Annotated in this window: 82 protein-coding genes (1 of these 82 cut by a window edge); 30 read left to right on the top strand and 52 right to left on the bottom strand. The window is 72.0% G+C overall.

Features of this window, described 5'->3' with window-relative positions; genetic code table 11:
- Positions 1 to 148 precede the first annotated feature (148 nt).
- Genes V6R91_RS29925 through V6R91_RS29915 form a run of 3 tightly spaced genes read left to right on the top strand, consistent with a single transcriptional unit; the run spans position 149 to position 2,351 of the window.
- Positions 149 to 562 (top strand): YrdB family protein, encoded by a 414-nt coding sequence (locus tag V6R91_RS29925; RefSeq protein ID WP_336398330.1) that lies wholly within the window; start codon positions 149 to 151, stop codon positions 560 to 562.
- Complete coding sequence (locus V6R91_RS29920; protein WP_336398329.1) at positions 559 to 1,950, top strand: FAD-binding oxidoreductase; 1,392 nt, start codon at positions 559 to 561, stop codon at positions 1,948 to 1,950. The genes V6R91_RS29925 and V6R91_RS29920 overlap by 4 nt, the downstream gene beginning before the upstream one ends.
- Positions 1,947 to 2,351 (top strand): NUDIX hydrolase, encoded by a 405-nt coding sequence (locus V6R91_RS29915; RefSeq protein ID WP_336398328.1) that lies wholly within the window; start codon positions 1,947 to 1,949, stop codon positions 2,349 to 2,351. Before V6R91_RS29920 ends, V6R91_RS29915 begins: the two co-directional genes overlap by 4 nt.
- Positions 2,352 to 2,384: 33 nt before the next feature.
- Here V6R91_RS29915 and V6R91_RS29910 read toward each other — a convergent pair whose 3' ends face one another.
- The 6 genes from V6R91_RS29910 to V6R91_RS29885 all read right to left on the bottom strand — a co-directional run bounded on the left by V6R91_RS29910 (position 2,385) and on the right by V6R91_RS29885 (position 8,615).
- Entirely contained in the window at positions 2,385 to 3,164 is a 780-nt protein-coding gene (locus tag V6R91_RS29910; protein ID WP_336398327.1) for a glucosamine-6-phosphate deaminase, read from the bottom strand.
- Positions 3,157 to 4,107: an ROK family protein gene (locus V6R91_RS29905; protein WP_336398326.1), complete on the bottom strand. Its 951-nt coding sequence runs from the start codon at positions 4,105 to 4,107 to the stop codon at positions 3,157 to 3,159. The genes V6R91_RS29910 and V6R91_RS29905 overlap by 8 nt, the downstream gene beginning before the upstream one ends.
- Before the next feature lie 43 nt (positions 4,108 to 4,150).
- Entirely contained in the window at positions 4,151 to 4,993 is an 843-nt protein-coding gene (locus V6R91_RS29900; protein WP_336398325.1) for a carbohydrate ABC transporter permease, read from the bottom strand.
- Entirely contained in the window at positions 4,990 to 5,955 is a 966-nt protein-coding gene (locus V6R91_RS29895) for a carbohydrate ABC transporter permease (RefSeq protein WP_336398324.1), read from the bottom strand. Before V6R91_RS29895 ends, V6R91_RS29900 begins: the two co-directional genes overlap by 4 nt.
- Before the next feature lie 87 nt (positions 5,956 to 6,042).
- The gene (locus V6R91_RS29890; protein ID WP_336398323.1) at positions 6,043 to 7,314 is read right to left on the bottom strand and encodes an extracellular solute-binding protein; all 1,272 of its coding nucleotides are present in this window, start codon (positions 7,312 to 7,314) and stop codon (positions 6,043 to 6,045) included.
- 107 nt (positions 7,315 to 7,421) lie between these two features.
- Positions 7,422 to 8,615 carry an ROK family transcriptional regulator gene (locus V6R91_RS29885; RefSeq protein ID WP_336398322.1) on the bottom strand — a complete coding sequence of 398 codons (1,194 nt, stop codon included), beginning with the start codon at positions 8,613 to 8,615 and terminating at the stop codon, positions 7,422 to 7,424.
- A gap of 219 nt (positions 8,616 to 8,834) precedes the next feature.
- Here V6R91_RS29885 and V6R91_RS29880 point away from each other — a divergent pair, with 219 nt between their 5' ends.
- The gene (locus tag V6R91_RS29880) at positions 8,835 to 10,553 is read left to right on the top strand and encodes a L,D-transpeptidase (protein WP_336398321.1); all 1,719 of its coding nucleotides are present in this window, start codon (positions 8,835 to 8,837) and stop codon (positions 10,551 to 10,553) included.
- 71 nt (positions 10,554 to 10,624) lie between these two features.
- On the opposite strand, the gene V6R91_RS29875 is transcribed toward V6R91_RS29880, so the two are convergent.
- Positions 10,625 to 12,841, bottom strand: a complete 2,217-nt coding sequence (locus V6R91_RS29875) for an NADP-dependent isocitrate dehydrogenase (RefSeq protein ID WP_336398320.1) — start codon at positions 12,839 to 12,841, stop codon at positions 10,625 to 10,627.
- A gap of 148 nt (positions 12,842 to 12,989) precedes the next feature.
- On the opposite strand from V6R91_RS29875, the gene V6R91_RS29870 reads away from it, so the two are divergent.
- Complete coding sequence (locus V6R91_RS29870; RefSeq protein ID WP_336398319.1) at positions 12,990 to 13,442, top strand: GNAT family N-acetyltransferase; 453 nt, start codon at positions 12,990 to 12,992, stop codon at positions 13,440 to 13,442.
- 154 nt (positions 13,443 to 13,596) lie between these two features.
- On the top strand, positions 13,597 to 14,565 hold the full coding sequence (locus V6R91_RS29865) for an acetylxylan esterase (protein ID WP_336398318.1): 969 nt from the start codon (positions 13,597 to 13,599) through the stop codon (positions 14,563 to 14,565).
- Positions 14,566 to 14,581: 16 nt separating this feature from the next.
- Here V6R91_RS29865 and V6R91_RS29860 read toward each other — a convergent pair whose 3' ends face one another.
- Positions 14,582 to 15,607, bottom strand: coding sequence for a LacI family DNA-binding transcriptional regulator (locus V6R91_RS29860; protein WP_336398317.1), 1,026 nt, complete (start codon positions 15,605 to 15,607; stop codon positions 14,582 to 14,584).
- Positions 15,608 to 15,898: 291 nt separating this feature from the next.
- Here V6R91_RS29860 and V6R91_RS29855 point away from each other — a divergent pair, with 291 nt between their 5' ends.
- From V6R91_RS29855 to V6R91_RS29825, 7 genes are all read left to right on the top strand, one after another.
- Positions 15,899 to 17,215, top strand: a complete 1,317-nt coding sequence (locus tag V6R91_RS29855; protein WP_336398316.1) for an ABC transporter substrate-binding protein — start codon at positions 15,899 to 15,901, stop codon at positions 17,213 to 17,215.
- Positions 17,216 to 17,234: 19 nt separating this feature from the next.
- Entirely contained in the window at positions 17,235 to 18,227 is a 993-nt protein-coding gene (locus tag V6R91_RS29850) for a carbohydrate ABC transporter permease (RefSeq protein WP_336398315.1), read from the top strand.
- Positions 18,224 to 19,126: a carbohydrate ABC transporter permease gene (locus V6R91_RS29845; protein WP_336398314.1), complete on the top strand. Its 903-nt coding sequence runs from the start codon at positions 18,224 to 18,226 to the stop codon at positions 19,124 to 19,126. Before V6R91_RS29850 ends, V6R91_RS29845 begins: the two co-directional genes overlap by 4 nt.
- Positions 19,123 to 21,624, top strand: a complete 2,502-nt coding sequence (locus tag V6R91_RS29840) for a glycoside hydrolase family 2 protein (protein WP_336398313.1) — start codon at positions 19,123 to 19,125, stop codon at positions 21,622 to 21,624. The genes V6R91_RS29845 and V6R91_RS29840 overlap by 4 nt, the downstream gene beginning before the upstream one ends.
- Positions 21,621 to 22,592, top strand: a complete 972-nt coding sequence (locus V6R91_RS29835) for a glycoside hydrolase family 113 (RefSeq protein WP_442928197.1) — start codon at positions 21,621 to 21,623, stop codon at positions 22,590 to 22,592. Before V6R91_RS29840 ends, V6R91_RS29835 begins: the two co-directional genes overlap by 4 nt.
- Positions 22,589 to 23,500: an N-acetylglucosamine kinase gene (locus V6R91_RS29830; RefSeq protein ID WP_336398312.1), complete on the top strand. Its 912-nt coding sequence runs from the start codon at positions 22,589 to 22,591 to the stop codon at positions 23,498 to 23,500. Before V6R91_RS29835 ends, V6R91_RS29830 begins: the two co-directional genes overlap by 4 nt.
- A 255-nt stretch (positions 23,501 to 23,755) precedes the next feature.
- On the top strand, positions 23,756 to 24,643 hold the full coding sequence (locus V6R91_RS29825) for an endonuclease domain-containing protein (RefSeq protein WP_336398311.1): 888 nt from the start codon (positions 23,756 to 23,758) through the stop codon (positions 24,641 to 24,643).
- Between the two features lie 201 nt (positions 24,644 to 24,844).
- Here V6R91_RS29825 and V6R91_RS29820 read toward each other — a convergent pair whose 3' ends face one another.
- From V6R91_RS29820 to V6R91_RS29745, 16 genes are all read right to left on the bottom strand, one after another.
- On the bottom strand, positions 24,845 to 26,659 hold the full coding sequence (locus V6R91_RS29820) for an ABC transporter ATP-binding protein (RefSeq protein WP_336398310.1): 1,815 nt from the start codon (positions 26,657 to 26,659) through the stop codon (positions 24,845 to 24,847).
- Positions 26,656 to 28,494 (bottom strand): ABC transporter ATP-binding protein, encoded by a 1,839-nt coding sequence (locus V6R91_RS29815; RefSeq protein ID WP_336398309.1) that lies wholly within the window; start codon positions 28,492 to 28,494, stop codon positions 26,656 to 26,658. The genes V6R91_RS29820 and V6R91_RS29815 overlap by 4 nt, the downstream gene beginning before the upstream one ends.
- Positions 28,495 to 28,898: 404 nt before the next feature.
- Complete coding sequence (locus V6R91_RS29810) at positions 28,899 to 29,408, bottom strand: methylated-DNA--[protein]-cysteine S-methyltransferase (RefSeq protein WP_336398308.1); 510 nt, start codon at positions 29,406 to 29,408, stop codon at positions 28,899 to 28,901.
- Positions 29,405 to 30,949, bottom strand: coding sequence for a DNA-3-methyladenine glycosylase 2 family protein (locus V6R91_RS29805; protein ID WP_336398307.1), 1,545 nt, complete (start codon positions 30,947 to 30,949; stop codon positions 29,405 to 29,407). Before V6R91_RS29805 ends, V6R91_RS29810 begins: the two co-directional genes overlap by 4 nt.
- A 159-nt stretch (positions 30,950 to 31,108) precedes the next feature.
- A complete protein-coding gene (locus V6R91_RS29800) occupies positions 31,109 to 31,396 on the bottom strand; it encodes a WXG100 family type VII secretion target (protein ID WP_194397663.1) in 288 nt (95 codons plus the stop codon).
- Positions 31,397 to 31,498: 102 nt separating this feature from the next.
- The gene (locus V6R91_RS29795; protein ID WP_336398306.1) at positions 31,499 to 32,284 is read right to left on the bottom strand and encodes a hypothetical protein; all 786 of its coding nucleotides are present in this window, start codon (positions 32,282 to 32,284) and stop codon (positions 31,499 to 31,501) included.
- Positions 32,281 to 32,895 (bottom strand): hypothetical protein, encoded by a 615-nt coding sequence (locus V6R91_RS29790; RefSeq protein ID WP_336398305.1) that lies wholly within the window; start codon positions 32,893 to 32,895, stop codon positions 32,281 to 32,283. Before V6R91_RS29790 ends, V6R91_RS29795 begins: the two co-directional genes overlap by 4 nt.
- Positions 32,892 to 33,509 (bottom strand): hypothetical protein, encoded by a 618-nt coding sequence (locus tag V6R91_RS29785; RefSeq protein WP_336398304.1) that lies wholly within the window; start codon positions 33,507 to 33,509, stop codon positions 32,892 to 32,894. Before V6R91_RS29785 ends, V6R91_RS29790 begins: the two co-directional genes overlap by 4 nt.
- A 28-nt stretch (positions 33,510 to 33,537) precedes the next feature.
- Entirely contained in the window at positions 33,538 to 34,770 is a 1,233-nt protein-coding gene (locus V6R91_RS29780; RefSeq protein ID WP_336398303.1) for a hypothetical protein, read from the bottom strand.
- Positions 34,771 to 35,076 carry a hypothetical protein gene (locus tag V6R91_RS29775; protein ID WP_336398302.1) on the bottom strand — a complete coding sequence of 102 codons (306 nt, stop codon included), beginning with the start codon at positions 35,074 to 35,076 and terminating at the stop codon, positions 34,771 to 34,773. It abuts the gene before it with no gap.
- Positions 35,077 to 35,161: 85 nt separating this feature from the next.
- Complete coding sequence (locus V6R91_RS29770) at positions 35,162 to 35,449, bottom strand: WXG100 family type VII secretion target (protein WP_194397663.1); 288 nt, start codon at positions 35,447 to 35,449, stop codon at positions 35,162 to 35,164.
- Between the two features lie 126 nt (positions 35,450 to 35,575).
- On the bottom strand, positions 35,576 to 40,105 hold the full coding sequence (locus tag V6R91_RS29765) for an FtsK/SpoIIIE domain-containing protein (RefSeq protein ID WP_336398301.1): 4,530 nt from the start codon (positions 40,103 to 40,105) through the stop codon (positions 35,576 to 35,578).
- A gap of 25 nt (positions 40,106 to 40,130) precedes the next feature.
- Positions 40,131 to 41,435, bottom strand: coding sequence for an RDD family protein (locus V6R91_RS29760; RefSeq protein WP_336398300.1), 1,305 nt, complete (start codon positions 41,433 to 41,435; stop codon positions 40,131 to 40,133).
- 74 nt (positions 41,436 to 41,509) lie between these two features.
- Complete coding sequence (purH, locus tag V6R91_RS29755) at positions 41,510 to 43,114, bottom strand: bifunctional phosphoribosylaminoimidazolecarboxamide formyltransferase/IMP cyclohydrolase (protein WP_336398299.1); 1,605 nt, start codon at positions 43,112 to 43,114, stop codon at positions 41,510 to 41,512.
- A 25-nt stretch (positions 43,115 to 43,139) separates the two neighbouring features.
- A complete protein-coding gene (purN, locus tag V6R91_RS29750; RefSeq protein ID WP_336398298.1) occupies positions 43,140 to 43,742 on the bottom strand; it encodes a phosphoribosylglycinamide formyltransferase in 603 nt (200 codons plus the stop codon).
- A gap of 9 nt (positions 43,743 to 43,751) precedes the next feature.
- A complete protein-coding gene (locus V6R91_RS29745) occupies positions 43,752 to 45,083 on the bottom strand; it encodes a cell division protein PerM (protein ID WP_336398297.1) in 1,332 nt (443 codons plus the stop codon).
- Between the two features lie 128 nt (positions 45,084 to 45,211).
- Here V6R91_RS29745 and V6R91_RS29740 point away from each other — a divergent pair, with 128 nt between their 5' ends.
- Positions 45,212 to 46,696 (top strand): NCS2 family permease, encoded by a 1,485-nt coding sequence (locus V6R91_RS29740; protein WP_336398296.1) that lies wholly within the window; start codon positions 45,212 to 45,214, stop codon positions 46,694 to 46,696.
- Between the two features lie 155 nt (positions 46,697 to 46,851).
- On the opposite strand, the gene V6R91_RS29735 is transcribed toward V6R91_RS29740, so the two are convergent.
- Together V6R91_RS29735 and V6R91_RS29730 are read right to left on the bottom strand one after the other, a co-directional pair.
- Positions 46,852 to 47,595, bottom strand: coding sequence for a formylglycine-generating enzyme family protein (locus V6R91_RS29735; RefSeq protein ID WP_336398295.1), 744 nt, complete (start codon positions 47,593 to 47,595; stop codon positions 46,852 to 46,854).
- Between the two features lie 10 nt (positions 47,596 to 47,605).
- Entirely contained in the window at positions 47,606 to 48,046 is a 441-nt protein-coding gene (locus V6R91_RS29730; protein ID WP_336398294.1) for a nitroreductase family deazaflavin-dependent oxidoreductase, read from the bottom strand.
- A gap of 57 nt (positions 48,047 to 48,103) precedes the next feature.
- Here V6R91_RS29730 and V6R91_RS29725 point away from each other — a divergent pair, with 57 nt between their 5' ends.
- The gene (locus V6R91_RS29725) at positions 48,104 to 48,340 is read left to right on the top strand and encodes a tautomerase family protein (RefSeq protein ID WP_336398293.1); all 237 of its coding nucleotides are present in this window, start codon (positions 48,104 to 48,106) and stop codon (positions 48,338 to 48,340) included.
- Positions 48,341 to 48,406: 66 nt separating this feature from the next.
- On the opposite strand, the gene sucD is transcribed toward V6R91_RS29725, so the two are convergent.
- The 3 genes from sucD to V6R91_RS29710 all read right to left on the bottom strand — a co-directional run bounded on the left by sucD (position 48,407) and on the right by V6R91_RS29710 (position 52,189).
- Positions 48,407 to 49,309: a succinate--CoA ligase subunit alpha gene (gene sucD, locus V6R91_RS29720; RefSeq protein ID WP_336398292.1), complete on the bottom strand. Its 903-nt coding sequence runs from the start codon at positions 49,307 to 49,309 to the stop codon at positions 48,407 to 48,409.
- 45 nt (positions 49,310 to 49,354) lie between these two features.
- Positions 49,355 to 50,521: an ADP-forming succinate--CoA ligase subunit beta gene (gene sucC, locus V6R91_RS29715; RefSeq protein WP_336398291.1), complete on the bottom strand. Its 1,167-nt coding sequence runs from the start codon at positions 50,519 to 50,521 to the stop codon at positions 49,355 to 49,357.
- An 84-nt stretch (positions 50,522 to 50,605) separates the two neighbouring features.
- A complete protein-coding gene (locus V6R91_RS29710; protein WP_336398290.1) occupies positions 50,606 to 52,189 on the bottom strand; it encodes an FAD-dependent oxidoreductase in 1,584 nt (527 codons plus the stop codon).
- A gap of 125 nt (positions 52,190 to 52,314) precedes the next feature.
- Here V6R91_RS29710 and V6R91_RS29705 point away from each other — a divergent pair, with 125 nt between their 5' ends.
- The 5 genes from V6R91_RS29705 to V6R91_RS29685 all read left to right on the top strand — a co-directional run bounded on the left by V6R91_RS29705 (position 52,315) and on the right by V6R91_RS29685 (position 59,132).
- Positions 52,315 to 53,001: a TetR family transcriptional regulator gene (locus V6R91_RS29705; protein ID WP_336398289.1), complete on the top strand. Its 687-nt coding sequence runs from the start codon at positions 52,315 to 52,317 to the stop codon at positions 52,999 to 53,001.
- A 61-nt stretch (positions 53,002 to 53,062) separates the two neighbouring features.
- The gene (locus tag V6R91_RS29700) at positions 53,063 to 55,783 is read left to right on the top strand and encodes a cation-translocating P-type ATPase (RefSeq protein ID WP_336398288.1); all 2,721 of its coding nucleotides are present in this window, start codon (positions 53,063 to 53,065) and stop codon (positions 55,781 to 55,783) included.
- Between the two features lie 95 nt (positions 55,784 to 55,878).
- The gene (locus V6R91_RS29695) at positions 55,879 to 56,676 is read left to right on the top strand and encodes an alpha/beta fold hydrolase (RefSeq protein ID WP_336398287.1); all 798 of its coding nucleotides are present in this window, start codon (positions 55,879 to 55,881) and stop codon (positions 56,674 to 56,676) included.
- The gene (locus V6R91_RS29690; RefSeq protein ID WP_336398286.1) at positions 56,673 to 58,046 is read left to right on the top strand and encodes a sensor domain-containing protein; all 1,374 of its coding nucleotides are present in this window, start codon (positions 56,673 to 56,675) and stop codon (positions 58,044 to 58,046) included. Before V6R91_RS29695 ends, V6R91_RS29690 begins: the two co-directional genes overlap by 4 nt.
- 219 nt (positions 58,047 to 58,265) lie before the next feature.
- The gene (locus V6R91_RS29685) at positions 58,266 to 59,132 is read left to right on the top strand and encodes an AraC family transcriptional regulator (RefSeq protein ID WP_336398285.1); all 867 of its coding nucleotides are present in this window, start codon (positions 58,266 to 58,268) and stop codon (positions 59,130 to 59,132) included.
- A 31-nt stretch (positions 59,133 to 59,163) separates the two neighbouring features.
- Here the strand turns inward: V6R91_RS29685 and V6R91_RS29680 are convergent, their stop codons facing one another.
- Positions 59,164 to 59,505, bottom strand: a complete 342-nt coding sequence (locus tag V6R91_RS29680) for a DUF2834 domain-containing protein (protein ID WP_336398284.1) — start codon at positions 59,503 to 59,505, stop codon at positions 59,164 to 59,166.
- Positions 59,506 to 59,609: 104 nt separating this feature from the next.
- Here V6R91_RS29680 and V6R91_RS29675 point away from each other — a divergent pair, with 104 nt between their 5' ends.
- The 7 genes from V6R91_RS29675 to V6R91_RS29645 all read left to right on the top strand — a co-directional run bounded on the left by V6R91_RS29675 (position 59,610) and on the right by V6R91_RS29645 (position 67,056).
- On the top strand, positions 59,610 to 59,840 hold the full coding sequence (locus V6R91_RS29675; protein WP_336398283.1) for a YkvA family protein: 231 nt from the start codon (positions 59,610 to 59,612) through the stop codon (positions 59,838 to 59,840).
- 49 nt (positions 59,841 to 59,889) lie between these two features.
- On the top strand, positions 59,890 to 60,516 hold the full coding sequence (locus V6R91_RS29670; RefSeq protein ID WP_336398282.1) for an SRPBCC family protein: 627 nt from the start codon (positions 59,890 to 59,892) through the stop codon (positions 60,514 to 60,516).
- A complete protein-coding gene (locus tag V6R91_RS29665) occupies positions 60,513 to 61,181 on the top strand; it encodes a DUF4166 domain-containing protein (protein ID WP_336398281.1) in 669 nt (222 codons plus the stop codon). The genes V6R91_RS29670 and V6R91_RS29665 overlap by 4 nt, the downstream gene beginning before the upstream one ends.
- 95 nt (positions 61,182 to 61,276) lie before the next feature.
- Positions 61,277 to 62,509, top strand: coding sequence for an acyl-CoA dehydrogenase family protein (locus V6R91_RS29660; RefSeq protein WP_336398280.1), 1,233 nt, complete (start codon positions 61,277 to 61,279; stop codon positions 62,507 to 62,509).
- Between the two features lie 63 nt (positions 62,510 to 62,572).
- On the top strand, positions 62,573 to 63,724 hold the full coding sequence (locus V6R91_RS29655) for an AI-2E family transporter (RefSeq protein WP_336398279.1): 1,152 nt from the start codon (positions 62,573 to 62,575) through the stop codon (positions 63,722 to 63,724).
- 181 nt (positions 63,725 to 63,905) lie between these two features.
- The gene (locus tag V6R91_RS29650; RefSeq protein WP_336398278.1) at positions 63,906 to 64,097 is read left to right on the top strand and encodes a hypothetical protein; all 192 of its coding nucleotides are present in this window, start codon (positions 63,906 to 63,908) and stop codon (positions 64,095 to 64,097) included.
- 37 nt (positions 64,098 to 64,134) lie between these two features.
- Positions 64,135 to 67,056, top strand: coding sequence for a helix-turn-helix transcriptional regulator (locus tag V6R91_RS29645; protein ID WP_336398277.1), 2,922 nt, complete (start codon positions 64,135 to 64,137; stop codon positions 67,054 to 67,056).
- Positions 67,057 to 67,090: 34 nt separating this feature from the next.
- Here the strand turns inward: V6R91_RS29645 and V6R91_RS29640 are convergent, their stop codons facing one another.
- The gene (locus V6R91_RS29640; protein WP_336398276.1) at positions 67,091 to 68,668 is read right to left on the bottom strand and encodes an aspartate:alanine exchanger family transporter; all 1,578 of its coding nucleotides are present in this window, start codon (positions 68,666 to 68,668) and stop codon (positions 67,091 to 67,093) included.
- 157 nt (positions 68,669 to 68,825) lie between these two features.
- Here V6R91_RS29640 and V6R91_RS29635 point away from each other — a divergent pair, with 157 nt between their 5' ends.
- The gene (locus V6R91_RS29635) at positions 68,826 to 69,872 is read left to right on the top strand and encodes an ATP-dependent DNA ligase (protein WP_194397641.1); all 1,047 of its coding nucleotides are present in this window, start codon (positions 68,826 to 68,828) and stop codon (positions 69,870 to 69,872) included.
- A gap of 15 nt (positions 69,873 to 69,887) precedes the next feature.
- Here V6R91_RS29635 and V6R91_RS29630 read toward each other — a convergent pair whose 3' ends face one another.
- The 6 genes from V6R91_RS29630 to V6R91_RS29605 all read right to left on the bottom strand — a co-directional run bounded on the left by V6R91_RS29630 (position 69,888) and on the right by V6R91_RS29605 (position 80,282).
- Entirely contained in the window at positions 69,888 to 72,620 is a 2,733-nt protein-coding gene (locus V6R91_RS29630; RefSeq protein ID WP_336398275.1) for a BTAD domain-containing putative transcriptional regulator, read from the bottom strand.
- Positions 72,617 to 75,388 (bottom strand): BTAD domain-containing putative transcriptional regulator, encoded by a 2,772-nt coding sequence (locus V6R91_RS29625; protein WP_336398274.1) that lies wholly within the window; start codon positions 75,386 to 75,388, stop codon positions 72,617 to 72,619. Before V6R91_RS29625 ends, V6R91_RS29630 begins: the two co-directional genes overlap by 4 nt.
- A gap of 204 nt (positions 75,389 to 75,592) precedes the next feature.
- On the bottom strand, positions 75,593 to 77,176 hold the full coding sequence (locus tag V6R91_RS29620) for a S1C family serine protease (protein WP_336398273.1): 1,584 nt from the start codon (positions 77,174 to 77,176) through the stop codon (positions 75,593 to 75,595).
- Positions 77,177 to 77,315: 139 nt separating this feature from the next.
- Positions 77,316 to 77,903, bottom strand: a complete 588-nt coding sequence (locus V6R91_RS29615) for a hypothetical protein (protein ID WP_194397637.1) — start codon at positions 77,901 to 77,903, stop codon at positions 77,316 to 77,318.
- 113 nt (positions 77,904 to 78,016) lie between these two features.
- Entirely contained in the window at positions 78,017 to 79,048 is a 1,032-nt protein-coding gene (gene ligD, locus V6R91_RS29610) for a non-homologous end-joining DNA ligase (RefSeq protein ID WP_336398272.1), read from the bottom strand.
- Positions 79,049 to 79,112: 64 nt separating this feature from the next.
- Complete coding sequence (locus tag V6R91_RS29605) at positions 79,113 to 80,282, bottom strand: SseB family protein (protein WP_336398271.1); 1,170 nt, start codon at positions 80,280 to 80,282, stop codon at positions 79,113 to 79,115.
- A gap of 169 nt (positions 80,283 to 80,451) precedes the next feature.
- Here V6R91_RS29605 and V6R91_RS29600 point away from each other — a divergent pair, with 169 nt between their 5' ends.
- Positions 80,452 to 80,991 carry a VanZ family protein gene (locus tag V6R91_RS29600; RefSeq protein ID WP_336398270.1) on the top strand — a complete coding sequence of 180 codons (540 nt, stop codon included), beginning with the start codon at positions 80,452 to 80,454 and terminating at the stop codon, positions 80,989 to 80,991.
- Between the two features lie 21 nt (positions 80,992 to 81,012).
- On the opposite strand, the gene V6R91_RS29595 is transcribed toward V6R91_RS29600, so the two are convergent.
- The 15 genes from V6R91_RS29595 to V6R91_RS29525 all read right to left on the bottom strand — a co-directional run bounded on the left by V6R91_RS29595 (position 81,013) and on the right by V6R91_RS29525 (position 99,301).
- Positions 81,013 to 83,463 carry an ATP-dependent helicase gene (locus V6R91_RS29595; RefSeq protein WP_336398269.1) on the bottom strand — a complete coding sequence of 817 codons (2,451 nt, stop codon included), beginning with the start codon at positions 83,461 to 83,463 and terminating at the stop codon, positions 81,013 to 81,015.
- A gap of 57 nt (positions 83,464 to 83,520) precedes the next feature.
- Positions 83,521 to 84,402 (bottom strand): CHAD domain-containing protein, encoded by an 882-nt coding sequence (locus tag V6R91_RS29590; protein ID WP_336398268.1) that lies wholly within the window; start codon positions 84,400 to 84,402, stop codon positions 83,521 to 83,523.
- A gap of 42 nt (positions 84,403 to 84,444) precedes the next feature.
- Complete coding sequence (locus tag V6R91_RS29585) at positions 84,445 to 84,933, bottom strand: glutathione peroxidase (RefSeq protein WP_336398267.1); 489 nt, start codon at positions 84,931 to 84,933, stop codon at positions 84,445 to 84,447.
- Positions 84,934 to 84,961: 28 nt separating this feature from the next.
- A complete protein-coding gene (locus tag V6R91_RS29580; protein ID WP_336398266.1) occupies positions 84,962 to 85,843 on the bottom strand; it encodes a MurR/RpiR family transcriptional regulator in 882 nt (293 codons plus the stop codon).
- A complete protein-coding gene (murQ, locus tag V6R91_RS29575) occupies positions 85,843 to 86,775 on the bottom strand; it encodes an N-acetylmuramic acid 6-phosphate etherase (protein WP_336398265.1) in 933 nt (310 codons plus the stop codon). The genes V6R91_RS29580 and murQ overlap by 1 nt, the downstream gene beginning before the upstream one ends.
- Positions 86,768 to 87,664, bottom strand: a complete 897-nt coding sequence (locus V6R91_RS29570; protein WP_336398264.1) for an N-acetylglucosamine kinase — start codon at positions 87,662 to 87,664, stop codon at positions 86,768 to 86,770. The genes murQ and V6R91_RS29570 overlap by 8 nt, the downstream gene beginning before the upstream one ends.
- Positions 87,661 to 88,872 carry an anhydro-N-acetylmuramic acid kinase gene (locus tag V6R91_RS29565; protein ID WP_336398263.1) on the bottom strand — a complete coding sequence of 404 codons (1,212 nt, stop codon included), beginning with the start codon at positions 88,870 to 88,872 and terminating at the stop codon, positions 87,661 to 87,663. Before V6R91_RS29565 ends, V6R91_RS29570 begins: the two co-directional genes overlap by 4 nt.
- Complete coding sequence (locus V6R91_RS29560; RefSeq protein ID WP_336398262.1) at positions 88,851 to 90,278, bottom strand: glycoside hydrolase family 3 N-terminal domain-containing protein; 1,428 nt, start codon at positions 90,276 to 90,278, stop codon at positions 88,851 to 88,853. Before V6R91_RS29560 ends, V6R91_RS29565 begins: the two co-directional genes overlap by 22 nt.
- A 1-nt stretch (position 90,279) precedes the next feature.
- Positions 90,280 to 91,107: a carbohydrate ABC transporter permease gene (locus tag V6R91_RS29555; protein ID WP_336398261.1), complete on the bottom strand. Its 828-nt coding sequence runs from the start codon at positions 91,105 to 91,107 to the stop codon at positions 90,280 to 90,282.
- Complete coding sequence (locus V6R91_RS29550; RefSeq protein ID WP_336398260.1) at positions 91,104 to 92,081, bottom strand: carbohydrate ABC transporter permease; 978 nt, start codon at positions 92,079 to 92,081, stop codon at positions 91,104 to 91,106. Before V6R91_RS29550 ends, V6R91_RS29555 begins: the two co-directional genes overlap by 4 nt.
- 11 nt (positions 92,082 to 92,092) lie before the next feature.
- Positions 92,093 to 93,385: a sugar ABC transporter substrate-binding protein gene (locus V6R91_RS29545; RefSeq protein WP_336398259.1), complete on the bottom strand. Its 1,293-nt coding sequence runs from the start codon at positions 93,383 to 93,385 to the stop codon at positions 92,093 to 92,095.
- A gap of 136 nt (positions 93,386 to 93,521) precedes the next feature.
- Complete coding sequence (locus V6R91_RS29540) at positions 93,522 to 96,557, bottom strand: hypothetical protein (RefSeq protein ID WP_336398258.1); 3,036 nt, start codon at positions 96,555 to 96,557, stop codon at positions 93,522 to 93,524.
- Between the two features lie 33 nt (positions 96,558 to 96,590).
- The gene (locus tag V6R91_RS29535) at positions 96,591 to 97,337 is read right to left on the bottom strand and encodes an EAL domain-containing protein (RefSeq protein WP_336398257.1); all 747 of its coding nucleotides are present in this window, start codon (positions 97,335 to 97,337) and stop codon (positions 96,591 to 96,593) included.
- Positions 97,338 to 97,442: 105 nt separating this feature from the next.
- Positions 97,443 to 98,237 (bottom strand): ABC transporter permease, encoded by a 795-nt coding sequence (locus tag V6R91_RS29530; RefSeq protein ID WP_336398256.1) that lies wholly within the window; start codon positions 98,235 to 98,237, stop codon positions 97,443 to 97,445.
- Entirely contained in the window at positions 98,234 to 99,301 is a 1,068-nt protein-coding gene (locus V6R91_RS29525) for an ATP-binding cassette domain-containing protein (protein ID WP_336398255.1), read from the bottom strand. The genes V6R91_RS29530 and V6R91_RS29525 overlap by 4 nt, the downstream gene beginning before the upstream one ends.
- A 62-nt stretch (positions 99,302 to 99,363) precedes the next feature.
- Here V6R91_RS29525 and V6R91_RS29520 point away from each other — a divergent pair, with 62 nt between their 5' ends.
- A protein-coding gene (locus tag V6R91_RS29520; RefSeq protein ID WP_336398254.1) for a helix-turn-helix transcriptional regulator crosses the window boundary here: on the top strand, positions 99,364 to 100,299 show its 5' portion. 84 nt of this gene lie beyond the right edge of the window; 936 of the gene's 1,020 nt are visible here — the first part of the coding sequence; it begins with the start codon at positions 99,364 to 99,366; its stop codon lies off the right edge, out of view.

Here is a 100,299-nt window from a genome sequence, read left to right as displayed (position 1 = left end):
CCGCCGAGGCAGCCCAGGCGGCTGCCGACGCCACGGACAGCCGGGGGCCTGCGGCACGCGCCGACGCCGCCGCGGGCGCGCGCGGGGCGGCGCCCGCCGGAGACTGACCCGGCCGGCGGGTGCGGCATCCCGCCGTAGACTGGAGGCCATGTCCGACACGACCGGCGCCACGCCTGCGCCCACGAGCAAGGCTGCGCCGCAGGCGTCCGAACCGGCACCGGGCACCCGCCCGCCGCTCTCGGCGATCGACATCGTGGCGTTCCTGTGCGAGCTCTTCGCCTTCGCCACCCTGGCGCTGTGGGGCTTCACGATGTGGCCGTTCCCGTGGAACATCGTGGCGGGCATCGCGGCTCCGGTCGTCGCCATCCTCGCCTGGGCGCTCTTCGTCTCACCGCGCGCCGTGCTCGCCGTGCATCCGTTCGTGCGCGCCGTCGTCGAGCTCCTGGTGTACGCGTCGGCGACGATCGCGTGGTGGAGCATGGGCAACGCCTGGATCGGCCTCGCCTACGGCGTCATCGCCGTCACCGCCGGCGTGATCGTCGGCCGCCGGCGCCTCTCGTGACCACGGGCGCGGACGCGCTCACCCTCCTGCGCGCCGAGCTCGGCGACCGGGTCGACACCTCACCCGCGTCGCTGGCCGCCGCGCGCGCCGACAAGTCGGGGCATGCGGCATCCGGGCACCCGGTCGCCGTCGTGCACGCCCGCAGCGTCGAGGACGTCCAGCGCACCCTCCGCATCGCGAGCGAGACAGGCACGCCGGTCGTCACCCGCGGCGCGGGCACCGGCCTCGCGGGCGGCGCCAACGCGGGCGCCGGCGAGATCGCCCTCTCGATGCGCGCCATGGACGGCATCCTCGAGGTGCGTCCGGACGACCTCCTCGCCGTCGTGGAGCCCGGCATCCTCAACGCCGACCTCAACGCCGCGCTCGCCCCGCACGGCCTCTGGTGGGCGCCCGACCCCGCGAGCCGGGCGATCTCGACCGTGGGCGGCAACATCGCGACCGGCGCCGGCGGACTGCTGTGCGCCAAGTACGGCGTGGTACGCGACGCGGTGCTGGGCGTCGACATCGTCCTGGCCGACGGACGGCTGCTCACGCTCGGCCACCGCACCGTCAAGGGGGTGACCGGCCTCGACCTCACGTCGCTGGTCATCGGGTCCGAGGGCACGCTCGGGGTGATCGTGGGCGCGACCCTGAAGCTGCGCCGGCTCATGCCCGGCGAGGTGTGCACGATCGCCGCGACCTTCCCCGACGTGCGGACGGCCGCCGAGGCATCCGCCGCCGTCACGGCGTCCGGGACGCAGCCGGCGATCATGGAGCTCATGGATGCCGCGTCCCTCGCCGCGGTGCACGCCCTGCTGTCGCTGGGCCCACCCACCCCGGGCGCCGCCCAGCTGACCATCCAGACCGACGGTCCCGCGGCCATCGCGGAGGCCGAGGCGATCGCCGCGGTGCTGCGCCGCGCCGGCGGCACGGTCGCGGTCTCGCACGATCGCGAGGAGGGCGAGCGGCTGCTGACGGTCCGCCGATCGATGCACCCCGCGATGGAGACGCTCGGCACCGCGCTCATCGAGGACGTCTCGGTGCCGCGCAGCGCGCTCCCGGCGATGTTCGACGAGATCGCCCGCGTCGAGCGCGAGCACGGCGTCGTCATCCCCACGGTCGCCCACGCCGGCGACGGCAATCTGCACCCCAACTTCATCTTCGAGGGCGTGCCCGACGAGTTCGGCGTCGTCGAGGCTCCCGAGTACATCTGGCGCGCGGCCGACGACCTGTTCCGCGCCGCGCTGCGGCTGGGCGGCACGCTCACCGGCGAGCACGGCGTCGGCGTGCTCAAGCGCCGGTGGCTCGCCGACGAGCTGGGCGAGGACCAGTGGGAGCTGCAGCGGCAGATCACCCGCCTGTTCGATCCGCAGGGCATCCTGAACCCGGGCAAGGTGTTCGCGCCGTGACCGCCACGGTGCACGTCAGCGCCGCCGTCCTGGTCGACGACGCCGGCCGGGCGCTCGTCGTCCGCAAGCACGGCGCGACGGTGTTCCAGCAGCCCGGCGGCAAGCCCGACCCCGGCGAGACCGCCCTCGACGCGGTCGTGCGCGAGGTGGCCGAGGAGACCGGCATCGTGGCCGACCGCGCCGCGTTCGAGCCGCTCGGACGGTTCACGGATGCCGCCGCCAACGAGCCGGGTCACCTCGTCGTGGCCGACGCCTACGTCCTCAGGGTTGCGGCGGGCTCGGGCACGGCGATCCCGGCGGCCGAGATCGCCGAGCTGCGGTGGATCGGCGAGCACGAGGTCGAGGCGACGCCCCTCGCACCGCTCTCAAGGAACCAGCTCATCCGCTACGCCTGGCGCTGAGCCGCGGCATCCGTCACGCGTCCGAAGCCGGGCTCAGATGCCCTGCCAGTCGGGCTTGTTGTCGAACGCGTAGCGGTAGTAGTCGGCGCGACGCAGCTGCGATGCGGCCGCCTCGTCGACGACCACCGTCGCGCGGGCGTGCAGCTGGATGGCCGACCCGGGCAGCGACGCGCTCAGCGGCCCCTCGACCGCGCCGGCGACAGCCGCCGCCTTCCCCTCGCCGAAGGCCAGGAGCACCAGGTGACGCGCCCGCAGGATCGTGCCCAGCCCCTGCGTGATGCAGTGCATCGGCACGTCGTCGATCGAGTCGAAGAACCGCGCGTTGTCGCGCCGGGTCTGCTCGGTGAGCGTCTTCACGCGCGTCTGGGAGGCGAAAGACGAGCCGGGCTCGTTGAAGCCGATGTGGCCGTCGGTGCCGATGCCGAGGATCTGCAGGTCGATGCCGCCGGCGTCCAGGATCGCCGCCTCGTACTCGTCGCCGTGGAACTCGATGCCCTCCGGCGTGCCGTCGGGCGTGCGGATCAGCTCGGGGTCGAGGCCCAGCGGCTCCACGACCTCCCGCGTGATGACCGAGCGGTAGCTCTCGGGGTGGGCCGGGTCGATCCCGACGTACTCGTCCAGCGCGAAGCCGCGCACGCGTGACACGTCCAGGCCCTCCAGCCGCGGCTTCAGGGCCTCGTACACCGGAAGCGGGGTCGACCCGGTCGCAAGACCCAGGACCGTCTCGGGATTCTCTCGCACGAGCGCCGCGATGTGATCGGCGACGAGCGCCCCCGCGGCCTCCTTGTCGCGGACGATGACGATCTCAGCCATGGACCAGAGCCTCCTCGGTGTCGTGTGTGGCATCGCCCTCCGCACCCACGAGCGCGGCGCCCAGCGCCGCCGCGGGCGAACCCGGCGGCAGCAGCTCGACGCGCTCGGCGAGGTGCAGGGAGCGCATGAACGGGGATGCCTCGGCGCTGGCCGACAGCTCGGCTGCGACATCCGTCATCAGCCGATCGCCCAGCGCTGTCACACCCCCTCCGAGGACCACGATATCGACGTCGGCGGTGAGCACCAGTACCCGCACGGCGGCCGCCACGCCGCGGGCGAGACCCGCGCGCAGCCGCTGCGCCGACGGATCGCCCGCGTCGGCGGCGTCGAACACGTCGCGCACGGGGAGGGCCGAGCGCCGCCCCCATCGCTCGGCGATGGCCCCGCCGCCCGCGAAGGCCTCGATGCACCCCCGCTGCCCGCAGCGGCAGACCGGCCCGTTCGGGTCGATGGAGATGTGACCCACCTCGCCGGCGGCACCGCGCGCCCCTCGCCACAGCGTTCCCTCCGACACGATGCCGGCCGCGACGCCGGTGCCGAGGTTCAGATACGCCATCGACCGCGGCGGCGGTCCCGAGACCGCATGCAGCGCGTGGGCGCCGAGAGCGGCCGCCTTGACGTCGTTCTCCACCCGCACGGGCACGCCGAGCCGGGGCGAGACCGCCGCGGCGAGGTCCAGCTCGTCGACGCCGAGGTTGACCGCATGCACGACGCGTCCGGTCCCCGGCTCGACCTGGCCGGGGATGCCGACCCCCACCGACCGCACCGCGCCGAGGTCGACACCGGTCTCGGCGCCGAGGGCCCGCACGGCGTCCACCACCGTGTCGACGACGGCATCCGGTCCCCATCCCGTGGCCACCCGCAGACGACCGATGACGGCACCGGCATCGTCCACCGCGACGACGTCGGTCTTGGTTCCGCCGACGTCCAGCCCGATCCTCATCCGCCGGCCTCCCCGCGGGACGCCGGCCCAGAACCCCCGCGCATCAGCCCTTGACCGCCCCGGAGACCAGACCGCTGGTCATGCGGTGCTGGACGATGAGGAAGAAGACGATGACAGGCACTGCCATGATCGTGGAGGCGGCCATGACGACCGCCCAGTCGGTCGCCTTCGTCGCCTGCACGAAGGCCCGCAGCCAGATGGGCAGCGTGAGCGACTCCGGGCGCGTCATGATGACGAGGGCGAAGACGAACTCGTTCCAGGCCTGGATGAAGGCGAACACCCCGGTCGCGATCAGTCCCGGCGCGAGCAGCGGGAACGTGATGCGCCAGAAGGCGCCCGAGCGACTGCATCCGTCGATCATCGCAGCCTCTTCGAGGTCGGCGGGCACGCCGTTGACGAAGCCGCGCAGCGTCCAGATCGTGAACGGCAGCACGAACGCGATGTAGACGAAGCTCAGGCCGATGATCGTGTTGAGCAGGTACCAGCCGTCCAGCACGCGGAACACCGAGACGATCATGGCCTCCGCGGGGATCATCTGGATCACGAGGATCGCGACGATGAAGGACGTCCGCGTGCGGAAACGGTAGCGCGACACCGCGACGGCCCCGAGGAAGGCGAAGGCGAGCGCCACCACGAGCGTGATGCCGGTCACCGCCATCGAGTTGAAGAGCGCGTTCACCAGGCTGTCGTCGCCGAGCGCCTCCTGATAGTTGCTCAGGGTGAACTCGTCGGGCCACCAGTGCGGCGTGGTCGAGCGCACCGCGGATGCCGGCAGCAGGGACGTGTTCACCATCCAGTAGACGGGGAAGAGCGAGGCGACGATGACGACGAGGGCGGCGGCGTTCAGCGACACCCGTGCCACGGCGCGGCGGGGGCGGCCTGTCATGACTCCTCCTTCAGCATGGTGCGGATCCAGTAGCCCGAGATGACCAGCAGGAGGATGACGAGGATCACCGAGATCGCTCCCCCCGCGCCGAGGTCGCCGGAGGCCATCGAGACGCTGTAGATGTAGACGCCGATGGTGTTGGTCTCGGCGCGGACGCCGCCGATCGACTGCAGCGCGTAGATCTGGGCGAACACGCGGAGGTCCCAGATGATCTGGAGGACCAGCAGCACCAGCAGCACGGACCGCAGGTAGGGCATGACGATGAGGCGGAACCGGGCGAAGCCGCCGGCGCCGTCGAGGGAGGCCGCCTCCAGCACCTCGTCCGGGACCTGCATGAGCGCGGCGTACGTGCTGAACGCGACGAACGGGATCGCTCCCCACGTGATGATGATCGCCGCGACGGCGTAGAAGCTCGTGGGGTCGATCAGCCAGCTGTGGCCGATCCAGTTCTCACCCGTGAGCTGGGTCAGCAGCCAGTTCACGAGTCCGTACTGGGTGTCGAAGATCCAGCCCCACACGATGGTGGCGGTCAGCGCCGGCATCGCCCAGGCCAGGAGCAGCGAGATCGACACCGCGGTGCGCATCACCGCGCCGAGCCTGGTCATCATCACCGCGATCGCGACGCCGAGGAGCATGGTGGCCACGACGCTCACGACGCAGAGGGCGACGCTGCGTCCGAGCACGGCCCAGAACTCGGGGTCGGTCAGCACGGAGACGTAGTTGTCGATGCCGATGAACTCCGGTGCGGCGCCGAAGATCTGCGCACGCCCGAACTCCTGGAACGACATGATCACGAGCTGCACCAGGGGCCAGCCGATGAAGACGACGAGCATGATGAGCGCGGGTGTGAGCAGCGCGAGCGGCGCCCACGGGAAGCCGCGCCGTCGCGGCTGTTCGGGTTCGGGCCGTGACGCCGACGGCGAGGCCGGCGGTGCGGATGCCTCCGCGGGAATGGTCGTCATGGCGAACCTCCTCTCAAGATCGTGCGAGCCCTGGGGGCGGGCATGGAACGGGGTGCCCCGCGGCACGAGGCACCCCGCTCCCGAAGATCAGCCGTTCAGGATCTCTTCGATCTGCTCATCGGCCGCGGTGGCGAGCTCTTCGATGTCGCCGCCGTTCGCGATGTTGACGAACAGGTCCTGCATGATGCCCTGCGCCTCGACGTCGGCCCAGTTGGGCGATGCCGGCGTGAGCTTCGCGTCGGCAGCCGCCTCGGCGATGACGGTCGCGAGCTCGGGGGTGGCCGCGGCCACCTTGTCGCCGAGCGAGACGAGGGCGGGGACCAGGCCGTTCTCGGCGAGGATCGTCTGGTACTCCTCGCTCAGCATGATCTGCAGCGCACTCTTGGCCAGGTCCGGGTTCTGCGACTTGGCCGCGATGCCGATGTTGGATCCGCCCGCGAAGACCTGCGCAGCGCCGCCGTCCATGCCAGGGAGGGCGAAGTAGCCCGTGAGGTCTGCGACCGGGGTGGGCTGCTTGTCCTCATCGGCGACGATCGACCAGTACGCCCAGCTCGGCGCGGAGTAGGTGGCCGACTGCTCGGTGCGGAAGGGGACCCAGCCCTCGGCCTCGTCGCCGTCCTTCGGCGCGAGGGAGGCCTCGGTCATCAGCTGCTGCACCTGCGCGAGACCGGCGAGGGACTCGTCGCTGGACAGCTGCGCATCCCACTCGTCGCCGTCCTGGACGGCGATCTCTCCGCCGTTCTCCCAGATGAAGGGCAGCGCGTTGTACCAGTCCTTGCCCGGGAAGTACACGCCCGACACCCCCGGCAGCGCCCCGGCCAGGGTCACGCCGTTCGACACGTACTCGTCGAGGGTCGTGGGTACCGCGACGCCCGCCTGCTCGTACATCGCCGTGTTGTAGAACACGACCCGGGCGCCGGAGTAGTACGGGGCCGCGAACAGCGTGTCGTCCCAGCTGCCCGCCTCGACGAAGCCGGGGAGCAGGTCGTCGCCGCCGAGGTCGCCCTCGATGTCGTCGAGGCTCAGCAGCGCGCCGCTGGAGGTGAAGGCCGGAGCCTGCGTGTTGCCCATCTCGACGATGTCCGGGCTGTCGTTGGACGACAGGCTGGTGGTCAGCTTGTCGACGAGGCCCGTCCACTGCTGCTCCTCGATGACCAGCGTCGACCCCGGGTTCTCCTCCTCGAAGGTCTCCTTCAGGTAGTCCCGCGCGTCCTGCGGCGTGTCGGTGCCGACGAGCCACACGCGGATCTCGGCGCCCTCCTCCGACGAGGAGCCGCCCTCGTCGCTGCTGCCGGCGCAGCCGGCGAGCACCAGTGCCGAGGCGCCGATGAGCGCCACAGCTCCGAGCGTCTTCTTCATGGTGTCTTCCTTCGTGTTCTGTTCGGTGTTCTCTTGGTTCGGGTGGGCCGGGTGGCCCATCCGGGGGGAATCGGGGTTTCCGGGACGAACCCGGACAGACAGCGCCGTCAGGACACCCCGAGTTGACCTGACAGGACCATGACGGCCGCGCCGCGCAGGACGATGTCCTGGCCTTGCTCCGTCATCCGCACCCGCACGCCCTCGTCGTCGGACGACGCGAGCGTGCGCGCACGGAGGGTCTCGACGGTCTGGTCCGCGAGGGACCCGCCGAGGAGTTCAGGGGGGCCGGAGAGGACGATCTCCGACACGTCGAGGGTGCCGACGACCGGTGCGAGCGCGATCCCGAGTCGCTCCCCCGCATCGCGGAGGACGCCCTCGCGGGCATCGGGATCGGATGCCGCGGCCAGCCGCGACGACAGCGAGGGCACCGACAGCCAGGCCTCGAGGCATCCGACCCGACCGCACGCGCAGCGGGGACCGCCGTCGGTCCCGACCGTCACATGGCCGATCTCGCCCGCAGCGAAGCGGCTGCCGCGCATGGGCTGACCTGCCAGCAGCAGCCCAGAGCCCACGCCTCGGCCGACCTTGACGAGCAGCACGTCGTCGGGTGCGCCGCCGAAGGTGTACTCGGCCAGCACCGCGGCGTTCGCGTCGTTGGCGACCAGCACGGGGAGCCCGAGCGCGCCGCGCAGCGCGCCCTCGAGGTCGAAGCCCGCCCAGCCGAAGTTCGGGGCCGTGAGGATCACGCCGCGGTCGTCCACGACGCCAGGCGTGCCGACGCCGATGCCGAGCACCGGGGCGTGCGAGTCGGCCACGAGCGCGCGGGCGAGGTCGACGACCGTCGTCACGACGTCCTCGTCGGCCGGCAGCGGGACCTCGCGCCGCGCGACGATGCTGCCGTCGAGGGTCAGCACCGCGCCGATGAAGGTGTCGCTGCCGGACAGATCCAGGCCGACGATGCGGTGGCCGTCGTGGTCGAGGTCGACGAGGATGGCGGGCTTGCCCGGGCCTGACGCCTCGCGCACGCCCCGCTCCGAGACGAAGCCGTCGGCGATGAGCTCGGCGACGAGGTCGGAGATCGTGACGCGCGTGAGCCCGGTCTCCCTTGACAGGTCGGCGCGGCTCATGGCGCCCTGGTGGAACAGGGTCTGCAGCACCAGCGACCGGTTGTGGCCGCGAGCGTGCTCCGGCAGCACCTTGCGCCCCTGGCGCAGCGTGCGTCCGGGGGTGAACGCGCCGGACCCGGACACCGGTGGGGCGTCCGCGACAGAGGCGCTGCGCTGCGTTTCCGTGTTCGGCATGTTTGTTAGTAGAGCTTACGAACTAACTTTCCGCAACCCTCAGAGCCTATTTGCGCGGAGGCTTTACAAAACCGTGACCTCCCGCGCAGGCGGTCCGAAACGCGTCCACGCACGTTTCGCAGCGTGACCGGCGATTCATGCGTGATCAGGCCGTAACCTCATGGGTGGCCTCCGTCACCTACCATGGGGGAAGCGTTTATCACAATCGGGGGTGTTGGCGTGACAGATCTGGCGACCCAGTCGCAGGCCGGTGAGGCGTCTTCAGAAGACGACGACCGGGCCCAGCAGGCCGTCGAAAGCGACGAGACCGCGGTCGAGACGGAGCCGGCCGACGAGCCGGAGGGGGCCGTCGACGCCGAGGAGACCGCGGTCGAGACGGAGCCGGCCGACGAGCCCGCCCAGGCCGAGCAGGCCGACGAGCCGGCGCAGGCCGACGAGCCGGCGCAGGCCGACGAAGCCGAGCCCGAGCCGGAGGCCGCCGCGACAGCCGCGCTCGCCACGCCGGCGGCCACGAGTCCGGTGCCGCCGCTCCCCTCGATCTCTGCCGACGCCGCCGTCTACGCGTGGGCGCCCGCCGAGCCCAAGGCCAAGAAGAGGCGCACCGGGCTCTGGATCACCGCGGCCGCCGGCGTCGCCGTCGTCGGACTGGTGGTGTCATCGCTCGTGCTGATCGCCCCCGGCACCACGGTCGCCGGGGTTCCGGTCGGGTGGCTGACGCCCGGCGCCGCCGCCGACACGATCGACAGCAGCCTCGCCGAGACCACGGTCGTCATCGCCGGCGAGGACGGTGACGTCGAACTGACGGGCGCCGAGCTCGGAGCGACCGTCGACGCGCAGGCTCTCGCCGACGCCGCGTTCGCGCAGCACCCGATGTGGAACGTGACGTCGTGGTTCCAGAGCACCGACGCAGAGGTCGCGCTCGACGCCGCCACCGCGACCGCAGCACTCAGCGAGGCGGTCCCCCAGCTGTACACCGATCCGGTCGACGCGACGCTGGCCTTCGATCCGGCGTCGGCCTCGTATGTGGTGACGCCGGCTGTCCCGGGCACCGGGATCGACCTCGCCACCGTGCAGGCCGCCCTGCAGGATGCCCTGATGACCGGCGCCCGGAGCGCCGACGTCGAGCCCGTGGCGGTCGAGATCCCGGCCGGCATCTCGACCGAGACGGCGGACGCCGCGGTGGCACAGCTGAACGGGATGCTCGACACGGCCGGCTTCTACGTCGGCGAGGAGCGCACGGTGCCGATCGATCGCGCCACCCTGGCGGGGTGGTTGAACGTGGCGCCCGACACCGAGAGCGGCGGCTTCGAGATCACCGCCGACAGCGCGGCGATCCAGACCACGGTGGACGGCCTTGCGGCGGCCATCAACCGGCCGGTCGAGAACGGCGCGGTCATCACCAACTCGGCGGGCACCGTGCTCCGCGAGGAGGCTGCGGGAGTGTCCGGGCGGGAGCTCGGCGACACCTCGAACGTGGCCTCCGACTTCGCCGAGCAGCTCGCCACCGGAAACGCGGTGTTCGCGGCGCCCGTGACCGAGACTGCACCTGAGATGAGGACTCTGGCTCGCACGGTCGAGGTGAACCTGTCCAGCCAGACGGCGTATCTCTTCGAGAACGGCAACGTCGTCGGCACGTACGCGATCTCGTCAGGGCGGGCCGCCACCCCGACCCCGACGGGGCACTTCACCGTGAACGCGTACACCCGCATCCAGGACCTGGGGGCGCTCTGCTACAACCCGGAGGCACAGAACAGCTACTGCACGGAGGACGTGCCCTGGATCACGTGGTTCGCGCCGGACATCGCCTTCCACGGCACGTATTGGCACAACAACTTCGGTACGCCGATGAGCCACGGCTGCGTGAACATGACCGAGTCGGCCGCCAAGTTCGTCTACGACTGGACCGCCCGAGGCACCGAGGTGTGGGTTCACCACTGATCTGCTCGGCGACGACCTGAGAACGAGGAAGGGCGGATGCCGCAGCATCCGCCCTTCCTGCTCTCGGGGTTTCAGAGCGCGTCGATCACGGCGTTGAAGGTCGCCGACGGACGCATGATTCCCGCCACGAGCTCGGCGTCGGGACGGTAGTAGCCGCCGATCTCGGCCGGCGAGCCCTGGACGGCGTTCAGCTCCTCGACGATCTTCTGCTCGTCGGCCGCGAGCGCCTCGGCCACCGGCGCGAAGACCGCAGCCAGCTCGGGATCCGCCTGCTGCGCGGCGAGCTCCTGCGCCCAGTACAGCGCGAGGTAGAAGTGGCTTCCGCGGTTGTCGATCGTCCCGAGCGCACGGCCGGGCGACTTGTCGTTCTCGAGGAACGTTCCGGTCGCGGCATCCAGCGTGTCGGCCAGGACCTGCGCCTTGACGTTGCCGGTGAAGTCCGCGAGGTGCTCCAGCGACGCGGCGAGCGCGAAGAATTCGCCGAGCGAATCCCAGCGCAGGTGGTTCTCCGAGACGAGCTGCTGCACGTGCTTCGGAGCCGAACCGCCGGCGCCGGTCTCGAAGAGCCCACCGCCCGAGAGCAGCGGCACGATCGAGAGCATCTTGGCGCTGGTGCCGACCTCGAGGATCGGGAACAGGTCGGTGTTGTAGTCGCGCAGCACGTTGCCGGTGACCGAGATGGTGTCCTCACCCTTGCGGAGCCGGTCGAGCGAGTACTGCGTCGCCGCCGCCGGAGCGAGGATCTCGATCGTGAGGCCCTCGGTGTCGTGGTCGGCCAGGTACGTCTTCACCTTGCCGATCAGTTCGGCGTCGTGGGCGCGGGTCTCATCGAGCCAGAACACCGCGGGAGTGGCGCTCGCGCGAGCTCGCGTGACGGCGAGCTTGACCCAGTCGCGGATCGCGACGTCCTTGGTCTGGGTCGCCCGCCAGATGTCGCCCCGCTGCACGGCGTGCTCGAGGAGCACGTCGCCGGAACCGCCGACGACCTGGACGACGCCGGGAGCCGCGATCTCGAAGGTCTTGTCGTGGCTGCCGTACTCCTCGGCCGCTTGCGCCATGAGACCGACGTTCGGCACCGAGCCGATCGTGGCGGGGTCGAGCGGGCCGCGGGCATTCACGTCGTCGATCACGGTCTGGAACACGCCGGCGTACGACGAGTCGGGGATCACGGCGAGCGTGTCGTCCTCGCCGCCGTCGACGCCCCAGAGCTTGCCGCCGTTGCGGATGAGCGCCGGCATCGAGGCGTCCACGATCACGTCGGAGGGAACGTGCAGGTTCGTCAGGCCCTTGTCCGAGTTGGTGTACGACAGGCGAGGACCGCGCTCGAGGTCGGCCGCGATGGCCGCCGCGATCTCGTCACCGCCCTCGACCGACGGAAGGCCGGCGAGGATCGCGCCGAGGCCGTCGTTCGGGGTCAGGCCCGCCTCGGCGATCTTGTCGCCGTAGGTGGCGAACACGTCGGCGAAGTAGGCCTTGACGACATGGCCGAAGATGATCGGGTCGCTGACCTTCATCATGGTCGCCTTGAGGTGCACCGAGTAGAGCACGTCGTCGGCTGCGGCATCCTTGAGCGTCTGCGCCAGGAAGGCGTCGAGCTCGGACGCCGAGAGGAAGGTCGCGTCGATGATCTCGCCCGGCAGCACCTTCAGGCCGGTCTTGAGCTCGGTGACCGTGCCGTCGGCGGCCACGTGCTGGATGGTCAGCACGTCGTCGGCGGGGGAGACGAAGGACTTCTCGTTCGAGCGGAAGTCGTCGTGGCCCATCGTGGCGACGCGGGTCTTCGAGCCCTCGGCGAACGCCTTGTTGCGGTGCGGGTGCTTGCGCGCGTAGCTCTTCACCGAGAGCGGTGCGCGCCGGTCGCTGTTGCCCTCGCGCAGCACCGGGTTGACCGCGGAGCCCTTGATGCGGTCGTAGCGGGCGCGGACGTCCTTCTGCTCGAGCGTCTCGGCCTCGTCCGGGTAGTCGGGGATGTCGTAGCCCTGCGACTGCAGCTCGGCGATGGCGGCCTTGAGCTGCGGGATCGACGCCGAGATGTTCGGCAGCTTGATGATGTTCGCCTCGGGGAGGGTGGCGAGGCCGCCGAGCTCGGCGAGCGCGTCGCCCACCTGCTGCTCGGGGGTGAGGTTCTGGGGGAACGCCGCGAGGATGCGGCCGGCCAGTGAGATGTCGCGCGTCTCGACGTCCACACCCGCCTGGCGGGTGACGGCCTGCACGATCGGCAGGAACGATGCGGTCGCGAGAGCCGGGGCCTCGTCGGTGTAGGTGTAGATGATGGTGGAGTCGGTCACCTGTCACGTCCTTCTTGCGGGTCGGCTGTCAGCCTATCGCAACAGGCCCGGAGATATCTCGACGTCAAGATATCTCCGCATATGAACACCGTGTTAATCCGACATCCCGGCGGTGCCGGATGCGTCCATCCCCGCTAGCCTGTGCGTTATGGGTGACCTGCGACTCGTCGAACTGTCCGCCGCCACCATCGTGGCGGTCAACAATATGTCGCTGAAGCCCGGGCAGGAGGAGTACCTGTCCCCCGTCAGCTACGGCATCGCCGCAACGGTGGTCAATCCGCAGACGACCTGGCAGCGCGTCGTGCTCGACGGCGAGGAGGTCGTCGCCTTCGTGAGCGGCAACTTCGACCCCGACGCCCCGCAGGAGCACTTCCGCTCGGTCCTGTGGCGCATCAACGTCGACGCCGACGACCAGGGCCGCGGCGTCGGCCGGTTCGCGGTCGCGGGACTCCTGGAGGAGGCCCGCAACCGGGGCATGGACCACGTCAACGTCATCTACGAGGCAGGCGAGGGCGGCCCGCAGGCATTCTTCGAGCGCGTGGGCTTCACACCGGTCGGGGAGACCGAGTACGGTGAAGTGATCGCGGAGATGCGCCTGTAAGACGCGGGCGCGACACTCGCTCTGCCACGACGCCGCCCGGACTGGGGCTTCCGAGACCGGCGGCGGGGCCTCGAATACCCCTCCCCCATCGAGGCCTCGTCGCCCTCTGCGGCACCGTCGAAACGCTTCGTCGCGAACGCGCTAGGGTATGCCCGTGCCGAGATTCGATCTGTCCCCCGCCGAGCTCGAGACCTTCGCCCCGGAGGTCCGCGAACCAGCCGACTTCGACGCCTTCTGGGCCGACACCCTCGCCGAGTCACGCCGAGCGGATGCCGCGCCCGTCCTCACCCGTGTCGACACGGCGCTCACCCTGGTCGACGTCTACGACGTCACCTTCCCGGGCTTCGCCGGTGACCCGGTGCGCGCCTGGCTCACCCTCCCGGCGGGTGCGGAGGGCCCGCTGCCGGCCGTCGTGGAGTTCCAGGGCTACGGCGGCGGCCGCGGGGTCGCGGGCGAGCGGGTCAACTGGGCGGTCGCGGGCTATGCCCACCTGTTCATGGACACGCGCGGCCAGGGGTCCATGTGGGGCTCCGGCGGCGACACGCTCGACCCCCACGGCACGGGTCCCTCCTCGTCCGGGTTCATGACCCGCGGCATCGAGGACCCCGCCGCGTACTACTACCGCCGCGTCTACACCGACGCGGTCCGCGCCGTCGACGCGGTGCGCTCGCTCCCGCAGGTCGACGCGGAGCGCGTCGCGGTCTGCGGCGCGAGCCAGGGAGGCGGCATCGCGATCGCCGCGGCCGGACTGTCGGAGGGCCTGGTCGCGGTCATGCCCGACGTGCCGTTCCTGTGCCACTTCGAGCGCGCGGTCGGGCTGACCGGCGACGACCCGTATCAGGAGGTGGTCCGGTATCTGGCCGTCCACCGCGGCGCCGACGACCGGGTGTTCGAGACGCTGTCCTACTTCGACGGGGTCAACATGGCGAAGCGGGCGGATGCCGCGGCCCTGTACTCCGTCGCGCTCATGGACACCATCTGCCCCCCGTCGACGGTGTACGCGGCGTTCAACCGCCACACCGCCGCCACGAAGCGGATCGAGGTCTACACGCACAACGGCCACGAAGGCGGCCAGGCGTTCCAGTTCCCGAAGCAGGCCCGCTTCCTCGCCGGACTCCTCTGACGCACCCCGGCCCTCGTCAGGCCGGAGCCCGGTCGGCGGGCGGGCGCTCGCCCGTGCCGCGCTCGACCACCCACGTCGGCAGCTCCAGTCGGCGCGTGAACCCGGCGGGGTCCTGCATCCGCTCGATCGCGAGCGTCGCCGCGGCGCGTCCGAGCGCCAGCGGGTCGTAGGTGACCACCGACACGCCGAGCACGTCGGCGGTGTCGAAGTCGTCGAAGCCGATGAGGGCGGTGCGGCCGTCGTCGTGGCGGTCGCGCAGCACGCGGAGCGCGCCGACCGTGACCCGGTTGTTGCCGGTGATGATCGCCGTCGGCGCGTCGGGCTGGTCGAGCAGGTCGGCGATGAAGCCGTCGGCCGGCACCGACAGGTCGTCGGCGAGCCGCTCCCATCGCGATGAGTCGTGGATGCCGTAGGCGGCCAGCGCGTCCCGGTAGCCGCGCAGCCGCTCGGCCTGGGTGTAGACGGATGCCGGATTGCAGATGTAGCCGATGCGCCGATGCCCGCGCTCCAGCAGACGCGTCGTGGCGTCGAAGACGCCGCGGTGGTTCTCCAGGACGAGGCAGTCGGCGACGAGGTTGCGTGCCGGTCGGTCGATCGCGATGACCGGGGTCCCGAGGTGGCGCTCCCCCTCGAGGTAGGACTGGTCCTCGGCGACGGGGATCAGCAGCAGCGCCCCCAGTCGCTGACCCAGCAGCGTCTCGGCGACCCGCTCCTCCCCTTCGGCGGTGTCGTCGGTGGTCGCCACCACGAGGGAGAACCCGTTCGCGGACAGCTCGCGCTCGATGCCCGCCGCGACCTTGTAGTAGAAGGGGTTGTTCAGCTCGCCCATGATGAACCCGATCGTGTTCGTCGGGCCGCCCCGCCGCAGATTGCGGGCGAGCGGGTTGGGACGGAAGCGCAGCCGTTTGGCGGCGACGAGCACGCGATCCACCGTGTCGGGGGCGACGAGGTCGCGATGCGTGAACACCCGCGACACCGTCTTGGAACTCACGCCCGCCAGACGGGCGACGTCTTCGAGCGTTGCGCGCTGCTGAACGGTCATCGGTGTGGCCTCCTCGCCGACGCCACCACGCTAGCACCGTCCTGCAGTCGATGTCCACGTGGGACATTTCACAGACATTCGGACGGCCTCCGCGCGACAGGTGGAGAAAATACACCCGGTCGTACTCGTTTATTTCTCACGCTTCACATCGCGGACAGGCTTAGACAGCGCTGACATCCGATGCTTGCGAAACCGCTTCGAATGCCTCTAGCCTGACGGCGCGACGAACCACGCAACGGTGCGAACAGCCGCACCGGAAAGTTCAAGGGCGAACCTGACAAGGAGCATCACATGGCCAAGAAGGCACTCGCGGGCATCGCGCTCGCGGCCACCGCCGCGGTCGCGCTGAGCGGCTGCGCCGGCGGCGGGGCGGGCGACGACGCCGACAACACGATCGACGGCGAGGTGAAGGGCGACATCAAGGTCGTCACCTGGCGCACCGACCTCGTCGAGGACGGCACGTTCGAGAAGTACGCGGAGGAGTTCAACAAGAAGTACCCGGACGTGAACGTGACGTTCGAGGGCATCACCGACTACGCCGGCGAGATGCTCACGCGCATGAGCACGACCAACTACGGGGACGTCATCGGGATCCCCGCGATCAAGCCGGAGCAGTACGAGCAGTTCCTCGAGCCTCTCGGCGAGACGTCGGACTTCGAGGACACGTACCGCTTCCTCCCCGCCGCGAGCTACGACGGCACCCAGTACGGCATCGCCTGGGGAGGCAACGCCAACGGCGTCGTCTACAACAAGCGCATCTTCGAAGAGGCCGGCGTCACCGAGCTGCCGACCTCCGAGGCGGAGTGGCTGGATGCCCTGCAGCAGGTGAAGGACGACACCGACGCGATCCCGCTGTACACGAACTACAAGGACGGCTGGCCGCTGACGCAGAGCTTCGGCAACCTCGGTGTCGTCACCGACGATGCCGACGCGCCGATCACCATGGCGGAGGATCCCGCGCCGTGGACCGAGGGCACCGACGTCTACGCGATCGACTCGCTGCTGTACGAATCGGTGGCGGCAGGCCTGACCGAGGACGACCCGCTCACCACCAACTGGGAGCAGTCCAAGGTCGACCTCGGCACCGGAAAGATCGCCGCGATGACGCTCGGATCGTGGGCGATCTCGCAGATGCAGGCGGCCGCCGAGGACAACGGCGCATCCGCCGACGACATCGGCTACATGGCGTTCCCGGCGAACGTCGACGGCCGGCAGCTCGCGGTGATCGGCGGGGACTACAACCTCGCGGTCAGCAAGCACTCCAAGGCCAAGGCGGCGGCGTGGGCCTGGATCCAGTGGGTGGTCGAGGACTCCGGCTACACCGAGGCGCAGGGCATGATCTCGCCGGTGCTCGACAAGCCGCTCCCCGAGAACCTGCAGGGCTTCGAGGAGGCGGGCGTCGAGCTGATGGAGATCAACCCCGCCCCGGCCGGCAAGGAGGGACTCATCAACAACATCGCCGATGACTCCCAGATCGACCTGTACGGCCCGATCTACCGGCAGAAGCTCGTCGACATCGCCCGCGGCGCGGCCGACGGCGACAAGGAGAGCTACTTCGCCGAGCTGAACGAGCGCTGGGGCGCGTCGGTCGAGAAGCTCGCGGGCTGAGCGGACGGGGACGGCACTCATGGCCATCGCGACACCTGGTGCGGCACCGGCGGATGCCCCTGCCGTCCTCTCCGCGCCCGCGCGGGCGCGGCGATTCGGCGGAGGCATCCGCCGGATCGGCCGCCCGCGCGGCGGCTCCGCCGGGCGGAGCATCCTGCAGCACCTCACCCCGTGGCTCTTCCTCGCCGCGGCGGTGGGCTTCCTGCTGCTGTTCACCTACTGGCCGGCGGTGAACCTCTTCTACTTCAGCGTCACCGACTGGGACGGCATCGACCTCGAGAAGGACTTCGTCGGGCTCGACAACTACGTGCAGGTGTTCACCGACCCGCGGATCTTCTCCGTCTTGGGCGTGAGCCTCTACTACTTCTTCGCGTCCTTCGCGCAGATGGCGATCGCGCTCTACTTCGCGACGATCCTCAGCTTCTCGACGCGCTTCTCCAACCTCTTCCGCGGCATCCTGTTCTTCCCCTACCTCATCAACGGCGTCGCGATCGGCTTCGTGTTCCTCTACCTCTTCCAGCCCGGCGGGACGCTCGACACCGTCCTCAGCTGGTTCGGCGTCAGCGACCCGCCGCAGTGGCTCGGCAACCCCGACGTCGTCAACTGGTCGCTGGCGGGCACGTCGGTGTGGCGCTACACGGGCATGAACTTCGTGCTGTTCCTGGGGGCCATCCAGTCCATCCCGCACGAGCTGTACGAGGCGGCCGAGCTCGATGGGGCGAGCCGCTGGCAGCAGTTCTGGGCGATCATCTTCCCCGGCATCCGGCGCGTGGTCGGTCTGTCGTTCATCCTCGCGATCGCCGGCAGCCTCAGCGTCTTCGAGATCCCTTTCATCATGACCGGCGGCGCCAACGGATCGGCGACCTTCGTGATCCAGACGCTCCAGACCGCGTTCACCTTCCGGCAGGTGGGCCTCGCCTCCGCCATGGCCGTCGTGCTCCTGGCGATCGTGCTGGTCGTCACCTGGATCCAGCGAAAGGTGTTCCCCGACGAGAAGGTCGACCTGACATGACCATCACCGAATCACCGCGCACCGCCACGACCCCGGCTGCGCCGGCACGCAGCATCCGGGGCCGTTCCCCTCTCGAGCGACTGCGCGGGATCAGCGCGACGACGGCCAAGTACCTGAGCCTCGTGATCGCGTCCGTCGTGACGCTGCTGCCGCTGTCGGTGCTGCTGTTCGCGAGCCTGAAGACGGCGCCCGAGTATGCGCAGACGGGTCCCTTCGACCCGCCGTCGAACTGGCTCAACTTCGACAACTTCGTCACGGCGTTCACCAGCGGCGAGATGCTGGAGGGCTTCGTCAACACGACGATCGTGCTCGTGGTGTCGCTGGCCGGCACGATCTTCATCGGCACCATGGCCGCATACGCGCTGGACCGCTTCGCCTTCCGCGGGAAGAAGCTCGTCTTCGGCCTGTTCCTGGTCGCCACGCTCATCCCCAGCGTGACGAGTCAGGTCGCGACCTTCCAGCTCATCAACGGCCTGGGCCTGTACGACACGAAGGCCGCCCTGATCCTGCTCTTCATGGGCACCGACATCATCGCCATCTACCTGTTCATCCAGTTCATGCAGTCGATCCCGGTGTCGCTCGACGAAGCGGCGATGATCGACGGTGCGAACCGCTGGACCATCTACTGGCGCATCGTGCTGCCGCTCCTCAAGCCCGCCATCGCGACCGTCGTGATCATCAAGGGCATCGCGGTGTACAACGAGTTCTACGCACCCTTCCTCTACCTGCCGTCGGAGGGCCTCATCTCGACGTCGCTGTTCCGGTTCAAGGGACCGTTCGGCGCGCAGTGGGAGGTCATCGCGGCCGGCACCGTGCTCGTCATCATCCCCACCCTCATCGCCTTCCTCCTGCTTCAGCGCTGGATCTACAAGGGCCTCACCTCAGGAGCCGTCAAGTGACCCTCTCCCGCACCTTCCGACAGCTCGACTCGGGCTGGACCCTCCGCGCCGAGTCGGGCCCCGCCCCGGCCGGCTTGGAGGGCCCCCTCCCGGCCGCGGTCCCGGGATGCGTGCACACCGACCTGCTCGCCGCCGACCTCATCCCGGATCCGTTCCTCGACGACAACGAGTCGGCGCTCGCGTGGATCGGCCTCGTGGACTGGACGTACGCGACGTCGTTCGCGTGGGAGCCCGACGGCTCGGACCGCACGGACCTCGTGTTCGAGGGGCTCGACACCGTCGCATCCGTCGCCCTCAACGGCCGGGTGCTCGGGTCCACCGCCAACCAGCACCGTTCCTACCGGTTCGCCGTACGCGACGCGCTCGTCGCCGGCGAGAACGAGCTCGTGGTGCGCTTCCGCTCCCCCGTGAAGCACGCGAACGAGCAGAGCGTGGCGCTCGGCGTGCGCCAGCGGCCCTACCCACTGCCGTACGACGCCATCCGCAAGTCCGCCTGCAGCTTCGGGTGGGACTGGGGCATCGCCACCTACACGAGCGGGATCGTGAAGCCCGTCGGCCTCGAGTCGTGGTCGGTCGCCCGCCTCGCGCAGACGAGGGTGGTCGCGACGCCCGCAGGCGACGGCGGGACGATCACGGTCGACGTGGAGCTCGAACGGGCGGCGGGTGCGGCATCCGTCCCCCTCTCGGTCAGCGTCATCGTGAACGGTCCGGGACTCGGCGACGACCTGCCGGGCACGGTCGTGGACGTGGTCGGCGACCGCGCGCAGGTGCGCGTCGACCTGCCCGCCGCCCGGCGCTGGTGGCCGGCGGGGTACGGCGACCAGCCGCTGTACGTGGTGGACGTCCGCCTGCACGGCGACGCCCCGCAGCCGCTGGACGCGACGCACCGGTCCGTGGGATTCCGCGACGTCCGGTGGGACACGACGCCCGACGCGGACGGCACGCCGTTCACCCTCGTCGTCAACGACCAGCCGGTCTTCGTCAAGGGCGTCAACTGGATCCCCGACGATGCCCTCACCGTCCGCGTCACGCGCGACCGGCTTCGGCGCCGGTTCGCGCAGGCCCTGGACGCCAACCTGAATCTGATCAGGGTGTGGGGCGGCGGGCTGTACGAGTCCGACGACTTCTACGGACTGGCCGACGAGCTCGGGCTGCTGGTGTGGCAGGACTTCCTGTTCGCGTGCGCCGCGTACGCCGAGGAGGAGCCGCTGCGGTCCGAGGTCGAGGCGGAGGCGCGCGAGAACATCGTGCGACTCGCCCACCACGCCTCGCTCGTGCTGCTCACCGGCAACAACGAGAACCTGTGGGGCTACGAGGACTGGGGCTGGAAGCTGCGCCTGGACGGCAAGAGCTGGGGCGCGCACTACTATTACGAGCTGTTCCCCGCGCTGGTCGCCGAGCTCGCCCCGCACGTCCCGTATGCGCCGGGCAGCCCGTTCAGCCCGGGGATGGGCTGGGACGGCGAGCGCCAGACCGGCCCCCACCCCAACGACGAGCAGCACGGGTCGATGCACCTGTGGGAGCAGTGGAACCGTCAGGACTGGGCGACCTACCGCGACCACCGGCCGCGGTTCGTCGCCGAGTTCGGCTGGCAGGGCCCGCCCACGTGGACGACGCTCACGCGATCGGTCTCGGACGACCCGCTCACACCGGAGTCGCCGGGGATGATCGTGCACCAGAAGGCGATGGAGGGGAACACCAAGCTCACGAACGGGCTGATCCCGCATTTCCGGATGCCGGAGGCCATGGAGGACTGGCACTGGGCGATGCAGCTCAACCAGGCCCTCGCGGTGCGCACCGCGCTCGAGCACTTCCGCTCGTGGGCGCCGCACACGCAGGGCGCCGTCGTCTGGCAGCTCAACGACTGCTGGCCGGTGACGTCGTGGGCCGCGATCGACGGCGACGAGCGGCCGAAGCCGCTGTACTACGGGCTGAAGCACGCCTTCGCGCCGCGTCTGGCGACGATCCAGCCGCGCGACGGCGGCCTGGCCGCGGTGCTGGTCAACGACACCGCCGAGCCGTGGACGGGAGAGCTCGTCGCCCGCCGGCTCGACGTCGCCGGGGGCGCGCTCGCCCGCTTCACGTCGCCGGTGTCGCTCGCGCCGCGCGAGACCGTGACCGTGGCCCTGCCGGCCGACGTGGCGACGCCGGCCGACGCGGCGCGCGAGCTCGTGGTCGCGGGAGTCGGCGAGACGCGCGGGTTCTGGTACTTCGCCGAACCGCGCGACTCGGCGCTCGAGGCGGCAGCGGTCGCGGTGAGCACCGAGCCCGCCGACGGCGGCACCCGCGTGACGCTCACGAGCGCCGGCCTCGTGCGCGACCTCACGCTGCTCGTCGACAAGGTCGACCCGGATGCCGTGGCCTCCGACGCCCTCCTGACGCTGCTGCCCGGCGAGAGCACGACGATCCTCGTGCGGCACGACGGCGCCGCGCTCGAGGCATCCGCTCTGTCCGATCCGCGCGTGCTCCGCACCGCGAACGAACTGGTCGCCTCGTGAGCGCCGAGACGGCCCGCGCGCTCGAGCCGTACGTGGCCGGGATGACGTGGGGGTGGACCGGCGTGCGCGGCACGTGGCGCACCGCAGAGGCATCCGCGTCCCTCCGGGCGATGGCCGACCACGGCGTGAACTGGACGGCGCTGGCGTACTCGGCCCTGCAGGACACCGCGCAGTCGACCGACGTCCGGTTCGGCGACGAGCCGACCGTCACGGACGACGAGATCGTGTGGGCGATCCGTGAGGCGAAGGCGCTCGGGCTCAAGGTGTGCCTCAAGCCCGTCGTCAACGTGGCCGACGGCACGTGGCGCGCGCACATCGGCTTCTTCGACCAGGACGTCCCCGGCGAGCCGACGTGGGCGCAGTGGTTCGCGTCGTACCGCTCGTTCGTCGTCCACGCCGCCCGCATCGCCGAGGCCGAGGGCTGCGAGATGCTCTGCGTCGGCTGCGAGATGGTGCGTGCCGACGCGCGCGAGGCCGAGTGGCGCGAGCTGATCGCGGCGGTCCGAGCCGAGTACTCCGGCATCGTCACGTACAACTGCGACAAGTACCAGGAGGACCGCCTGACCTGGTGGGACGCCGTGGACGTCGTCACCTCGAGCGGGTACTACCCCATCGACCGGTGGGACGCCGAGCTCGACCGCATCGAGCGCGCCGTCGCCGCGACGGGCAAGCCGTTCTTCTTCATGGAGGCCGGGTGCCCCTCGCGCGAGGGGTCGGCGGAGCGTCCGAACGACTGGTCGCTGCCCGGAGCCCCCTCGGCCGAGGAGCAGCTGCGGTATTACAGAGTCATGTTCGACGCGTGCGCGCAGCGCCCGTGGTTGGGGGGATTCATGATGTGGGATTGGCCCGCTCGGCTCTACGACGTGGCGGATGCCGCGCACAACGACGACTACTGCCCGTACGGCAAGCCCGCGGGCGACCTCCTGCGCGAGCGGTACACCGCGCTGACCGCGGCGGTGACGCGGTGACCGCCGGCGTCCTGGCGATCGACGCCGGGCAGACCGGGATCAAGGTGCGGGTGCGCGAGCAGGACCTGGTGTTCCCCGGCATCCGCACCGACGAGCCGCTGCTCCCCCAGCTGGCGGCCGTCGCCGACGCGACCATCGTGCGCATCGGCGCCGATGTCTCGGTCGTGACCGCCGGGGTCTCCGGGCTGACGACGCGGGAAGCGGACGCCGCGGCCCTCCTCGCCCGCATCGACGACCCCGCGGTGCATGAGGTGATCCTGGCCCACGACTCGACCACGTCGTTCCTCGGCGCGCTGGGCGACGAGCGGGGCGCGGTCGTCGCCGCCGGCACCGGGGTGGTCACCCTCGCCGTCGGAGCCGAGCGCGTGGCCCGCGTCGACGGGTGGGGCTACCTCGTCGGCGACGCCGGCAGCGGCTACTGGATCGGGCGCGAGGCGCTGGACGCGGTCATGCGCGAGTTCGACGGCCGCGGCCCCGCGACGTCGCTGCGCGCCGTGGCCGAGGAGCGCTGGCCCGACCTCAGCCAGGCGTACATCCACATCCAGTCCGACCCCGACCGCGTGCGCCTCGTCGCGTCGTTCGCCGAGCACGTCGCCCGGCTGGCCGCCGAGGGCGACGCGGTGTCGCAGAACATCACCGTCCGCGCCGGCGGCGAGCTCGCCCACAGCGTCGAGACGGCGCTGCGGCGGGTGCGCTCCGACGATCGCGAGCACTTCTCGGTGTGCGCGATCGGCGGCGTCTTCCGCTCGCCGCAGCTGCGCGAGGCCTTCGCCTCGCACATCGCCGCGAGCGAGCTCGACGTCGCCCTCGTGGAGCCCCGCGGCCACGGCATCGACGGCGCCGTCGCGCTCGCGGGCCTCGACGCGCGGCATCCGCTCGCCCACGCCGTGTCGTTCGCCCACGCCTGAGGGTCGTCGCGTTCCTTCGCTGTGCCCGCGGATCCGGAATTCGGACAATCGCACCGTTTCCGGATCCGCTCGCCTGGTGAAGTCCGGAAAACGGCGCGAAGTCCGGTTTCCGGATCCGCGAAAGTAGGGCTTGACGAGGCAATCTGCGGGGCGACGCGCAAAGCCCCCTCCTCCCCAGGGCAGGATTCGCGCGGCGTGGCGAGCGCGGGCTGTGGACGGCGCGGTGCGGAGCGTGCCGCACAGCAGGATGCTCGTGTGAGCGTCGTCCACCGAGTGAGTCCTGTCCAGCGGATGGCGCGCGAGGTCGGCCGATTGGCGGAGTGGGTGGACGCGGCGGGCGGGATCGCCCACCGGGATGCCGCCGCGAACGCGGGATTCGGTGTGGCCGTGCGTCGCGCGGCGGTGCGGTGCGGTGCCGTCCGTCGTGTCCGTCGGGACTGGCTGGCGACGGATGCCGCACCCGCCGATCTCCTCACTGCCGCCGAGAACGGCGGCAGCCTCACGTGCGTCTCGGCTGCGCGGCGCCGGGGATGGTGGATACCCGATGGGATGGACGACGCCGTGCATGTTCGCCTCGAGCCCCATGCGACGTCGCCGATATCCCCCGTCACCGCGCACTGGACGCAGCGGATCGCACCGGCCCCGGGCCACGGGCTGGTCGAGTCGATCGAAGACACTCTCGCCCACATCGCCGTCTGCCTGTCGCCCGAGAACGCGCAGATCCTCTGGAACTCCGCACTCCAGATCGAGCGGATCACCCCGATCGCGATCCGCCGCGTCCGCTGGCCCCACCGTCGGGCGCGAGACTGCGCCGACCGGGCGTCGGACCAGTCCGACTCCGGTCTCGAGACGATCATCGCCGTGCGGCTCGGTGCCTGGGGCATCCCGATGCGTCAGCAGGTCGTCCTGCTCGGACGACCTGTCGACCTCCTGATCGGTGAGCGCCTCGTGATCCAGGTCGACGGCTTCGCCCATCACTCGTCCTCCGCGCAGCGCTCGAAGGACGTCGCCTTCGACGCGGAACTCACGCTCCAGGGGTACACGGTGATCCGGTTCACCTACGCGCAGGTCATGCACGACTGGGACGCCGTCGAGCGGACGATCGCGCGCGCGATCGCCGCCGGCGCGCACCTCGCTCGCTGAACCGTCGCGGGCGCCGCGTCGGCGGATCCGGAATTCGGACAATCGCACAGTTTCCGGAGCGTTCCACGTTGGAGGATCCGGAAAGTGGCGTGAAGTCCGAATTCCGGATCCGATTGGGCGGGCGCGGACAGCGGGAGCCCGGAGACGGCGGATGCCCCGGCCCCGCGTGGACAGGCGGGCCGGGGCATCCGGGTTCGCGGGCTAGACGAGCGACTCGCGCCAGGCGGCGTGCAGCTGGGCGAACTTGCCCGTGCCGCCGATGAGCGTCTCGGGGGTGTCGTCCTCGATGATGCGGCCGTGCTCCATGACCAGCACGCGGTCGGCGATCGCGACCGTCGAGAGGCGGTGCGCGATGATGATCGCGGTGCGGTCGGCGAGCAGCGTCTGCAGCGCGTCCTGGATCTGCCGCTCCGACGGGATGTCGAGCGAGGCCGTGGCCTCGTCAAGAATGAGCACCGCCGGGTCGGCGAGGAACGCCCGCGCGAACGAGATCAGCTGCCGCTGCCCCGCCGACACGCGGCCGCCGCGCTTGTTGACGTCGGTGTCGTAGCCGTCGGGCAGGCGCTCGATGAAGGCATCCGCCCCCACCGCCCGCGCCGCCGCCTTGATCTCGTCGAGCGTCGCGTCGGGCTTGCCGAGCGCGATGTTGTCGGCGACCGTGCCGCTGAACAGGTACGCCTCCTGCGTGACCATGACGATCGCCCGCCGGAGGTCCTTCGGGTGCATGCGGCGCAGGTCCACGCCGTCGAGCGTCACGGCCCCCTCGGTCGGGTCGTAGAAGCGCGACACCAGCTTGGCGAGCGTGGACTTGCCGGCTCCGGTCGTGCCGACGAGCGCGATCGTCTGCCCCGCGGGGATGTCCAGCGAGAAGTCCGGCAGGATGACGCGGTCGCGGGAGTACCCGAACACCACGTCGTCGAACCGGATGTGGCCCTTCGCCTCCCACAGGTCGACCGGGTCGCGGGGGTCGGGGACGGTCGGCTGCTCCTCGAGCACGCCCGACACCTTCTCCAGCGCCGCCGTCGCGGATTGGTAGGAGTTCAGGAAGAACGCCACCTCCTGCAGCGGTGAGAAGAAGTTGCGCACGTACAGCACCGCCGACAGCAGGAAGCCGATCTCCATCACGCCGCCGGCGACGCGGATGCCGCCCCAGGCGATGACGACCGCGAGGGTGACGGATGCCACGGCCATGAGTCCCGGCTCGAACGTGCCGAAGAGGCGGATCGAGCGCATGTTGACGTCGCGGTAGTTCATCGCCTGCACGCCGAACTCCTCGTCGTTGCGGACCTCCTTGCGGAAGGCCTTCACGGCGCGGATGCCGGTCATGGTCTCGACGAACTTGACGATGACGCCGGCGCTGATGACGCGCGACTCGCGGTACACCCGCTGCGAGCGGGTGTAGAACCACCGCATCAGCAGGAACAGCGGGATGCCCATGACCGTCAGGATCAGCCCGGACTGCCAGTCCACGAGGAACAGCGCCACCAGCGTGAACGCGCCGTACAGGATGCCGGACACCAGCTCGTTCAGACCGCCGTCCAGGAGCTCCCGGATGGTGTCGAGGTCGCTCGTCTGGCGCGAGATGATGCGGCCGGACGTGTACGACTCGTGGAACTCCAGGCTCAGCCGCTGCGTGTGCAGGAAGATGCGCTTGCGCAGGTCCAGCATGATCGCCTGGGTGAGGCGCGCGGCGACGACGACGTACCACCCGATGAGGGCGGCGCCGCCGATCGCGGCGACGAGGTAGACGGCGACGACCACGATCGTCGGCATCCAGTCGTTCCGCTCGATGACCGCCGGCAGCGCGTTGTTGATCCCGATGCCGATGAGCCAGGGGCCGGCGACGCGCAGCGCCGTCGAGACCACGAGCACGACCGCAGCCAGGATCAGCTGACCGCGCACCGGGGTGATGAGCGACCCGAGCAGGCGCAGCGACCGCTTGCGGATCGCCCTGCTCTCGTCGCGCGTGTAGTCGGAGCGGTCCTCCCCGCTCGTTCCGACGACGGTGGTGCTCACAGGGTCACCTCCCTCTCCCGCATGCGGGCTTCTTCGATCTCGAGACTGGAGATCACGTGCCGGTAGTGCTCGCTGGTGCGCAGCAGCTCGGAGTGGCGGCCGACCGCCGTCACGCGGCCCGCCTCGAGCAGCGCGACCCGGTCGGCGAGCATGACTGTCGACGGACGGTGGGCGACGACGAGCGCCGTCGTCTCGTGGAGCACCTCGCGCAGGGCGTCCTCCACGAGCGCCTCGGTGTCGACGTCGAGCGCCGACAGCGGGTCGTCGAGCACGAGCACCGCGGGGCGCGCGGCGACCGCGCGGGCGAGCGCGAGGCGCTGCCGCTGCCCGCCCGAGAGCGAGAGTCCCTCTTCGCCGATGACCGTGTCGACGCCGTCGGGCAGGTCGTCGACGAACGACGCCTGCGCGACGCCGAGCGCCTCGCGCAGCACGCGCTCGGCCTCGGCGCTGCCGGGCTCGAGGTCCTCACGACCGAGCAGCACGTTGTCGCGCACCGACTGCGAGAAGAGCGTCGCGTCCTCGAACGCCATGCCGATGTGCCGGCGCAGCTCGGCGAGGGTGAGGTCGCGCACGTCGACGCCGTCCAGCGTCACGCGGCCGCCCGTCACGTCGTACAGGCGCGTCGGGAGCGTGGTGAGCGTCGTCTTGCCCGAGCCGGTGAGCCCGACCAGCGCCATGGTCTCGCCGGGGCGCAGCACGAGGTCGACGCCGTCCAGCAGATCGCGCTCGCGGGACGCGGCGTCCTGGTACCGGAAGTGGACGTCCTCGAACGCCAGCTCGCCGCGCGGCTTCGCAATTGACACGGGGTTCTCGGGGTCGACGATCGTGTTCTCCTCGTCGAAGACCTCGAAGATGCGGTCGGTCGCCGTGCGGGCGTCGAGCAGGAACGAGAACAGGAACCCGATGGACTCCATCGGCCAGCGCAGCACGGTCGCCATCGCGAAGAACGCGATCAGCTCGGCGCCCTGCAGCTGACCCATCGCGGTCAGGTAGATGCCGGCGCCGAGGCACAGCGCGAACGCGACGTCGGGCAGCAGCACCAGCCAGAACCAGATCCAGCCGATGGCGCGGGCCTTGCTGAGCTCGGTCTGGCGCAGCGTCTCGGCCTGCCGCGCGAACTTCTGCAGCGCGTGCTTGCCGCGACCGAACGCCTTGAGCACGCGGATGCCGTGCACGCTCTCCTCGACCGAGGTGGCGAGGTCGCCCGCCTGGTCCTGCGACTGCCGGGCGAGGGTGCCGTAGGTCTTCTCGAACCGGTAGCCGGCGTACCAGAGGGGCGCCGAGGTGATGAGGAAGATCGTGCCGAGGAGCCAGTGCCAGCGGAACAGCAGCGCGGTTCCGACGGCGATGGTGATCGCGTTCACGACGAGCAGCACCAGGCCGAAGGCGAGCCAGCGGCGGAGCATGCTCATGTCCTGCATCATGCGGCTGAGCAGCTGGCCGGACTGCCAGCGGTCGTGGAACGCGACCGGGAGCCGCTGCAGCCGCGAGTAGAACGTCTGGCGCAGGTCGTACTCGACGAGCGTGGCGGGCCCCAGCACGAACCAGCGGCGCAGCCACACCATGGCGGCCTCGGCGAGGCCCAGGGCGAGGATGGCGGCGGCGCCCCACCCGATGGCGGCGATGTCGCCCGACGAGATCGGGCCGCGGACGACCTGCTCGAGCACGAGCGGGATGCCGAGGGCGAGCAGGCTCGCGACGAGCGCGCTGGCGCCGCCGAGCGCGAGACGCGGAAGCACCGGCTTGACGAAGGGCGTCAGCCGGCCGAGGGCCTGGAAGGTGGACAGTTCGGACCGTTGCGGTTCTGATCGCTCAGGGGTGGCGGTGGAGGTCATGATCCTTGTGGGTGGCGGTGATGCGGTGACCCGTCGTCGGGTCGTGTCTGAACGGCGCCCATGGGCGGGCGTCGTCGTGCGAAGGCTCCGAGTGGGGAAACGCTTCGCCGGGCGGCGATATGCCGAAGCCGGCCGAGCCGGGGCGTGCGGAGGAGGCTGCTACCCCTGAATGCGGGGACGCGGCAGCCGGATGGCGGTGCGGGGTCCCGCGGAGCGGAGGACGAGAGCGGCGTTCGCAGCGACGGCGGCCTGAGACATTTCTTCCTCCTTGGGATGAGCGGAATGGGCATGTCGGCACCGCGGGTTTCCTCGCGGTGCGACAGCCGACCAGCCTATACCTGGGAGTTGACTGAACGCAACAACCGCTTTCCGGTCCCCCGGAAAGCGGTTGTCGGCGAGCGGTGTCAGACCACGAGGGCGGGCACACCGGCCTCGCGGTCGAGCAGCCGCTGCTTCACGTCGAGCCCCCACGCGAAGCCGCCGAGCGCGCCCCCGGTGCGCAGCACCCGGTGGCAGGGGACGAACAGCGCGGGCGCGTTGCGCGCGCAGATCGAGGCCGCGGCCCGCACCGCGCTCGGCGACCCGAGCTCCGCGGCGAACTCCGCGTACGTCAGCGGCCGGCCGGGGGCGATGCGCCGCAGAGCGCTCCACCCGGTCAGCTGCATGACCGTGCCGTGCTGCACGACGGGGATGCCGTCGATGGCGGCGAGGTCGCCGTCGTAGTAGGCCGAGACGGCGGCGGCGGCATCCGTTCGCCCTTCCGCCACGGAGGACGGGCGGTCCGATGCCCGCAGACGCTCGAGGATGCGGTCGGCCTCGGAGGTCCAGCCCGATGCGAGCACGCGCCCCTCGTCGGTGAGGATCGTGAACGCCCCGTCGGGGGTGTCGATGGTCTGGATGGTCGCGGTGGTCATGGCATGCCTCCGGTGGTCGGGACGGGCGGGACGGAGAGGACGGATGCGGCGCCCCTGCGCTGCGCGGGGCCCTTCGGCGGGACGGCGCGCCACAGGTGCGCGGTGAGGTAGCTGCGCCATGGCGCCGTGCGCGCCGCCCAGCCGGTGAGGGCGCGCGGCTCGGACGGGAGTCCCGCGGCGGCGGCGCCGGTGCGCACGGCGACGTCACCGGGGAGGAACACGTCGGGGTCGGCGAGGACGCGCATGCGCACGTAGTCGGCGGTCCACGGGCCGATGCCGGGCATGGCCAGGAGCGCGGCCCGCTGCTCGACGGCGTCGTCGCCGGTCGTCAGCGTGAGGGAGCCGTCGGCGAGGGCCGCCGCCGCCCCGGTGATCGCGCGGATGCGGGCGGCGGGCCCGCGCAGCACCTCGTGGCCGCGGTCGGCGATGGCCGCCATCGTCGGGAACAGCTTCACCGTGCCCTCGGCCCCGTCCACGTCGTCGCCGAGCGCCGTCGTGAGCTGCGTGAGCGCAGTGCGCGCCGCCGCCACCGTGATCTGCTGCCCGACCATCGCGCGGATGAGCATCTCGTGCGGATCGGCGGCCCCCGGCACCCGGATGCCGGGCAGGTCCGCCACCAGCGGCGCGAGCTCGGGATGCTCACCGAGCGCCTCGTCGACCGCGACGGGATCGGCGTCGAGGTCGAACAGCCGCCGGGCCCGCGTGACGAGGGTCGAGAGGTCGGCGAGGTTCGTCAGGCGGGCCCGAAGCCGCACGCGTCCGGCATCGTCGACACGCAGCTCGAACCACGCCGGCCCGTGCGGCAGCCGCAGCGTGCGGGCGAACGACCTCGCGGTCGCCACCTCGGCGCCCGGCACGGCGCGGGCCGCCATCCACGCGAAGAGCCCGTCGGCATCGAGCGGCCCGCGATGCGGCAGCACGAGGTCGATCGCGCCGAGCATCGCGTCCTCCGGCGCGCTGGAGGGGCGCGGCAGGCGGCGCCGGGCGCGCAGCTCGAGCGGCGACAGGCCGAACACCTCACGGACGGTGTCGTTGAACTGCCGCACGCTCGCGAACCCCGACGAGAACGCGACGTCCGCCGCGGGCAGGTCGGTGCCCACCAGGAGCATGCGGGCCGTCTGCGCCCGGTGCGCGCGGCTGAGCGCGAGCGGACCGGCGCCGAGCTCGGCGGTGAGCAGGCGCGTCAGGTGGCGCGGCGAGTAGCCCAGCCGCCGGGCGAGGCCCGGCACGCCCTCGCGCTCGACGACGCCGTCGGCGATGAGCCGCATCGCGCGGCCGGCGGTGTCGCCGCGGAGATTCCACTGCGGCGACCCCGGCGCGGCCTCGGGCAGGCACCGCTTGCACGCGCGGTAGCCGGCCTCGTGGGCTGCGGCGCTCGTGGGGTAGAACGTGACGTTCGACGCCTTCGGCGTGCGCGCGGGGCAGCTGGGACGGCAGTAGATGCCGGTCGACCGCACCGCCGTGACGAACTGGCCGTCGAAGCGCGCATCGCGCGAGTCGATCGCGCGGTACCTCTCGTCGAACGTCATCGCCAGGCTCATGTCCCTAGCCTGACACGCTCCCCCGACATCGGCTCGCGGAAATCGGACACGACGGTGACGCCCCGCGAGGCAGGCCGCGCGCCGCCCGCAGACGACGAAGCGGCCGGTCGCGGCCCCGCCGCGAAGCGGAGCGACGACCGGCCGCCGAAGTCCGTCGGTTCAGCCGCCGGCGAGCTGCTGGTCGAGGTCCTGGATGGCACGCATCATGCCCAGCAGAGCCTCCGACATGTCGTTGATGCCGTCCACCGCACCCTTCAGACCCGTCGTCAGCTCGGAATAGCCCTCACCGAACTTCCCCGACGCGTGCTGCGTCTTGAAGTCCTCACCCAGCAGCGTGTCCACCTGGCTCTTCAGCGCGTCCAGCTGACCCTGGATGTCATCACGAGCCTGCGACAGCGACGACGCCACCTGCTCCATCTCCGCATACGAGGCACCGAAATCCGCCATCGTCAACTCCCTCACTCAGATAACCCGACCCAGCCGGCCGATGCCCTCCACGCTAACCCGGGCCGGCGCCGGGGCCCATGGGGACCATTCCCCATCCGGCGCTCACGCCGTTCGTCCGCCTCGGGGCGTGAGGTCCTCGCGGGGCGCCATCGTGATGCCGAGCAGTCCGATGCGCACGTCCCGGGCGCGCACGAGCTCCGGCTCGGTGATGAGCCCCCGCTCCGCGAGGACGGCCAGCGCACCCTGGACGTCCGCGTAGATGCGGGCGCGCTCGTCGGGAGGCATCCCCTCGACGGCCTTCTCGAGGGCCGTGAGGCTCCGCCGCCATCGATCCGTGCCGGTGTGCGCGGGACCGCGGAACAGTACGAGATGCAGCACGCCCACGGCCACGTCTGCCGCGAGGCCCACGATGCCGATCGGGGCGTCGGCGGCGCCCTGTGCGATCGCCAGCGCGGCGACGGCGGTGGCGATCGCGGATGGGACGAGGTGGAGCGCCCCCAGCAGCCGGTGGATGCCGGGCTCGGTGCCGAGCGATTCGCGCATCTCGGTGAGGATGCCGTTCGCGCCGAGGAGGGCGGCGATCCCGGCGAGCATGCCGGCCCACCCGACCAGTGCGGTCTCTGTGCGGTCGAAGAGCCAGGGCAGCAGCATCAGCAGCGCCACCACGGGCAGCGTGAAACTCGCGATGTGCGACAGGGTGAGCAGGCACCCCCAGGCGGGCGCGACGTTCTTCGCGAGGTCCTTCCACGCCGCCGGCGGCGCGAAGAAGGCCAGCGCGCGGCGCGCGTCGGGCACGTGGTGCAGGGCGCGGGCCTCGAGCTTCCACCAGTCCAGCGGCGTCCACGCGCTCACCGTGCGCGCGTACGCCGTCGCGGGCGCGTCGGTCATACCCGCCACAGTCCTTCCGGGTCCTGCGCGGACTGAACGAGGGCGGGCACGTCGAGCAGGCCGGACGGCGTCCAGGGCGCGCCGTCGATGCGCACGGTGTCGAGCAGGTCCTCCACCCGCGCGGCGGACAGCGCGATCGCCGCCGGGTCGAGCGGTCCCAGGACGGCGAAGAACGACGCGCCGGTGGTCATGAAGAGCCAGCGGACCACGCCGCGGCCGTCCTCGTCCATGAGGGTGACCGAGCAGCCCTCGCCGAGACCGGCCGAGCGGGCAGGCCGGATCCGAGGAGCGAGGACCGACGGCGGCCAGAGGTACCGCCGCTGCTCGTCGGCATCCGGCTCCCAGTCGGCCAGGGTGAGGCGCAGCGGCGCCCACGACCACGTGGCCGGCTCGAAGGTGAGCAGGTTGGTGCCGGGATCGGATGCCGCCGACCGCTGCGCACGCGCGAGAGCCCGGGCCAGGACCTCCGTCTCCTGCGGGGGGAGGTCGTGGAGCCCGGCCATCCGCGCCGCCGCTTCGGCGGCCCAGGCCTCGACGTCACCGGAGCCGAGGTCGGCTCCGGGCAGCGGGACGACGGTCGCGGCGTCGAAGCCGAAGTCGACGCGCGTCATCGCCCGGTCCACGCGAACGTCAGCACGTGCGCGTCCATCAGGGACAGCCAGTTCTTCATGTACGGGTCCTCGTCGGGGTCGACGTCCGTCGGGTGGACCAGCGTCGCCGTGAGCTGGAGGGCCTTGGTGCGGCGGGATCCCGGCAGGGGCGTGAGGTACACGATCGTGTAGGCGCCGGCCGACTCCCCCGACAGCTCCACGGTGCGACGATCCGTCCAGCGGAGGAACTGCCGGCTGCCCTCGAGCGCGCGGGCGCCGCGCCGCTCGACGGCGTCGGCGACCATGGCGTCCAGGGACACGCCGGGCGCTCCCTCGGTGATCGTGCCGAGCACGCTGATGGGGACCGTCGACCACTGCGGGGCATCCTCACCCGCCATGATCATCACGAACGCCCCCTGACGCCGCGCCGCCCCGAGCGCGCCGGTGACGTGGGTCTCCAGCGCGGCGTACACGTCGGGCCGGTGCGCCTCGCGCAGCCGCGCCTTCGCCCGGTCCAGCAGCGCACGCTCGGTCGCGCCGGAGGTGTCGTACATGGTCCAGCCCTCGGGCAGCGTCATCCGGAACTCGGGGACTCCCGGACGCCCGCCGGCGAGCTGATCGCGCAGTGAACTCACCCGCTCCACCCTGCCACAGTCGACCCTGTCACCACGTCGGGTAGGCGATGCGGTCCATGCCCGTCGCCAGCTCCACGGTGCCCTGCAGGCCGCCGGCGAGCGTGGCGATGTTGTTGTAGTGGGCACCCAGGCCGCTGAAGGCGTAGGTGAGCTGCTCGCCCGTGGTGCCGAGGGCTCCGATGACCTCCCACATGAAGGGATCCTGTCCGGTCATCACCGTGCTCAGGATGTCGTCGAAGGAGTTCACCACGTACCCGGCCTCCGGGCCCAGCGAGCGCATGTTCGAGATCCACTGACCCGGGCTGCGCGATCCCATGCTCAGCGTCCACCGGGCGAAGTCGTCGCCGTACGACATGCCGCCCGTGGGAAGGCCCGCCCACGCCCGCATGCCGGCCCCGAAGCCGCCACTGGCGAACTCGCCGAACGCGCCGAACGGGAGCACGCCGAGCACCGCGAGGCCGACCTCCCAGAGCGCGGCATCGCCGCGCGAGTACTGCCAGAGCGTTCCCGCGAGCGTGAGCACGCCGACGGCGAGCGCCAGCAGGGCGACGATGGGTCCGCCGACCACCATCGCGAGCACGGCGAGCACGACACCCGCGACCGCGAGCACGTCCAGCGCGAAGTCGACGAAGCCGTCGAGGTTGTCGCGCCAGCCGTCCTTGATCGCGTTGGCGTTCGAGGACCGCACGCCTTCGACGGCCGCATCGAACGCGGTCTCCCACCGGTCGTACTGCTCGTCGAAGTCGTCGGCGGCGCCCTTCCACAGTGCGTAGGCGGCGTCCTTGTCGCCCTCGGCGGACTCCACGGCGTTGTCGTGGGTGCGCTGCGCCTCGGTGCGGGCGGAGTCGTCGTCGCCGGATCCCTCGGGGTAGGGCACCGGCGCCATCTGCGCGCTCTGCCACTCGCTGAGGGCCTGCTGGTAGTTCTGCCAGTACGTGTCGGCGTCGGGCACGGTCACCTTCATGAGCGCCTTGACCGCGGCCAGCTCCGAGCCGTAGTCCCGCACGAAGGGACCGACCGCCTGGTACAGCTCCGCCGCCCGGCCGAGCTCGACGTTGACCTCCCCGCTCAGCTCGCGGAGCTTGTCGACCGCCTTGCCCTCCATGTCGGCGCCGTCGTCGACGAGCCGCGTGAGCAGCGTCTCGGCCTCCGACATGGCCGCGCCGAGGTTGATGATCTGCTGGCCGCGTTCGCGGACGTCGTCGCCGTTGCCCGACACGACCTCGATCGGGCGTCCCTTCGGGGATTGGTGTATCGCCATCTACTCGCCCACTTCCTGCATCTGCGCCGCGAGCTCTGCGGCCACCTGGGTGTCGAAGTCGCCGAAGCCCTCGAGGACCGTCTTGGCCTGCTCGGTGACCGCCTTCAGGCCCTCGTTGAGCTTGTTGCGCCGGTCGTCCCAGCGCTCCTCGAAGTCGTCGGTCTTGTCGCGGAGGTCGCTGCGACCGTACGGCGACCCGATGTCATGGCTGAGGTCGCTCCGCCGCTTGGACGCCGACTCGAACTCCGTCTGCGTCGCGAGCAGGTTGGTGTACAGCGCACCGAGCTCGTCGTATGAGATCTTCACCGACACGTGTGTTCACTCCCAAGGCCGTGATCGAACGAGAGGACGCGTGGGGAACCGTGGTTCCCCACGCGTGAAGTCAGTCGGTTCAGCCGCCGGCGAGCTGCTGGTCGAGGTCCTGGATGGCACGCATCATGCCCAGCAGAGCCTCCGACATGTCGTTGATGCCGTCCACCGCACCCTTCAGACCCGTCGTCAGCTCGGAATAGCCCTCACCGAACTTCCCCGACGCGTGCTGCGTCTTGAAGTCCTCACCCAGCAGCGTGTCCACCTGGCTCTTCAGCGCGTCCAGCTGACCCTGGATGTCATCACGAGCCTGCGACAGCGACGACGCCACCTGCTCCATCTCCGCATACGAGGCACCGAAATCCGCCATCGTCAACTCCCTCACTCAGGTAACCCGACCCACCCCGGGCGGGACACTCAGAAACCTAACCGACGCCCACGACGCCACGCGATGGGGACCATTCCCCATGGCATGACCCATGGCCTCCCGCCGCGGTCAGTGCTGCGCGGCGGCCTGGGCGACGGGCAGGGCGGATGCCTCGACCAGCGGCAGCTGCACGGTGACCTGGCGGCCCGCCTGCACGAAGATGCCGCGTCCGTCGGGGAAGTCGGCGCGCTTGACCTTGGGGAACGGCACCTTGAACACCGCATCGCCGTCGAACGCGTCGGGCTTGAGGATGACGCCCTTGCGACCGCCCTTGAAGTCCCCGACGAGCCCGAAGCCGCTCGTGACCTGCGTCACGTCGGCGTCGCCGATGAGGAAGTGCTCACTGCGGTTGACCGCCTGGAACAGCGCCTTCAGCGGGCGCTCGGCGGGCGAATCGGCGAACTGCGGCACGTCCTCGATCACGATCATCAGACGGGTGTCGATGGACTCGTCGGCGACCAGCTCGGCGAGCTCGGTCGCGAGCTCCTTGGCCTCGTCGGGCGTCGTGGCGCTGCGCATCCAGGGCGCGAACTCCTTCAGCTGCGAGCGGCGGCCGCCGAAGTGGAACAGCCTCACGCCCGGGTCGAAGCGCACCATCGCCGTCACGAGCGCCTTCATCGCGTTGGTCTTGCCCGCCAGCGGCGGGCCCGCCAAGACGAACGTGCCGACCGGGTCGAAGTCGCGCGGCGCGAGCGTGTCCTCGGCGATGCCGAGCGCCGGGAACTCGCCGACGCGGTCGGGCAGCGCCGACCACGCCAGGCGGGTCGGCAGCGAGCCGATCTCGTCGACCTCACGGGCACCGAGCGCGCGCAGCTCCTGCGCCCACTGCACGAGCAGCTTGGTCTGCTCCGCCACGTTGGGCGTCCCGCCCAGCACCGCGATCTGCGTCTCGAACCCGTCGATGATCGCGCGGCCGGGCGCGGACCGCTCGTCCAGGACGTCCTTCGGTGCGTTCAGCAGCGAGTACGCGCTCTCGTCGGCCAGGCGCAGGACGACGCGGCGCGAGATGTTCGAGCTCACCGCGGTCGGAACGGACCCCGAGCGGTCCGCGGTGGCCACGACGTGCACGCCCAGCGGGCGCCCCTCGCCCAGGATCCGCATGAACGCCTGATAGAACGGCATCCGCGCCGTCGTCGTCTCCCACTCCGCCCGGAACTGCGGCAGGCCGTCCAGCAGCAGGATGATGCGGGCCTCGTCCCGGCCGGTGAGGTCACGGTACTCGGCGATGCTGGAGGCGTTGGCCGCGCTGAACCGCTTGCCGCGGTCGTCAAGCACCGCGCCCAGCGACCGGAGGATGCGCTGCACGCGCTCGGCGTCGTCGCCCGGGATGATCGAGCCGACGTGCGGCAGCACCTCGAGGCTCTTGAGCGCGCCCGCTCCGAAGTCGAGCCCGTAGACCGCGACGTTCTCGGGGCGACGCCCCATCGCGGCCGCGATGGCGGCGGTGCGCAGCACGGTGGATTTCCCCGAGCCGCTCGTGCCGTAGACGAGGAGCGACCCGTCGCGGTCCGGCTCGAAGTACACGGGCTCCTGCAGCTGTCGCTCGGGGACGTCGCGCTTGCCGAGCAGGATGCTGCCGGGGCGGCCGGCGCGGAGCGCCCGGATGTCGACCGTCGTCTCGAGGTCGTCGAGCCACGGGCGCCGGGGAGCCGGGATGCGAGCCTGCGCGGCCGCCGCCACCAGCGTCGCGACGATGCGCTTCTGGTCGTTGGGGCCGGGGTCGGCGGTGTCGTCTGCGGCGTCGCCCGGATCCTCGAGCTCCCACCTCTGCACCGACCCGAACCGCAGCTCCGCGACGCTCACGTCGGCCACCGGCACCTCGTCGGTGCTCCAGCCGCCCGCGTACGCGGACTGGAACGGGACCAGTCGCCCCGGCCCGGTCTTGGCGATGCCGCGCCCGGGGATGCCGGGGTCGAACCGCGCGGCGACCGGGTCGTCGACGACGTCCTTCGAGTCGGACTCGTCGGCCATGCGCAGCGCGACCCGCAGGTTGGTGTTGGCGCGCAGATTGTCCTTGATGACGCCCGCCGGACGCTGGGTCGCCATGATGAGGTGGATGCCGAGGGACCGGCCGCGCTGGGCGATGTCGACGACGCCGTCCACGAACTCGGGCACCTCGCCGGCGAGCGCGGCGAACTCGTCGATGACGATGACCAGCGCCGGGGGCACGTCGGGATCGCGGCGCTTCTCGAGCTCGAGCAGGTCCTTGGCCTTCTTGCGGTTGAAGAGGTGCTCGCGGTGGTGCAGCTCGGCGCGGAGGCTGGTGAGGGCGCGTCGCACGAGGTGGGGGCTGAGGTCGGTCACCAGGCCCACGCAGTGCGGCAGCTCGACGCAGTCGGCGAAGGCGGAACCGCCCTTGTAGTCGACGAAGAGGAACGTGACGCGGTCGGGGCTGTGGGCGGCGGCCATGCCGAGGACCCACGCCTGCAGGAACTCCGACTTGCCCGCGCCGGTGGTGCCGCCCACCAGGGCGTGGGGTCCCTGCGTGCGCAGGTCGAGCGTCATCGCGTCGGTCGCGCCCTGCCCGACGATGGCGCGCAGGTTGCCGGCCTTCTTCAGCCGCGGCAGCGCCGCCCCCGACCGGTCGACGATGGTGTTGTTCTCGCGCCAGCGCTCCACGGCGAACGACGGGTCGGTCGCGATCTCGGGTCCGACGACCGAGAGGAACATGACCGAGTTCGGGATGTCGGAGGAGTCCTCGATGACGGTGCTGGAGTCGGCGACGGGCGCGAGGCGCTTGGCGAGCACGGTCATGAGCTCGTTGGAGACGCCCTCCACGACGGTGGCCGGGTACTCGACGCCGCTGCGGACCGTCCCCGCCCGCGCCGCCTCGAGACCCCCCGCCACGTCGACGAAGCTGCGGCATACGGCCGGCAGCGCCTCGACGACCGGCGCGACGAACAGTCCGTACACGCCGACGTCGGCGCCGCGCTCGAGCACCTGGGTGAGCCGGGCACGGTCCACCGGGGCATCCGCCGTCACGATCACCACGACCGCCGTCTGCCCCGGGAAGGTCGCATCCTCGGCGGCGCGGCGCACGTCGGTGCCGTAGCGCATCGGGTCCCAGTCGTCGTCCAGCGGCAGACGCGGCGACGAGGCCGCCTTGGAGCGGCGCATCACGAGCTCCTCGAGCGCCGAGAGCAGCGCCGCGCCGGTCGACGCGGAGTCCGACAGGGGCATGTCGCGGAACGGGCTGCGCTCGCTCGTGGTGTGCGGAAGCCACTTGAGCCATTCCAGTTGCGTCGCCCACTGCGGCTCGGTCAGCGCGACGGCGACGAGCTCGTTGGGCGAGTGCAGGCCGAACAGCTGCACGCACAGGCCGCGCAGCGCGTCCGCCGCCTCGCGCGGGGGCCCCGCGACGCCGATGACGCCCACGCTCTGCAGCGACTCCAGCACCGGCACGCCGTCGATGATGCGGTAGCGCTCGCGCAGCCGATCGACGCGGTCGACGTACTCCTGGAGCGCGTCGGGGTTCTCGGCGCGCTTGATCGTCGTGCGCGAGGGCGCCTCGGACGTCCCCAGCCGCACCGAGAGGAAGTTCCAGTGCTCGGGGCGCCTGGTCCACAGCATGGGCCCCAGCCGCATCGCCTCGTCGAACACCACGGCCACCGGCGGCACCTCGGCGTTGCGCACCTCGCGTTCGCGCGGCCGTTCGCGGTACAGCGTCTCTTCGAGCTCCTCGAACGTGCGCTCGAAGATCTCGGCCTCCTTGCGCACCCGCTGACCCACCTGGGTGCGCTGCGAGATGAAGTTGCCGAGCAGCATGAGGGGCGACAGGAGCACCACCAGCAGCGAGCGCGGGTTGCCTGTCATCGCGAAGATCGAGGCGCCCAGGATGACCGGCGCCACCAGCATGGGCCACGGGAACAGGCGGCTGATCGGATCCTTGGGGAGACGGGGCTCCGGCAGCTCCTCCCCCACGTACCGCGGCTCGACCCGGGGGCTGCGGTTGAACAGCAGCGATCCGCCGCGCTCCAGCACCGGGTCCTGGTCCAGCGGTGCGAAGTCCTGCACCATGCGCACGACAAGCTCGGTGTCGCCCAGCGCGAACCGCTGCCCCGGGATGACCTTCAGGCGCTGCACCAGCCCGCCGTCCACGACGATGCCGTTCGCCGAGTTGAGGTCGACGAGCTCGACGGAGGATCCCACCTCGATGCGGGCATGCCGCTTGGACACCAGCGGATCGTCGAGGACGACGTCGGCGCCCGCCGCCCGGCCGATCGTGAAGTGGCCGCGCGGCAGCTGGAACTCCCGCCCCGCGAACGGGCCGGCCACGACCGACAGGATCGCCGCCGGCGGCGCGCCCGCGCGGCGGCCCGAGACGTAGTCGGCCCCGAGGTTCGCGATCGTCGCGACGAAGCCCGACCCCACCGGCGCGTCGCTGATCAGCATGTCGGGCTCGAGCAGCTGGAACGTCGACGAGGTCGGCGGCGCCACCTGGAGGGTGAGCACGTCGCGCGGCGACGAGACGAAGCTGCGGGCGGGATCGGCCTCGGCGATCCGGCGCGCCACGTCCTGCACGGTCGCGGTCGTGTCGGAGGTGACCACGATGTCGGTGTGATGGCCGTCGCGACGCTGGAGCGTCAGTTTGAGTCTCATTCGCTGTCCCGGTCGAGCATCGGCCTCAGCCGATGCGGATCATTGCGTGGCGGTCCCCGAACCGAATCGTATCGCCGGGCCGCAGCGCGACCGGGGCACCGGGGACGAGCGGATGCTCCGCCCCGCCGCGCACGACGGCGCTGCCGTTGGTCGACCCGCGATCGACCACGACGGTGTCGGTTCCGTGCGGCAGCACCGCGAGGTGCGTCTTGGAGACCGACATCGTCGGGTCGTCGATCGCGACCGGGGCGACGCCGTCGTCGCCGGTGACCGGGGCGGGATCGCGGCCGATCAGGATGCCGCTGCCGACGTCGACGACCCGGCCGGTATCCAGCACGAAGCGCGCGGCGGACGCACCCGGACGGGAGGGGCCTGCGGGGCCGCCCTGCGCGCCCGTAACGGCCGAGGCCTCGCGCACCGGGGACGCGGCGCTCCCGTCGGGCAGCAGCTGGGGCGGGACCCATCCCGAGGCCGTGGGACCGGCGGGCGCCGCGACAGGATCCGGCGCGTCGAACGGCGTCGTCGCGGGCGCGGGCGCCCCGTGCTCCGGAGCGGGAGCGGGTGTCGCGATGCCGGATGCCGCCTCGCCGCGTGCCGCCCCGAGGACGCCGCCGCTGCTGCGCGGGGCCGGGACGTAGGCGGCAGGCGGACGCGGGCCGGCGGCCGTCGCGAGCGAGGGCAGCTCGCTGCGGACATCCGCCAGATCCGTCGCGACCGTCTTGCGCGCGATGCGCATGCGCTTGTCGTCGTACGGGTTGAGGCCGTGCCGGGCGTCGACGAGCCAGGTGGCGCCCGCGAGGTCCGCCCAGCCCCGGCCCCGGCGCTCCGGGTCGAAGAACGGCGACAGCGCGATCACCAGCAGCGGCCCCAGGAGCGGCACCGCGAAGCTCGCCCACAGCACGAGCCCGCGCACGACCGCGCCGCGCCAGAAGCCGGGGCGCTCGAGCGTGCGGACGTTCACCGACCGCAGGCCGGTGAGCGCCTTGCCGAGCGTGATGCCGCGCCGGCCGTGCAGCACCAGCTGAACGATGAGGTAGACGGTGGTGAGCACGGTCGAGATCGCGGTGAGCACCACGACGAGCACGAGCCGCCCCTGCAGCGCCTCGGCGGGATCCGCCTCCGCCGACGCGGCGAGCAGCGCCGGCAGCGCGCCCAGCAGCAGCGGCAGCTGCACCAGGACGTAGACGGCCGCCTCGATGGTCGCCGACAGCGCGCGGCGACCGAAGGGCGCCCGCACGAGGCCGAGTGACGCGGCGTACTCCGGCCGCGGTCGCCCGTCGTCGTCGAGACCCTCGATACCACGGGTCGACTCGTCGATCTCCCAGATCACGCGGTCCTCCTGGCCAAAACTCCGCATCGACCCTAACCCGGGCGCCCGGCGGGCGCCGTCATCGGAACACGGCGTCAGTGGAAGAAGTGGCGCTCGCCCGTGAAGAACATCGTGACGTTCGCAGCCTGCGCGGCGGCGATCACCTCGTCGTCGCGCACGGAGCCGCCGGGCTGGATGATCGCCGAGATGCCGGCGTCGAGCAGCACCTGCGGGCCGTCGGCGAAGGGGAAGAACGCGTCGGATGCCGCCACCGACCCCGCCGCGCGGTCCCCGGCGCGCTCGACGGCGAGCCGGCACGAGTCGACGCGGTTGACCTGCCCCATGCCGATGCCGACCGTCGCCGAGTTCTTGGCCAGCACGATGGCGTTGGACTTCACGGCGCGGCACGACTTCCACGCGAAGATGAGGTTCGTCATCTCGTCGTCCGACGGACGCTCGCCCGAGACGAGCTGCCAGTCCTTGGCGACCGACTCGATGTCGTCGGGGAACCGGTCGGCGTCCTGCAGCAGCAGGCCGCCCGACACCAGGCGCACGTCCATCCGCTCCTGCTGCCAGTCGGCCGGCAGCTGGAGCACGCGCAGGTTCTTCTTGAGGCGGAACACCTCCAGCGCCTCGGGCTCGAAATCGGGCGCGACGATGACCTCGGTGAAGATGTCGCGGAGGTTCTCGGCCATCTTCAGCGTCACGGTGCGGTTGGCCGCGATGACGCCGCCGAAGGCCGACACCGGGTCGCACTCGTGCGCGCGCAGGTGGGCGCTGGCGATGGGGTCCGGCGACTTCGGAGCCGCCACGGCGATGCCGCACGGGTTGGCGTGCTTGATGATCGCGACGGCGGGCTTGACCATGTCGAACGCGGCGCGGAGGGCGGCGTCGGCGTCGACGTAGTTGTTGTACGACATCCCCTTGCCCTGCAGCTGCGTGGCCTGGGCGATGCCGTGGCCGCCGTTGCGGGTGTAGATCGCCGCACGCTGGTGCGAGTTCTCGCCGTAGCGCAGCGTGGCGAGGCGCTCGGCCTTGATCGTGAGGTGCGCGGGCAGGTCGTCCTCGAGGAGCGTGCCCTCCGAGAACCAGGTCGCCACGGCGCGGTCGTACTCCGCGGTGTGCGCGAACGCGCGCGCGGCGAGCTCGCGGCGCTGCACGAGCGAGGTGCCGCCGGACCGCACGGCCTCGATGACGGCCGGGTACGACGACGGCGAGACGACGATGGCGACGTTGGCGTAGTTCTTCGCCGACGCGCGCACCATGGCGGGCCCTCCGATGTCGATCTGCTCGACGACGTCGTCGCCCTGCGCGCCGGAGCGCACGGTCTCGACGAAGGGGTAGAGGTTCACCACGACGAGCTCGAACGGGGCGATGTCGAGATCGGCGAGCTGCCGCTCGTGGTCCTCGAGGCGGAGGTCGGCGAGCAGGCCCGCGTGCACGCTCGGGTGCAGCGTCTTGACGCGGCCGTCGAGGGATTCGGGGAACCCGGTGACGCGCGAGACGTCGGTCACCTCGTACCCCGCCTCGCGCAGCAGCGTCGCCGAGCCGCCGGTCGAGACGATCTCGACGCCCGCCTCCGCGAGGGCGGCGCCGAGCGTCAGGAGGTCGGTCTTGTCGCTCACCGACACCAGCGCCCGGCGCACCGGGACGACGTCGCGGGAGCGGTAGAGGGCGGGGTCGTGGCTCGGTCCGGCCATGGCGGGTTCTCCTCGGTGGGGTGGGTCAGAGCTGGGCGCGAGCGGAGGCCGCCGCGAGATCGAGGTCGCCGGTCGCGATGCGGCGCACGACGTCGATGAGCAGGCGGCGCTCGACGGGCTTGATGCGCTCGTGCAGGGCGTGCTCGTCGTCGCCGGGAAGCACGGGCACGCGCTCCTGGGCGAGGATCGGCCCCGAGTCGACGCCGCTGTCGACGATGATGACGCTGGCTCCGGTCTGCGCGACGCCGGCGGCCAGCGCGTCGCGCACGCCGTGCGCGCCGGGGAACTCCGGCAGATACGCCGGGTGCGTGTTGATGATGCGGGGCGACCACGCGTCGACGAGGTCGGCCGGCAGCAGGCGCATGAGGCCGCTGAGCACGACGAGATCGGGCTTCCACACGGCCAGCTGCGCACCCAGCTCGGCGCCCCATTCCTCACGGGTGCCGAATCGCGCGAACGGCACCATGAAGGTCGGGATGCCGTAGTCCTCCGCGTGCGCGAAGCCGTCGGCCTCGCGGTCGCCGCCGACGACGACGATGCGGGCGGGGAACTCGGGTTCGGCCGCCGCGTCGAGCAGAGCACGCAGATTCGACCCTGTGCCCGAGATGAGGACGGCGACCGTGAGCACCGACTCAGTTTAGTCCGGAACCCGGCTCGGACCGTGCGACGTGAGCCGCGGCAGCTCGATGGGCTCGGTCGTCGCCTCCGCGGCGGCGGCGGGCGCGGGAGGTTCGGGCGCGGCCGGATCGTGCGAGCCGCGGGGCGAAAGCAGCAGGATGGCCGCGCCGACGAGCACCTCGAGCCCCACCGCGAGGGCCACGGGCCCTGCGTCCGGGCCGAAGTGCGCCAGGCGCCCCGGTCCGACGGATCCGGACGCGGCCACGCACAGGAGCGCGGCGGCGGCGCCGGACACGAGCGCGATGCCCGCGGTGATCGTGAGCCGCGCCGCGACGGCGTCCTCCGCGCGCCCGGGCGTCGGCTCGCCGGCGTGCACCAGACGGGAGCGGGCGATCCACCCCGCGAGCGCGCCGAGCGCGACGGGGAGGAGCGCCAGCAGGAGCAGCCACGAGGTCGTCGACTCCGGCACGGCGCCCAGCGCGGGAAGACCCGGCACGATGCCCACCTGCGTGCCGGCCGGCGAGACGGAGGTGCCCTCGCCCACCGCGAAACCCGGTCCGGCGACGAAGCTGAGGCCCCACACGGCGAGGGTCGGGACGTACGCCAGCTGCGCGAGCGTGAGCAGGGTCGCGCCGAGCACGTCGGCGTCGCCCGCCTGGAAGAGGGCCACGATCCGACCCGCCCGCGCGAACACCGCGACGGCGGCGACGGCCGCGCCGAGGCCGACGAGCCCCACCACCACGACGGCGGATCCCCGCGCGATGAGCGCCGGGGTCTCGGCCCAGCCGTGGGACATCGACTCGACCCGGTCGCGGAGCCGCGCGATCGCACCCGATCCAGCCTCGATCCACTCCGTCACCACGGCGGCCGTGAGCGCGGGCAGCGCGAAGACCAGCGTGGGCACCAGGATCGCCTGCCAGGTCACCGCGACCGCGACGCCGTTCGCTCCCGTGAGCGCCGCGCCGGTCGCGAGCGCCGCGAAAACGACGATCGACGAGGCCACCCCGGTGATCCACGCGTCGGCGCGCGACGCGCGCACGCCCGACCGGGCGGCGAAGACGGCGGTGAAGACGGCGAACGCGAGCGGGGCGAGCGAGAGGGCGAAGGATGCCGCGTCGGCGGGGATGCCGGTCGCGGCGAGGTACTCGGGCGGGAGCGTGATGTGCAGCGGCACGAGGTTGCCCAGCTGCCACACCGCCACGGCCGCCGGCCACAGCACCCCCCAGTCGGCGCCACCGCCGAACCCGAAGACCCACAGCAGCGTCAGCGGCGCGAGGGTCGCCGCGATCCCGACGGCGACCGCGATGGCGGCGTCGACGGATGAGAGGAGGGCGACGATGAGGCGATGCATGCGCCATAGACCCTACTTCGCGCCGCGTCCGCCTCCCGGTCGCCCGCGCCGCGGAGGCGCGGCATCCGTTCTGCGGAATCTGCCGGCCGCCGGAGCGACTAACGTTCTCTGACGGAGGTCAACCACACATGAGCGCAGCCCCGTCCACGACGTCGAACGCACCCGAGGCACAAGACGGCAGCGAGACACCCCCGCCGAAGAACGGCTTGGACAGGTTCTTCGAGATCACCCGGCGAGGATCGACCATCGGCACCGAGGTGCGCGGCGGTGTGGTGACGTTCGTGACGATGGCCTACATCGTCATCCTCAACCCGATCATCCTCTCCGGCGGCGTCGACGTCGCCGGGGACTCCCTCGGCTTCACCCAGGTGGCGGCGACCACCGCGCTCACCGCCGGTGTCATGACCGTGCTGTTCGGCCTCGTGACCCGTCTGCCGTTCGCGTTCGCGGCCGGGCTCGGCATCAACTCGTTCCTCGCGGTCTCGGTCGTCGGCCAGGTGACGTGGGCCGAGGCGATGGGTCTCGTCGTCATCAACGGTCTGATCATCGTGCTGCTGGCGGCGACCGGGCTGCGGCGCATGATCTTCGACGCCGTGCCGATCCAGCTGAAGATCGCCATCACGGTCGGCATCGGCCTGTTCATCGCCTTCATCGGATTCGTCGACGCGGGCCTGGTCACCTCGACGGGAGCGTCCTCTCCCCCGGTCGGCCTGGGCGTCGACGGTTCTGTCGCGACGGTCCCCACCCTCATCTTCGTGTTCACGCTGCTGCTGACCGGCGTCCTGGTGGCGCGCAAGGTCAAGGGCGGCATCCTGATCGGCCTCGTCACCGGCACCGTCGTCGCGGTCGTCGTCGAGGCGATCTGGAACATCGGGCCGAAGTTCGCCGGCGACGAGGTCAACCCGGGCGGCTGGGGCCTGTCGGTGCCGGAGCTGCCGGCGTCGCTCGTGAGCGTCCCCGACCTCTCGCTCGTCGGTCAGATCTCGTTCGGCTCGTTCGAGCGGATCGGCGTGCTCGCGGCCCTCATGCTCGTCTTCACGCTCGTCTTCACGAACTTCTTCGACGCCATGGGCACCATGACGGGCCTGTCGAAGGAGGCGGGGCTCGCCGACGAGAAGGGCGACTTCCCCCGCATCAAGTCGGCGCTGATCGTCGAGGGCGTCGGCGCGGTCGCCGGTGGATTCACGTCGAGCTCGTCCAACACGGTGTTCATCGAGTCCGGCGCAGGCATCGGCGAGGGGGCGCGGACCGGCTTCGCGAACGTCGTCACCGGTGCGCTGTTCCTCATCGCGATGTTCTTCACGCCGCTGGTGTCGATCGTGCCCACCGAGGTCGCCGCCGCCGCGCTGGTGATCGTCGGCGCCCTGATGATGTCGCAGATCCGCTTCATCGACTTCACCGACTTCTCGATCCTGCTGCCGGTCTTCCTCGCCGTCACCGTCATGCCCCTCACCTACTCGATCGCCAACGGCATCGGGGCGGGCTTCATCGCGTGGGTCGTGGTGCGCTCGCTGTCGGGCAAGGCGCGCGAGATCAGCCCGCTGCTGTGGGTCGTCGCGGCCGGCTTCGTGCTCTACTTCGCCCGCGGGCCGCTGGAGGCCGTGCTCGGCTGAGTCTCACCGCGAAGGGGACGGGTGCTGCGGCATCCGTCCCCTTCGGCATCTCCCGGCCCGGCGCGCGTCGGGTTCGGGGCGCGCGACGTGCATCCGGGGCGCACGCGACGCGCCCCGGACGAGCGGGACGCGCCCCAAACCCGGGAACCAGGGGTTCAGCGCAACGGCGTCCAGCCGGGCGGGAGCGGACCGTCGAGGTCGGCGCGCTCGCGGTCGACCGCGGCCGACCAGCCCTGGGCGGCGTCGACGGCGTCGAAGCCGCCGCGCGCGACCCGGAAGCCGACATCGTCGTGGTGCATGCGCGGCGCGCCACCCCGGCGCGTCGACGCGCGCACGCTCCACGCGTCGTCGGCGAAGCCGCCGCCCCGGAACACCCGGTAGTCGGCGTAGCGCGCGGGGTCGAGCAGGTCCCAGCACCACTCCCACACGTTGCCGAGGGTGTCGAAGAGCCCGTTGAGATTCGGATGCTTCCCGCCGACGTCCTGCGGCGACGTGACGCCGTCCGCGCTCGTCCACGCGATGTCGGCGAGCGGTCCGTAGTGCGGGCCGGCCGACCCCGCGCGGCACGCGTGCTCCCACTCGGCCTCGGTCGGCAGGCGGAAGCCGTCGGCATCGACGTGCCACGTGACCACCTCGCCGTCGAACGTGTAGGCGGGGTCCAGTCCCTCCCACTCGGACGCGGCGTTGCAGAAGCGGATGGCCCGCAGCCAGCTCACGTCGGTCGCCGGCCGCCGAGGGTGGGTCGACGGCTCGCCGAGGAGCTCGGCGAGCTGCTCCTGGGTGACGGGGAACACGCCGATCTCGAACGGCTCGAGCTCGACGCTCCAGCGCGCCTTGCGGCGGGCGTCGTGGAGGGTGACCGTCCCGGCGCCGATCGACGCCAGCTCGATGTCGGTCATGCGGGCCGGCTCAGCCGTCCTGCGGCTCCAAGACGAACACGGCGATCTGCCGGTCGGTGCGGGTCTGGTACGCGTCGTAGTCGGGCCACACCGCGCACGCGCGCTCCCACCACTGCGCGCGCTCGTCGCCGTCCAGCTCCCGCGCGAGGTAGTCGCGCTTCACATCGGCGTCCTGCAGCTCCACGAGCGGGTGGCGACGCATGTTCTCGGCCCACTTCGGCTCGTCCGGCGCGCCGCCCTTCGACGCGACGACGGCGTAGCGGCCGTCGTGCTCGACGCGCATGAGCGCGGTCTTGCGCAGCGCTCCGGACTTCGCGCCGACGGTCGTCAGCACGATGATCGGCACGCCGCGCAGCGTGTTCGCCTTCTCTCCGTTGGAGGCCTCGAAGACCTCCGCCTGCTTGCGCGCCCAGTCGGACGTGGACGGCTTGTACTCTCCGGTCAACGGCATGCCACCAGCGTATTCGGCCTGCGCAGGGGCGGGCCGCGCGCCCTCTATGTTCGAGTCATGCCCAACATCAGAGTCGAACTCCTTCCCGGACGCACCGTGGACCAGCGCCGCCGCTTCGCCGAGGAGGTCACCCGCGCCGCCGTCGAGGCGCTCGGGGCGCGCAGGCAGGACGTCCGCATCATGTTCGAAGAGGTCGCCGCCGACTTCGTGGCCAACGGCGGTGTCCTCGCCAGCGAAGACGCCGACCGCGCGGGCCAGGTGTCGCGTTTCGGCGGCTCGCCGGTCGCCGGCTGAGACGACGATGGCGGATGCCGCGACCCGGGGTCGCGGCATCCGCCATCGCTTGTCGAGCTGTACCCCTTAGAGCGACTCGATGATCTCGCGCATCAGCGCGGCGGTCTCGGACGGCGTCTTGCCGACCTTGACGCCGGCGGCCTCGAGGGCCTCCTTCTTCGCCTGCGCGGTGCCGGCCGAACCCGACACGATGGCGCCGGCGTGGCCCATCGTCTTGCCCTCGGGGGCGGTGAAGCCGGCGACGTAGCCGACGACCGGCTTGGTGACGTTGGCCTTGATGAAGTCGGCCGCGCGCTCCTCGGCGTCGCCGCCGATCTCGCCGATCATGACGATCGCCTTGGTCTCGGGGTCGGCCTCGAACGCCTCGAGCGCGTCGATGTGGGTGGTGCCGATGATCGGGTCGCCGCCGATGCCGATGGCGGTGGAGAAGCCGATGTCGCGCAGCTCGAACATCATCTGGTACGTGAGCGTGCCCGACTTCGAGACCAGGCCGATCGGTCCCTTGCCGGTGATGTTGGCGGGCGTGATGCCCACGAGCGACTCGTCCGGCGTGATGATGCCCGGGCAGTTGGGGCCGATGATGCGGGTCTTGTTGCCCTTGGCCGACGCGTACGCCCACGCCTCGGCCGAGTCGCCGACGGGGACGCCCTCGGTGATGACGACCAGCAGCGGGATCTCGGCGTCGATCGCCTCGATCATCGCGGCCTTCGTGAACGCGGCGGGGACGAACGCGATCGAGACGTCCGCACCGGTCTTCTCGATGGCCTCGGCCACCGAGCCGAACACCGGCAGCTCGACGCTGCCGCCGTCCTTGTCCTTGTGCAGCACCGTGGTGCCGGCCTTGCGCGCGTTCACGCCGCCGACGACGTTGGTGCCGGCCTTGAGCATGAGCGCGGTGTGCTTGGTGCCCTCGCCGCCGGTGATGCCCTGGACGATGACCTTGGAGTCCTTGTCAAGAAAGATCGACATGTCTGTTGTTCCTTATGTGGGTCGCTGAGCTTGTCGAAGCGGCGGTCAGGCGTTGGCGAGCTCGGCGGCCTTGTCGGCGCCCTCGTCCATCGTGGCGGCCAGGGTCACCAGCGGGTGGTTGGCATCCTGGAGGATCTTGCGGCCCTCCTCGACACGGTTGCCGTCCAGGCGCACCACGAGGGGCTTCGACGCGGTGGCGCCGAGCTCCGCGAGCGCACCGACGATGCCCTTGGCGACGGCGTCGCACGCCGTGATGCCGCCGAAGACGTTCACGAACACCGACTTGACCTGCGGGTCGCCGAGGATGACGTCCAGGCCCGCGGCCATGACCTCGGCCGAGGCGCCGCCGCCGATGTCGAGGAAGTTGGCGGGCTTGACCCCGCCGTGGTTCTCACCGGCGTACGCGACCACGTCGAGGGTCGACATGACCAGGCCCGCGCCGTTGCCGATGATGCCGACCTCGCCGTCGAGCTTGACGTAGTTGAGGTCGTTCTCCTTGGCCTTGGCCTCCAGCGGGTCGGCGGCGGCCTTGTCCTCGAGGAGTGCGTGCGCGGCGTGACGGAACTCGGCGTTGTCGTCGAGCGTCACCTTGCCGTCGAGGGCGATGACCTCGCCGTCCTCCGACAGGATGAGCGGGTTGACCTCGACGAGGGTGGCGTCCTCGCCCTTGTAGACGTTGTAGAGCTTGACGAAGACGTCGCTCACCTTGTCGACGAGGCCCGCGTCGAAGCCGGCGGCCTCGGCGATCTCGACGGCCTTGGCCTTGTCGATGCCCGTGCCCGGGTTGACGTCGATCCGGGCGAGCGCCTCGGGCTTCTCGACCGCGAGCTGCTCGATCTCCATGCCGCCCTCGACGGAGGCGAGCGACAGGTAGGAGCGGTTGGCGCGGTCCAGCAGCACCGAGAAGTAGTACTCCTCGGCGATGCGGGCGCCCGCGGCGACCATGACCCGCTTGACGACGTGGCCCTTGATGTCGAGGCCGAGGATGGCCTTGGCCGCCTCGTAGGCCTCGTCGGGGCTCTTGGCGACCTTGACGCCGCCCGCCTTCCCGCGGCCGCCCGTCTTGACCTGGGCCTTCACGACGACGACGCCGCCGCCGAGCTTCTCGGCCGCTGCCTTCGCCTCCTCGGGGGTGTCGGCGACGATGCCCGGGAGCACCGGCACCTCGTACTTCTCGAAAAGGTCTCGTGCCTGGTACTCGTACAGATCCACAGTGATTCCTTCGCTGGGGCGAACGGGCGGGATGACGCGGGGAAAGCGTCTTGATGTCGAGATATCGACCAGTGCCCCAGCCTACTACCGGTCGTCGTCCGGTTCTGACCGCAGCGACGCGCCGGGCGGTTCCTCGACCTCCTCGCCCGGCACCCGCGGCAGTCCGGACAGGTCGTGCAGCGCAGGGCCCTCCAGGCGGCGCCCTTCCGCGGTGAACCGGGACGCGTGCAGCGGACAGTCCCACGTGTACTCTGCGTCGTTCCACCGCAGGACGCCGCCCATGTGGGTGCAGACGGCGCTCACCGCCCTGGTGCGCCCGTCGACCGTCGAGATGCCGACAGGCTGTCCTGCACGGCTCGCGACGACGCCGCACCCCTCGGCGGGGCGACGCACCGGCGTGGGAACGCTCTGGGCGCCGATCCAGCCGGATGTCGCCTCCCAGCCGACCCGCAGATTCTGCACGCCGCCGCGCGCGAGGTCGGCCGGGACGGTGAAGCGCGTCGAGAGGACGTTCATCCAGTCCGGACGATCTCGCCGGGGCACCCGGTCGATCTCGGCGGCCAGGCGCAGCGCGGCGGCGGGCGCGTTGGACAGGCCCCACTTCGCGTAGCCGGTGGCGAACCGGATGCGTCCGAGGGACCGGGGCATCGCCCCGACGAACGGCACGAGGTTGTGCGACTCGTAGTCCTGCGCGGACCACGCCGCGACCGGCTCCGCCCCGGGGAAGTGGCGCTGGGTCCACGTCACGAGCGCGTCGATCCGCGTGCGCGGCGAGGACGAGCGTCCGGTGGGGAACCCGTTGCCCCCGACGACGAGCTGCGCCTGGTCGACGGGCCCGTCCTCTGCCGTGATGGATCGGACCGACTTCGTCTCGCCGTCGACCGTGACGTACAGCCCCTCCGGAATCGGCCCGTCCGTCGCGAACGCGACGCACGAGGAGCGAAGCCCGCGCACCTTGGCGAAGTACAGTCCGCGATCGACGATGGGCGTGGCGGTCGCGAGCACGACGTGATCGGCCTCGGCGTAGCCGGCGGTCGTGTCGACGGCCGCGCGCGGGACGACGTGCGCGCACGTGACGCGCACGCCGGTGTGCAGCGTCCCGCCCTCGCGGACGAAGGCCTCGGCGAGCGCGACGAGGAGTCGGTACGGGTCGATCGCCACCTGGGAGTCCAGTCCCACCGCGCCGAGGATCGGGAAGGGCGACTGCGCGAGCTGGTCCGGCTCGACGCGTCGCGCCGGCAGTCCGGCGTCGAGTGCCGCCTCGAGCTCCGCGTCCACCCGGTGCACGCCCTCGGGCGTCTGGGCGTACGAGTAGGCGGCGCGGCGGGAGTACGGCACGCCGAGCTCGTCGGCGGTCGCGGTCAGCCATCGGGCGCCGTCGAGGTTGGCGTCGACGTAGGCGCGGGCCAGGCGCGCGGAATGGTGGCGGCGCAGCGCGGACAGCACCGACCCCTGCAGCACGGTGAGCTTGCCGGTGTTCGCACCGGACGCGAGCTCCCCGACCTCGCCCGCCTCGATCACGGCGACCTCGCGCCCCTGGCGCACCAGCATCAGGGCGGTCGCCAGGCCCGTCAGCCCCGCGCCGACGACCACCACGTCGCGGTGTCGTCCCGGTTCGAAGGGGGTTCCGGCGACCCGTGGCGCCCCCCGCTTCCAGATCGGCGTCATGGAGCAAGTGAAGTGCACGATCGACGTCGCGTCGAGCCCCGTTGACAGCGGCGGGTCCGTGCGTCCTCGGCGCGCGGCGGAGCGTCGCGGCGGGCGCGGAACGCACGGACTAGGCTCTCCCCGAGATGTCCGATACCGCCGCCTCCGCCGCTCAGGCCGCTTCGCGCGCGGCCGTGGTGGCCGCCGCGCTGGAGCTCTTCGACGAGCAGGGCTTCGACCAGACCTCCGTGGAGCAGATCGCCCTGGCGGCCGGGGTGTCGCGATCGACCTTCTTCCGGCAGTTCGGCGGCAAGGACGACGTGGTGTTCACCGACCACGAGGTGCTGCTCGACCGCCTGCGGGAATTCCTGGGGCAGACGCACCGCGACCCGTGGGCCGCGGTGTGCGAGGCATCCGTCCTCGTCTACTCCCACTTCGCCGCCGACCCCGAGCTCGCCCGCCGCCGCTACGCGGTGGTGCGCGGTGTGCCGGCGCTGCGGGACCGCGAGATCGTGACCGTCTTCCGCTACGAGCGGCTCTTCGACGAGTACCTGCGCGCGTCGCTGCCGGGGCTCGACCCCCTCGACGCCGTGGGATTCGCCGCACTCGTCACCGCGGTGCACAACCACGTGCTCCGGCGCCTGATCCGCGGGCCGAAGAAGGTTCCGGTCTCGGTGCTGCGCGGGGCGCTCGACGACGCGCGCCGCCGGTTCGGCGTCCTTCCGGAGGGCGAGTCGGACGCGGCCGCCGACGACGTGGTCGTCGCGGTGTTCCGCCGGGGCACGCCGACCGCGGAGCTCACCCGCAGACTCCGCGAGCAGCTCGACGCCTGACCCGCCCGGCGAAGAGGAATTTTCCTGTTCCGCGGGGGATCCCCCGCTGTATGTTCAAGCCATGAGCACGGTGGACACCTCGCAAGACACGGCAACGCCCGCCGCCTGGTACACCCAGGACCCCGACGCCGTCGTCGCCGCCCTGCGCAGCGACCGCGAGCGCGGATTGACCTCCGCCGACGCCGCGCAGCGGCTGGCGGAACACGGCCCCAACTCGATCGCCGCCGAGAAGCCCCCGTCGACATGGCAGGTGGCGCTGCAGCAGCTGGCCGACCCCATGAACATCATGCTGGTGGCCGTCGCGATCATCAGCCTCTTCATCAACCAGGTGAGCGTCGGAATCCTCGTCGGTGCCCTCGTCGTGCTCAACATCGTGCTCGGTACGCGGCAGGAGATGAAGGCGAAGGCATCCGTCGACGCGCTGTCGAAGATGCAGATCCCGCAGGCGAAGGTCGTCCGCGACGGCACGCTGGTCCAGCTGGACGCGACGACCCTCGTCCCCGGCGACATCGTGAACCTCGAGGCGGGCGACCTGGTCCCCGCCGACGGGCGGATCCTCCGGTCGGCGACGCTCGAGACGCAGGAGGCGGCGCTCACCGGCGAGAGCGCGCCGATCGCGAAGGATGCCTCGACCCTCGCCGATCCCGAGACCACACTGGGCGACCGCACCGACATGGTCTTCCAGAACACCCAGGTCACCCGCGGCACGGCGGCGATCGTCGTCACCGACACCGGCATGCAGACGCAGATGGGTCGCATCGCGTCGATGCTCTCGTCCGTCAAGCCCGCCAAGTCGCCCCTGCAGCGTGAGCTCGACTCGCTCACCGGCGTGCTCGGCTGGATCGCGTGGGGGGCCGTCGCCGTCATCATCGTGACGGGCCTGCTGCGCGGGCAGGAGATCGCCTCGGTGATCCTGCTCGGCATCTCGATGGCGATCTCGGCGATCCCGACGGGCATGCCGTCGTTCGTGCAGGCGATGCTCTCGTACGGGTCCCGCCAGCTCGCGGAGCACAAGGCGGTGGTCAAGAACCTCACCGACGTCGAGACGCTCGGCGCGACGAGCGCCATCAACTCCGACAAGACCGGCACGCTCACCATGAACGAGATGACGGTGGAGTCGCTGTACTACCGCGGCGAGTGGTTCACGGTGGCGGGCTCCGGCTACGAGAAGACCGGCGAGGTCCGCCACGCCGCCGGACTCCCCGTGCCGCAGTTCACCCAGCTCGCCCTCGGGCTCACGCTCTGCAGCGACGCCACCGTGTCGGACGACGGCGCGGTCATCGGCGACCCGACCGAGGCCGCCCTGGTGGTGCTGGCGGCGAAGCTGGGCGCCGAGGCGGAGCTCACGCGCGCGAAGTTCCCGCGGGTGGCCGAGGTGCCGTTCGACTCGGCGTACAAGTTCATGGCGACCTTCCACCGCATCCCGGTGGAGGGCACCGAGACGCTCGTCGGCTACGTCAAGGGCGGCCCCGACGTCGTGCTGGACCGCTGCAGCGCGGTGGCGACCATGGACGGCGTCGTGCCGATCGCCGACCGCCGCGAGCAGATCCTGGAAGCCAACCGCTCGCTCTCCGAGCAGGGGCTGCGCGTGCTGGCCTTCGCGTTCCGACGCTACGCGCCGGACGCGGCGGTGGCGGAGGATCCGATGGCGGCCGTGTCCGACCTCATCTTCGTCGGGCTGGTCGGGATCATCGACCCGCTGCGCCCGTCGTCGAAGGAGGCGGTGCGGATCGCCCGGGAGGCGGGCATCGAGGTGCGCATGATCACCGGCGACCACGCGATCACGGCCGCCGCGATCGGCTCCAAGCTCGGTCTCGGCGAGGGCGCCGCCAGCGGCGCCGAGATCCAGGCGATGAGCGACGACGAGCTCAAGGCCGCCCTCCCCCGACTCCACATGTTCGGCCGGGTCACGCCCGAGGACAAGCTGCGCCTGGCCCGCCTCATGCAGGAGCAGGGCGCCGTCGTCGCGATGACCGGCGACGCCGTGAACGACGCCGCCGCGCTCAAGCAGGCCGACATCGGCGTCGCCATGGGGTCGGGAAGCGACGTGACCAAGCAGGCGGGGAAGATGATCCTCGTCGACGACAACTTCGGGACCCTCGTCACGGCCGTCCGCCTCGGGCGCTCGATCTACGAGAAGATCGTCAGCTACGTCCGGTTCCAGATGTCGCAGCTGTTCTCGCTCGTGCTGCTGTTCCTCGTGGCGAGCATCTTCGGCATCAACGACGGCGTGCCGCTGACGCCCATCATGGTGCTGTTCCTGAACTTCTTCGTGGCGATCTTCCCCGTCATCGTGATCCTCCTCGACCCGGCTCCCGAGGGCATCATGCTCAAGCCGCCGCGCGACCCGAAGAAGACCATCGCCAATCCCGCGGCGGTGACGCTGTGGTTCATCTACGGCGGCCTCATCTTCCTCACGACGCTGATCCCGCTGCTGATCTACCCCGACCAGCTCAGCTCCACCCAGCCGAACGTGCCCGTGACCATGGCATTCGTCGTGTGCGCCCTCGGCTCGATCTTCGGCGGCCTGGTGATGCGCCGCGATCCCGAGTCCGGCCTCGCGCCGCCCATCCTCATCGCGGTGAAGTGGCTCTCCATCCCGCTCGTGCTCACGGTGGCGGCCGTCGAGGTCGGCTTCATGCAGCGGCTCATCGGAACGACGAGCCTGTCGGGCGACGAGTGGCTCACGGCGCTCGGGCTGGCGCTTCTGGTGCCCGTGCTGATCGAGCTGGAGAAGTGGATCCGGCGCAGCCGCCTCCGCCGCCGGGCGGCGGTCGCATGACGGGCGCGGGCGGCGGCGCGGCCCCGTGGGCGCCGGCGTCGGCGCCGTCGCATACGATCACTTGAGGCGTCCCCTGCGCCGAGGATAGGAACGCCATGACCGACGCGCTGCGCCGAAACAATGTGAGGGTCACGGGCGAACCCGGCCGCCCGATGGTGATGTTCGCCCACGGCTTCGGCTGCAGCCAGGAAGCGTGGAACCTGGTCGCACCCCGGTTCGAGGCCGGCCACCGCGTCGTCCTGTTCGACCACGTCGGCGCAGGCGGCTCGGACTCGTCCGCGTACGTCCCCAGCAAGTACGACTCGCTCGACGGGTACGCGACGGACGTGCTCGAGATCCTGGAGGCGCTCGACGCGACGGACGTCGTCTTCGTCGGCCACTCGGTGAGCGCGATGATCGGCGTGCTGGCCGCCAACCGCGATCCGTCCCGCTTCAAGGCGCTCGTGCTCGTCTCCCCCTCGCCGCGGTACACCGACGAGAACGGCTATCGAGGCGGCTTCCGGCGCAGCGACATCGACGCGATGATGGACGCCCTCGACGCGAACTACCTCGGGTGGTCGCGGGTCATCGCGCCGGCGATCGTGGCCAACCCCGATCGCCCCGCCCTCGGCGAGCGCCTCACCGACAGCTTCTGCAGCATCGACCCGACGATCGCCCGGCACTTCGCGCGCGTGACATTCCTCTCCGACAACCGGGCCGACCTTCCGCTCGTCTCCGTGCCGACCCTGGTGCTGCAATGTCGTGACGACGCCATCGCGCCCGAGGAGGTCGGCCGCTATGTGCACGCCGCCATCAAGGAGAGCCGCTTCACGCTGCTGAACGCGACCGGCCACGTGCCCAACCTCTCCGCGCCCGACGAGGTGGCAGACCAGATCCTCGCGTTCGTCGCATGAGCCTGCACGATCGAGGCTGGTTCCAGCTCGCGCCGTGCGGGCTGGTCGCGACCACGCCGGGCGGGGACGTCGTCGAGGCGAACGACACCTTCCTGGCGTGGACCGCCCGCGCGCGGGAGGACGTCGTGGGCCGGCCGTTCGCGTCGCTGCTCGACGGGGGGAGCCGCATCTTCTACGAGACCCGCCACACCCCGCTGATGCACCTCGTGGGCGCGGTGGAGGAGGTCGCCCTGACCCTCGTCGCGGCCGACGGGACGCCGCTGCCGACGCTGGTCAACGCGGTGCGCGACGACGAAACCGGCCTCGTCCGCATGGCGATCTTCAAGGCCACCGAACGCGCGCAGTACGAGCGGGAGCTCCTGGCCGCACGGCGGACCGCCGAGACCTCGGAGCAGCGGGTGCGCGTCCTGCAGGACGTCTCCAGCAGCTTCGACGTCAGCGCCACCGACGACGAGGTCGCCGAGTCGTTCGCCGCCGCCGCGCGCGATGCGTTCGCCGCGCGCGAGGCCGCCGTCTACCTCCGGGAGGACGACGGCGAACTCGTGCTCAGGGGCGGCACGAATCCGCTCGCGGGCAAGGTCGCCCCCATCCCGTCGCTGCGCAACACCCCCGAGGTGACCGTCGTCAACGCCGACGACATCGACGACGTGCACCCCGAGCTCGCCACGGCGATGCGCGCCGAGCGCCTGTCGTCGATCACCGTCACCCCGCTGCTCGCCGAGGGCCGGCGGCTCGGCAATCTCGCGTGCTTCTTCGCACGGCGCACCGACTTCGACGCGCAGTACTTCGAGCTGCAGCAGGCGCTCGGGCGGCAGGCATCCCAGACCCTCACGCGTGTGCGGCTGCAGCGCCGCCTGGCGTTCCTGGCCCTCCACGACCAGCTCACCGGCGTCGCCAACCGCCAGCTGCTGCAGCTGAGCCTGGATGACGAGATCGAGGCGTCCACCGCCTCGGGGGAGCCGCTCGCCGTCCTCTTCCTGGACGTCGACGACTTCAAGAGCATCAACGACGCCTTCGGCCACGCGTCCGGCGACATGGTGCTGCTCGAGATCGCCACCCGGCTGACGGCATCCGTGCGCACCGGTGACCTGGTCGGGCGCATCGGCGGCGACGAGTTCGTCGCGATCTGCCCGGGGGCCGACGCGCTGGCGGCCGAGGCGATCGCCGAGCGGATCCTCTCCGTCACCCGCGCGCCCATCACCGTCGCGGGCGGCGTGGTCTCGGCGTCCGTGAGCCTCGGCATCTCCCTGTACCTGCCCGGGATCGACGAGCGTCCCGACGCGCAGCAGCTGCTGGTGAGAGCGGATGCCGCGATGTACAGCGCCAAGCGCGCCGGCAAGAACCGTCTCACCCTCGCCGCCGTCGACTGACCCCCGCTCCGCCCGTGGTGTCTCGCGGGCAACGTGGTGCATGCCGACAGCCGGAGCGGGTGAACACCGTATCCGCGACGAGACGCCACGCCCCGCCGTGGTGTGTCGAACGAAACGTGGTGTTGCCGAACGAGACCAGGGGTGACCCGATCGGATCGGACCGGGATGATCGGGTGCGGGCGCGCGTCGACCGGAAGGCTGGATGTCGAAGGAGGAACCGTGATCGCGATCCTGAACCGCGTCGTGGAGTACGTCGACGACAACCTCGAGGGCGACATCGACCTCGGCACCCTGGCCGCGGGCCTGGGCACGACGGAGTACCACGTGCGGCGCATGTTCTCGTCGCTGGCGGGCATGCCGCTGTCGGAGTACATCCGGCGGCGGCGCATGACCGTCGCCGCGGCCGAGGTGCTCGGCGGCGGCGACCTGCTCGGCGTCGCGGTCCGCTACGGCTACGGGTCGACCGAGGCGTTCGGCCGGGCGTTCCGGGCGGTGCACGGCGCGAGCCCCGGCGACGTGCGTCGCGACGGCGGCCCCCTTCGCACACAACCGCAGCTCAGGTTCCGCCTGACCGTAGAAGGGAGCTCCCCCATGGACACCCGTATCGCCGACCGACCCGCCTTCCGCCTGATCGGGCACGCGACCCGCGTCCCCCTCATCCACGACGGCGTCAATCCGCACATCCAGGCTCACATCGCCGGGCTCCCGGCCGCCGAGCACGCCCGGCTGAAGGAGCTGAGCGACATCGAGCCGCACGGACTGCTCCAGGTGAGCGCCGACGTCGACCCCGACTACGCCGAGGGCAGCGAGCTGACCTACCTGCACGGCGTCGCGGTCGGCCACGACACCCCGGCTCCCGACGACCTCGACGCGATCGAGGTGCCGGCGGGCACCTGGGCGGTCTTCCGCAGCGAGGGCCCGTACCCGTCGGCGCTGCAGGCGGCGTGGGCCGCGACGGCGACCGACTGGTTCCCGTCGAACCCATGGCGACTGCGGCCCGGACCATCGATCGTCGCCGTGCTGGATCGCGCGGACGACTTCAGCACCGCGACCTGCGAGCTGTGGCTGCCCGTCGAGCGCGATTAGCCGCGCACGCCGCGGCGGACCGGAAGTGCGATCATGACCGGTCCGCCGCGGGCGACCGCAGCCTGCGCTCTCGCATCGCGAGGAACAGCGGGAAGGTGAACGCGAAGGCGGTGACCAGCGACAGGACGATGTAGAGCCACGCGCGCTTCATCCCCAGCCGCCTCGCTTCGACGACGATGAACACGGCGCCGGCGACGGCGACCACGAGCAGGTCGACGCCGATCGAGGAGACAGCCGGGCCCCCTCCGAACACGTCGCCGAGGAAGTCCCGACCGGCGACGACGGTCCACGCATTGAAGAAGAACGTCCCGACGAGGCCGATGATCGCCAGCACGAGGTAGACGATCGCGAGCGGGGTCCAGCTGGCCTTCATGACGCCTCCGGTCGTTTCCCCGGATGCTACCGCCCGCGCGGCCGTGACCAGTTCGTTGTGCGAACCGCGCCCTCCTCCCCCCGGCGTGGCGCACACTGGATGGCATGTGGTTCAGGTTCCTCAAGGCGATCACGCGCCGCGAGCACCGTGTCGCGCCGACGACATGGGTCGCGGCCGTCGCCGCCGTCGTCTACACGGTCGTCCCGATCGATCTCATCCCCGAGCTCGTGCTGGGCCCGCTGGGCTTCGCCGACGACGTCGGCGTGTGGGCGGTCTTCGCCGTGCTCTTCGCGCGCGAGCAGCGCCGCTGGCGGGCCGGTCTCACCACGCGGTAGCGCCGGTGCGCCGCGCCGTCCGCGCACGCGCGTGTCGTAACGTCGTGGTGTGAGGCGCAGCGGCATCTACGTGGAGACGTCGATCGCCGCCCCTCCCGACGCCGTCTGGAACGCGACGCAGGACCCCGCCGAACACGTGCGGTGGGACGTGCGCTTCACGCGCATCACGCCGACCGGCACGGCCGAGGGCGGCGCCACCGCGTTCACGTACGAGCGCCGCGTGCCCTTCCACACCGTGCACGGCACCGGCGTGAGCATCGGCGAGCGGCACGGCGCCGGCGGCGCCCGCACGTCTGCGCTGCGCTTCCACACGAGCGACCGGATGTCGCCCATCAGCGCCGGTCGCGGCTACTGGCGGTACGTGCCCGGCCCCGGCGGCACGGTGTTCATCACCGGCTACGACTACACGCCCGGATGGGGCGTGCTGGATGCCGTCGTCCGCCCGGTCCTGGGCTGGGCGACGGCATGGAGCTTCGACCGGCTGCGGATCTGGCTCGAGACCGGGACTCCGCCCGAGCGCTGGCCGCTGTGGAGCGTGCTGTGGTGGTGGCGCAGCGACCGGCCGCGCGCCGCCCGCTGCCGCCGGGCACCCGCGGGCGGTTCGCGCCGGGCGGACCACCTCGCCGCGGCTCCGGCATCCCTCGCGGCGCTTCCCGATCCGGAGCGCGTGCGATGACGTCGATCTTCCGCGAGGCGCTCGGCGCCGAGTTCGAGCGCCTGCACCCGATGATGCAGCGCCGGTTCGGCGTCGGCCTGCGGTCCGGTGAGGCCTGCGTCGGCCGCGGTGTCATGACCTCGGTCCGTCGCGGCCCGTGGTGGACGGTGCCGTTCCTGCAGATCGGGCGGCTTCGGAACATCCTCGTCCCCGACTCCGGCACCGACGTGCCGTTCACGATCGAGAACTTCCCGTACCGCGACCCGCTGGGGCGCGAGACGGTCACCTTCGTCCGCGAGTACACGATCGGGCGGCGTCATCGGCGATTCGACGCCACCATGATCCTCGACGGCCACAGGATCGTGGACTACCTGGGCACCCACCAGCACCTCGCGGTCGATCTCGATCTGCGCGTCGACGACCGCGGCGGGCTCGTGCTCACCTCCGACGCGCAGCGGTTCTACGAGGGACCTGTCGCCTTCCGCTTCCCGATGCTCTTCAGCGGCCGCGCGCGCCTGCACGAGTACTTCGACGACGCCGACGGGCTCTTCCACGTGGACCTGGAGGTGCACAACCGCCGTTTCGGCTTCCTCTTCGGGTACCGCGGCTCGTTCCGGTGCGAGTGGATGCCGGCGCACGACGCCCCCGCACGGCTCAAGCCCCGCCGCCACGAAGCGCGCACCTGACGCCGCCGACGACAGCCGGAGGTGACACTGAGTACTATTGATGCTGGCATTCAGTTCCACCCGCCGCATCGTCGCACCCGCGTCAGGAGTCCCCCGTGACCGATTTCCAGCCCCGCCCCGGTCAGAGCGTCGCCGGCTACGACGTGACCTCGCGCCAGGACACGGACTACTACGCCGTCTTCGCCGACATCCCCGACGCCGACCGCGCGGCGTGGGATCGCGCCAAGGCGTACATCGACGAGGTCGGCAGCCGCATGCAGGATGCCTGGGACACCGGCGACTACCCCCTCGACATCGCGATGCGCGCCGGCGAGCTGGACCTCTTCAACGACGGCGTCGTCCACCCCGCGCTCACGCGCTTCTCCCCGCTCGCGGCGGGGCTGGTGAACATGGAGATCTCCCGCGGCGACGGCTCACTCGGCACGGTGCTCGCCGTCCAGGGCGGCCTGGCGCTTCGCACGCTCGCCCTGTTCGGCAGCGACGAGCAGCAGTCGAGGTGGCTGGTGCCCGTGGCACGCGGCGAGGTCGCGGCATCCTTCGCACTCACCGAACCCGACCACGGCTCGGACTCGGTGTCGCTCGAGACGGTCGCCCGTGCCGACGGCGGCGAGTGGGTGCTCGACGGCGCCAAGAAGTGGATCGGCAACGGGGCCTCCGGCGGGATCACCCTCGTCTGGGCGCGGGTGGACTCCCCCGGCGACGAGTTCCACGGCGCCGTCCGCTGCTTCCTGGTCGAGCAGACCACGCCGGGCTACACCGGCACCGTGATCTCCGGAAAGGCGTCGCTGCGCGGCATCCATCAGGCGCACATCGTCCTGGACGGCGTGCGCGTGGCGGCCGACGCGGTCCTTCCGGGCACGCGCAGCTTCAAGGACGCCTCGACGGTGCTGTACTCCACCCGCTCGGGCGTCGCCTGGTCGGCGCTCGGCCACGCCACCGCCTGCTACGAGGCGGCTCTGGCCTACTCGCAGCAGCGCGTGCAGTTCGGCAAGCCGCTCGCCAAGTTCCAGATGGTGCAGGAGCGTCTCGCGCAGATGCTCGAGGAGCTCACGGCGATGCAGCTGTACTGCCGGTGGATGGCCGACCTCGAGGAGGGCGGCCGGCTGCGCCCGACGCAGGCGTCGCTGGCGAAGTACCACAACACCCGCGCCGCGCGCCGCATCGCCGCCGTCGCCCGCGACCTCCTCGGCGGCAACGGCATCCTGCTCGAGAACGGCGTCATGCAGCACATGGCCGACATCGAGGCGATCCACACCTATGAGGGCACCGAGAGCATCCAGGCTCTCCTCATCGGCCGCGACATCACCGGCCTGAGCGCTTTCGCCTAGCCCGCTGCGGGACTCGCGCGCAAGCCACCCGGTCGCGCGGCCCTGTGCGCCTACTCTCGGCACATGGGACTCTTCCGCAACGACCCGCAGCGCGTCGTGCTCGAGACGCAGGACGTGGAGCCGAAGGCGACGCGACCCCCGTGGAGCCTGTGGGCCGACGGCTTCGGCAAGCTCGGCATCCGCTCGATCCAGATCATCGTCGTGGTGCTGCTGGTCGCGGGCATCGTCTTCGCGCTGCAGTTCCTCACCCTCGTCACGATCCCGCTCGTGATCGCGCTCATCCTCGCCTGCGCGTTCGCGCCGGTCATGCGGTGGATGGTGCGACGCGGGGTCCCGGCGGTGCTGGCGACGGTGATCACGCTCCTGGTCGTCACGGTGCTGCTCACCGGCGTCGGCTGGCTGATCGTATGGGCGATCCGCGACCAGTGGGACGAGCTGTACGCGCAGGCGGTGGACGGCATCGAGGCGGTGATCGCGTGGGTGCGGACGCTTCCGTTCGCGCCGACGCAGGAGCAGCTGGACCAGTGGCTCGAGGGCGTCCTGGACTTCATCACGAGCGCGCAGTTCGGCTCGGGGGCCCTCGCGGGCGTGAGCGCCGTGGCGAACTTCGTGACCGGCTTCGTGCTGATGGTCACGATCCTCTTCTTCTTCCTCAAGGACGGCCCGCAGATGTGGGAGTTCATGCTGCGCCCGTTCCGCGGCGAGAACTACCTGCGGGCGCACCGCATCGGCGACAAGACGGTGGGCGTGCTCGGCTCGTACGTGCGCGGCACGGCGCTCGTGGCGCTCGTCGACGCGGTCGGCATCCTGATCGGCCTCCTCATCCTCGGCGTGCCGCTGGCGATCCCGCTGTCGGTGCTGGTCTTCCTCCTCGCCTTCATCCCCATCGTGGGTGCCACGCTCGCCGGCATCATCGCCGCCCTCGTCGCCCTCGTCGCCAACGGCTGGGTCAACGCGCTCTTCGTGGTCGGCGTCGTGGTCCTGGTGAACCAGCTGGAGGGCAACTTCCTCCAGCCGGTTCTCATGGGTCGCTCGATGAAGCTGCACGCCTTCGTCATCCTGGTCGCCCTGACCATCGGCACGGTGCTGGGCGGCATCGTCGGCGCCGTGCTGGCCGTGCCGATCGCGGCGGCGGCGTGGGGAGCCGTGCAGGTATGGGACGGTCCGAACCTCGCGGCCCGGTGGGCGCGCCCGAAGCATCCCGTCGCCGGGTGACGCGCGGCTCCGCGTCCTCCACCGCCTTACGGCTCAGGGGGCCGGTCGCGGCGGTCTAAGGCATCGGGCGTCCCAAGACTGGGCATCCGCCCGATGAAGCGCCCCCTCCTCAGGGAGGAAGGTCGTTCCTGTCAGCAGTCCGCACCCCGCACCGGGGATCGCGAGCAGACGGGAGCGACCCATGAACGACATCACCTACACCGCCTACACCCTCGACCGGCACCGCGCGTCCGACCTCGCGCGCGACGCCGAGCTCGTGCGCAGGCAGCGCGAGCACGGCCCGGCGGCGGACCGCCCGCGCGTGCGCCCGCTCGCCACGTGGTCCCGCGGCGCGACGCGCGTGCGGCGCTCGACGTTCGTCGCCGCGCGATGACCCGCCGCCGAGCCCGGGAAGGTGCCACGATATGACCATGCCCGCACTCCCCTCGAGCTCGCGCATGGTCGGCCGGCACGCCGAGCTCGCCACCCTGCTCGAGTCGTTCGACGAGGGCTCCGGCGGCCACCCCCGCACCGTCGTCGTGCGCGGCGAGGCGGGTGTGGGCAAGACGCGGCTCGTCCAGGAGTTCCTCGCGCTCGTCGCGACCGACCCCTTCGAGGCCGGACAGCCGGCCGCCGTCACCGAACGCCCCGTCGTCGCGTTCGGGCAGTGCGTCGACCTCGGCCCGATCGGCGCGCCGTTCGGGCCGATCCGCCGCGTGCTGCGCGACCTGCACACGGCGGTCGGCACCGACGAGCTGCGCGAGGCGGCGGGCTCCGCGGCGGCGATCGCGAGCCTGGCCGCGCTCGTTCCCGGCATCGCACCCGAGACCCCCGAGCACGATGAGCCCGCGGGCGAGTTCGCCGAGGCGATCGAGGTGCTGCTCGAGCGGCTGTCGCAGCGGCGGCACATCGTGGTCGTGCTCGAGGACCTGCAGTGGGCGGATGCCGCGACCATGGCGCTGCTGAAGACCCTCGCCAGCACGCTTCGCGGGCGGCGCCTCACGATCGTCGCCACCTACCGCTCCGACGACATCGACCGGTTCCATCCGCTGCGCCCGGTGCTGGCGGAGCTGGACCGCACCCGGTCGGTCGTGCGCGTGGAGGTGACTCCGCTCAGCCCCGACGAGGTCGCCGAGCAGGTCGAGCAGCTCACCGGACGGCTCGACCCCCGGCTCGTCGAGGCGCTGGCGGAGCGCAGCGGCGGCATCCCGTTCCTCGTCGAGGAGCTCGTGGATCTCGGCGACCGTCCGCTTCCCGACACGCTGCGCGAGCTGGTGCTCGCCCGCTACGCACGGCTCGGCGACGATGCGCAGCAGGCGGTGCGCACCATGGCCGCCGGTGGCATGCACCTGGACCACGACGTGCTCGCGGCGGTGTGCGCGCTGGACGAGGCGGCGCTCGATCTCGCCGTGCGCGAGGCGGTCCACAGCAGGGTGATCCTCGCCGACGGCGCCGGCTACGCCTTCCGCCATGCGCTGACGCGCGAGGCCGTCGAGGCGGAGATGCTGCCGAGCGAGCGCGTGCGGGTGCACCGTCGCTACGCCGAGCACCTGCGCGACCACCGGGGCGACTCGCCCGACGACGCGTCGGCCGTCGCGGAGCACTGGCTCGCCGCACGCGACCTCACCGCGGCGTTCGATGCCACGGTCGCGGCGCTGCGGCAGTCGCGTTCGCGCTTCTCGCCCGCCACCTCCGCGAAGCTCACCGAGCGTCTCACCGAGCTGTGGGATCAGGTGCCGGATGCCGCGACCCGCGCCGGCACGACGCTCCCCGAGCTGCACCTCGACGCCGCACAGGCGTGGCACGACCTCGGCGACCCCGAGCGCTCGCTGCGGTCGGCGAACGAGGGCCTGGCCGTCTGCCCCGACGACCCGTACACGCGCGCGGCACTGCTGCGCCAGCGGTTCGTCGAGACGTACAACCTCGAGCACCACGGTCGCAACGAGGACCTCGAGAAGGCCGTCGCCCTGCTGGAGGGCATCGACGACCCCCGTGCCCGCATCCTGCTGTCGCGCGTGCTCACCAACATCGCGCTGGACGAGCACGGCGAGGCCGCCGCCGCCCACGCGCACCGGGCGATCGCCCTCGCCGAGGAGGCCGGCGACGACGCCGCGCTGGCCGTCGCGCTGACGGTCGAGGCGTGGCGCATCGCGGGCGAGGACGACGACGAGCCCGGCGCGCTGGCACCGCTCGAGCGGGCCGTCACGCTGCGGCTCGACCCGCCGCTGCGCGCGTACGCCGGGCACGCCCTGACCGACATGCTGGTGCGCGTGGGCCGGTACGACGAGGCCATCGTCGTCGGGACCCAGCACTACGACGACGTCGCGCGGGCGGGCATCGAACGCGGCTCGGGCGCGTCGATCGCGCACTCGCTGGCGTTCGCCCTGTTCGCTGCGGGCCGGCCTGCCGAGGCCCACCGCTTCGCGCAGCGCGCCCGTCGGCTCATGAACCCGGTCGACAGCGCGTTCGTCGTGCGGCTGCTCGCGTCCCACCTCTCGTGGGACGACCGCCCCGACGAGCGCGACGAGCTGCTGGCCGCCGAGCGCTCACGGATCGACGAGGCCCAGCGCCGCTACCCCGACAAGGAGGGGTGGTGGGTGATCGAGGCGGCGGATCGCGCCCTGACGCTGCACGCGACGGACGGCGGGACGGAGGCCGCCGGCGACGTGCTGGCGGTCGCCGAGGGCGAGGCCGGCTCGCCCGCCGCGCGCCGCTACGCACTCGTGACCGCGGGACTGCTGAGCCTGCCCGCCGGAAGGCCCGCCGCTCCGGAGCTGCGCGCCCGGTTCGAGCGGGCGATGGCGGGCTGGTCCCGCCACGACGCGGCGCAGGCGGCCGCGCGGTTCGTGCGGGCGCTCCTCGCCGACGCCGGCGACGCCGCCACCCCGGCCGACCGGGTGGCGGCATGGCGCGAGGTGTCCGGCGCACCGGGGGACGACGGCCTGCCGGTGTGGCATCGGCAGGCCGGGCGGATCCGCCTCGCGTGGGCGCTCGCCGATGACGGCGACCGCTCGGGCGCGGCCTCCGTCCTGGACGAGGTCGCCGCCGAGGCGCCGGCGCAGGGCGTCGCCCGCGCCGCGCGGTGGGCGGCCGAGCTGGCGGCGCAGGCCCGGCTCGCCGGCGCCGGCGCGCGGCAGACGAAGGGCGCGGCGGCGCTGACGCCGCGGGAGCTGCAGGTGCTCGAGCTGGTCGCCGAGGGGCTCACCAATCCGCAGATCGGTCAGCGGCTCTTCATCAGCCGAAAGACCGCGTCGGTGCACGTGTCGGCGATCCTCGCCAAGATCGGCGCCGCGAACCGCGCCGAGGCCGCCGCACTGTACGCCGCCTCCGCCGCGGCCTCGGCGTCCGCATGAGCGGGACGGATGCCGCGGGGAGCGGCATCCGTCGTCACAGCTCGACGAGCACCTGCGCGATCAGGATCTTGACGACCATCGCGGCCGGGTAGACCAGGGTGTAGCCGAGCGCGACGCGGACGTCGTAGTCGGTGCGGGAATTGGCGAAGCCGAGGATCGCCGGGTTCGTCTGCGCACCGCCGATGACGCCCGACGACCGCGTGCCGCCGAGGCGGAACACCGCGCGGGCGAGCACGAAGGTCGCGCCCATGAAGAACGTCGAGAGCACGGCGCCGAGCACGAGCAGGCGCACCACCTCGCCCGAGGCGATCGCCGAGAGGATGAGCGAACCCGCCTTGGTGCCGGCGAAGGCGAGGAAGGTGAGCAGCCCGAACTCGGCGAGCACGGTCGACGCGGTGTTGGGCAGCGACGTCACCACGCGCCCGATGCGGCCGATGCGCCCCATGATCAGCCCGACGACGAGCACGCCCGCCGCGTAGCCCAGGCTGAACTGCCCGCCGCCGGGGAGCGGGACGACGATCGACCCGAGCAGCATGCCGAGCAGGACGCCGATGCCGAGGGCGACCGGGTTGATGTCGGCGAGACCGCGCTCGGAGTCGCCGAGGAAGCGGGTGATCTCCCCCATGGATCCGGTGGGCCCGACCACGCGCAGGCGATCGCCCTGGTGCAGCACGAAGTCGGGGCTGCCGACGAAGTCGACATCGCCGCGCCGCACCTGCGCGATCGTCGCACCGTAGCGCTCGGGAAGGCGCAGGCTCGCGATCGAGCGTCCGGCCAGCCGTGCATCCGACAGGATGATCCGCCGGAAGTCGAGACGGCTGCGGTCCCGGGTGAGGTCGATCGCCGACGTGTGGCCGAGCTCGGTCTTCACCGCCTCGACGTCGTCGCTCGGCCCGACGACGTTGACGATGTCACCCGGCTCCAGCGCCGTGTCGGGGCCGACGATCTCCACCTCGCCGTCGGCGTGCCGCCGCCGCGAGAACGCCACCCGGCCGCCGTACCCGGCCGCGATGTCGGCCGCGGTCGGGCGCGAGGTGGTGTCGACCTCGATCGGCTTGCCGACGATCGGGGCCTGCGCGTCGGTGTCGCGCGCACGCGAGCGCAGCGCGAGCGCGACGCCGATCATCGCGGCGATGACGCCGTACACGTACGCGCTGGCGTAGCCGACGGTCGCTTCCGGGCTGCCGCCGGTCGCGGCGAGGGCGGGGGTGTTCGTGAGGGCGCCGGCGAACGTTCCGGCGATGGTGAGCGGCGGGATGCCGAGAGCCGACCCGACCCAGAACGCCAGGCCGCCCGCCACGACGAGCACGCCGGCGACAGCGAGCATCAGCAGGTAAGAGGTGCGCAGCGCGTTGAAGAACCCGGGCCCCGCGATGAGGCCGGTGCAGAACGCGAAGACGACGAGCCCGAGGTCGCCGACCGCTGCCGGAAGCTCGATCGTCACCCCCGTCGACACACCCCACGCGGTGATGCCGATCGCGGCGAAGAGCACGCCGACGGCACCGAGCGAGACGCCCGCGACGCGAACCGTCCCCAGGGCCGCGCCGACCCCGAGGAGGAGGAACAGCAGCACGATCGGGCGATCGGCCAGGAACTGGAAGACCACGTCCATGCTCACCTCCGTGCCCGGGGCTGACGCGGGCGCTTTCCGAGTCTGCCCACTCCCGCGCCGTCGCGCATCCATCCGGGCCGGGCGAGCCGGGCCGGGCAGGTGGGGCGGGGCGCGCCGGGACTGTCGGGTGTCGGCGCGCAGCGGCAGGATGGAGCGCATGCCGTACGAGATCCCCGCGCCGATGCTGGCGAAGTCCGTGCCCGACATCCCCGATCCGGCGAAGGCGCCCGGCGGTCTCAGCTACGAGCCGAAGTGGGACGGGTTCCGCGCCCTCATCTCGTGGGATGGCGAGGACGTCGAGATCGGGTCGCGGGGCGCCAAGCCGCTGACGCGGTACTTCCCCGAGCTCGTCGAGGCGTTCGCCCGCGTCCTCCCCGAGCCGTGCCTGCTCGACGGCGAGATCGTGGTGCCGGTCGATCGCGACGGGCGGCGGCGCCTGGACTGGGAGTCGCTGTCGCAGCGCATCCATCCCGCGGCGTCGCGGGTGAACATGCTCGCCGAGCAGACGCCGGCGATGTTCATCGCGTTCGACCTGCTCGCCGTCGGCGACCGCGACCTGCAAGCGGAGCCGTTCGGCACGAGGCGCGAGGCGCTCGTGACGCTGCTGCGCGGCGTTCCCCATCCCGTCCACGTCACGCGCACGACGGACGACCCCGAGCTCGCGCGGCGCTGGCTCGCCGAGTTCGAGGGGGCGGGCCTCGACGGCGTCGTGGCCAAACCCCTCGACCAGCCGTACGCCCCGGGCAAGCGCTCGATGTTCAAGATCAAGCACGCCCGCACCGCCGACGTCGTGGCGCTCGGCTATCGCATCCACAAGTCCGGACAGGGCGTCGGCTCCCTCCTCGTGGGGCTCTACGGCGAGGACGGCACGCTGTACCCGGTCGGCGGGGTCGCCGCGTGGAGCGACAAGCGCCGGCTCGAGCTCATCGACGAGCTCGCCCCGCTCGTGGAGCGCGACGCCGACGGCGAGGTGCTGCGGGGCGAAGGCGAGAAGTCGCGCTTCCAGTCCGGCCGGGCCGACTCCTCGTTCGTGCGGCTGCGCCCGGAGCGGGTGCTCGAGGTGCGCTACGACCAGCTCGAGGGCTGGCGCTTCCGCCACACCGTGCAGTTCGAGCGCTGGCGCCCCGACCGCGACCCGCGGTCGTGCACGTACGAGCAGCTCGAGGTCGTGACAGCGTACGATCTGGCCGACGTGCTGGTCTGACGAGCCGACGCCGCGTCACGCGAGCTGGGCGAGCGCCCAGCGCAGATCTCGGTCCCGCCCGCGCGCGATCGCCTCGTCCCACTCCGCCGCTCCCAGCCCGGCAGCGGCGCGCTCGCGGAAGGGCGCCGCGTAGGAGCCGTCCGAGAGGACGGGGTGGAAGCCGAACCGCGGGCCGAGCGCGTCCACCGCGCCGAAGAGCTCGGCGGCGCGGCGATGCTCGCCGGCCTCCACGAGGGCGATCGCGTACCCGCTGACGGCGGCGACCGTGCTCGTGGCATCCTCCCGCTCGGCGGAGCGGTGCGCGGCGGTCCGCAGCATCCCCATCGCATCACGCGGACGGCCGACCTGCGTCAGCACCTTGCCCGTGATGTAGCAGGTGGAGGCGAGCGCCCACGTGTGCCCGAGCTCGGTGGCGAGCCGGTAGGCCTGCTCGAGCGAGTCCAGCGCCTGCGCGGGCCGTCCCATCACCCGCAGTGCGTCGCCGCGGATGTACAGGTGGTCCACGACCGCCCAGACTCTGTCGTCGGCGAGGCGCTCCCGGTGCCGCTGGGCCGTGGCGAGCTCCGCCTCCGCCGCCTCGACCGACTCGCCGTGCGCGGCGATCGTCGCCTGCATCGTGTGCGCGATCATGGGCAGCGAGGGGTCCTGGGCCTGGTCGGCGACCAGCGCGAACCTCTCCATGGTGCGCAGCGTCGCCAGCACGTCACCCGAGACCGACCGCATGAACGACGCGGCATACAGCGCCGTCGCCTCCGCGTCGGGGGCGGTCGGGCCGGGCAGGTCGAGCACCCGGTCGATCGTCGCGATCGCCTCGTGTCCGCTGCCGCGCTCGTACCAGTGCCATGCGAGCGCGGCGACCAGACGCACGGCCGTGGGGCGGTCCCCTCCGTCGATGAGCCGCCGGCACGCGTCGTCCAGGTCGGCGCGGTTGGCGGTGAGCACCGCCCGTGCGCGGCGGTTGTCGGCGGTGCGCAGCAGCGGCGCCCGACGCTCGGCGTCCTCGGTCATCCACGCCGCGTGCCGCCGGTGCCACGACTCGAGATCCTCGATCGGATGCCGCGCCCGCATGTGGCGCTTGACGGTGTCGAGCACGCGGAACCGGCGCTCGCCGGGCGTCGGCGCGACCGCGGCGACGAGCGACTTGCGCGCGAGGGCGACCGCGACCTCTCGGGGGTCGCCGTCGCCGGCGTCGCACACGCCGGCGACGGCGTCGAGGGTGAACGAGCCCGAGAACTCCGCCAGCTGCGCCAGCAGCGCACGCTCGGCGGGCGACGTCGTCGCTACGCTCCACGCGATCGCGTCGTCGATCGAGTCATGACGGCCTCCGCGCCGCGGCCCGGTGGGTGCCGCGTCGAGCGACGAGGCGAGCTCCTCCAGGGTGAGGACGTCCAGGCGCGAGGCGGCGAGCTCGATGGCGAGCGGCAGTCCGTCCAGCTGGGTGCACAGGCGCTGAGCCTCGCCGATCTCGGCGGCGCTCCAGTCGCGGATGCCGCTGGACTCGCTCGCACGCTGCAGGAACAGCGCGACGGCGTCACCGGCGGCCGCGCTCGAGAGCGGATCGAGGACGATGACCCGCTCCCCCGGCATCCGCATCGACTCCCGGCTCGTGACCAGCATGCTGAGCCCGGCGCATCGCTCGAGCAGCCGGGCGGCCAGGGATGCCGTGGAGCCCAGCACGTGCTCGGCGTTGTCGAGGATCATCAGCGTCCGCCGGCCGCCGAGCGCGTCGGCGATCGCGTCGACGGAGTGGGTGGCCGCGCCGACGGCGTCGGCGACGGCGCCCACGACGCGGTCGGGCGACGAGACGACCGCGAGGTCGATGAGCCGCTGCTGCTCGTCCTCGTCGGCGCGTGCGCGCCGGGCGACCTCGATCGCCAGGCGCGTCTTGCCGACCCCCGCGGGGCCGGTGAGCGTGACCAGGCGCGACTCGGCGCGGCCGCGCCGGATGACCTCGAGCTCATTCTCGCGTCCGACGAACCTCGTGACGGGGACCGGGATCCCGACACGGTCGATGGGGCGGTCGACCACGGCAGGTTCGGCCTCGTCCTGCCGGGCGATCGCGAGACGCAGGGCGTCGAGGTCCCGCGGCGGGCGGGTGCCGGTGTCACGCAGCGCGGTGGCGCGCGCGTCGATCGTCGCCAGGGCATCGGCCGTCCGCCCCGAGCGGTCGAGGGCGCGGGCGTACAGCGCGCCGATCTCTTCGTCGCCGAGGTCCTGCGCCAGCGGCGAGATCGCGGCGACCGCCCCCGCGGCATCCCCCGCCTCCAGTCGCAGACTGGTCAGCTCGAGGAGTGCGGTTCGACGGAGCGCTGCCAGGTCCTCCGCGACGGGCCGGGCGAACGGGAACTCGCCGAACCCGCTGAGCGGCGCGCCGCGCCACAGGCGGTCGGCGTCCTCGAGCTCGGCCGCGCGCGACGAGGCGCCGTTCCCGGCGACGAGAGCGCGGTAGCGGACGATGTCGACCGCCTGCGGGGGCAGCTCGAGCCGGTAGCCCGCGCGGCCGCCGACGAGCGCCTCGCCCCACCCGCGGCCGCGCAGGCGGGAGATGTGCGCGCGGAGGCTGCTGACGACGGCGGCGGTCGGCTCCGACCACAGTGCATCGACGAGCTCGTCGGCCGAGAAGACGCGTCCGGGCTCGAGGGCGAGCCGCGCGAGGATCGCCTGCGGGATCGTGCCCCGCACCGCCTCGGGCGCACCGTCGCCGGACACCTCGAAGGCGCCGAAGAGCGCGATGCGCACGGCTGTCACGCCGTCGCCTCGGCGGGGAGCGGCGCGGTCTGCGGAAGACGCTCGATCAGCGCCGAGACCTCGTCCCACCCGAGCCGGCGCCCGTTGCGGTACTCGTGCTCGAACTCGCCGGGGGTGAGACCCTGCGCGACGGCTTCCCGCAGGCGGCGCGCATCGTCGCCTTCCGCGGCGGCGATGTCGTAGTCGTAGCGCCGTCCGAGCTCGTCCACCGCGCCCATGAGGCGCGCGCCCACCTCGTGCCGCTCCACGAACGCGCACGCGCCGGCCGCGACGTGCACGACGGCGAGGGCACCGGCGGCGTCCTCGTTCGCACGCGCAGCCGCGATCGCGCTGCGCGCGACGGCGATCGCCTCGCGTGGCCGTCGTGCGTCGACGAGCGACTTGGCCATGATGTACTGCGACGACGTGATCATCCACGTGTAGCCGACCGAGGATGCGATGCGGTGCGACTCGCTCAGCGCCGCGAGCGCGTCGTCCGGCCGCCCCTGCGCCCGTCGCAGCTGGCCGAGCGACATGTGGACCTCGGCGCGCGCCCAGGCCTGGGCGTCGGGGAGCAGGTCCAGCGCCTGCGCCATCAGCTGCTCGCCGAGGTCCGGCTCGCCGAACATCGACCGCCCGAACGCCTCGCGCGACAGCGCGACCGCGGTGACCGAGGCGTCCGAGCGACGCTCCCCCTCCGCGCGGGCGCGGGCGATCGCCTCGAACCCGGCCATCGCGTCGCCGGTCTGGTAGGCGAGGTTGGCGAGCTCGGTGAGGGCCAGCCCGTCCGAGTCGGTCGGGTCGCCCGGCAGCGCAAGGGCCCGCTCGACGCGGGTGCGGCCCTCCCGCAGCAGCCCGCGGAGGAACCAGTACTGCGCCTGCCAGCCCGCGATGCGCACCGCCGCCTCGCGATCGCCGGCCTCGATGGCGCCTTCGAACGCGACGGCGAGATCCGCGCGGAAGCCGTCGAGCACGGCCATGGTGTCGCGGGCCTCGAACGTGCGCAGGGTCGGGCCGAGCCGGCTGGCGAGGTCGGCGAACCACCAGCGGTGCCTCAGCCGCCACGCGGCGATGCGGGCGGGGTCGTCGCGATCGGCGAGGAACTCGCGCGTCGACTCGAGCACGCGGAACCGCCGCCGGCCGGTGCCGCTGCGGTCGACGGCGACGAGCGAGCGACCGACGAGCTGCATCAGGAGCTCGGACGTGCGGGCGGTGTCCAGGCCGCTCGTACCGGCCGCGGCGCCGACGGTGAAGGTCCCGGCGAACCGGGCGACGTCCGCCAGGAGCGCCCGCTGGTCGTCGTTCAGCTCGCCGAACGTCCAGCCGATCGCGGCGCGCACGCTGTCGTGCCGGCCGGTGCCCGCCCCGCGGCCGCCGATGCCCTCGCGCACCTGCTCGACGTCCAGCACGTCCAGCCGCGCCGCCGCGAGCTCGAGCGCGAGCGGGATGCCCTCCAGCTGCGCGCACAGCTGCCGGGCCTCGGTGAGCTCCTCGTCGTGGAAGGCGCGACCGCCGCGCGCATCCGCGGCCCGCTCGCTGAACAGCCGCCAGGCGTCCTCCGCGTCGTCGCCGACGAGCGGACGCAGCACGACGACGTGCTCCTGCGCGAGGCGCAGCGATTCGCGACTGGTCACGACGATGCGCAGGTGCTCGGTCTGGGCCAGCAGGGCGTCGACGGCGACGGCGAGGGCGCCGATCACATGGTCGGCGTTGTCGAGCACCAGGAGCACGCGACCGCGGCTGAGGCGGCGCACGATGCCGTCGATGCTGAGCTCGCGCGCCCGGACGACGGCAGCGATGGCGGCCACGACGTCGTCGGGGTCGCGGATGTCGGCGAGGTCCACCATGTACTGGTCGTCGTCCAGGGCGGTGGTCGCCTCGCGCGCGAGCTCCACGGCGATCCGGGTCTTGCCCACTCCCGCCGGCCCCACGACGGTGACCAGCCGGTGCCCGCGCCGGGCCTCGCGCAGGGCGAGCAGGTCGCTCCCGCGTCCGATGAAGCGGGTCAGCGGGATGGCGATGCCGACGCGGTTGACCGTCCCGCCGATGCCGATCGGCGCAACGACGGCGGGGTCGAGCCGCACGATCGAGGCCCGCAGCGCGTCCACGCGGGCCGAGGCGTCGAGCCCCTGGTCGGTGAGCCGCTCGCGGTAGCCGTCCAGCACGGCCAGCGCGTCGGCGTAGCGCGCGGAGCGCGCGAGGGCGAGGGCGAGCAGCCGCACCGGCCGCTCGTGCAGCGGGTGGCGTTCCACGGTTCCGGCCAGCACGGCGGTGGCGAGGCTGTCGTCGCCCAGCTCGATGGCCGATTCGGCGAGGTCCTCGTCCAGCAGCCGCCGCTCCTCCAGGTGATCGGCGCGCAGCCGCGCCAGGAACGGATGCCCGTCGAGGTCGGCGAGCGGCTCCTGCCCCGCGATCCCCGCCAGCTCGACGAGGCGGGCCAGGTGCTGCTCGGCGTCGGTGATCTGCGCGGCCTGCGCGAGGTCGTCGCGGAACCGCGTGAGGTCGACCCGCTCCCGCGGGATGTCGATGAGGTAGCCGCCGCGCGCGCCGACGATCGACGCGCCGAGGCCGGCGCTGCGCAGTCGCGACAGGTGCGCGCGGAGCGTCGAGACCACGTTCTCGGGACGATCTGCCCAGACGTCGGCGATGAGCTCCTCCGACGGGACGAGCTCGCGCGGCGTGCTCGCCAGACGCGCGAGCAGGGCGCGCGGGAGGTCGCCGCGCACCGGCACCGCGCTCCCGTCGATCCGCAGTCCGAACGCCCCGAGCAGTTCGATGTCGATCCCCATGCGCGTCGGTCTCCTCCGGTTCGTGGTCTCTCAGGATGCTAGGCGCGCCGCGGCCCGCGCCGCCGGGCGCGGGTCACGGTGCAATCTTGGTGCAATCGCGGACGGGTCGGCAGGCGCGGCGCGCTGCAATCCGCCACCCACGAGCGAGCGGATGCCGCGGCACGCAGTGTGCCGCGGCATCCGCTCCTCCGTGTCGCCCAGGTGTCAGAACGCCGCCTGGAAGCTTCCCAGCGCGCGGTCGATCGCGGTGAAGTCGCCCTCGCTCAGCGCGGTGACCGACAGCACGATGAGGTACTGGCCGTCGTTGGAGTACGCGGCGAGCATCAGGTAGTCCGCGGCCGTCTCACCGCAGCCCGTCCAGTACTGGAAGACCCCCGAGTGCAGGTCGTCGGCGTACTCGTCGATCGCCTGCTGCGAGCAGCCGGACTGGGTGAGGTAGTCGGCGGTCATCTGCAGCCACTCCTCGGGCTGGATCGTCGCGGTGGCTGCGGGAGCCGCCACCACCGAGACACCGGGCACCGACCAGCCGCTCGCGAACGCGGCGACGTCGGTCGAGGCGTCGATTCGGGCCCACTGACCGCCGCGAGGGTCGGTGTAGACGCTGGTGTCGATGCTCGACCACGCCTCCGGCACGTCGACGGTCACGCTGCCGGTGTCGTCGACGACCGACACGAAGTCCGCCGCGGCGCTGGCGCCGCCGCCGGAGCCGCCCGAGCTCGCGCCCGCCTCGCTCGCGACCGAGACGCCCTCGACGGGCTCGCCGTTGAACTGGCCGGTGTAGTAGATGCCGTCCGCGGGGCGGTACAGCTCGACTCCCAGGGTCGCATCCTGGCCGTGGGTGCGCAGCACGTCGCAGTAGTCGGCCATCGTGCCGTCGGTGCCGACGCTGACACCCTCCATCTTGGTGATGAGGTCGCCGGGCTCGACGCCGGCCTTGTCGGCGGCCGAGCCCGAGGCGACCGAGTTCACCCAGATGCCCAGGCCCTCGCCCTCCTCGGTCATGAGGCCGGTGCCGTTGATGCCGAGGCTGAGCACGCTCTCGCCGGCGGCCAGCTGGTCGAGCACCTGCTGCACCTCGTCGCGGTGGATCGCGAGGTTCTGGTCGTGGAGGTCGTTGCCGGCGTAGTTCACGCCGATGAGCCTTCCGTCGGCGTCGACGAGCGGACCGCCCGAGTTGCCGCCGCGGATGCGCGCGTCGTGCTCGATGACGTGGTCCAGCGACGCCCACGGGGTGTCGACCGCCGTGTCGGCCTTCGACACGATGCCGCGCGTCATGGTGAACTCGGGGTCCCCCAGCGGGAACCCGGCCGCGTAGACGTCAGTGGCCGTGGTGATGTCGCCCTCGTGCCACGAGAAGTACGGGTAGTCGTCCTCCTGCAGCTGGATGACCGCGAGGTCGAGGCACTCCGACGAGCCGAGGACCTTCGCGTTGAGCGTCTCGGACGTGTCGCCGCCGCGCCACACCTTGAGCGTGCCGGCGCCGACGACGACGTGGTTGTTGGTGACGGCCAGGCCGTCCTCGCTGATGAGGAACCCCGAGCCGCGTCCGGCTGCTTCGTATCCGCCCATCTCGGGCGAGACGAACGTGCCGACGGCCTCGATCTGGATGGTGGCGGTCTGGATGTCGTCGAAGCCGACGCCTCCGGCGCCGCCGGCCCCGCCGGCGGCGCCCTGGCCGGGCGAGACGGTGAAGGACATGCAGCCGGTCAGCGCGAGCGCCGACGTGGCCGTGAGGGCGGCACCCGCGAGAGCGAGGCCGCGGCGTGAGCGGTGTGTGGTCGTGTTCATGGTTGAGCAAGCTATTGGCGTGCAACGGTGCTGCGGGGCGGGCGTTGCACCGTGCAACCGCTGTGCAATCGAAGGGCCCGCAGACGCCGAAGAGCGGGCCGCGATCCGTCGATCGCAGCCCGCTCCCGGGTACGGCGGGTCAGCTCGCCGCGACCACCTCGGCGACGACGTCGCCGTACATCCGGACCGCGTCGGTGAGGTCGTCGGTCTCGGCGACGCACTCCGTCGGCACGGTGTCGCAGCTCGCGGCGAGGAACGCCTCGCCGGCCGCCGCGACCTCGGCCGCCGCGGCGCGCAGCTCGTCGCCGAGCGCTCCCGACGGCACCTCGGCCTCGATGCGCTCGGGCGCCGTGCGCGCCTGCTCGACACCTTCCAGCGCGATGCCGATGCAGTTCTCGTCGCCCAGGGCGATGACCGCACTGCTGCAGAAGTTGTCGTACCAGCGGTCCTGCCATGCCAGCACGGCGTCGGATTCGATGGCGAGGACGGATGCCGCGCCCCCGGCGGGCTGCGTGCCGGCCGCGCCCGCATCGCTCGGGGCGGGCGACGGCTCGGAAGCCGCGGTGGCCTCGGCGGCCGTCGGGCTGGCGGCCGGCGCGCACGCGGTGAGGACGAAGGCGCCCGCCATGACGGCTCCTGCCAGTGCGAGGGCGAACGACGATCGCGGACCGGTGTGGTTGACGTGGACGTTGGTGATGCCATGGGGCTTGAAGCCGGGGATGGACATGTGTGCTCCGATGCTCAGGGGCCGGTCATTCCGGCTCCCAGCGAAGCTACGGAAGCGTCGTCGGCCCCGCGGCGGACGATGAGCCGTGCAACCGCCGTGCAATCGGGCGCGTCCTACTGCCAGTTCTCCGGGTTGATGCGACTGGGCTGCACGCGCGGCGGCTCGCCGGGCATCTTCGGGAAGTCCGGCGGGAAGGGCAGCTCGCCGAGCCCGGCGTCCAGATCGCGCCGCCACCACTCCAGCAGCGTGTCGATGCGCCCGGGCCTGGCGAGCAGCTCGGCCCACGGGTCGCCCTGGTCGGCGATGCGCTGCGGGACGCTGCGCACCGTGAAGGCGCCCGGGTCGACGCCGGCCTCCAGCTCGTCCCACGTCAGCGGGGTCGAGACCGTCGCCGTGGGGAGTGCGCGGGGGCTGTAGGCGCCCGCCATCGTGCGGTCGCGGTTGGCCTGGTTGAAGTCGATGAAGATGCGCTCGCCGCGCTCCTCCTTCCACCAGTTCATCGTGACCTTGTCTGGCAGGCGCCGCTCGAGCTCCCGGCCGGCGGCGATGACCGCGTGCCGCACGTCGAGGAACTCCCACTGCGGCTCGATGGGACAGAAGACGTGGATGCCGCGATTGCCGCTGGTCTTGAGGAACGCCGTGAGCCCCGCCTCGGCGAGCACGTCGCGCATGGTGGGGGCGACGGCGGCGGCATCGGCGAAGCCCGTCCCCGGCTGGGGGTCGAGGTCGATGCGCAGCTCGACGGGGTTGTCGGTGTTCGCGGTGAGCGAGGCCCACGGGTGGAACACGATCGTGTTCATCTGCACGGCCCACACCGCCGCGGCGATCTCGGTGAGGACGATCTGCGGATGCCGCCGCCCGCTGTTGTACGTCACCGTGCGCGATTCGACGAACGCCGGCGCGCCCTTGGGCGGGTTCTTCGAGTAGAAGCGCTCGCCCTCGACGCCCTCGGGGAACCGCTCGAGCGACACCGGCCGGTCGCCGTTGGCCGCCAGGAACGGCTCTCGCACCGCGATGAGGTACTCGGCCAGCTCCTGCTTGGTGATCCCGAGCTTCGGCCAGATCACGCGGTCGGGGTTTGAGATCCCCACCTCGCGATCGCCGTCGGGACCGGGAACGGTGAGGGTGATGCGCGGCGACGCCATGGATCCGACGCTAGCGGGGAGCCGCGACATCCGTCACCCCGCCGCCGCCGGTGACGTTGCGGCCTCAGCTCAGCGCGAGGACCGGGGCCAGCTCGTCGCGGGTGAGACGCAGCCACGGACCGGCGGGATCCACGAGCACGCCGGTGATGCCCTCGTCGGTGCGCAGGGCGCGCGACAGCTGCAAGGGCGTGATCGGCGCGGCGCTGTCGCCGCGTCCCATCACCGCGACCTCGAGCGGGTGGGAGTACACCTCGAGGTGGCGGGTCCCGTCGGTGCTGCGGCTCTCGGCCAGCCCGCGCGCTCCGCTCTCGGCGGTGCCGACCGCGACCCACAGCGGCACGCGCGTGAGCGCCTCGGCGACCTCCGTGGTCACCGCGAGGGTCCGCTCGGCGGCGAGCAGCGTCTTGAGGGTGAGCTTCGGGTCGGCCTGCTCGAGCGCCCGCTGCAGCAGCTCCTTGGGCAGCACGGCCCGCGAGGGCGACGACGCCGGGTCGAGGATGATCCCGTCGTGCGAGCTCGAGACGACGTGCTGGAGCACGGTGAGCACCGGCTGCGCCATCGCCGAGGTGTCGCCGTCGCCGTCGGCGCGCAGGCTCGCCTGCAGCGCCGCACCGCTGGAGTACACCAGCGCGAAGGTGCGCTCGCCCACGGTCGCGACGGCCAGCGGCAGTCCCTTGCCCTCGGCGAGCAGCGCTCGCGCGTCGCCCTTCACCCGCAGGAAGACGTGGCCCTGCAGCAGCTGGCGCGCGACGTCCAGCAATGCCTGCGCGGGAGGCGCGTCGCCGACGCGGCCGAGCGCGGCGTGCAGCAGCACGTTGTCGCGCAGTCCCGGGATCGTCTCGGTCTGCTCCGGGGCCGTGCGCATCCATTCCCGCACCCCGACCCGCGGGCGCTGCGCAGGGGGCGTGGTGGTGGCAGCGGCGGGCGTCGGTGTCGTCGCTTGGCCGGCGGGCCGGGATGTGGAGGGGCCGACGCCGAGCCCGCCGAACGACGAGACCGAGATGGGGACGGAGGCCGCGGCATCCGTGCCGGCCTCCGGCTGCGGGGCCGGAGCATCGGTCCCGGCCGGCGTCTCCGCGGCGGTGGCCGCCTCGGCCGGCGTCGCATCCGGCTGCCCCGCTGCCTCGGCGGCGGCGGGCTCCGGCGCGACCTCGGCGTCCGGCGCCGCGGCCGGCTCCGGCTCCGGCGTCGGCGACTCGGCGGGCTTCTTCGGACGGCGCGAGAACAAGGCCATTGCCCGAGCCTAACCCGCGTGCTCGACCCCGCGCCGCCACGAAGCGGCGGACCGTCGCGGCCGTCAGTGCCCCTGAACCCCGCCCATCCTGCGTCCGGTACGCCCCGCCCCGGAGACACCCCGGAGACGACCCGGAGACACGCGGCGCCGGGACTGACAGGATCGCCTCATGCCTGCGTGGGAGCGGTACGGGGACGTCGTGCTCATCGCGGTGCTGGCGGGCGTCCCCATCGGGGCGATCGTGGCCATCGTGCTCGCGCAGCGACGGATCGACCAGGGCTGGGAGCGCCGCTGGGCGTGGCGGGCGACGGTGGCGGACGTCGGCATCGTCGTCGGCACGCTGCCCTGGCTCTGGATGATCCTCGCGGCGCGGGCCGGCAGGAGCCGCATCGACCCGGTGCCGTTCCACGACCTCGTCGATCTGCTCTCCGACTCCGATGCCGCCGCCCAGATCGTGGGCAACCTGCTCGCCTTCGCCGCCGTCGGCTTCTTCCTGCCGATCCGCCTGCGCCTGGCCCGTCCGGGGCTGGTCCCCCTCGTGGTCGCGCTCATCGTCGCGGGGCTCGCGCTCGTCGTCGAGGTGCTCCAGTTCGTCCTCGACCTCGGCCGCGTCGCGTCGGTGGACGACATCCTGCTCAACACCCTCGGCGCGCTGGTGGCCTCGGTCGCCTCGGTCGCCTGGTGGCGGTCGCGGCTGGGTCCGGACTGAGGATCGGCCGACGGAAGCGGGTCAGAGCTTCTCGATGGGCGCGATCTTGATCAGCAGCTTCTTCGGGCCCGCGGCGTCGAAGCGCACGTGCGCCACGCGCTTCGCGCCGTCGCCGGTGACGGCGTCCACGCGTCCTTCGCCGAAGTCGTCGTGGCGGATGCGGTCGCCCGGCGCCAGCACGAGGTCGCCGTTGTCGCGCACCTTCGACGGGATCCGGTTCGCGAAGCGCTCGAGGTTCGCCGACGGCTCGCGCCGGGCCAGCGGCACCAGGTCGTCGCCGTACCGCTTGCCGGAGCCGCCGAACCCCGACCCCGAGCCGCGCCGCGCGTTGAGCGCCCGCGACTGGGTGCCGCCGCGCGAGTTGACGTCGCCCGGCGACTGGCGCCAGTTGAGCAGCTCGGCGGGGATCTCCTGCAGGAAGCGGCTCGGCATCGCCACCGTGACCTCGCCGAACTGCGCGCGGGTCATCGCCAGCGACAGGTAGAGGCGCTTGCGGGCGCGCGTGATGCCGACGTAGAACAGTCGCCGCTCCTCCTGCGGGCCGCCGGGCTCCCCCGCCGAGATGCGGTGCGGGATGAGGTCCTCCTCGACGCCCGTGACGAACACGGCGTCGTACTCGAGGCCCTTGGCGGTGTGCAGCGTCATGAGCGAGACCGAGCCCGAGGCGTCTTCGAGGTCGTCGGCGTCGGACACCAGCGCGACCTCGGTGAGGAAGTCCAGCAGCGTGCCCTCGGGGTTGTTGCGCGCGAACTCGCGGGCGACGGCCACCATCTCGTCGAGGTTCTCGATGCGCGCCTCGTCCTGCGCGTCCTTGCTGGCGCGCAGGGCGTCGTAGTAGCCGCTCTTGTTCAGCAGCAGCTGGAGCCCCTCGGCGACCGCCGTGGGCGGTGCGAGCTCGCCCGACGACGGGAGCATGATCTCGGATGCCTCGGCCAGCACCGCGTCCAGATGCGCGATGGCGGCCTGGATCTTGGGGCCGACGCCCAGCGCGGACGAGTTCGCCAGCGCGTCGCGGAACGTGATCTGCTCGCCGACGGCGTAGCGCGAGATCGTCTCGATGGTGACGTCGCCGATGCCGCGCCGCGGCCGGTTGATGATGCGGCGCATCGCCATCTCGTCGGCGGGGTTCGCCACGGCGACGAGGTAGGCCAAGGCGTCCTTGATCTCGGCGCGCTCGTAGAACTTCGTGCCGCCCATGATCTTGTAGGGCAGCGCCGAGCGGATGAAGATCTCCTCCAGCGCACGGGACTGCGAGTTGGTGCGGTAGAACACCGCCATCTGCGAGTAGTCCACGCCCGCGCGCCGCAGCACCTCGATCTCGTCGGCGACGAACTGCGCCTCGTCGTGCTGCGAGTACCCGGTGAAGCCGACGATCTGCTCGCCGGCGCCCACGTCGGTCCACAGCTTCTTGTCTTTGCGGTCGAAGTTGTGGCCGATGACCGCGTTCGCGGCCGACAGGATGTTCTGCGTCGAGCGGTAGTTCTGCTCGAGCAGCACCACCTTGGCGCCCGGGAAGTCCTTCTCGAACTCGCTGATGTTGCGGATGTCGGCACCGCGGAAGGCGTAGATCGACTGGTCGGAGTCGCCGACGACCGTGAGCGAGGCGCCGTCCTCGGCGGCCGGCTCGGGCTCGAAGATCATCATGCCGCCCGACGCCGCGACGGGCGCGGCATCCGATCCCGGCGGCCGGGTCAGCTCGTGGATCAGCGCGTACTGGGCGTGGTTGGTGTCCTGGTACTCGTCGACGAGCACGTGACGGAACCGGCGCCGGTACACATCGGCGACCTGCGGGAACGCCCGGAACAGGAAGACCGTCTGCGCGATGAGGTCGTCGAAGTCGAACGCGTTCGCGCGCTGCAGCTCGCGCTGATACGCCGCGAACAGCTCGACGAAGACCCGCTCGGCGGGGTCGTTCATGTTCGCGGTGCGGGCGTAGGACTCGGCGTCGGCCAGCTCGTTCTTCAGGCGCGAGATCTTCGACTGCGTCGCGGCCGGCGTGAGCCCGAACGCGTCGGCCTCATGCTCTTTCACCAGGCGCTTGATGAGCGCCCGCGAGTCGCCGGAGTCGTAGATCGTGAAGGACTTCGTGAAGCCGAACTGCTCGGCCTCGCGCCGCAGGATGCGCACGCACGCCGAGTGGAACGTCGAGATCCACATGCCGCGGGCCGAGTCGCCCACGAGCTGCTCGACCCGCTCGCGCATCTCACCGGCGGCCTTGTTGGTGAACGTGATCGCGAGGATCTGGCTCGGCCACGCCTCGCGGTTGCGCAGCAGCGACGCGATGCGCCGGGTCAGCACGCTCGTCTTGCCCGAGCCCGCGCCCGCGACGATGAGCAGCGCCTGACCGCGGTAGGTCACGGCTTCGCGCTGCGGAGGATTGAGGCCTGCCAGCAGGTCGTCGTCCGCGCGCGCGGACGACGCGCGCGGACCGATGTCGCTGCCGACGATGATGGGGGTGCTGGCGTCGGTCATTGCCCGTCAAGTCTAGGCGCGCGCACCGACACCGACACCGCCGCGGGCGCGGGGACGTCAGGGCAGGTCGGATGCCGCCGCCCGCAGCTGACGGACCGCGGGGCCGACATCGCTCAGCAGGTCATCGGCGGCGTCGTCCGCGAGCGCGGCGAGTGTCTCGTAGTCCTCGGACCACTGCCCGGCGTGCGCCGCGCGGGCCCCCTCCTGGCGGGCGTGCCGGGCCAGCAGCGTGAGGTCTCGGTGCCCGCCGAGCGCGTCGTGGAGGTCGTCGCCCGCCTCGGCGATCGCCTGCACCGGCTTCGGCAGGAAGTCCGGGACGGCGTCCGCGATCGCCTCGGCGACGTACCTGGCCCGTCGGGCGGCCTTGCGCAGGTCGTGGAACCGCTCGGCCGAGTCGTCCAGCCGGCGCTCCGCCTTGCGGACGCGCTTCACCTGCGCGCGCAGCACTTCCGCCAGCACCGCCGTGGCCGGGCTGTCGTGCGCCACGACGTGCATCTCCTCGACGAAGCGGCGCAGCACCCGGCCGCGCTCCTGCGCCCGGGGTGACGCGGCGAGCTCGACGAGGCGCGCGTGGGCAACCGGATACGCCTCGCGCTCGCTGTCGACGAGCCTGCGGACGACCGCCGGGTCGTCGATCCCCGCGAGCTCCAGCGTCTCGGCCGCGACGCTCGCCCGCACCTCGATGTCGCGCACGACCCCGAGCTGGCTCCCCCACTCGGCGTACGCGACGCGGAGCCGCTCGGTCTGGCGGGTGTCGAAAGACTCCTCGAACCCGGCCAGCACGCTGCGCAGCCGCCGCACCCGCACGCGGTGCTGGTGCACGCCGTCCGGCTCGTCGGCCAGCGCCGGCGCCTCGGTGCGGGCCACCTCGTCCGCCGCGCGGCGCATGATGTCGCCGAGCACCGTCCCGATCGCGAGGTCCTTCTGCGCACCGCCCACGCCCCGAGCCTAGAGGTGGCCGGGCGCCGCGCACCGCATCCGCTAGTCGCCCGGCAGCCAGGCCTCGATCGCCTCGACGACCTCGGGCGCGTCGGGCGTGGTCTGCGGCGCGAACCGCTTGACCTCGCCCGTGGGGCTCACCAGGAACTTCTCGAAGTTCCATGTGATGCGGCCCTGCTTGCCGTCGAGGTCGGGGGTGCCGGTCAGCTCCTGATACAGCGGATGCGCGCTGCGGCCGTTGACGCGCACCTTCTCCGACATCGGGAACGTCACGCCCCACGTCGTCGAGCAGTACTCGGCGACAGCCTCGTCGCTGGACAGCTCCTGCAGGAACTGGTTGCTCGGGAACCCCACGACCGTGAAGCCGCGGTCGGCGTACGCCTTCTGCAGCGCTTCGAGCTGCTCGTACTGGGGGCTCAGCCCGCACCGCGACGCCACGTTGACGACGAGCGCCACGCGGCCGTCGACCAGCGCGCCGAACGTGGTCTGCTCGCCGCGGATGGTGGTGACGGGGATGTCTTCGAGAGTCATCGGGTGCCCTTTCCGATCGGTGCGGTGCTCAGAAGCTTACGGCGGTTCCGGGGTCAGGGCGCCGGGAACTGACGGCGTCGTAGGTGCGCCGGAGGCTCTCGGTCATGAGCGGGAAGTCCTGCCGCAGAACGAGCACGAAGAGCATGTCGATGAGCGCGAGCTGCGCGATGCGGCTGGCCATGGCGCCGCTGCGGAAGCGGCTCTCGCGGACGCTGGTGTGCAGCACGATGTCGCAGACGTCGTCGAGCGACGACTCGGCCGCGTTTGTGATGCCGATCGTCAGGGCGCCGGTGCGCCGCGCCGTCGCCAGGAAGTCGAGGGTCTCGCGGGTCTCGCCGCGGAAGGAGACGCCGACCGCGACGGACGCGTCGTCGAGCAGGGCGGCCTGCACGAGGGCGAGGTGGATGTCGACTGACACGGCGGCCGGCTTGCCGATCCGGCTGAGCTTCTGGAACAGGTCCTGCGCACTGAGCGACGAGGCCCCCGCGCCGTAGAGCTCGATGCGACGCGCCGAGCGGAGCGCGTCGACCGCGCGGGCGACAGCATCCGTGTCGAGCATCTGGGCGGTGTCCTGGATCGCCTGGACCTCCTGGAACGCGATCTTCGCGACCGTGTCGGCGATCGAGTCGTCGGAGCCGATCTCGCCCTCGGCGATGTCGAAGCTGACCCGCTGCGCCTGATCGCGGCTGAGCGCGGCGATGACGTCGAGGCGGAACTCGCGGTAGCCGGGGTAGCCGAGGCTCTGGCAGAACCGGGCGACCGTCGACTGGGACGCCTCGCTGACATCGGCGAGCCGCATGATCGTCGAGGTGCGCACGACCTCGGGGTCGGCCAGCACCGCGTCGGCGACCCGGCGCTCGGACGCGCTGAGGCGGTCGCGCGACTGGCGCACGCGGAGCAGGACGTCCATCACACCGCCTCGCGCGTGCGGTCCAGCGCCTCACGCAGTCGCCCCTGGGTGTCCGACAGCGCGCGAGCCGCGGCATCCGCGGTCAATCCCCTCATGCACATCAGTATCGCGGGCTTGACCTCCCACCCGGTGTCGGCGAGCGCGCGGCGCGCCAGCACAGGGTCGGCGTCGGCCACTCCCATCACCGTGCGCACCGCCCGGGCACGGAGCTTCTCGTTCGTCGCGCGCACGTCGACCATGCGGTTGCCGTAGGTCTTGCCGATGCGGACCATGGCGAAGGTCGAGATGGTGTTGAGCACGATCTTCTGCGCCGTGCCGGCTTTGAGCCGTGTCGACCCGGCCACGAGCTCGGGCCCGACGATGACCTCCACCCCCACGTCTGCGGCCGCCGACAGCTCCGAGTCCTGGTTGCAGCTCACGCCGACCGTTGCCGCGCCGCGCGCCCTGGCCTCGGCGATCGCGCCGAGCACATAGGGCGTCCGGCCCGAGGCGGTGAGCCCCACCACGCAGTCGTCGGGGCCCACGCCCGCACGCGCGATGTCGGCGCGGCCTGCGGCGACGTCGTCCTCAGCATTCTCGACGGCCCACTGGATCGCCCGCTCGCCGCCCGCGATGATGCCGACGACGCGCTCGGCCGGCTCGCCGAACGTCGGCGGGATCTCACTGGCGTCGAGGATGCCGAGACGACCGGGCGTCCCGGCGCCGACGTAGAGGAGCCGCCCGCCCCGCTGCATGCGCTCGGCGGCGGCGTCGACGGCGGAGGCGAGCTGGTGCGACGCGTCGGTCAGCGCGTCGGTGACCTGCCGGTTGTGGTCGATCATCGCCGCGACGAGCTCGGGCGTGGTCATGAGGTCGAGGTCGCTGAAGTCGGGGTCGATCGCCTCGGTCGTGAGCGAGGCGAGCTGGCGCCGCAGATCGTCCAGGTCAACCATGGCGCACCACGTTCCTCTCATAGACGCTGCCCGGCGTGCGGGCGATGAACTCCGCCCCGGCCAGCGCGTCGCCGAACGGTTCGGCCACGGCGAGCCCTCGATCGCGCAGACGGGCGCGCAGCGCGTCGCCGAAGACGCCGGATCCCGCGATGCCGCCCAGGAGGCAGTAGGGGCTGGATGCCGCGGAGCAGGCCGTCACGACCGCCTCGACCCCCCGGTCGACGATGCCCCGGGCGACGGCGTCGCCGGAGGCCGCCGCCTCGAGCACGAACGGGGCGAAGCGTGCGAGCTGCCGGGCCGGCGCCGCCGTGTCGGCGACCCACCGGGGCAGCGTGCTGAGGGGTGCGTGCAGCTCGAGTGCGGCGGCCGTGAGCGCGGTGGCCGGTCCGCGCCCGTCGTGCGCGGCGAGCACCGCCCGCAGGCCCTCCTGGCCGATCGCGCGGCCGCTCCCCTCGTCGCCGAGCCACGGGCCCCAGCCGTCCACCTGCGACAGCGCGCCCGCGCCGTCGAGGGTGAGCAGCACCGTCCCGGTGCCGACGATGACGATGGTGCCCGGGGTCCCGGCGAAGGCGCCGGCGTGGGCAGTGACGGCGTCGCTGGTGACGGCGACGGGCGCCTCGACGTGCGCGGCGACGCGCTCGGCGAGCGCCTGCGCCGCCGCGGGCGCGGCTTCGGCACCGGCCGCGCCCACGCCCATCGACGAGACGTTGCCGCGCATCCCCGCCGGCAACTCGCCCAGGGCGGCGACGATCGCGGTGAACGCCCGCGCGTCGCCTTCGGCGTCGGCGAGGCCGGGCACTCCCGCCGCGGCGGCGGATGACACGGTGGTGCCGGAGGTCGCTCGAACGCGGCATCCGGTCTTTCCGAGATCGACGGCGACGATGCTCACGATCGCTCCTCTCGTGTGTGCGCGCGCAGGCGGCGCGGCGGCGGTGCCGCGGGGACGGTGGGCGGGACAGGCAGGGGTGCGGCTGACAGGTCCCATTGGCCGGCGACGGCGGCGCGGCCGGCCGGGGTGCCGGGAAGCTCGAGGGGGACGCGGGCCGCCGACAGATAGGCCAGCAGGGCGAACATGACGGCCTCGCGCGCGTCGGCCGGGATTCCCCATGCGTCGCTCGGCTCGACCGGGACGCCGAGATGCTCGCCGAGTCGTGCCATCAGCACGGGGTTGCGCGCGCCGCCGCCCGAGACGACGACCCGGCCGATATCGGGGGCGGTGCCCGCGAGCGCGTCGGCCACCGTCGTGGCGGTGAGCTCGAGGAGCGTCGCGCAGACGTCGGCGAGCGGCAGCTCACGGCCGTCGAGGGCCTCGTCGACCGTGCCGATCGTGAACGTCTCGCGGCCGGTGGTCTTGGGGGCGGTGAGCGCGAAGTACGGATGCGCGCGGAGACGTGCGAGCAGCGCATCGTCGACCCGTCCGGCACGTGCATGCGCGCCGTCGCGGTCGAAGGTCTCCGCGCCGTCGGTGGCCCGGCTGATCCACGCGTCGAGCAGCGCGTTCGCGGGTCCCGTGTCGAAGCCGGACGCGCTCCCGTCGGCCTGGACGACCTGGACGTTGGCGATGCCGCCGAGGTTCAGCGACGCTACGGCGACGCCGGTCTCCTCGGCGGACGCCGCCAGCCACCGCTCGTCGAACGCGGTGATGAGCGGCGCACCCAGGCCGCCGGCGGCGACGTCGGCGACGCGGAGGTTGAAGACCACCGGGCAGCCGGTGGCGCGGGCGATCCAGGCCGGCTCGCCGACCTGCAGCGTGCCCCACACCGCGCCGCCCTGGACGCCGTGGAACACGGTCTGCCCGTGCGAGCACACCACGTCGACGGGGTCGGCGTCAGAGGCGAAGCGCACGGCCGCGCGCGCGAACGCCCGTCCGACGGCGGTCTGCAGCGCGCACCACTCGGCCGGATCGAGCCGGCCGCCGTGCACCGCGCGCAGCACGAGGCTCCGCTCGTCGGGACGCCATGGCTCGGTGCCCCACCGCTCGATCTCCAGGTCGAGGCCGTCGTCGGACGGCTCGATGACGACCAGCGCCGCGTCGATTCCGTCGGCGCTCGTCCCGGACTGCAGCGCGAGGACCCTCACCGGCTCTCCCCCGCCCATGACCGCACGATCGCGGACGATAGCCGCGAGTCGGCGCCGAGCTGCACGACCGCGGCGTCGAAGCCGCCGGGGATGGCGCCGACGTTGACCACGACGCTCTCCCCCGCGGCGCGTACGCGCTCGATCACCGCCCGCTGCGCGGCGCTCGGCCGATCGGCCACGACGACGGTGACGCCGGAGCCTCCGCCGGACGCGGGCCCCGCGAGCTGCCGCAGCGTGTCGACGACGGGGACGGCCCGTGTCGCGGCCGCCTGCGTGGCACCGGCGCGCGCGTCGACGATCCGCTCGATGCGGGCGAGCGCCGAGACGGCGGACGGATCGGATGCCTCCGCCAGCGCGGCCCCGATCGCCGCGACGTCATCGGGGGCGACGGACATCGGAGCCGTGGCATCCGTCTCGCCCTCCCCGGCCGTGCGCGCGGCGGTCATCCGCGCAGCCAGCCAGGCCACGCGGCCGTGCGCCTCGCGCAGCCGCTCCGGCGCGAGGCGACCGTCGTCGAGCGCGGCGGCGATGGCCGCGGTGACCTCGGCGTACTGCGCGGCCGCGTCCTCGCCCTTGAGCTCGGGATTGCCGAGGCAGACCAGGTCGGCGCCCGCGGCCAGAGCGCGAGCCGCCCCGCCCCCGAGACCGTACGTGTCGGCGATGGCGGCCATGTCGACGGCATCCGTCATCACCACGCCGTCGAAGCCCTCGGCCCGCAGCCGGGCGATCGCGTCGGGGTTGACGGTGACCGGCTCGGCGCCCCACTCCGCAACCACGATGTGCGCGGTCATGACGGCGGGCACGCCCTCGCGGATCGCGGCGGCGAAGGGCTCGGCATGACGCGCGACCGTCGCTGCGGGCACAGTCGGCAGGCCGCGGTGCGAGTCGACGTCGGTGTCGCCGTGGCCGGGCCAGTGCTTGACGCAGGCCGACACACCCTGGCGGGAACGGATGCCGCGCGCCGTCGCCGCGACCCGCGCGGCGACCTCGTACGGGTCGGCGCCGAACGACCGGGCTCCGATCACGGGGTTCGCCGGGTTGTCGTTGACGTCGGCGCTCGGCGCGAGGAGGAGGTCGATCCCCGCCCGACGCGCGCGCTCGCCGAGCACCGCCCCGACCCGCTCCGCGACCGCGGTCGACACCAGGCCCAGCTGCGCAGGCGACGGCAGGGTCGAGCCGTCCCGGCCCTCGAGTCGCGTGACGACGCCGCCCTCCTCGTCGGCCGCGACGAGCGTCTCGGGGCGCACCGCGCGGATGGCGGCGGCCAGACGGGCGGTGCCATCGGGATCACCGGCGTCGACGTTGCCGGCGAAGAGGCACACGCCGCCGAGCCCGCGCTCGAGCTCGGCGCGCAGCCACTCCGGGAGCTGCGGACCGGCGAATCCGGGCAGCAGGACGCCAGGCACCAGTTCGTGGACGCCCATGTCAGCCCTTCACCGCCCCGGCCACCAAGCCGCTGGACAGGCGCCGCTGCACGATGATGAAGAACACCATGACGGGGATCGTGATGATGGTCGACGCCGCCATGACCGAGCCCCAGTCGTTGGAGTGCAGGCCGAAGAACTGCCGCAGACCGATCGAGACGGTGTAGTTCTCGGTCACGCCACCGAGGAGAGTCATGGCGAAGATGAACTCGTTCCACGCGGTGATGAAGGCGAACACGCTCGTGGCCACCAGGCCCGGCGCGACCAGCGGCAGCAGCACCGACCGGAACATGCGCCACCACGAGGCGCCGTCGATGTACGCCGCCTCTTCGAGCTCGACCGGGACGGCCGCGACGAAGCCGCGCAGCATCCAGATCCCGAAGGGCAGGGCGAGGGCGGTGTACACGACGATGAGACCGAGGAGCGTGCCCAGCAGCTGCAGGTCGCGCACCTGCACGAACAGCGGGATCACGAGCGCCTCGAGCGGCACCATCTGCACGATGAGGATCATCATGACGATCTGGGTGCGCAGCCGGAACCGGAAGCGCGCGACGGCGATCGACGCGAGGAGGCCGAGCAGCCCCGACGCCAGCACGACGACGAGCGCCACGACCGCGGAGTTGCGCAGGAACGTGGCGAAGCCGCCGTCGGTGAGCACGTAGACGAAGTGGTCGAGAGTGAACTGACGGGGCACCAGCTCGGCACCGCCGGAAGGGTTCTCGTCGACCGCGCTGACGAGCATCCAGTACGTCGGGAAGAGCGTGAAGACGAGGAGGAGGAAGACCGCGACGCCCTTCAGGGCGCGTCGCGCGAGCGAGGGCCGGGTCACAGGTGGTCCTCCTTGAGCAGGCGCCGCACGTACACGACGGTGATGACGAGCAGCAGGAGCGTGAGCAGCACGGCGATCGCCGAGCCGAAGCCGTAGCGGTTCTGCCCGAACGACTCGACGTACGACCACACCCCGAGGTTCAGCACCTCGCGGTTGGATCCGGCGCCGCCGGGCATGAGGTACACCTGCGCGAAGACCTTGAAGTCCCAGATGGTCGACAGGATGATGACGACCGCGAACACCTGGTTCAACTGCGGGAACGTGATGCTCCAGAAGCGGCGCCACGCGCCGGCGCCGTCGAGGGATGCCGCCTCCAGCGTCTCCTTCGGCACCCCGAGGAGCCCCGCGAGCACCGTGACGGCCACGAACGGGAAGCCGTGGTGGATGACGTTCAGCAGCACGATGGCGTAGAACGACCAGCGGTTGGTGAACCAGTTGTAGGGCTCGGCCATGAGCCCGAGCTGCATCAGCAGCTGGTTCACGATGCCGCGGTCGGCGTCGAAGATCCACACCCACACGTAGGTGCCGGTGACGGCGGGCATCGCCCAGGCCGCCATGATGGCGCTCGCCACGACGGTGCGCCAGAAGGAGCCGAGCGACTGCAGCAGCAGCGCGACCAGCGTGCCGAAGGCGACGGTGCCGAAGACGGCGAGCGCGGCGAAGCCGACCGTGTTCGGCAGAACGACGGTCCACAGCGTGGGGCTGGTCAGCGCCTCGACGTAGTTGTCGGCGCCGATGAAGTTCGGCTCGCCCGAGACGATCTCGCGCAGGCCGTAGTCCTGTAACGAGAAGAGGACGACCCGGATGAGGGGCCAGAGGAGGAGCCCCGCGAGCACGATGAGTGCGGGCGCGAGGAGCATCCAGGGCCGGAGGCGGTCGATCGGGCGACGGCGGGATCCTCCCGTCGCGACCGCCGCGCCGGCGGCGGAGGAGGTGCGCTCCTCCGCCGCCGGCGCCTGGGTCATGAAGGCCATGCGTCGGTCTCTTACTGCCCGTTGAGCGTCGCGGTCATCTCGGCCGCGGCATCCGTCGCCGCCGTCTCGACGTCCTTCTGACCCGACAGGATCGCCTGCATCATGGCGCTGGTCGTCTTCTTCGCCTGCACGGCGCCGAAGGTCGGCGTGACGGGCAGCGAGGCGCCGCCCTCGACCATCTGCGTCGCGAACGGCACGACCATGGGGTCGGCGTTGGCGATGGTCTCCTCCAGGAGCGAGGTCTGGCCCGGGAAGTAGCCGCTCTGCGCGCCCCACTTCTCGGCGAACTCGCCGGTGGTCATGAGCTCGACGAACGCGAACGCGAGGTCCTTGTCGTCCGCGGTCTCGAAGACGCTGAGGTGCGAGCCGCCCAGCACGGACGGGGCGATGCCGCCGTCTTCGGCCGGGATCGGGATGGCGGCGAACTTCCCCTCCATGTCGGGGTTCTTCTCGACGATCGCCGACGGCGTCCACGAGCCCATGACGCCCATGCCGACCGTGCCCGCGGCGAAGCCGTCCAGCACGTCGGTCTCCTTCCAGGTGGTCGCGCCCGCCGACGACAGGTCGTCCTGCGTGGCCAGGCCCGTCCAGAACTCGAGGCCCTCGATCGACTCGGCGGAATCCAGCTCGCTCGTCCACTCGCCGCCGTCCTCGGTGGCCACCTCGCCGCCGGCGCCCCAGACCCACGGGTAGACGGTGAACTCCGCGTCACCGGGAACCGCGATGGCGGTCATGTCCGGCTTGGCCGCCTTGATGGCCAGAGCCGCCTCGCGCAGCTCGGCCCAGTCGGTGGGGGCCTCGAGACCCAGCTCCTCGAAGACATCCGTGCGGTAGACCAGCGAACGGACGCCGGCGTACCACGGCATGCCGTAGAGCTCGTCCTCGTAGGTGCCCGCCTTCACGAGCCCCTCGACGAGGTCGTCGTCCAGGCCCGCCTCGCTCACGTACTCCCCGATCGGCGCGAGTGCGCCGGCGTCGGCGAACTCCGCCGTCCACGTCGTGCCGGTCTCGGCGACGTCGGGCGTCGTGCCGCCCGCGATCGATGTGACGAACCGGTCGTGGGCGTCGGCCCACTGCACGAACTCGACGTTGAGCGTGGCGCCGGTCTCCTCCTCGAACGCCTCGGCCACCTCGTCGAAGAACGGCTCGGCGTCGGGGTTCGTTCCCTGCATGATCCAGACGTCGAGCGTCTTTCCTTCGCCCGAGCTCGAGCCCGAGTCGTCTCCGCCGCCACCACCGCTGCAGGCGGTGATGCCGAGTACTGCCACACCCAACACGGCGATGGGCAAGATGCGCTTCCTCATGAGAACTCCCTTGTGCGTGGACCTTCCAGCCGAAACCACACTATGGAAGAAACAACCGTATGTCATCTCTCGATCGGAATTTTCTCCCAACCGTTACACGAGGGACCACGATACGAAACGCGGCCGAGTGCCCGGCTCAGGGGACGGATGCCGTTCGCCTGCGCCACGGCAGCGCCAGCAGCGAACCCGCCACGAGGAGGATGAGGCCGACGGCCGCGGCCGCCCAGGGTGTGGCATCCGGGATCTCGAGGTAGGTCGTGATGCCGAGGATCCGCGCGAGGCCCCACGGCAGCAGACCGAGCTCGTCGTTCCACAGCGTGAGCGCCGCCTCGAGGCCGACGAGCCCCACGACGGCCGACGGCCCCAGCAGCCCGGCGCCGACCGCGGCGAGCACCGCCCCGGTCGCGCGCCGCGCCCGCACCTGGGCCGCGAGCGCCCAGCCGGCCGCGACGAACACCCAGACGAAGAGCGCGAACGCGACGGCGATGTAGAGGGTGCGCAGCACCGGGTCGGTCCAGAACGCGAACCAGTAGCCGCCGGGGCCGGTGAACGACAGCGCGAAGAGCGTGACGATGCAGCGGAGCATCACCACCCCGCCGACGGCGGCGATGACGGGCCACGGCGAGCGGTTCCAGACGAAGAGGCGGAGCACCAGCGCGAATACCGCCCACGCCCCGATGATGACGGCGAGGTGCGTCCACGACAGGAACGACGTCTGCACCGCCCGCGTCGCGACGAGGAGCGCGACCGGCACGACCAGCAGCAGCCAGCGGTCGAGCTCGAGCATGCCCAGCGTCGACTCGCGGGCCCGCCACGGGCGGGTCGAGGCGATCCACGTCGCCCGCGCGGCGGCGGCGCCGGGCCTGGCGACCAGGCGCGTGCGCGCCGCGAGCATGCCGATCACGACCCAGGCCGCCGCGAGCACGAGCAGCCCGCGCGCGAGCCACGCCATGGTCGCGTCCCGCTCGGCGCGCTCCACTCCGAGCTGCGCCGCGGTGAGGTTGAACGCGGGGTGGTCGATGTCGCCCTCGTACCGGTCGAGGTGGGCCGCGGCGAGCTCCTCGAACTCGGCGCGATCGGCGTCCCACGCGGCGTGGGCGGCGGGCGAGAGCGTGTCGTGCCACTGCCCCTGGTGCAGGATCATCGCACGGTAGGCCGCGAGCAGCCGGAGGGTGTCGAGCTCGTAGTCCAGCGTCGAGAGGAACGCCTCGCGGATCTCGGGCGAACGCCAGGTCGCGGCATCCGTCGCCGTCACGGTGTCGCGCATGCGCTCGACCGCCGCGATCGCCTGCTCGCCGCCGGAGACGGCGGCCTGGACCCCGGCAGCGGGCTCGGCCGCGCTGTCGCGCACGATCGCGTACAGCACGTCGAGCACCGCGGAGTCGCCGGTGAGGATGTCCCACTCGAAGATCCACATCATGGGCGGCGGCTCGAGCCCGATCGCGAACACCCGCTGCTTCGCGAACGGCTCGATGTACATGCCCTGCGCGATGGCGTCGCGCGACGCGGTCATGGCCTCGGCGATCGCCTCGACGGTCGCGGGGTCCTCCGAGAACCACTCCCGCGCCCACGCGGCGGTCACCGCGGCGACGTCGGCGTCGGGATCGCGGGCGAGGGATGCCGCCACCTGCGTGTTCAGCTCGTACAGCTGCCAGAAGCCGGCCTTGAGATACAGCGTCATCGGGCCGGCGCGCCACGGGCCGCCGTCCTGCGTCCACACCCAGATGCCCTCGATCCGGTCGTTCGCCTCGAGGAGCTGCTGAAGCGCGGCCTGGTACTCGGTGCCGAGATCGTTGGGGAAGGCGCCGAAGTTCTCGAACTCGCGCCGGCTCTGGAACTCCACGATCCGCCGCTGCGAGCCGTGCTCGAGGGTGTCGTTGAGCGGGAGCCACGTGTAGAAGTCGCCCAGCGTGTACTTCGTCGACACGATGAGCGCCGGCGAGTCGAGGCCGCCCAGCACCGCCTCGTACGACTCGGCGTTCGTGTGCATGTCGCCGACGGCGCCCACGCCCACCGACCACGTGCGGAAGACGACTTCGCGATCGGATGCCTCCGCCTGCGCCGAGAACGTCTCGAGCATCGCCCGCACGGCGTCGACCGTGGTGACTTCGAGGGCGGAGTAGTAGTCCCAGCCCTCGACGTCGTAGACGGGGCCCGCCTCGCCGATGCGCACGAGCACCCCGTCCAGCGCGGGCGCGGCGGCGTACAGTTCGTCCAGGCCCGCGGCGTAGACGTCCCACAGCTCGGGGTTCTCGGTGTCGAGCGAGCCGAAGCGGTCGGTGAGGTACTGCTCGAGCGGGCCCGTCAGTGCGAGCATGTCGGTGCGCAGGAACACCTTCACGCCGAGCTCGTCGGCGCGCTCCCAGAACGGCGAGAACGCCTCGACCAGCGCGAGGGCCTTGTCGCGGTGGTCGTCGCCCTCGAGGTAGACGGGGCCGCCGGGGACGCCGTCGAACGTGACGAACTCGACGAACCCGGGGAACGCGACGGCGTTGAACCCGTTCGCGAGCGAGTGCCGCAGGAAGGCGTCGAAGTCGTCGTACGCCACCGCGAGCGCCGCCTCGTCGATGTACGGCGCCTCCGGCTGGAGCACGTCGGCGAACGCCTCCGACGCGTGCGAGTAGTCGTCGCCGGACTGCCACTGCGCCGGGTCGGGAAGGACGCCGACGGCGCCGAGGTCGGTCATCCGCAGCGGGAGACGGGAGGTCTCGTGGCTGCCGACGAGGTCCTGCACCGGCAGCGCGGCGCGCACCTGAGCGGCGAGATCGTAGATGCCGCGCACGGCCCCGGCTTCGGAGGTCGCGCTGATCCGCAGCCCGGTTGCCTCCCCCTCGAGGGTGTAGCCGTCACCCGTCTCAGCGACGAACGTGGGCAGGAGCGTGACCGTCAGCGACGCCTCGCCCTCCCGTGCAGACGCGGAGTCCACGGCATCCGTCAGCTCGGCCACCGCGACGCGCACCCGCTCGGTGTCCGGAGCATCGATCGTCGTGAACTCCGGCGGCGCGACAGGGTCGGCGACGTCGGCGACCGTGGCTTCGGCCGGCTGCATCTGGGTCGCCGGCTCGGTGCGGATCCCGAGCGCGTCGCCCACGACGACTCCGACCGCGAGCCCCAGGGCGAGGAGGATCACTGCGGTGACGACGGCGAGGATGCCTCGCCGTGTCGCCGTCATGCGACAACGCTACTCCGCCTCGCGGGGCGCTCCTTACGGGAAGGTGATCTCCGCGTCCGGCTCGCGGATGAGGAAGCCCTGCGCACGATCGCACCCCAGCCGCTTCGCGATGTCGAGGTGGGTGAGCGTCTCGATGCCCTCCGCCACCACGCGCAGGCCCTGCGCGTGCGCGGCCTCGACTTCGGCCCGCAGCGCATCCAGTGCCTGCGGCTCCGCCGACCGCACCAGATGCCCGGGCAGCTTGACCTCGTTGAGCGGCAGGTGGCGGAGCCGCTCGAGCGAGGGAGAGCCCTCGCCGTACCCGCCCAGGGAGATCTCCACGCCGATCTCGCGGAGCGCGCGCAGCTGCGGCAGCACGGCGCGCTCGTCGACGGGCAGCAGGTCCTGCGTGAGCTCGAGGACGAGGGAGCCGGGAGCGAGCGTCCGGCGCGCCGACTCGGCGGCGATGTGTCGGACGAAGGAGTCGTCGTCGAACTGCCGCGGCGAGACGTTGACGGCGACCGCCCAGTCGCGACCGGTCCGGCGCCATTCGGCGAGCATGTCGAGGCACTCGTCGAGCATCCGCCGGCCGAGCGCGTGGATCACCCCGCTGCGCTCCGCGACGCTGATCATCGTCACCGGGTCGATGTCGCCCAGGCGCGGGTGCGACCACCGGCACAGCGCCTCCGCGGCCACGATCGACCCGCTCTCCAGCGACACCTGAGGCTGGAAGACGGCGAAGATCTCGGAGCTCCCGACGGCGATCGCCAGATCGTCTGCGAGATCTTCGGCCGTGCGCATCCGTCCAGTCCACCTGTTCTGCCGCGCCGTCGCAACCCGCCGCACGAGGGGCGGCGATCGGCTACGGTTCGCCTCCGCCGGCCCCCTCGCGCGGGCGCCGCGGGCTCAGCTGCTTCTGCGCATCGCGCGGATGCCGACCGCGAGTCCGACCGCCGCCAGCGCCAGCGCGGCGATCCAGCCCCACAGCACCTCGATGGCGCCGAGGTCGCCGGCGAACAGCGCGCGCTCGGCCTGCACGACCCAGTTGACCGGGTTGACGGCGGCGACCGCGCGCATCCACGCGGGGCCCTCGTCGAGCGGCAGCAGCATGCCCGACAGGATCAGCAGCGGGAAGATCAGCGTCTGCTGCACGCCCCAGAAGAGCCACTCGCGGTCCTTCGTCTTGAGGGCAAGGGTGTACGACAGCGCTCCGAGGCCGACGCCGAACACCGCGAGCAGCAGCAGCCCGATGACGAGTCCGGGCACGTTTATCGTGAACCCGAACGGCCACGCGATGAGCACGATGAGGAGCGCCTGCACGACGATCGGCGCGATCTCCTTGAGCGCGCGCCCGACGAGCAGCGACGACCGGGCGAGCGGGGCGACGAGCGTGCGCTCGTGGGAGCCCGTCATCATCTCGTACTGCAGGTTCGACCCGGTCGCCCCGGTGCCGAACAGCACGATCATGACGAGCACTCCGGGCACGAACCACTGCAGCGTCTCGCCCACGGGTGCGCCCGACGATCCGACGAGCAGCGGCGCGAACAGCCCAAGGAACACCAGCGGCTGCACGAGGCTGAAGATGAGCGTGAAGGGGTCGCGCACGACCGGCTTCAGCTCACGGGTGAGCACGTTCCACGTGTCGCGGGCGGGGTTGGCCCGCACCGCGGTGTCGGGACGGGTCTGGATCTCGGTGGTCATCGGCTCGCTCCTGTCTTCTCGGCCGCCGCGTCGGCGGTTCCGACGGCGCCGGCTGCGGCATCCGTCGCCTGATCGGTCTCTTCGGTGTCGGTGCCGCCCTCGCCGGCTTCGCGCAGGGTGCGTCCGGTCAGGGCGAGGAAGACGTCGTCCAGCGTCGGCGGGACGCCCGTGGCCGTGCGGACGGCGACTCCGGCGGCGTCGAGCTCGCGGACGGCCGAGGGCAGCAGCGCGTCGCCCTCCGGTGCCGTGACGGTGACGGATGCCCCCTCCCGCCGCACCTCGCGGTCGGTGAGCCGCTGCACGACAGGGACGGCGGCTGCGGCATCCGTCTCCGAAGCGAAGCCGAGGGTGAGCAGGTCGCCCGCGAGCTCGGCCTTGAGGCGCGACGCGGTGTCGTCGGCGATGACGCGGCCCTTGTCCATCACCATGACCCGCTCCGCGTAGCGGTCGGCCTCCTCGAGGTAGTGCGTCGTGAGGAACACCGTGGTGCCGTGGCTGCGGCGCAGCTCGAGGATGTGCTGCCACAGGTTCGCGCGGCTCTGCGGGTCGAGCCCGGTCGACGGCTCGTCGAGGAAGAGGAGCGGCGGGGCGTGCATGAGACCGAGCGCGACGTCGAGGCGGCGCTTCTGCCCGCCCGACAGCTGCTGCACCGACCGCGTCGCGAAGGGCGCGAGGTCGAGCGAGTCGATGAGCTCGTCGGCCCGCTGCCGCGCCGCCGCCTTCGACATGCCGTAGAACGCGCCCTGGCTCAGCAGCTCGTCGCGAGCCCGCTGCGAGAAGCTGCCGCTGGTGAGCTGCCCGACGTAGCCGATGCGGGCGCGCACGTCGGCGGGCCGCGTGAGGATGTCGAACCCGACGACCCGCGCCGTGCCCGATGTCGGCGGGATGAGGGTGGTGAGCATGCGCAGGCTCGTCGACTTGCCGGCGCCGTTCGGCCCCAGGAATGCCACGAGCTCGCCGCGTGCGACGTCGAAGGCGAGGTCGGTGACGGCCTCGACGGTCTTGCCTTTCACGGTGAAGCGCTTGGTCAGTCCCTGCGCCTCGATGATCGATTCGTTCGCCATGCCGTTCACGCTAGGAGCCATTGCGGACACATACAGTCCGCGATGTGCGGCAGTGTTGACCCATGTCCGATACGACGACACGAGCCCTCTCGCTGCTCAACCTGCTGCAGACGCACCGTCACTGGCCGGGACCGGAGCTGGCGGAACGGCTCGGCGTGACCGAGCGCACCGTGCGCCGCGACGTGGAGCGCCTGCGCGAGCTGGGCTACCGCATCGAGTCCACGCCGGGTGCAGCCGGCGGGTACCGGCTCGAGGCGGGCAGCGCCGTGCCGCCGCTGCTGCTCACCGACGAGGAGGCGGTGGCGATGGCGATCGGGCTGCGGGTCGCGGCATCCCAGCGACTCGTGAGCGGTGCCGAGACGACCATCACGGCGCTCGCGAAGCTCGAGCAGGTGCTCCCCGCTCCCCTGCGCCGGCGGGTGACGGCCCTCGCCGAGGCGGTGCAGCCGGCCGGGATCAACTCGGGCGCCGCAGTGTCGGGCGAGGTGCTCGGCGAACTCGCGCTGGCGACGCGCGACCACGAGCGCGTGCGGTTCACGTACACCGCTGCGTCGGGCGAGGTCACGAGACGCCGCGTCGAGCCGCACGCCCTCGCCCCCGCCGACCGGCACTGGTACCTGCTGTGCTGGGACCTCGAGAAGGACGACTGGCGCACCTTCCGCGTGGACCGGCTGGCGTCGGTCGAGCACACGCGCGTGCTGTTCGAGCCCAAGCCGCTGACGCCCGAGCAGATCGAGGAGTTCATCTTCGTGGCGCGCTCGTGGGTGCGCCAGGCCGTCGAGGCGGATGCCGTGATGGAGCTGCCGCTGGAGACGATGCGCGAGTACTTCGGCCAATGGGGTCAGGGCGCCTCGGATGAGGGCGACGGCCGCACGCGGTGGCCGGTGGGCGGCGGCGACTTCCGCGAGACGATGTACGGGCTGTCGTGGATCCCCGCCGGCGTGGAGTACACGACCGACCTCGCGTCGCCCGCGCGCGAGGAGCTGCGCGAGACGCTG

It is taken from the genome of Microbacterium sp. CCNWLW41, from assembly GCF_037083505.1.
This window is presented reverse-complemented; position numbering and strand designations above follow the sequence as displayed.

What these genes read in the sequence shown, in the direction of transcription:
- V6R91_RS29855 (WP_336398316.1), top strand. Translation starts at nt 15,899, where the DNA reads ATGGCCAAGAAGGCACTCGCGGGCATCGCGCTCGCGGCCACCGCCGCG.
- V6R91_RS29900 (WP_336398325.1), bottom strand. Translation starts at nt 4,993, where the DNA reads ATGACAGGCCGCCCCCGCCGCGCCGTGGCACGGGTGTCGCTGAACGCC.
- V6R91_RS29925 (WP_336398330.1), top strand. Translation starts at nt 149, where the DNA reads ATGTCCGACACGACCGGCGCCACGCCTGCGCCCACGAGCAAGGCTGCG.
- V6R91_RS29890 (WP_336398323.1), bottom strand. Translation starts at nt 7,314, where the DNA reads ATGAAGAAGACGCTCGGAGCTGTGGCGCTCATCGGCGCCTCGGCACTG.
- V6R91_RS29740 (WP_336398296.1), top strand. Translation starts at nt 45,212, where the DNA reads ATGAGCGCAGCCCCGTCCACGACGTCGAACGCACCCGAGGCACAAGAC.
- V6R91_RS29700 (WP_336398288.1), top strand. Translation starts at nt 53,063, where the DNA reads ATGAGCACGGTGGACACCTCGCAAGACACGGCAACGCCCGCCGCCTGG.
- V6R91_RS29895 (WP_336398324.1), bottom strand. Translation starts at nt 5,955, where the DNA reads ATGACGACCATTCCCGCGGAGGCATCCGCACCGCCGGCCTCGCCGTCG.
- V6R91_RS29705 (WP_336398289.1), top strand. Translation starts at nt 52,315, where the DNA reads ATGTCCGATACCGCCGCCTCCGCCGCTCAGGCCGCTTCGCGCGCGGCC.
- V6R91_RS29560 (WP_336398262.1), bottom strand. Translation starts at nt 90,278, where the DNA reads ATGGGCGTCCACGAACTGGTGCCTGGCGTCCTGCTGCCCGGATTCGCC.
- V6R91_RS29535 (WP_336398257.1), bottom strand. Translation starts at nt 97,337, where the DNA reads ATGCGCACGGCCGAAGATCTCGCAGACGATCTGGCGATCGCCGTCGGG.
- V6R91_RS29540 (WP_336398258.1), bottom strand. Translation starts at nt 96,557, where the DNA reads ATGACGGCGACACGGCGAGGCATCCTCGCCGTCGTCACCGCAGTGATC.
- V6R91_RS29745 (WP_336398297.1), bottom strand. Translation starts at nt 45,083, where the DNA reads ATGCATCGCCTCATCGTCGCCCTCCTCTCATCCGTCGACGCCGCCATC.
- V6R91_RS29905 (WP_336398326.1), bottom strand. Translation starts at nt 4,107, where the DNA reads ATGAGGATCGGGCTGGACGTCGGCGGAACCAAGACCGACGTCGTCGCG.
- purH (WP_336398299.1), bottom strand. Translation starts at nt 43,114, where the DNA reads ATGGCCGGACCGAGCCACGACCCCGCCCTCTACCGCTCCCGCGACGTC.
- V6R91_RS29585 (WP_336398267.1), bottom strand. Translation starts at nt 84,933, where the DNA reads ATGACTCTCGAAGACATCCCCGTCACCACCATCCGCGGCGAGCAGACC.
- V6R91_RS29810 (WP_336398308.1), bottom strand. Translation starts at nt 29,408, where the DNA reads ATGACCACCGCGACCATCCAGACCATCGACACCCCCGACGGGGCGTTC.
- ligD (WP_336398272.1), bottom strand. Translation starts at nt 79,048, where the DNA reads ATGGCGTCGCCGCGCATCACCCTCACCGTTCCCGGTCCCGACGGCGAT.
- V6R91_RS29620 (WP_336398273.1), bottom strand. Translation starts at nt 77,176, where the DNA reads ATGAACACGACCACACACCGCTCACGCCGCGGCCTCGCTCTCGCGGGT.
- V6R91_RS29850 (WP_336398315.1), top strand. Translation starts at nt 17,235, where the DNA reads ATGGCCATCGCGACACCTGGTGCGGCACCGGCGGATGCCCCTGCCGTC.
- V6R91_RS29680 (WP_336398284.1), bottom strand. Translation starts at nt 59,505, where the DNA reads ATGAAGGCCAGCTGGACCCCGCTCGCGATCGTCTACCTCGTGCTGGCG.
- V6R91_RS29805 (WP_336398307.1), bottom strand. Translation starts at nt 30,949, where the DNA reads ATGAGCCTGGCGATGACGTTCGACGAGAGGTACCGCGCGATCGACTCG.
- V6R91_RS29795 (WP_336398306.1), bottom strand. Translation starts at nt 32,284, where the DNA reads ATGACCGACGCGCCCGCGACGGCGTACGCGCGCACGGTGAGCGCGTGG.
- V6R91_RS29645 (WP_336398277.1), top strand. Translation starts at nt 64,135, where the DNA reads ATGCCCGCACTCCCCTCGAGCTCGCGCATGGTCGGCCGGCACGCCGAG.
- V6R91_RS29545 (WP_336398259.1), bottom strand. Translation starts at nt 93,385, where the DNA reads ATGAGGAAGCGCATCTTGCCCATCGCCGTGTTGGGTGTGGCAGTACTC.
- V6R91_RS29730 (WP_336398294.1), bottom strand. Translation starts at nt 48,046, where the DNA reads ATGCCGTTGACCGGAGAGTACAAGCCGTCCACGTCCGACTGGGCGCGC.
- V6R91_RS29790 (WP_336398305.1), bottom strand. Translation starts at nt 32,895, where the DNA reads ATGACGCGCGTCGACTTCGGCTTCGACGCCGCGACCGTCGTCCCGCTG.
- V6R91_RS29580 (WP_336398266.1), bottom strand. Translation starts at nt 85,843, where the DNA reads ATGGACGTCCTGCTCCGCGTGCGCCAGTCGCGCGACCGCCTCAGCGCG.
- V6R91_RS29770 (WP_194397663.1), bottom strand. Translation starts at nt 35,449, where the DNA reads ATGGCGGATTTCGGTGCCTCGTATGCGGAGATGGAGCAGGTGGCGTCG.
- V6R91_RS29640 (WP_336398276.1), bottom strand. Translation starts at nt 68,668, where the DNA reads ATGGACGTGGTCTTCCAGTTCCTGGCCGATCGCCCGATCGTGCTGCTG.
- V6R91_RS29665 (WP_336398281.1), top strand. Translation starts at nt 60,513, where the DNA reads ATGACGTCGATCTTCCGCGAGGCGCTCGGCGCCGAGTTCGAGCGCCTG.
- V6R91_RS29885 (WP_336398322.1), bottom strand. Translation starts at nt 8,615, where the DNA reads ATGCCGAACACGGAAACGCAGCGCAGCGCCTCTGTCGCGGACGCCCCA.
- V6R91_RS29650 (WP_336398278.1), top strand. Translation starts at nt 63,906, where the DNA reads ATGAACGACATCACCTACACCGCCTACACCCTCGACCGGCACCGCGCG.
- V6R91_RS29710 (WP_336398290.1), bottom strand. Translation starts at nt 52,189, where the DNA reads ATGACGCCGATCTGGAAGCGGGGGGCGCCACGGGTCGCCGGAACCCCC.
- V6R91_RS29605 (WP_336398271.1), bottom strand. Translation starts at nt 80,282, where the DNA reads ATGGCCTTGTTCTCGCGCCGTCCGAAGAAGCCCGCCGAGTCGCCGACG.
- murQ (WP_336398265.1), bottom strand. Translation starts at nt 86,775, where the DNA reads ATGGTTGACCTGGACGATCTGCGGCGCCAGCTCGCCTCGCTCACGACC.
- V6R91_RS29595 (WP_336398269.1), bottom strand. Translation starts at nt 83,463, where the DNA reads ATGACCGACGCCAGCACCCCCATCATCGTCGGCAGCGACATCGGTCCG.
- V6R91_RS29615 (WP_194397637.1), bottom strand. Translation starts at nt 77,903, where the DNA reads ATGTCCATCCCCGGCTTCAAGCCCCATGGCATCACCAACGTCCACGTC.
- V6R91_RS29815 (WP_336398309.1), bottom strand. Translation starts at nt 28,494, where the DNA reads ATGACCTCCACCGCCACCCCTGAGCGATCAGAACCGCAACGGTCCGAA.
- V6R91_RS29735 (WP_336398295.1), bottom strand. Translation starts at nt 47,595, where the DNA reads ATGACCGACATCGAGCTGGCGTCGATCGGCGCCGGGACGGTCACCCTC.
- V6R91_RS29860 (WP_336398317.1), bottom strand. Translation starts at nt 15,607, where the DNA reads ATGACCGTTCAGCAGCGCGCAACGCTCGAAGACGTCGCCCGTCTGGCG.
- V6R91_RS29870 (WP_336398319.1), top strand. Translation starts at nt 12,990, where the DNA reads ATGGGTGACCTGCGACTCGTCGAACTGTCCGCCGCCACCATCGTGGCG.
- V6R91_RS29845 (WP_336398314.1), top strand. Translation starts at nt 18,224, where the DNA reads ATGACCATCACCGAATCACCGCGCACCGCCACGACCCCGGCTGCGCCG.
- V6R91_RS29725 (WP_336398293.1), top strand. Translation starts at nt 48,104, where the DNA reads ATGCCCAACATCAGAGTCGAACTCCTTCCCGGACGCACCGTGGACCAG.
- V6R91_RS29530 (WP_336398256.1), bottom strand. Translation starts at nt 98,237, where the DNA reads ATGACCACCGAGATCCAGACCCGTCCCGACACCGCGGTGCGGGCCAAC.
- V6R91_RS29695 (WP_336398287.1), top strand. Translation starts at nt 55,879, where the DNA reads ATGACCGACGCGCTGCGCCGAAACAATGTGAGGGTCACGGGCGAACCC.
- V6R91_RS29600 (WP_336398270.1), top strand. Translation starts at nt 80,452, where the DNA reads ATGCCTGCGTGGGAGCGGTACGGGGACGTCGTGCTCATCGCGGTGCTG.
- sucD (WP_336398292.1), bottom strand. Translation starts at nt 49,309, where the DNA reads ATGTCGATCTTTCTTGACAAGGACTCCAAGGTCATCGTCCAGGGCATC.
- V6R91_RS29675 (WP_336398283.1), top strand. Translation starts at nt 59,610, where the DNA reads ATGTGGTTCAGGTTCCTCAAGGCGATCACGCGCCGCGAGCACCGTGTC.
- V6R91_RS29655 (WP_336398279.1), top strand. Translation starts at nt 62,573, where the DNA reads ATGGGACTCTTCCGCAACGACCCGCAGCGCGTCGTGCTCGAGACGCAG.
- V6R91_RS29800 (WP_194397663.1), bottom strand. Translation starts at nt 31,396, where the DNA reads ATGGCGGATTTCGGTGCCTCGTATGCGGAGATGGAGCAGGTGGCGTCG.
- V6R91_RS29550 (WP_336398260.1), bottom strand. Translation starts at nt 92,081, where the DNA reads ATGGCCTTCATGACCCAGGCGCCGGCGGCGGAGGAGCGCACCTCCTCC.
- V6R91_RS29565 (WP_336398263.1), bottom strand. Translation starts at nt 88,872, where the DNA reads ATGGGCGGGGGAGAGCCGGTGAGGGTCCTCGCGCTGCAGTCCGGGACG.
- V6R91_RS29690 (WP_336398286.1), top strand. Translation starts at nt 56,673, where the DNA reads ATGAGCCTGCACGATCGAGGCTGGTTCCAGCTCGCGCCGTGCGGGCTG.
- V6R91_RS29765 (WP_336398301.1), bottom strand. Translation starts at nt 40,105, where the DNA reads ATGAGACTCAAACTGACGCTCCAGCGTCGCGACGGCCATCACACCGAC.
- V6R91_RS29635 (WP_194397641.1), top strand. Translation starts at nt 68,826, where the DNA reads ATGCCGTACGAGATCCCCGCGCCGATGCTGGCGAAGTCCGTGCCCGAC.
- V6R91_RS29525 (WP_336398255.1), bottom strand. Translation starts at nt 99,301, where the DNA reads ATGGCGAACGAATCGATCATCGAGGCGCAGGGACTGACCAAGCGCTTC.
- V6R91_RS29780 (WP_336398303.1), bottom strand. Translation starts at nt 34,770, where the DNA reads ATGGCGATACACCAATCCCCGAAGGGACGCCCGATCGAGGTCGTGTCG.
- V6R91_RS29910 (WP_336398327.1), bottom strand. Translation starts at nt 3,164, where the DNA reads ATGGCTGAGATCGTCATCGTCCGCGACAAGGAGGCCGCGGGGGCGCTC.
- V6R91_RS29625 (WP_336398274.1), bottom strand. Translation starts at nt 75,388, where the DNA reads ATGGGGATCGACATCGAACTGCTCGGGGCGTTCGGACTGCGGATCGAC.